This is a genomic window from Mesorhizobium sp. M8A.F.Ca.ET.207.01.1.1 (genome assembly GCF_004794715.1).
GTDB lineage: Bacteria > Pseudomonadota > Alphaproteobacteria > Rhizobiales > Rhizobiaceae > Mesorhizobium.
Window position 1 is genome coordinate 454,538 of the sequence record NZ_SRUS01000004.1, and the last position, 109,371, is coordinate 563,908.

Sequence of the window (109,371 nt, forward strand, 5' to 3'; positions counted from 1 at the left end):
ATGCCTTCGATCCGGAGAGCGGACAGGCGTTGCGTTCGATCGATGTCGCGGCGCATGCCGGCACCGCCTATGACGGCCGGCATTTTTTCCAGCTCGCCAAGGACCGCATCCAGAAGATCGATCCCGATACCGGCGAGGTGCTTTCCACCATTCCGGCACCCGGCAATGGCGGCGATTCCGGGCTGACCTGGGCCGAGGGCACGCTGTGGGTGGGGCAGCACCGGGAGCGCAAGATCCACCAGATCGATCCCGAGACCGGAAAAATCCTGCGCACCATCGAATCCAACCGTTTCGTCACAGGGGTGACCTGGGTCGACGGCGAATTGTGGCACGCCACCTGGGAGGGCGACGAGAGCGATCTGCGCCGCGTCGACCCGCAAACGGGCAAGGTTCTGGAGAAGCTCGACATGCCTGCCGGCATGGGCGTCTCGGGACTGGAATCCGATGGCGGCGACCGCCTCTTCTGCGGCAGCGGAAACGCCGGCGTGGTGAGGGCGGTGCGCCGGCCGAGGTGAAGGGACACGAATTTTCCCCCGGCGAATTTTCCCCCGGCGACTGGCCGTTGCGCGGTGTCGAGCCTAGATAGGCTGGACCATCCCCCCGCAAAAGGACCAGACCATGCCCCAACAGATCACGTTGAACGACGGCGCCGCCATTCCCCAGCTTGGCCTTGGCGTGTGGCAGGTCGATCACGACATCACCGCGCAAGTGGTGGGCTGGGCGATCGAGGCCGGCTACCGGCTGATCGATACCGCCGAGGGCTACCAGAACGAGGAAGGGGTCGGCGAGGCGATCCGCGCCGCCGGCGTGCCGGCAGCAGAGCTGTTCATCACCTCGAAGCTGCGCAACGGCGCCCACCAGCGCGATACGGCGCTGCGCGCCTTCGACGACACGATGAAGAAGCTCGGCGTCGAGCAGCTCGACCTGTTCCTGATCCATTGGCCGGTGGCCAGCCAGGACAAATATGTCGAGGCCTGGAAGACGCTCGTCGAGTTGAAGCAGGCCGGCCGCATCAAGTCGATCGGCGTCTCGAATTTCAATCCTGATCATCTGGAGCGCATCATCGGCGAGACGGGCGTGGTGCCAAGCGTCAACCAGGTGGAACTGCATCCGCGTTTCCAGCAGCGCGCGCTCAGGGAATTCCATGCCAAACACGACATCCATACGGAAAGCTGGAGCCCGCTGGGCAGCGGCAAGCTGCTCGGCGACCCGACCATTGCGGGCATTGCCAAGAAGCATGGGAAATCCGCCGCGCAGACCATGATCCGCTGGCATCTCCAGCAGGGGCTGATCGTCATCCCGAAATCGATCCGCCAGGATCGCATCGCCGCCAATTTCGACGTCTTCGATTTCGAACTGGACGCGCAGGACCTGAAGACAATCGCGGGCATGGATTCGGCCGACGGCCGCGGCGGTCCGAACCCGGCGACGGCGGCGTTCTTGTTTTAAAGCTGGCGTCGAAGCTGCCAATCTCCCCCCTCGTGGGGGAGATGCCCGGCAGGGCAGAGGGGGGCGCTGTCCCGCCAGCCTTTCATTCGATACCACCCAAACCCGCCATGATGACAATATGCTGGCTGACATTGTCGATGTCGCGGATGACATCGTCATTCCAAAACCGGAGCACGGACCAGCCGTCCTGCTCCAGACGCCTCGTCCTGCAGTGTCGTTGACTGCAAGATCTGCATCACCATGCTGCGATCCATCGAGTTCGACGACGAGCTTCTTCTGCGGGCACGCAAAGTCGGCGATATAGCCGGCAATCGGAAATTGTCTTCGAAAGCCAAGCCCCATCGGCCGATGCGCGCGAAGTTCATTCCAGAGCTTCAACTCCGCGTCGGTCATGACTTTGCGCATCGATCGAGCATTCGCTCGGTTCTGCGGCGGCAATGGCGTATGAGGCATGGCAGTTTCGATTGTGATTGAGGTTGGCGCTCTACGGCGCCCCCCTCTGTCCTGCCGGACATCTCCCCCACGAGGGGGGAGATTGGCGGTTTCGGCGATTTCGCCAATCGCAGAGGGGAGGAAGAGCGCTAAATCCCCGAGCCGTCCAGCTGTTGCGCGTCGTCGCCTTCCCAGGGCGCCGGCATCGAGGCGCCCCGGCTGAGATTGGCCGAGGGCATCGGCATCCAGCATTTCAGCTCCGGCTCGGCATATTCGACGACGCGGCCAGGCGAGGAATCGGAAGCGCGCCAGCCTTCCTCACCGAATTGATCAGCGCGTGACCAGTAGGCAAGGTCGACTTCCGCTGGCCCCTGTTCGGATGGGCGGACCGTAACGAGGATCCGGCTGCCGTCTTTCGGCGCGCTGGACATGTGGCGCCAGCGGTCGGGCTCATCCATCGTTCTTCCTCCTGCCTTGCTGCGGGATGAAGTGTCGCCTCGCCATCGGAGACGGTCAACCCAAACTTTGCCCAACCCATCCTGTTTCGATGGCTGCTCGTTCCTCCCGCTCCCGTGGGATGTATGATTTGTCGGATTGCGCCAGCCGCATCCGTCCTTGATCTGACGGTGGTCGCCGGGGACAAGGAGAGGCATTCATGAGTGACAGGGGCGAGGCGATGCCGGCTGGGGTGGAAACAAAACTGTTCTTCAGCCGCAATCCCAATCCGCGCCTGGCGGTCGCGGTGGCGCGTCATCTCGGGGCGAGGCTGACCTTCGAATTCGCATCGCCGTTCGCGCCGGGGCAAGCGGAGCGGTTCCGGCCGCTCAATCCCAATCTTTCCCTTCCAATACTGGCGTGGCCGGGCGGCAGCCTGTGGGAGGCCGACGCCATAGCCTGCCGGTTGTCGCGCGACATGGGTTCGGATTTCTGGCGCGGCGGTGAGGATGAGCCCGACATGATCCGCTGGCTGAGCTGGGGCAAGGAGAATTCGCGCGGGCCTGCGACATGGTGCATTTCGAGCGCGGCACCAAGCAGCGCTACGGGCTGGGCCCAATCGATCATCAGTTGGTCGAGGAGGGGCTGAAGCTTTTTCAAGCGACGGCGGCGATCCTGGAGACAGCGCTTGTCGGTAGGCAATGGCTGGTCGGCAACTCGGTCTCCTATGCCGACTTCCGCATGGCGACGTTCCTGCCGTTCAACGACGTCGCCGGGCTGCCGCTCGGTGATTATCCCGCTCTTGCCCGCTGGTATCGCCGGCTCGAAGCCGTCGAAGCCTGGCGTGATCCCTTCAAGGGACTGGCCGCACCGCATTTGCCGCCGGTGCCACGGCAGGATGCGATGAGGTGACGGACAGAACTGACGACCGGCGCATACACAGAGGAACTTGAAGACGCCGGCCGCCATTTGGGGCGTTGGGTGCATCACGTTGGGGCACGATGCAGGGTCAGGTTAGGCGGATGCCTGGTGCCCGCAATCGGAACGCCGGCCCATGGTGAACAGGGGGTTACTATCCACAGGCCCGAGGCAGTAACCGGCAGGCGGCGCGCCGGTTTGCGGCCGTCCATGGTGGCCACGTCATCATTGTCTCCGCTGTGCGCAACGCGAATCGCTTGGCCTGCGCGGCTCGACGGGCCGCGATCGGGTTGATAAGCCCGTCTGCGAAGGAGCCGATGAGTCTGGCATGACCGTTGCGATCGAGATGGGACACACGACGGCGGGCGCTCCGGCGAAGCTCGATCTCGAGGAGCTGCTGGCGACCCGCCTGCTGGTGCAGGGCAATTCGGGCTCCGGCAAGTCGCATCTGTTGCGGCGCCTGCTCGAACAGAGCGCGCCCTGGGTGCAGCAGACCATCATCGATCCGGAAGGTGACTTCGTCTCGCTGGGCGAGCGTTACGGCCATCTGGTGATCGATGCCGAGGAGCACACCGAGCGCGGCCTGCAGGCAGCCGGCGAGCGGGCGCGCATCCACCGTGTTTCAACCGTGCTCAACCTCGAAGGGCTCGACGCCGAGAACCAGATGCGACGCGCCGCTGCCTTCCTTGGCGGGCTGTTCGAGGTCGCGCGCGACCATTGGTACCCGATGCTGGTGGTGGTCGACGAGGCGCAGCTGTTCGCGCCGGCGGTGGCCGGCGAGGTTTCCGACGAAGCGCGAAAACTCTCGCTCGGCGCCATGACCAATCTGATGTGCCGTGGCCGCAAGCGCGGGCTTGCCGGCATCATCGCCACGCAGCGGCTGGCCAAGCTCGCCAAGAACGTCGCGGCGGAAGCCTCCAACTTCCTCATGGGCCGCACCTTCCTCGATATCGACATGGCGCGCGCCGCCGATCTGCTCGGCATGGAGCGGCGGCAAGCGGAGGCCTTTCGCGACCTGGAGCGCGGACAGTTCATGGCGCTGGGGCCGGCGCTGTCGCGCCGCCCGCTTGGCCTGCGCATCGGTCCGACCGACACCAGCCCGCGCAACGGCACGCCCAGGCTGATGGCGATGCCGGAATCCGCTCTCGAGGACGCCCGCGCGATCATCCTGGCCGCCCCGCCGCCCGAGACGATGCGCGCGCCGCGCCGGGTGGCGTCGCCGGATCTGCTGGAGCAGCTGATGGCGGCGAAATCGGCGCCGCGCGACATTCGGCCCGAACCGGCCGAGCCCGCGCCCAGCGCCGAGGATCTGGCCGAACGGCGCGAGCGGATGGACCGCATCCTGCGCGCCATCCTGGCCGAACCCGATGCGGGATTTCGCGTCATCGGCGTCCTCTACCAGGAATTCGTCGTGCGCTGCCGCATCGAGGGACTGGCTTCGGTCATACCCGATCTCCAGGAATTTCGCCGCATGCTGACACGCGCCCGTGCCGGGGTGGGGTCCGACATGGCCGAGGATGACGCGTGGCGGGATGTTTCGGTGCGCGCCTCACTGCTGCCAGAGGACATGCAGGGCGTGTTCATGATGATCGCGCGCGCGGCGAAGGAGGGCTGGCCGTGCCCGAGCGATGGCGCGATCGCCCGCGCCTATGGGTCGCACTCCATGCGCCGGGCCCGGCGGCTGCTGACCTATATCGAGGAGCAGGGCCTCATCGTCTGCCAGCTCGATGGCACGGGAAAGCGCACGGTGACGCTGGTCGAACTCGCCTGGGCCACCGCGCCGGGCGACCCCAACGCCGAGGCGGCGGAGCAGGGCAGCCTGGCGCTGTGAGGGCCGATGACTAGCCCAGGTCCCGGTGGATCGCGGACGCAGGCCGGCGGCACTGTCGCCCGGATCCGCATCATGGGGACGCCGAAATCGGGCACGAATCTCGCAAAACATCTGGTCGAGGCCTATCTCGGCGTGCCCGTCGTCTTTGACCAGGGTTTTTGGAAGCATGGGATCTTTCCGGCCCTGATGAACGGGCGCGCGCTGCAATATGGCGACTTGCCCATCATTGTCATGAGCAAGGACCCGATCACTCAGCTCCTGTCCTGGTTCCGTTTCACCAGGCACAACAGCATTTTGAGGCCGGCCAAACATTTCGGTTCGTTCCTGAACCAGCCTTTCGAAATCAGGCAGGATTTCACGCGGCCGCAGATGGAATACAGGTTCCGCGCACCCGCCGACTACTGGAACCAGTTCTACTTTGCTATGGAGGCGCTGCGCCGCACCGGCACGCCCGTGCATTTCGTATGCTATGAGCAACTCGTCGCGACCCAGGCCCTTTGCCTGAGTTCCATTTCCCGTTTCCTCGATCTGTCCACGCCGTTCGAAGCCAGCACCGACGTGACAATTCCACGCCACGCGCTTGTCTCGAGCAATGACATCGACCGGTCCGGGGACCCGGCGCCAACGAGAGCCTGTTTGACCCCTCGCGGGCGGATCTGGCAGCCGCGTTGGCCAGGATCGGCTGGCGCAATGCGCACAGAATCCTGCGCGACATCGACGACGACGTGCTTGAGGCAACGGGCCGGGCCGGATTTCGCATGACCTGCAGGCAGGCGATCGGTCCCGCGGCGATATTGAGGTCGTTCATCGGCTTCTGGTGAGGCCTGCGTGCGCAACGACGCCGCCCTTACTGGACGGTGATAACACCGTCGACCGCTCGCCATTCCGATGGGGTGATGAGCCGGTGGTGGGCGATGTGGACGGAGTGAAGCGGTCCCTCCAAGCGCTCGGGGTGGCGCGCGCCGCGACACAGCACGCGTCATGGACGGCCGGATACTCGATCTGCAGGAGGCCCCATGCGTGGTCGCAATGAAGTCCTAGATATCGAGGATAAACTTGGCTATCGGGCCGCCGAGCGCCACCATCGGGCAGTTGGAAGGCAGCTCCACTTCTTTCGATATTGTTCCGGCGTTAGGCCATAGTTCCAGCGATCGGTTGGTTGCCGTCAAGACGGCCGGCGCCTCGGACAGGCTCAGCCGGTGAATGCCTTGAACTTGTCCTTGGAGGTCAGCAACACCTCCCCCTTGAACGAAATCGAGAAATCGCCCAGCTGGTACTGGCCTTGGTCGTTCTTGAGCAGGATGTCGCCAGTCACCTTGTTGGGGCCACCCTCGATGCCTTTGACTATCCTGGCGACGTAGCGCAGATTGCTCTTGGCAAAGAGCATATCGTTCCTGGCCAGTTGCTGCGCGAGAAGCTGGCGTTTCGAGTCGTCGCCGATGCCTTGCAGGCGCTTTTCAATGGCCTCGGGGGTGACACTCGCCAAGGCGCTGTTCAAAGCTGGCAAGGCCTTCTGCAGGCTGAACAGGGCATCGGAAGTCATCCTGCCGGCATCACCGTAGGTCAGGCTCTGGTTGCTGATCGCCTTGTTGGCCTGCGCCTGCGGGCTGCGGTCGGCAGCGGCCTCCATCTCGTCCTGGACGGCCCACATATAGTCATATTCTCCCATCGCCATCACCGTTTCCGGTGTCTCGCCCGTGGGGATGAAGTTGCGCGCAACGGTGGAATCTTCGTGTCGGCGGTCTGCCTCGACCATCGAGCCGATGAAGCGTGTATACTCCGCTTGGAGTTCGTCAAAGTTGGCTTCGCCCGCGCGCAAATAACGGTCTTGTGCCGTCGTGGTGGACGTTGCACTGATGGGTGAAGACGCCTGCGCCCCAGCGACCTGGCCAAAGCTGCCGAACGGATCGTATTCGGCGTCGTCCTCATCACCTGTTGCACCCGGACGAATGACAGGAGGCTCGGTCCGCAGCGCCGTGCCTGCTTTCGCGAACGCGGGCTGGTTGGCGCCTGCAAAGCCGCTCTTGGCCGACATCAGCTTCTGTATCGTAACGGTGAAATCCGGCATGATCCGCATCGAGCAAGCTCTCGTGTTTCACATGCCTTGTGCATGCGATTCACAGAATGAAGCATAGGCAGTTAATCAATGGTTCAAAGTGAACGCTGGCCGAAAACAAATAGCGGTATCCAATGGCATCACGCCAATACACTTCAACAAGGACTAATATAGTTGGCAAAATACGGAAGCGGCGAGTTTCTCAAAATCGATCCCTTCGCCGCTTATCTCTTGTGGGCAGGCACTGGATTGCTTGATGATCCAAAACGGTGGCCTTCGCGGGATCCTTTCACCGCTCCTCGACGATCCGCAAATAGGCCGCCGTGACGAACAGCACGATCAACCCGAACAAGATCCTTCTAGCCCCCTCCGGCATCTGCAGGATGGTCAGGAGCGTCGTCAGCACGGTGAGGATCAGCGCGCCGATGATGGTGCCGGTGTAGCCGCCGCGGCCGCCGAAGATGGAGGTGCCGCCGATGACGGCCGCCGCCACCGAAGGCAGCACCAGCGGTTCGGCGAGCGACAGGGAAGGGGCCTTGATCAGGCCGATATAGAGCAGGCCGGTGATGCCGGCGAGCACGCTTGAGGTGACGTAGAGCGCGGTGATCACCTGCCAGTACTGTACGCCGGAGAGGCGGGTCGCGCGCTCATTGTCGCCGACGGCGTAGAGCAGGCGGCCGAAGCCGGTGCGGGCGAGCGTGAAGACGATGAGCGCGGCCAGCGGCACGAAGAGCAGCAGCGCGTTGGGAAAGCCGTAGGTGACGCCGGTGCCGAGCCAGGCGAGGAAATCGGGGATCTTGGCGCCCGACGCGATCACCGTGCGCTGATAGACCTGCAGACAGCCGGTGCCGATCAGGCTGGTGCCCAGCGTCATGATCAGCGGGTGGACGCGGAAGACGCCGACGCCGATGCCGTTGACGAGGCCGATCAGCACCGCCGGCATCATCGCCAGCAGGAACGCCACGGCCGGGTCCTGGTTGACGATCTGCGTCGCCATGATGAAGGCGCTCATCGTCGCCACCGTGCCGACCGACAGGTCGATGCCGCCGGTCAACATGGTCATGGTCTGGCAGCCGGCAAGAATCGCCAGCGGAATGGCGAATTTGATGGTGTTGGCGATCCAGCGCTCGTTGACGATGCCGGGACGCAGGATCTGCAGGATCACCACCAGGATGACCAGCAGGATGATCAGCGGGATGAGCGGCCGGTCGGCCATGAAGCGCTTCAGGCGGCGGCCGAGGGGGACGGGGGTGATCGCTGATGTGCTCATGGGGTGGGTCCGATGTTCTGGGAGGGTAGCGCTCTACGGCGCCCCCCTCTGTCCTGCCGGACATCTCCCCCACAAGGGGGGAGATTGGCCGCTTTGGCGCCCCACTCTTTTCTGCAACGTTGAAGATTGGCGAAAGCCGCAACAACAGCCAATCTCCCCACAAGTGGGGGAGATGGCCGGCAGGCCAGAGGGGGGCGCCGTAGAGCGCTACGCTCTATATTTCTCTCTCCCATCATTGCCGCCCCCGCATCGTGATAAACGCGCCGAACATCACCACGGCGACCATGATCAGGCCTTCGATGATGGCGGTGACGTTGGGGTCGATGGCGAGCAGCGTCAGGTCCGTGCGCACCAGGCGCAGCACGAAGACGGCGACGATGGGGCCGAGCAGGCCGCCCTTGCCGCCGCCGAGCGCGACGCCGCCCAGCACCACGGCGGCGACGCTGGCGAGCAGATAGGGGCCGGGAATGGGAGCGCCGATGCCGGTGCTCATGGTCAGCGCCAGTCCGCCCATGGCCGCGAACAGCCCGGACAGCGCGTAGGCGATGATGCGCGTGCGGGCGACAGGCACGCCGCTGCGGAACGCCGCCAGCTCGCTCGAGCCGATGGCGTAGATGGAAAGGCCGAGGCGCGAGCGCCTGAGCGGGACCCAGATGACGCAGAGGCAGATGACCAGCACCAGCAGCGCCTTGGGCAGCCAGGCGTCGATGGCGTCGGGCAGGCCCGGTATCGGCACGGTGCCCGAGATCATCGCCTTCAGCCATTCTGCCGCGGCGCCGCCCGGCGCGCCGAGCACCAGCAGGGCCGCCCCTTGCAGCACGAACAGCATGGCGAGCGTAACGACGATGTCGGGCACGCGGGTGACGACGATGAGCAGGCCGTTGAGGGCACCCAGCACAAAACCCATGGCGAGCACGAAAGGCACCACGAACAGCGCGTATTCCTCGGAGGCGCCCGCCATCATCGAGGCGGCGGTGACGCTGGTCAGCGCCATCATGGCGGCGACCGAGAGGTCGATGCCGCCGGCGATGACGACGACGGTCTGCGCCGCGACGGCAAAGGCGTAAGGCAGCACCGCCCGCGCCAGCGAGCCGAAATCGCCGCTGCCATAACCGGGCTGGATCAGTTTTGTGACGATGAACAGAATGATCAGCAAGGCGAACAGGCCTGACACCCAGCCCTGGCGGCGCAGGAAATGGTTCATGGCGTCGTCCCCGAAGACGGGGACTGGGGATCGGCCAGGATGCCGACATCGGCCTTGGCGCCGCGCGGCAGGCCGTAGGCGGCCCGCATCAGCGCCGGTTCGTCCGCTTCCTCGACCGGAAAGATGTCAACGAGACGGCCGCCGAAGATGACGATGACGCGGTCGCAGACGCGCTGCACCTCCTCGAGTTCCGAGGTGTAGAACAGCACCGACTTGCCGTGGCCGGCGAGCTCGCGCAGCAATTTATAGATCTCCTGCTTGGTGCCGACATCGATGCCGCGTGTCGGGTCGAAACACAGGATGGTGCGGGCGTCCGCCGCGATCCAGCGCGCGATGGTGACCTTCTGCTGGTTGCCGCCGGACAGGCGCTGCACCTCGCCCTGGGCGCGGGTGTCGATCTGCAGGCGCTGGATAGCGCTCTGCACGGTGGCGCGCTCCTTGCGCATATGAATGGGGCCCCAGTTGCGCAGGGCGGCGCTGAAGGGAAGCGCAATGTTCTCACGCACCGAGCGCTGCATGGCGAGCGCCTCGGAACGGTCGCCGGGCACATAGGCAATGCCGGCGCGGATGGCGTCGATCGGGTGTGAGAATTTTACTGCCTGGCCGTCGACCTCGATCGTGCCGCCGGACGGCCGGATCGAGCCGGCAAGGGCGGCGAACAGCTCGTCCTGGCCCTGGCCTTCGAGCGCGACGACGCCGGCCACTTCGCCATCGGCGAGATCGAAGGAGACATCGCTGAGCTTGATGCCGACGCGCAGGTTTTTCACGGTGATGCGCGGTCGGGCAGGGGCGGATGCCGCCTTCTCGCTGACGCTTCGGGCGGCGACCTTGGCCTTTTCGATGCGGGTGCCCAGCATCAGCTCGACGATCTTTTCCTCGACGCCCGCCACGATGTCGACGACGCCGACGGTCTCGCCGTCGCGCAGCACGGTGGCGCGGTCGCAAAGGGCTGCGATTTCGACGAAGCGATGGGAGATGAAGATCACCGCGCGGCCGGCGTCGCCCTGGCGGCGCACCACTTCCAGCACCTTTTCGGCAAGGTTGGCGGGCAGCGCCGCGGTCATCTCGTCGAGCAGCAGCACGTCGGGTTCGACGGCGAGCGCCCGGGCCAGATCAAGCACGCGCAGCACGGCCAATGGAATGTCGCGCGCGGTATCGCGCAGGTCGAGGTCGGCGATGCCGAGTTCGCGCACCCAGGCGCGGAACGGTTCGACCGGCGTTCCGGTGAGCCGCAGATTGGACAGCACGTCGAGATCGGGGATCAGCGACGGCTCCTGGTAGACCGGCAACAGCCCGGCGCGGCGCGCGGCCGCCGGCGAGCGTATGTCGCGCGCCTCGCCACGGATCAGGATGCGCCCGGCATTGGCCGAAATCGCGCCGGTCAGGATCTTCACCAGCGTCGACTTGCCGGCGCCGTTGGCCCCCATCAACGCATGCACCTCGCCCGGCAGGACGGACAGCGACGCATTGCGCAGGGCGGCGACCGCGCCGTAGTTCTTGGCGACGCCCGTGGCGTCGAGGAGGGGGCTGGTGGTCAAATTGATTGGTTCTCGATTTATGAGGTCGAATAATTAGAAATGTCGGCGCCGCCCCTCACCTGCCTGCCGGCATCCTCTCCCCGTATAGTGACGGGGAGAGGGGGGCTTGTCGCCGGCATTGCGGCCAGCTTCTCTCTCCCCGTTTACGGGGAGAGATGTCCGGCAGGACAGTGAGGGGCAGCGCCGACGGATGGTCCGTTGGCAAACCTCAGCCTTACTCCCCCGGCCCCTTGCAGGCCACGATCTGCTCCTTGGTGTAGGTCGTCCAGTCCGGGATCGAGATCGAGACCGGCCATTCGGGGCTCAGCGACGGGTCGGCGGCGGCCTTCAGCTTGGCCTTGCCTTCGTCGGTGGCGTTGTCCCAGAGCTGCGGGTCGACCAGCACGGTCTGCTGGGCCGGCTTCTTGCCGTCGAGGATCTGCAGGGCCAGCGTCACGCCGGCACCGCCGATCGAGCCGGGGTTGGTGACGGCGGCACCGACGAGGCCCTTGACCGAGCTCAACTGGCCGACGAAGCCGGCATTGTCGGCGCCGACGACCGGCACCAGCGGCGCCTGCGATTCGACCAGCGCGTCGACGATGACGTTGTCGATGCCGGAGGTCCAGATGCCGTTGATTGGCGTGCCGGTGGCGAGGAACGACAGCATCTGCTGCTTGGCCTGGTCCTGCTGCCAGCCGGTGAAGACTTCCTGCGCGACCTTCACGTCGGGGAATTCGGCCAGCGCCTTCTTGAAGCCTTTGTCGCGATCGCTGTCGGCCGAAGCGCCGGCCGCACCGCGCATGTAGAACACCTCGCCCTTGCCGCCCATCTGGCCGAACAGCCATTTGGCGCCGAGATAGGCGTACTGCTCCTGATTGTTGGAGATGATGTAGGCCGACGGCTCGGTCACCGCCTGGTCGACGGCGACGACGACGATGCCGGCCTTGGTGGCTTCTTCAAGACCCGCCTTGATGCCGGCCGGATCGGCGGGGTTGACGACGATGGCGTCGACCTTGGCGCTGATCAGGTTGCGGATGTCTTCCAACTGGCCGGCGGCATCGGTGTTGCGGTGGGCGATGTTGAGCTTGGTCACTTCGCCCGAGGCGAGCGCCTGCGCCTTCATGGCGCACACCATCTCCTCGCGCCAGCCATTGCCCTGCACGGTGTTGGAGATGCCGATCGTGTATTTGCCGGCGGCGGACGAGATCGCCACCGAGGCCAGCAGGGCGGCGCTGGCAAGCAGCGGAACCATGGTCAGATATGTCTTCATTTCAGTCTTCCTCCACATTGTTTTTCAGTTCAGTTCCAACCCGTTAAGCCGTGCCACTCACAAACGGAGTCAAGTGGCTCGCCTTGCCGTCATTTGACGAAGGGACGCAGCACGTCGCGGGCGAGCAGAAAACCCCGCTTCACCTGCTCGTCGCTGCCTTCAAATCGCCTGTCCTCGTGCTCGATGATGACCGAGCCGTCATAGCCGGTGCGGTAGAGGCCGGAGAAGAAACCGCTCCAGTCGACATCGCCCAGCCCCGGCATGCGCGGCACCTGCCAGCCTATCCCGGCCGAAAGGATTCCGCGCTCGTACAAACCATCATGATCAATCATCAGGTCCTTGGCGTGGACATGCAGCATGTAGGGGCCGAATTCCCTGATGAAGCGGGCCTGGTCGATCATCTGCCAGACCAGGTGCGAGGGGTCGAAATTCATGCCGACATCGCCGCCCCAGCTCTCCAGGATGCGGCGCCAGACTTGCGGCGAATAGGCGATGTTGTGCCCGCCCGGCCATTCGTCATAGCTGAAGATCATCGGGCAGTTCTCGAAGGCAAGCTTCACCCCGTGGCCGCGTGCATGGGCGACGATCCCGGGCCAGACTTTCAGCGCATCCTGCCAGTTGACGTCGACGGTTTTGGAGGCATCGCCGCCGCAGAAGGTGTTGACGACCGGCACGCCCATATTGGCGGCCAGCACGATCACCTTCTTCAGATGGCCGATGACCGCCTCGCGGTGGGCGGGATCGGGATGCAGCGGGTTGGGGTAGTAGCCGAGGCCGGAGATGGACATGTTCTTTTCCGCCAGCGAAGCGGCAATCTCTTTCGCCTGCGAGGCCGAGGTGCCGGCGGCGTCGATATGGCTGGTGCCAGCATAGCGGCGGGTGGCGCCGGAGGTTTTCGGCCAGCAGGCGATTTCCAAGGCCTCGAAGCCGACGGAGCTTGCCCAGCCGGCGACCTCGCCGAGCGGAGTCTCCGCGAATGGTGCGGTGAGCAGTCCAAGTTTCATCATGCCTCCCCTGACCGCGAACCCGCGATCGATGCCTATAATGCCGATAGTTTGGATCGTTTCAACCTCGCGACCCCGTCTTGCTCCAGACTGTGTCGAACGGCCGCCATCGGATCGTCCGAAAGCAGTTCGCCCAGCGCTGAAGTCACCGTCTTGCGAAACGCCTCGTCGGCGGCAAGGCCGGGGTCGAAAATCGTGTCGATGGCCAGGATGGCGGAAGCCAGCGCCGGCGCATCGCGTCCGCTTTCGTCGGCGATCGCTGCGATCCTGCCGGCATAGGGATCCGACACCGGCCAGCGTTTGCCGAAGCGCGCCGAGGCCAGGATGAGATAGGCCATCCAGCCGGCGACCGGCACCGACAGCAGGCCGATGCCGGCGCCTCGGCTCAGCCGGTCGCGGATCGGGTTGAGCAGGCGCTGGACGATCTTTTGCGATCCATCGGTAGCGATCTGGTGGTTGCGATGGCGGATCGCTGTGTTCTTCAGCCGGCCAAGGCTCTGCTCGACATAAGCCAACGGCTCCATGCCGGGCACCGGCGTCAGTGTCGGCAGCGTCTCCTCGACCAGCATGCTCCTGACGAAGACCGACAGCAGCGGGTCGGCGATGGCATCGAATGTGTGTTCGAGCCCCGCCAGCACGCCGAGCGTGGCGAGCGTCGTTTGCGCCCCGTTCAGCACCCGCATCTTGAGATGCTCGAACGGCGTGACATCGTCGACGAAGGTCGCGCCGGCCAGGTCCCAGCGCGGCATGCGGCCGGCGAATTTCTGCTCGATCACCCACTGCCGGAACGGTTCGCCCACGGCAACGGCGCCATCGCGATAGCCGAACCATTGCTCGACGCTGTCGAGGTCATCCGGCGACACAGCCGGCGCGATGCGGTCGACCATGGCGGAGGGGAAGGCGGCATTGGCCGCAATCCAGTCGGCAAGCCCATTGCCGCGCCGTTCGGCAAAGCTCCGCACGACATTTTCCAGGATGACGCCGTTGGTCGGAATGTTGTCGCAGGAGAGCAGTGTCAGCTTCCGGCCATGCGTGGCCCTGCGCTGCTCCAGCGCCAGCGCCAGGATGCCGGGCAGGCTGCGTGGCGCTTCCGGATTGGCGAGATCATGGACGATGTCGGGATGGCCGAGATCGAGCGCGCCGGTCGACGGGATATGGCAATAGCCTTTTTCCGTCACCGTCATCGTCACCAGTTCGATGTCGGGCGAGGCGAGCACCGCGAGCGCCGGTGCGGCGCTGTCCTGGCTGTCGACCACCTTCACGATGCTGCCGATGATGCGCGCCTCGACATGGTCGTTCTCGCGGATCAGCCTTGTGTAGAGGCCGCCTTGCCGGCCAAGGGTGTCGGCGAGCGCGGGCGGGCGGATGTTGATGCCGACAATGCCCCAGCGGTCGAACTTCAGCGAGAGCAGGTCGTCGGTGTATTCGGCCTGGTGGCAGCGGTGGAAGGCACCGACGCCGAGATGGGCCATGCCGGGTGACAGCGATGCGCGGTCGTAGGTCGGCTTTTGCACGGCGGCGGGAAGCCGCTCCAGCAGGCCAGGCCCAAGCGTTTCGATGGCGTTCACCGGTTCGCCCCGATCACCGACTGCTCCTGGTCGATCACCGCCCCGGTCATCGGCCCGGCCGCGTCGGAAAGCAGGAAGACGGCGAGGTTGGCGATATCGTCCGGCCTGAGCAGCCGGCCAAAGGGCTGGGCGGCGTTGGCGGCGTCAAGCCAGCCCGGGCCATGACCGAGCGTCTGCGCCTGCATCACACGCTCGGCCGGCGTGTCGGTCCAGCCGACATTGATGCCGTTGACGCGGATGCGGTCGAAGCGGTGGGCGTTGGCGGCGTTCTTGGTGAGCGTCGCCAGCGCGCCCTTGGTGGCGGAATAGACGGCAAGCTCCGGTGAGCCGCAATGGGCGTTGATCGACAGGATGTTGACGATCGCGCCCCCCTGGCCGCGTTTCCGCATGTCGGCAATCGCCGCCTGCATCAGGAAGAACGGCGCGCGCGCATTGACGGCGAACAGCGCCGCCCAGTCTTCGGGGCTGGCGTCGAGGAAGGACGCGCGGTCGGTGAGGCCGGCGGCGTTGACCAGGCCGTCGATGCGACCGAAGCGCTCGATGCAGGCCTGCGCCAAAAGGGCCGGAGTTTCCGGGTCTCCGAGGTCCGCGGCGACGAAGAGTGTCGGCGTGCCCAGCCGCGAAAGCTCCGCCGCGACCGCATCGCCACGCGTCTTCTCGCGGCCGGTGACCAACAGCCCGGCCGCGCCGGAGCGCGCCAGGGTCTCGGCGATGGCACGGCCGATGCCTTGCGTCGACCCGGTGACCAAGATCACCTTGCCTTCGAGCCTGATCTCCATTCCTCCTCCCGGAACAAAGTTTCTATTTTTCAAAATATGGAACGATAATTCCCGGTAGTCAATTGTGCCAGTGGCGGTTCATCAGATGACATCGCTAAAGTCCGCGCCGCCCCTCACCTGCCTGCCGGCATCCTCTCCCCGTATAGTGACGGGGAGAGGGCGCTGTCGTCACCGATTTCGCCAATCACCAATGTTGCAAAGGGGGTGCCAGCGCTGAGGCCAGCCCCTTCTCCCCGTCACTATACGGGGAGAAGTGCCCGGCAGGGCGATGAGGGGCGGCGCGGGCGTCGATAATTTATGGTCGCCGCCACAAGTCGAAACTCTCCATCAAAACCTCCAATATTCAGTTGCCGCGCTTTGCCGCGACGCCTTGGACCAGCGCCATGCCGACGGCGAGCGACGCGGCCAGCGAGCGGAAACCGGCGAAGTCGGATTCCACCACCTCCAGCCAGCTGTCCGAGAGCCGGATCAGCGGCGAGAAGGTGCTGTCGGTGATGGTGACGATGCGGGCGCCGCGTTCGTGCGCCACCGCGACGAGGTCGGGCGTGATCGAATTGTAGGGGCTGAAGGATACCGCCAGCACCGCATCCTGCCTGCCGATACAGCCGACCTGGTCGAGCGCGGTCGAGCCGACATTGTCGACCAGCACATTGCGCACGCCTTGCTGCGAAAGCGTCAGCGACAGATAGGTGGTGACGGGGAAGGCGCGCTTGGAGCCGATGACGTAGATCAGGTCCGCCCCGGCCAGCGTCGCCACCATCTTCTCGAAGCTTTCGACATCGAAGCCGCTTTCGATGCGGCCGAGCGAGGCCTGCGAGGCGCCGACCATGCCGTGCAGGAAATGCAAGGCGGCATTGGGCTCGGCCTCGGCGCGCTGCTCGCCGCGGCCTTCCGGCCAGGAACCCTTGACGTGGTCCTTGAACAGGCCCTGAAAATCGGAAAAGCCAGAATAGCCGAAGATCTGCGCAAAGCGCACCAGCGTCGAGGGCTGTACGCCGGCCTGCGCCGCCACTTGGGCGATGGTGCCGAGCGCCACCTCGCTCGGATGCTGCCACAGGAAGATCGCCACCTGGCGCAGGCGCTTCGGAAAATGCACCGTGCCGGAGGACAGCACCGCGCGCAGCTCTTCATAGGTCTGCGGCTGTATATAGCCAAGGGCCGCCAGCGAACGCCCGCGCTTGCGCGTCGCCGCCTCGTCGGCACTGGATCGTCCGGATGGTTTTCTCGCCCCGCTCATGAATTCAGGCTAGCGCGATACGATCGTTTTACAATATGGAAATTGGAAATCCTGTTCGAGGGTGGTAGGGGGGCTCGGTAAGTCCTTCCAACGTCGTCATCCCAGGGCGAAGCAGGAGCGAAGCTCCGTCGCGGAGACCCCTGGAGCTGCTCCGCAGCCCAAGGGATCCATGCCGTGACAGTTGCCGAGGAACGCGGCGGAATCAGAAGATTCTGCACCGTCGCAACGCCTTGAAGCCACGGCATGGATCCTGGGGTCTGCGCCGCGTCGCTGCGCTCCTTGCTCCGCCCCAGGATGACGAAGTGATAGGTGGAGGAGGAACCATGGTCTACGCAACATCGGACGGGTCGGCGGGCACGCGCTTGAGGGTGGGCATGGTCGGCGGCGGCCGCAACGCCTTCATCGGCGCGGTGCATCGGCTGGCCATGCGGCTTGACGACCAGATCGCGCTGGTCGCCGGCGCGCTGTCGTCCGATCCGGACAATGCCGCCGCCTCGGCCGCCGAAATCGGCATCGCGCCGGATCGCAGCTATGCCGATTATCGCGCCATGGCCAGAGCGGAGGCCGCGCGGCCGGATGGCATCGAGGCGGTCGTCATCGTCACGCCCAACCATCTGCACGCGCCGATCGCCACCGCATTTCTCGAAGCCGGCATCGACGTGATCTGCGACAAGCCGCTGTCGACGACGCTTGATGACGCGCGAGCGCTGGTGGCGCTGGCGCGCGCCAAAAAGCGCCGCTTCGTCGTCACCCTCAACAACACCGGCTACGCCATGGTGCGCCAGGCGCGCGAGATGGTGATGGCGGGCGAACTCGGCCGGATCGTGTCTGTGCATGGCGCCTATATCCAGGACTGGCTGACCAAGCCGATCGATGCCGACGGCCAGAAGCAGGCGGAATGGCGCACCGATCCGGCGAGGGCAGGGCAGTCGGCGGTGCTGGCCGATATCGGCGTGCACGCCTTCAACCTGGCAAGCTTCATCTCCGGCCGCGAGGCCGAGGCTGTATCCGCCGATTTGTTCACCGCCGTGCCGGGGCGCCGGCTCGACGACAATGCGCATGTGCTGGTGCGCTGGACCGACGGCGCGCGCGGCACGATCCTGGCCAGCCAGACGTCGCCCGGCCACTACAACGACCTCTCCGTGCGCATCTATGGCGACAGAGCCGGGCTCGAATGGTCGGGCACGCGGCCGGAGGAACTGCGCTTTTCCGTCCATGGCGAGGAAACCCGCACGCTGGTGCGCGGCGGCCACGGCTCGACGGCGGAAGCCCGGCGCGTCTCGCGCATGCCGGCGGCGCATCCGGAGGGCTATATCGAGGCCTTCGCCAATTTCTACCGCGATGCCGCCGACATCATCCGCGCCCACCGTTCGGGGGGCGTGGTCGATCCTGCCCGCGCGGCACAGGTGCCCGACGTGGTCGACGGCGCGCGCGGCGTGAAGTTCGTCGCCGCCGCCGTGGAGTCGAACGCGGCCAGCGGGGCGTGGACGGCGGCGCGGTTTGGGGGATGACAGCCAATCTCCCCCTCGTGGGGAGATGCCCGGCAGGGCAGAGGGGGGCGCCAAGGATCACTGCCTATCGGTATGATCCTCTTTCACGCAAGCCTCCGACGGACATACCTGATTGACCGAGACGTTGGCGGGACAGCGCCCCCCTCTGGCCTGCCGGCCATCTTCCCCTCTTGGGGGAGATTGGCAGCTTTGCCGTCGGCGATCATGCCACGCCCAGTTGCCCCGCCAGATCCGACAGCATCGGGCGCTGGCCCTGCAAAATCTTCACCTCGGCCTCGGCCAATGTGAACCAGCCGGCTCTGTCGACCTCCGGGAATTCCTTCATCGATCCGGATCGCGGCGGCCATTCCATTGTGAAGGTGTTGCTGCTGATGACGGCGGCATCGATGTCGGCCTCGACGGACCAGGCCGAGACGATCTTGCCGCCCGGTTGCCGGTAGTCGCCAAGACGCGCGAAGGGGCCTTCGACCTTCGTGCCGAGCTCTTCCCCGGTCTCGCGTCGCGCCGCCGCCAACTCGTCCTCGCCCTGGTCGACGAGGCCCTTCGGGATCGACCAGGCGCCATCGTCCTTCTTCGCCCAGAACGGGCCGCCGGGATGGACCAGCAGCACCTCGATGTCACCACCGCTGCGGCGATAGATCAGCAGGCCGGCGCTGCGTTTTGCCATGTTTGCATGTCCGTTTGCGGCGCTGGTGCGAAGTCGGCCGATCCTGCGTTGATCACTGCCGATCTTGCACCGGGAAATTGCGACGCTATGTCAGGCGCATCCGGATTGCACCTCATGCGCGAGTCCGGCAATCTGATAGCATCGCTTTTGGGGCGGCGTCGAAAGTCAGGTGATTCGTCCGAATGCAGCTGGGTCTGATCGGCTACTATAGCGACTTCGTGGTCTATCCGCTGGTGATCGCCGTATTGGGCGTGGCGGGGCTGATCGAGGCCGGAGAGGAAGGCGCGCCGGACTGGATCGGCACGGCGCTGACCTGCCTTGGCCTGTGGACGCTGATCGAATACGTCCTGCATCGCTTCGTGCTGCACCACGTTCCCTGGATCCGGGACCTGCACGACCGTCACCATGTCGAGGAGCGCAGCCCGGTGGGCACGCCCACCTGGCTCAGCCTCGGCGTTCATGCGCTGGTGGCGTTCCTGCCTGTCTGGATGGTCTCGGATTTCGCGACCGCCAGCGCGGTGAGCTGCGGTCTGATGCTGGGCTACCTCTGGTACATCAGCGTCCACCACATGATCCATCACTGGCATCCGACCCATCCGAGCTATCTCTACATGCTGAAGCGCCGCCACGCGGTGCATCACCATGTCGACGAGAACGCCAATTTCGGCGTGACGTCGATTTTCTGGGATCGGATTTTCGGCACCGCGCGGCTTTGATGTGGGGCTGCCGGGGCAATGAGAAACGCCGGGCCTGAAATCTAAGCCGAGCGATCTGGCCAGAACAACCAGATGAGCGCGGCGGCCATCAGAACCCAAATTCCAACGATGAATGCCAGACCGCCGCGGCTGGTCGGCCTGGATCGGCGAATGGCTGCCGCGCGAAACTCAGCCATCAAAGCGGCGGGGATCAACTTCACCGCAAGCAGGATGCCGAGCGGTACGATGATCAGATCGTCCAAATATCCGAGGACGGGAATGAAATCGGGTATCAGATCGATAGGACTGAGCGCGTAGGCGGCGACCGCGCCGGCGGCAACCTTGGCGTACCAGGGAACGCGGGGATCGCGGGCGGCCAGCCACAAGGCGACCACATCGCGCTTGATGGCCCTTGCCCATTGCTTTGCCTTGTCAAGGATGGTCACACGGCAACCCTCTTTTATTAGATCTCGACAGTCGGCGCCGCCGCTCCCTTCGCTTCGATCATTGCAACCATTTTCGCGATCTGCAAACTGCCCCGCTACCCAATTTCGCCTCTTCTTGACAAGCGGTGCCTGCCGGATGCTAGTTGCCGCCAGACGCCTGGGTGTGGGGGAATTGCCGTGAGGAAGACCTATCAAAAGCCGGTGCTGGTGAAGCGCGAGCTGCTGTCGGCCGTGACCGCGGCGCCGCCTGGTTCGGCACGTTGATCCGCAAGGCGTGAGCGACGGGAGGGCTTCTCCGCTCACAGTTCCTTTTCCGCCAACTTCCTGAATTCGTCCGGCACTGATCGCGCCGCCTCCAGCGCCACCGTGCCGTAGCCGACCGCCTGTTTGCCGAAGCGCTCGCGGATCTTGTCGACGGCGCGGTCGGCGCCGAAACGGGCGAGGCCCTTTCGGCTGCCGGGGCGGCGCTTTTCGTCGGCAAGGCCGAGCGGCAGGTCGAGCTGCAGCTCGGCGCTCTCTTCCAGATGCGAGACCGAGATCGCCAGCAGCGAGATGGTTTTCTCCCGTGGATGGTCAGCGAGCACGCCGCGCACCAGGTCCGTCGCGATCTCGGCCAGCATGATCGTCGCCGAGATCGGCTGGTCCAGCGTGATCGAGCGGGTGACGGCGCTGAGATCGGCGAAGCGCACGCGCACCGTCACCGTGCGGCCGGGGCGGTTCTTGGCGCGCAGCCGGCTGGCGACGCGGTCGGCCAGATGCAGCAGTGTCGGCACGATCACCCGCGCCACGGCCGGCTTTTGCCCAAGCGCCGATTGCGCGCCGGCCGAATGCGCCCGGCGCTTCATCTCCAGCTTGCGCGGGTCGCGGTTCCACGCCAGGGCCGCGAGCTTGTCGCCGGCGGCGGGGCCGAGCAGCCGCGTCAGCGCGCCGCTGTGGGTGCGGGCCAGTTCGCCGATGGTCTCGACGCCGATCTCGGCCAACCGCGCCCTGGTTGCCGGCCCGACGCCCCACATCAGCGAGACCGGCGAATCGTGCAGGAAGGCAAGCTCGGTGCCGGGGTCGACCACCACCAGCCCGTCGGGCTTTGCGACCTGCGAGGCGATCTTGGCCAAGTGCTTGGTGCGCGCCACGCCGATCGAGATCGGCAGGCCGAGTTCTGCCCTCACACGGCGGCGGATAATCGTGGCGATCTCTTCTGGCTGTCCGAACAGATGCGTGCAGCCGGCGACATCGGCGAAGGCCTCGTCGATGGAGATGCGCTCGACCACCGGCGTGAAATCGTCGAGCACCTTGATCGCCGCGTCGCCCAGCCGCTGGTAGTCGCTGAAATTGCCGCCGACGAAGATCAATTGCGGGCAAAGCTCGCGCGCCTTGCGCCCCGGCATGCCGCCGCGCACGCCGAAGGCACGCGCCTCATAGGAGGCGGCGAGCACCACGCCGCCGCCGACCGCGATCGGCTTGCCGCGCAGCGTGGGGTCGAGCAACTGCTCGACCGAGGCATAGAAGGCGTCGAGATCGGCATGCAGGATGGTGGCCGTTGTTTCCATCCTGTTCCGCTCATCCGCGATTGCTGATAGATAGGTACATAAAGAGAACAAAAAGGGATCGTTGTCAATGCGGGGCCGTAGGATGCTCCTCGAACGGAGGAGGAGGAAGAGCCTACACAACATGCTCCGCCCGCAGTACCATCTTCATCCGTTCCAGCGCCGGTTCGCCGCCGGCCGCCAGTTCATCGGCGATGCGGGCCAGCTTGTCATCGGCCTTGCGGTGCTTGCTGCCCCAGGCGCCGAGCGTGGCAAGCACCGGCAAGAGGTCGATACCGGCCTCGGTCAGCCGGTAGATTGCCTTCAATCCGTGGCTCGGGTCGTCGCTGCGGGTAAGGATGCCTTCGTCCTGCAGCGTCTGCAGCCGCTCGGCCAGGGTGCGCGAGGAGATGCCTTCATCGGATTGCAGGAACTCGCGAAAATGCTTTTTGCCGGCGAAGATCAGGTCGCGGATGATGAGCAGCGTCCAGCGATCGCCGAGCAGTTCCAGCGACAGGTTGATCGGGCAAGCGGATCGTTCGCGAGTCGACATCCCTATGGTTCCAATTTTAAATCACTTTACTATTGACATCATTTTGCCCGGCAGGTCAAATGGTTCCGAAAGTAAACCATACCTAGGCAAATCTGACGAGGACACCCGATGAAAAACCTCATCCTGCAGATGCAGATGTCGGTCGACGGTTTCGTCGGCGCCGATGCCGATCACCCGTGGCAGCTCTGGGAGTGGGGCGACGACAATGGTTGGGACGCCGAGCTGAAACAGGATTTCAACGCCGTGTTTGCCGGCATCGACACCATCCTGCTCAGCCGCAAGATGGCCGAGGAGGGCTACCTCACCCATTGGGGCAATGCGGCGAGGAAATATCCGGCCGATCCCTTCTATGCTTTCGCCCGGCGCATCGTCGAAGCGCGCAAGGTGGTGCCGAGCGACAGGCTCGAGGCCTCGCGTTGGGAGCGCACGACGGTGGTGAGCGGCGACCTGCCGCGCGAGGTCAGCGCGCTAAAGGCTGGCGAGGGCGGCGACATGGCCGTCTTCGGCGGCGCCGGCTTTGCGTCGGCGCTGATCGCGGCCGGGCTGGTCGACGAGTTCCAGCTGTTCGTCAATCCTGCCGTGCTGGGCGCCGGCCGCCGTATCTTCGACGAGGGCGGGTTCCGAAACCTGCGGCTGCTCGGCTCGAAGGCCTATGCCTGCGGCATGGTGGTCAGCCGCTATGCGCCGGCGGGCTGATCCGGCGCATACTGGCCTCGCCCCGATAAAAAAGACGTTTGGCCGGAATCCTTTGCCCGCTTCTCTTCGTCTTCAAGATGCGGTCGCCGAAAGGGCGGCCGCATCGATGCTGAATGGAGAGACAGACCATGATCCTGGTGACAGGCGCCACCGGCCTGAACGGCAAGGCAATCGTGCGCGAATTCGCACGGCAGAAGTATCAAGTGAGGGCGCTGGTTCGCGATCTGGACCGGGCATCCGCGGCAGGGCTCGGCGGACTTGCGGGCGTCGACCTGATCGAAGGCGATATGCGCCGGGCGGAGACGCTTGGCGCGGCACTCGACGGCATCGATCGCGTGCTGATGATTTCGACCGCCGCGCAAGACATGGTCGAGACGCAGTGCCGGTTCATCGACGCCTGCAAGCAGGCCGGCGTCGCGCATGTGGTGAAGTTTTCCGGTGCCGAATCCAACATCGGCTATGACGCGACCAAGTTCCGCTTCACGCGCATGCATGAGGTGGTCGAGCGCTATCTGGAGGGAGCGGGCATGGCGTGGACCCACCTGCGCCCCAGCCAGTTCATGCAAGTCTATCTGCGCGACGCGCCGACCATTGCCGCGGAAGGCGCTTTTTATCTCGCGCTCGGCGATACCGAACTGTCGCCGGTCGATGTCGAGGACATCGCCAAGGTCGCCGTCCGGCTGCTGCGCGATGGCGGCCACGAAGGCGAGAGCCTGGACATGACCGGACCCGAGGCGCTGACCATGAGCGACATCGCGGCGCGGATTTCGCAAGGGATCGACAAGCCGGTCCGCTATGTCGATGTCAGCCCGCAGGAGCGCCGGCGCAATCTGCTGGCCGCCGGCGTCCCTGCCGACTTCGCCGATGCGCTCGACGAGCAACTGGCGGAGCGGCGGCGGCGGCCGAAATCGCGGGTGCATCTGGCCACGCATGAGATGTTCGGCGTGCGGCCGACACCGTTCGTCGAATTCGCCCGGCGGCATGCCGCGATGTTTGGCGGCTGAGCGCGTCCGCAAAAAAAGCGCCCACCGCCACGTATCCTTTTTGCCTGCCCGTACGTCTCTGCCTTCGAAGGTCGCGCCTTCCGCGATCCGCAACCCCAGGAGAATATCATGGCGAGCATCGAGAGCGAGGCAAACAGGAACCATTACGCGGCGATCGCGGCCAATGCGGGCAAGCAGACCAGCCCGCAAGCGATCATCGACCACAACGATGTCCATTGGACGGCGCTGACCGGCGAGCCGCGCGGCGTCGACTATATCGAGGTCGATGCCGGCGGCGTGCCGGCGATGTGGGTCGTGCCCAAGGGTGCCGACGAGCAGCGGGTGCTGTTTTATGCGCATGGCGGCGGCTTCATCGGCGGCTCGATCTACACCCACCGCAAGCTGGTCGGCCATCTCGCCAAGGCCGTCGGCTGCCGGGCGCTGGTCTACGATTATCCGCTGGCGCATCAGGCCAAGCATCCGGCCCAGCTCGAGGCGGCGATGGCAGCCTGGAACTGGCTTGTCGACCAGGGCTTCGACCCCCGGGGGATCGTGATCGCCGGCGACTCCTGCGGCGCGGTGCTGACCTATGGCGTCCTGCAGCGGCTGCGCGCGCAGGGGCGGCCGCTGCCCGTCGCCACGCTGATCATCTCCGGCTGGTTCGACATGGCGATGACCGCCGCCAGCTACGAGACCAACCGCGAAAAAGATCCGGCCTTCGCCAAGGCTGGCGTCGACTGGCTGGCGGCCAATTTCATCGGCGATGCCGATCGGCGCGATCCCGAGGTCAGCGCGCTCTATGCCGATCTCTCCGGCTTTCCACCCGTCTTCCTGCAGGCCGGCGCCGACGAGACGCTGGTCGACGAAAGCCGCATGTTCGCCGAGCGGGCGAGACAGGCCGGCGTCGAGACCCGGCTCGACGTCTTTGACGGCATGCTGCACTCCTTCCAGATGATGGCCGGGCGGGCGCCGGAGGCCGATGATGCCATTGCCCGTTTCGCCACCTGGGTACGGCCGAGACTGGGGCTGCCGGCAGCCGGTGAGAAGAGCAGCGAAAGGGCGGCGTGAGCATGCGGCGGCTGATCGTGTCGAGTTTCGTCTCGCTGGATGGCGTCATCGAGGGGCCCATGACATGGGCCTCGCCGTTCTTCGTCGGGGAGAATGTGGACCATGCCTTGCAGGCGCTTTCGAACGTCGAGTTCTTCCTGCTTGGCCGCGTCACCTACGAGATGTTCTTCGCACGCTGGCCAGACATCAGGGATAGCCCCTACATGGACCGCATCAACGGCCTGAAGAAGCTGGTCGCCTCGACGACTCTGAAGACGGTGTCGTGGAATGCCGCGCTGATAGAGGGCGATGTCGCCGAGGCGCTGGCGGCGCTGAAACGGCAGCCGGGCGGCGACATCCTGAAATATGGGGTGTCGCAGCTCGACCGCACCTTGCTTGGCGCGGGGCTGGTGGACGAGTATCATCTGTCGATCGTGCCGACATGGGTCGGGCACGGCAAGCGCGCCTTCGACGATGTCGGACCGGTCGATCTCGATCTTGTCGGCACGCATCGTTTCGCCAACGGCGTGGTGACCCTGACCTACGTGCCGCGATGAACCAGCAGATCCGCAAATCCCCCGACACGATGCAAGCCATGCGGGCCTGGCCTAAGCCCGACCGCGTGTTCGACCTGCGCTATGCCGCGTTCCTGGAGACGGTTTCGCATCTGCGCGCCAGGTTGCATCGCTATTGCGCGCGCATGACCGGCTCGGCGCTGGATGGCGAGGACATCATGCAGGAGGCGCTGTTCGAGGCCTATCGCAAGATCGAGCTGCTCGACGATGCGCAGGCGCTGCGGCCGTGGCTGTTTCGCATCGCGCATAACAGGTGCATCGACTTCATCCGCAATCGCCGCACGCGGCACGCGGCCGAAGCCTTCTATGCCGGCGACGATATCGTGCTGCCGGTCGAGCCGGCCGGTCCGGCCGCCGGCCGCGCCATCGAGCGGCTAGTCGTGCATCTGCCGCCGAAGGAGCGCGCCTGCGTGCTGCTCAAGGATGTCTTCGACCATTCGCTGGACGAGATCGCCGATTTGGTCGGCTCGACATCGGGCGGCGTCAAGTCGGCGCTCAATCGCGGCCGCGCCAAGCTCGCCGCCTTGCCCGCGCAACCGGTCGCGGTGCCACCACATAACCCGGAACTGGAGCGGCTGCTTGACCGCTATGTCGCGCTCTTCAATGCCAGGGACTGGGACGGGGTGCGGGCGCTGACCAGCGCCGATGCGCGGCTGCGGGTCTCGGACTGCTATAACGGCCTGCTCTCCCGCTCGCCCTACTTCGTCGAATATGAGCGCAGTGAACTGCCCTGGCGCATGCGGCCAGGCACGATCGAAGGGGAGATCATGCTGGTCGTCGACAGGCAATATGGCGAGGTCTGGCGGCCGGCCTATCTGGTGCGAATCCATGCGACCGGTGGGGCGATCGACCGCATCGCAGACTATTATGCCTGCCCGTGGATACTGGACATGATCGCCGCCGACGGAGTGACCCGATAGGCCGTTACCTGGAGAGGAAATCCGTGATCAGCTTGACGGTGGCATCGGGGTTTTCCTCCATGATCCAATGGCCCGATGCGGGCACGACGGCTCCGGTCACGTCCGTGGCGACGAGACGCAGGATGTCGGCCTGGCTGGTGCCGGCCGATTTTTCCGCACCCGCGGCGAGCACGGGCATGGACAGCTTGCCGCCGCTGGCCAGCATCGCCTGGTTGTCGATGGCGTCCTGGTCGAATGCCTTGAACTGCTCGAAGGCGTCATGCATGGCATGCGGCCGTGCATAGAGTTTTGCGTAGTGGGCGCGCGTCGCCTCGTCGATCTTCTTCGGGTCGGCCGACAGTTCGTTGTAGAAGCGGTCGAGGTAGATGCGCTCGCGACCCGCGACCAGCCGCTCCATGTCGGGGCCTCGGAAGTTGAAGTGCCACAGCAGCGGGCTCTGCTTGATCTTGTCCCAGTCGCCTATGCCCGGCAGCGGCGCGTCGATGACGACCCATTTGGTGATGCGCTTGGGATATTGCGCGGCCAGCGCATAGCCGACCATGTTGCCGATGTCGTGCGTCACCAGGTCGGCCTTGTCGACCTTCAGCGCATCCATCACGCCGGCTATGTCGACCGCCTGGTTCTTCTTGGTGTAGCCGTCGTCGGGATGCGCCGAAAGGCCCATGCCGCGCAGGTCCGGCACGATCACCGTGTGATCCTTCATCAACGCAATCGCTGCCGGCGCCCACATGTCGCCGGTATCGGCGAAGCCATGCAGCAGCACGACCGCCGGGCCTTTTCCGCCGACACGGACGTGCAGGCTGGTGCCGTTGGTCTTGATCGTCTGCGTCTTGAAGCTGGCAGGAAAGGCGACCACGCGGGCCGAGGCCGGAACACTCATTGCCAACAAGCCGAGCACGATGACCAAAGGACGAAACATGTAAGCACTCCTGGAGATTTTGTTCTATCACCGCGGTATCGCGGTTTTGTGAACTATGACACCATGCCCTTGATTTCGTTAGGCGACGGTCGCCTGATTGTGAATTCGGGAAAGCCGAACAATGCTGAAGCTCGAAGCAGCCGCCGCCTTTGTCGCCGTGGCGGAATCCGGTTCGATCACCGAAGCGGCCCGGCGCATGGCGCTGTCGAAATCCGTCATCAGCGAGCGGCTGTCGGAACTCGAACGCGGCCTCGGCACGAAGCTGCTGGACCGCACGACGCGCAAGCTTTCCATCACCGAGACAGGACGAAGTTTCTATGAACGCGCCAAGCGCATTATGCAGGAGGTGGCCGATGCCAGCGCCGAGATCGCAGAGCGCCGCGGTGAACTCGCCGGGCCGCTCAGAATAGCGGCGCCGACCAGTTTCGGAATCCTGCATCTCGGCCCGGCGCTGTATGGCTTCCTGGCCAAGCATCCGGGGATTGAGCTGACGCTCGATCTCGACGACCGCTTCGTCAGCATAGTGGCCGACGGCTACGACGCCATTTTGCGTCACGGGCCAGTGGTCGACGACGGCCCCGTCATCGTCAGGAAGCTGGCTTCCAGCCGGCGCTTCCTGGTGGCCGCGCCGGACTATCTCGAGACATTCGGGCGGCCCGGGACCGTCGAGGACCTGAAACGCCACAAGGGCATCATCTATTCGATCCGGGGCGCCGCCGACTGGCGGTTCAAGGTTTCACGGCGGCTGACGACTGTCCGCCCTCAGACCACGTTGCGCGTCAACAACGGGATCCTGATGCGCGATGCCGCGCTTGCCGGCCTCGGCCTGGCTCTGCTTCCCGCCTATTTCATCCAGGCGGAAATCGCCGACGGGCGGCTGGTGAGCGTCGATGTCGGCGCCGAGCCGGAAGGAGCCAGCATCTACATGGCCTTTCCCGAGGACCGGCGCGGATCGGCCAAACTGCGCGCGCTCACCGCATGGCTGCGCGATGTGTTTGGCGACCCGCCCTACTGGGAAGCATGAGGCCGGCATTCACCTGGCATCGTGGAAGATAATGCCGACCGTGTGGCGCATGCCTGAGCGCAGCCGGCTGACGCCGTGGCGCAGATTGACGCGGTAATTGCCTTTCGTGCCCTGCACCGGCCGGTTGTGGACGGCGAAGGCCACCGCATCGCCCTGGCGCAGGGGCACCACCTCGACCCGGCTCTGCATGCGCGGCCGCTGTTCGGTCAGCGCGAATTCGCCGCCGGTGAAATCCTCGCCGGGATCCGAAAGCAGGATCGCCACCTGCAGCGGGAAGGCGAGATCGCCATAGAGGTCCTGGTGCAAGCAGTTGAAGTCGCCGGGCACATATTGCAGCAGAAGCGGCGTCGGCCTGACCTGGCCGACGGCATGGCACTGGTCGAGGAACGCGGCGTGCGTGGCGGGGTAGCGCATGGCGATCCCCATGCGCTCGTTCCACCGGTTGGCGACCTCGGCCAGCCTGGGATAGAGCGCGCCGCGCAGGCCGCCGATCAGGTCGGGCAGGGGATAGCGGAAATAGCGGTATTCGCCCTTGCCGAAGCCGTGCCTGGCCATGTGGATGTGGCTGCGGAAATGCTGCTCCTGGGGGTAGAGGCCGGCGAGCTGCCGGCACTCTTCGGGTGAGAGCAGCTTTTCCATCACCGCGCAGCCGAAGCCGTCGAGCTCGGCGGTGAGCGCCGGCCAGTCGTAGGCGGCGATGCGTGTCTCGGCGGCTTCGATCAGCGATGGGGCAACAACCCTGGCGTCGGCGCTCATATCGCGGCCTCCCGCTCCAGCAAGGCGCGCTTGCGTTCGATCCCCCAGCGGTAGCCGGACAGCGAGCCGTCGGCGCGCAGCACGCGGTGGCAGGGAATGCCGAGCGCGATGGCGTTGGCGGCACAGGCCGTCGCCACGGCGCGGGCGCCGTCCGGCACGCCGAGGCGCCGGGCAAGGGCGGTGTAGGTGATGGTGGCCCCGCATGGGATCGTGCGCAGCACCTCCCACACACGCTGCTGGAAGGGCGTGCCGTGGCGCATGTCGAGCGGCAGGTCGAGGCCGGCGCCGGGCATTTCGATGAAGCGCGCGATGGCCGCGAAATCGTCGCGCAAGCCGGCCTCGTCTTCGAGCAGCACCCTGCCGGGGAAGCGGTTGACGAGGTCCTGTTCCAGCGTATTGGCGTCGGAACCGATCAGGATGGCGCAGATGCCGATAGGACTGCGCGCCACGAGGATGCGTCCAAGCGCGGACTGACCGATGGCATAGGCGATGGTGTCCAGGGCCGCGCCGGCGGCCGTCGCCGGCATATGGGTTTGCATGTGGTTCATTGCCTTCACTCCTTCTGTGTGCCTGAACCCTAGCGACGGGCCGGATGTTCCTCACTCCGATGCTTGCTTTCAAATTCAAATCTCGGGCGCCTGAGGACGCGGAGGCAGGTGCTCTACGGCGCCCCCCTCTGTCCTGCCGGACATCTCCCCCACGAGGGGGGAGATTGGATGTCATCATCGCCTTCGCCAATTTCCAACGTTGCAAGAATGAGCGGGGCGCCAAAACTGCCGATCTCCCCCCTTGTGGGGGAGATGTCCGGCAGGACAGAGGGGGGCGCCGTAGAGTGCTGAGGTGTACTAGGCGACACGCGTGACGCAGGCCTCGCCGAGCAAGAACACCTCGCCTGATAACAGCCGCAGCTCGATCTCGCCGGTGGCGGTGCGGTTCCACTCAGCCTTGCCTCCGTGGACCAGTTCGCCGATGGCGGCCATGACCAGCGCCTTCGCGTCCTCTCTGACGGCAGCGCCATTGGCGATCTGGCTGTTGGCACCGGTGGTGGGAGACCTGGCCATCGCGCGCATTGCCGAATCCTCGTCAGGCCCGCGAGGACCGGTAGGTCGTTGCCGTCCCGCCGGCCTCGCGGTCGAGCAGCGCGCGTTTGCGCTCCGCGCCCCAGGCATAGCCCGACAGGGCGCCGTCCTTCCGGATCACGCGGTGACAGGGGATAGCGACCGCGAGGGCGTTGGCCGCGCAGGCGGCGGCGATGGCGCGGGTCGCCTTCGGCGCGCCGACACGCCGCGCGATCTCGGCATAGGAAACGGTGTGGCCGGCCGGGATGTCCCGCAAGGCCTGCCAGACGCGCTGCTGGAACGCGGTGCCGCGCACGTCGAGCGGCAGGTCGAGACCGAGCGCCGGCGCCTCGACGAAGCCGACGACGCGGGCGACCAGCGCCTCGTAGTCACCGTCGCCGCCGACCAGCCGCGCCTTGGGGAAACGGTCCTGCAGGTCGCGCACCAGCGCGTCGGGATCCTGGCCGAGCAGGATGGAGGCGACGCCCTTGCGGCTCGATGCGACCAGGATGGTGCCGAGCGAAGTTTCGCCGACGGCGAAGCGGATCTCTTCGTTGGCGCCGCCGGCGCGATAGCGCGTCGGCGTCATGCCGAGCATGCCGGTCGACTTTTCGTAGAAACGCCCGCTCGAATTGAAGCCCGCATCGTAGATCGCCGATGTCACGCTGACGCCGTCTTCCAGATGCTGGCGCACCCGGGCGGCACGCCGGGCCGCTGCATAATCTTTCGGCGTCAGCCCCGTGACCGCCTTGAAAACGCGGTGGAAATAGCCGGGGCTGCGGCCGGCGGCATCAGCCAGTTCGGCGAGCGAGGGCTCGTCCTCGCTCGCCTCGATCCTGCGGCAGGCATCGGCGACCATCGCGGCGTTGGCGGCCTCGAGCGAAGGGCCGTCCGGATTGCAGCGCCGGCATGGGCGAAAGCCTGTCGCCTTCGCCTGGTGTAACGTGTCGTGCAACTGGACATTGGCGGGGTTGGCGCGCCGGGACGGACAGGACGGCCGGCAATAGACGCCGGTCGTGGCCACCGAATACCAGAATGCGCCATCGGCCGACTTGTCGCGCGCCACGATGCGCGCCCAGCGCGGATCGTCGTCCACCGGCAGTGGCGCGGGTTGCAGATGTTTGGTCAGGGTGATGAACATAAGCGCATAGAAGCCGCCAAAAGGCCGCCTCGCCACCCGTTTCCTGCCAAACGGCGCAGATCGCGGTCGATGAGCCTCGCTGTCCTACGCCGCGCGCTTGGGCTCCACCGCGAAGGGGCTGAGGCCGAGCCAGGTCTGCATTTGCCTGCCGATGGCCTGGTCGCCGGTCAGGACGACCTTCGCGCCGGCCTTCTCGACGGTGAGCAATCCCATCCAGATCGCCGTCATCGTGTGCAGGTCGGTCGAGACATAGAGGTCGACGTCGAAGCCCGGATCGTACCAGCACAGGTCGACCTCGCCGTGCTTTTCGACGATCAGCCACCAGGAGCGTTTGGAAGCGGGGAGTCCCTGATACAGAAATTGTATCACCGTGCGTCCTTCCGGCAGCGGCGAAGGGTTCAAATTGCGCCGCATGTCCCACATCAGCAGCGACGGATCGAGATTCTTCAGCGACAGCCGGGACTCGACCCATTTCTGGCCCCAGAACCCCATCGCCTCGACGACCGGGCGGAGATCGCGGCCGGCCTCGGTCAGCCGGTAGTCGAAAATCCCTTTTTCTCCCTGGACCTCCTTGCGCTCGACGATCCCCGCCAGCTCAAGCTCCTTGAGCCGTTGCGAAAGAAGGGTCGGCGACATTTTGGGCACGCCGCGGCGCAGGTCGTTGAAGCGGGTCGACCCCGCCACGAGCTCGCGCATCAGCACCATCGTCCAGCGGGTGCACAGCACCTCGGCGGCCATCGATAGCGGGCAGAACTGTTTGTATCCGTGCTGGGTCATGACTGTGCCTCTCCCTCGAACCTGCGGTCAACATTAGTCCTTCGTGATTGAAGCGGCGAGTACAGAAACTGTACCGGCCCAGTACAGATCGCGGACTGGCTGGCGCTGGCCCTGCCATGCGAACCCTTCGGCCGGTTCACGGGATGCCCCTGTGCGCCGCAACCAGGAGACCACAATGACTGCTTACGTTATCGCGGACATCAAGATGAAGGACCCGAAGTGGGTCCCGGCCTACGCCGCCTCGGTGCACGACCTCGTCCACAAGCATGGCGGCAAATATCTGTCGCGAAGCGGCAATGTGACGACGCTCGAAGGCATGCCGCTCGACACGACGCTGATCGCCCTGATGGCGTTCCCGTCGGAAGCCGCGGCGCGCGCCTTCACCAGCGATCCGGCCTATGCGCCTTTCGTTTCGGCCCGCCAGGACGGCAGCGACAGCCGTTTCCAGCTGATCGACGACACCGATCTGGCCGGAACGATCCCGTACCTGCCGAAGGGATGACCGGCATTCGCCGCGTTTTCGGGATCTCCACGCAACAAAAGCCACGGCGCTTGCCTGTCGCGCCGCCGTATTGTCGGCGGCCGGCCAGCCGTGCTTTTTCAACAGGAATGGAATGGATATGAAGTCAAACTTTCGCAGCGGGCTTCTCATGGCGGGGGCCATGCTGGCCGTCTGCACGACCTTAGCACAGGCGCATCAGGAGGCGGCGGGCGCGCCGGACACCAATCCGCTGGCCGAAAAGGTGCGGGCAGCCAACAGCCGGTTTCTCGACGTCAACGCCGCGACGGCGGAAGGCTATGCGCCCATTCCCTGCGCCAGCGGCATCACCGGCGGCGCCATGGGCATCCACTATGTCAATGGCGGGTATCTGAAGGACGACAAGATCGACATCGCCCGTCCCGAAGCGGTGATGTACGAGCCGATGGCCGACGGCACGCTGAAGCTGGTGGCGGTCGAATACATCACCTCGAAGGGGCCGGCGTCGCTGGAGGGACAACTGTTCAACTTCAACAGCGCGCCCAACCGCTATGGCCTGGGTGAGTTCTACGAACTGCATGTCTGGGCCTGGAAAGGCAACCCGACCGGCACGTTCGCCGACATGAACCCGAAAGTGTCATGCGAGCACGTGATGGCACCGAGCCAGTAAACGGCATGGCCAGGCGGCGCCAACGCCGCCTGGCCGAACTCTCGAATTGCATGAGGCTCTCAGGCGGCCTTGATCAGGCCGAGCTGGGTGAGGGCGGCGACGCCGTCGTCGAGGCCGATTTCCTCGACGATCCTGCCGTCGATCACCTTCAGCACCGTGGTGCCGGTGAAACGCATGGCGCGGCCGGTGGCGGCGGGCAGCGAACCGGTGAGGAAATCGCTGAAGGCCGGGCCGGTATGCGTGCCGCCGCCCTCCCACTGGCCGACGACATAGTCGCCCTCGGCGATGAGATCGGCGGTCGCCCAGAAGTTGAGATCCGGGAAAGCGGCACGGAAATCGGTCATGAAGGCCTTGATGTCGTCGCGGCCGCGGCGCGGCTCGTGCAGCGAATATTTCAGCAGCATGTCGGGCGCGGCGACGGCGTCGACGACTGAGAGGTCGCAGGTTTCACCCCAGAAGTCGGTGAACCATCTGACGACGACGGCCTTGTTGTCTTCCTGCTTGGTCATAGGGAGGTCCTCTTCTTGTCTGGTTTGGAGATCACCTGTGTCGATGATCCCCAGCCATCCCTAGGACGACCCGACGCGCGCAGAACTCCGGATCTTGCCGGCCAATCGAAAGGCGCAGAGCAGCAACGGCCGGTCATGGCGGCGCACCTCCGCCGCCTTGCGCGACAAGTAACGCTTTCTTCTCTGGTTTTGCCGCAGATTGCCCCGCGGGATGGGGCAGGCGAAACGGACAATGGCTCGTCAGGGCAGGAAAAATCGCAACGGAGCGTTCTGGGCCAAGGCCCTGGAGAGCGCCCATCTTGGCGTCTGGGACTGGAATCTTCGCACCGGCGACAGCTTCTATTCGGCGACCTGGGCGCGAATGCTGGGTTACGGCGAGGATGAACTCGCCAACACCAGCGACCTGTGGCTGCAACTGACCCATCCCGACGACCGCGAGCGGGCGCTGGCCAGCGGCGACCGCCACATTGCCGGGCTGACCGACGCCATCGAAACCGAACTCAGGCTCAAGCACAAACAGGGCCATTGGATATGGGTGCTCGACCGCGGCGGCATCGTCGAGCGCGACGTCGACGGCAAGCCGCTCAGGCTGATGGGCGTGCAGACCGACATCTCGAAGCAGAAGGCGGCCGAGGCCGCGCTCGAACAGGTCAATGTGCGCTTCCGCCTGGCGCTCGCCGCCAGCGGCACCGGTATCTGGCACTATGACATGGCCACCAACAAGAGCTATTGGGACGCCCGCACGCGGGACATATTCGGCCTCGTTGCCGACACCGACGAAGTGTCGGGCGGCCTCTGGCATACCTATCTGCATCCCGACGACAAGGAAGCCACCGAGCAGGCGCATTTGCCGACGCCCGGCTCGGACAAGGTTACCGCCTCGCAATACCGCATCATCAGGCGCGACGGCGCCATCCGCCATGTCGAGTCGCTGGTGCGCTTCGTTGCCGCGGCGGGCGCGGCCGGCCTGGTTCTCGGCACGGTGCGCGACATCACCGAGGACAAGCTGCGCGAACAGGAGCTTGCCTTCGCCGCCCGCCATGACGCGCTGACCGGCTTGTGGAACCGCGCCGCCTTCGACAGGCTGCTCGCCGACCATATCGCCACGGGCGTGCCGCTTGCGGTGTTCTACATCGACCTCGACTACTTCAAGGCGCTCAACGATTTCGCCGGCCATGCCGCCGGCGATCTGGCGCTGAAGAGCGTCGCCGCGGGCATTGGCCGCTGCCTGCCGCCATCGGCGCATGCGGCGCGGCTCGGCGGCGACGAGTTCGCGCTGATGGTGCCCGATTGCGACGCCGTGCAGGCCGAGCGGCTGGCCGGCGCCATCCTGGCGGCCGTGCGCGACGCCGATCTCGGCGTTGCCGCGACCTCACGCCGGCTGGCCGCCAGCATCGGCATCGCCATCGTCCGCGACCGCGTCACCACGGTGGCCGACGCGCTGGCCTGCGCCGACGATGCCTGCTACGCGGCCAAGGCCGCCGGGCGCGATCGCTTCGCGCTGTTTTCGACCGATGCCGTCTCCGGCTCGGGCGGCCTCAACGCGGCACGGCTCGCCGCCGACACGGTGGACGCCATGGAGGACGGCAGGCTGAAGCTGTTCGGCCAGGAGATCCACCGGCTGGGCAGGCCCTGGGAAGAGAACCGCCATGTCGAGGTGCTGGCGCGGCTTGCCGGAAAGGACGGTCGGCTGATCCCGCCCGGCGAGTTCATACCGGCGGCGGAGCGCTTCGGCATTGCCGCGCGGCTCGATCGCTGGATCATCCGCACCGCGCTGTCGCGGCACGGCGCGGCGATGAAATCCGGCGCGATCACGCTCGGCTTCAACCTGTCGGCGCAGACGCTGAGCGATCCGGGACTATGGGACTTCGTCGACAGCATCATCGAGGAAACCGGGGCGCCCCATTCGGGCATCGGCTTCGAAATCACCGAAACCGCCGCCGTCACCAATTTCGATGCCGCAGAAACCTTCGTGCGCAAGGCGCGCGAGCGGCACTGCAGGGTCAGCCTCGACGATTTCGGCGCCGGCATGAGCTCGTTCGAATATCTCAGGCGCTTTCCGGTCGATGCCATCAAGATCGACGGCTCCTTCATCGAGCACGTCACGGAAAGCCGCTTCGACCGCGAGATCGTGCTGGCCATCACCAGCATTGCCCGCAGCCTCGGTTGCGCAGTCGTCGCCGAGAAGATCGAGCGGCAGGACACGGTGGCCATGCTGGATGATATGGGCGTCGAGTTCGGCCAGGGTTTTCTGCTGCACCGGCCCGAACCGCTGGAGTGGATCGTGGCGCGCGCGGCGCGAATGGCCGGCGGCGCATCGAGACGCATGGCGTCCTGATGGACAAAACGCATGTCGCTCCAAAAGCGACCTGGATAGCGACATGCGTGAAGACGAAGACTTGATGCGCAGACTGAATCCGTTCAGCGCGACGCGTTCTGTTCAGCCGAGCCGGCGCGCCGCCACTCGCGAAAATTCCAGTACCCCCGGTTCCGGCTTCCTGTGCTGTGCTTCCGCCACGGTCTCGATCAACAGGTCGAGGGCCTCGCATGTCGAACGGCTCGTCTCGTCATTGCCGCGCAGATAGTGGTAGGCGCGTTCGAGATGGAGCCGGGCGGCTGAAAAATCGCTGGTCAATGGTTCCCTCCATGATCCCGCCCTAATGTATTTTGGCTGGCCTGGCGCAAGGTGGGGTAAATATCCACAGGCGCCTTTTATTCAAATGCTGGCAAATGCCGCGCGGCGATGGCGCCGCCGTGTCAGGAGTGGCGGCGCCGCGGCTTTGCGCGGTGTGGCGGCGCGGCTAGACTGCGCTCTTTTGTCCGAGGTGAAATCGATGATCGTCCAAGCCTGCATCAACGGCGCGCGTCCGCGCGATTTCCATCCCAGCCTGCCGCTGACGGCGCAAGCGATGGCCGGCGATGCGGCGGCCTGCGTTGCCGCGGGTGCGGCCGAACTGCACATCCATCCGCGGGGCGCCGACGGGCGCGAAAGCCTGGCGGCGGTGGATATGACGGTCCTTGCCGTGCGCCAGGCCTGTCCGGGCACATTGATAGGCGTATCGACCGGCGCCTGGATCGAGAACGATGTGGCGCGGACCCGCGCGGCGATCGCGGCCTGGCGCGAGCTGCCCGACTACGCCTCGGTCAATCTCTCGGAAGCCGACGCGCCCGCCGTGATGGAGTTGTTGCGCAGGCAGGGCGTCGGCATCGAGGCGGGGCTTGCCACCACCGAAGACGCGGAGCGCTTCGTGGCGCTTGCCGATCGCCGCCGCGTGCTGCGCATCCTGATCGAGATCGACATGCCGGACCTGCCCACGGCCCTCGACGAGGCGCACGGCATCGCCGCCGTGCTCGAACGCGCGGGCGTGCGGTGGCCAATCCTGCTGCACGGCGTCGACGGCACTGTCTGGCCCTTCGTGGAGCTTGCGCGGCAAAAGCGCTGGTCGACGCGGGTGGGGCTGGAGGACGGCAAGACGCTGACCGACGGAACGGTGGCGAAGGACAATGCGCGGATCGTGGCCGCGGCAGTGGCGATGTTTCGCTCCACGAGTATGAGCTGAACCACGGCCCGCCTCAGACTCGCTGGCCGTCCGGTGGTGTCCAGGCACGCAAAACGTGTTTCTGGATCTTGCCGGAGGCGGTGCGCGGCAGCTCCTCGATAAGCAAGAACTCCTTCGGCACCTTGTAGCGTGCGATGCGGGCAGCGCAATGGCTTGCCAGAGCGGCCGAATCCAGGACCCGACCGGATTTGACCACGACGAAGGCGCACCCGACTTCGCCCCAGCGCTCGTCGGCGATGCCGATCACGGCGGCTTCGGCGATGTCGGGATGGTCGAGCAGCACCATCTCGATTTCCATGGGATAGACGTTCTCGCCGCCGGAGATGAACATGTCCTTGCGGCGGTCGACGAGGGTGACGAAGCCCTCGTCATCGCGCCGCGCGATGTCGCCGGTGCGAAACCAGCCATCGCTGGTGAAGGCGCGCGCCGTCTCTTCCGGCCGGTTCCAGTAGCCCGGCGTGATCGAGGGGCCGGACAGCCATATCTCGCCCGGTTCGCCGGCGGCGGCGTCTCGCCCATCGTCGTCGACGATGCGCAGGCCGATCGTCGGCGCCGGCAGGCCGGCCGAGCCGGCCTTGCGGGCGATCCGCTCGGCCTCGACCGGCATGCCAAGCACGGTGCCGGCTTCCGTCATGCCGAAGCCATCGACCATGCGGACGCCTTGTGCCAGCCACCAATTGATATCGATGGCCGGGTTCGGCGCGCCGCCGGTGAAGATGGCGGTGAGCGAGGTCCAGCGCGCCGGCGCGAAGTCGGGGTGTTCACGCAGCATCCTGGCCATTTGCGGCACGCAGAAATAATGGGTGACGCCGAGCGCCGGATCGGCCAGGCGGCGATTGGTTGCGCCGGCATCGAAACCGGGCGAGATCAGCACCGTGCCGCCCTGCAGCAAAGGCGGGCGCAGATTGGTGATGAGGCCGATGACATGGAACATCGGGGCATCGCAGAGGAAGACGCTGGCATTGCCGACGCGCCCGAGCACACCGAAATTGACCGCCGTGGCCAAGGCGTTGCGCTCCGTGACGACGACGCCTTTCGGCCGGCCCGAGGTGCCCGACGTGTAGAGGATGATCGACGGGACATCACTGTCCGGCAAGGGACGGCGCGCCGCCGGCGCCTGGGCCTCGACCGCCCTTGCGAAGGCCGCGACTTCGACCGACAGGCAGCCTACCGGCAATGTCATTTCGAGTGGCGCGTCATGCAGCAGCAACACCGGGCCGCAATCGGCCAGGATCGCCTGCCGTTCGGCGCCGGCGAGGCGCCAGTTGAGCGGCACGAAGACGGCGCCGAGCCGCATCGCGGCCTGCTGCAGGATAAGCAGGTCGGCGCTGTTGCGGGCAAGCGAGGCGATCCGCTGCCCCTGTTCGAGGCCCCAGGCGGTTTCGAGGACGCCGACGGCGCGCTGGATGGCCCGGTCGAGCGCCGCATAAGTCCAGCGCCGGCCGGATGCCAGGTCGACGCAGGCAAGACGATCCGGCTGCGTCCCGGCGTGCAGGGCCACGGGATCCGATGTCGTCCAGGCCGGCATTCGCATCTCCTCCCAGATTGCGTCGATGGTTTATTGCGTCATCTGGCCTTGTCGTAGGCGCCAAGACCCGGTTTGTAGCTCTTCTCGTCGATGAACTGGCGGATGCCTTCCTTGCGGCCGTCATTGTCATGGAAGTTGGCCGCTTCCTGCGCCCGCACGAGATAGTCCTCGGCATTGTCGTAGGTCATCTCGGCGACACGGCGGATGGCATCCTTGGTCGCCTTCAGGGCAATCGGGTTCTTCTTCAAAAGAACGTTCGCGACCTCGGTGACACGCGCCTTGAGGTCGGCCAGCGGCAGGCTTTCATTGACCAGCTTCCAGGCGGCGGCCGTCCTGCCATCGATGAGTTCGCCGGTCAGCGCGTGATACATGGCGTCGCGCATCGACAGGAGATCGACCACCACCTTGGTGGCGCCGCCGCCGGGCAGGATGCCCCAGTTGATCTCGGACAAAGCGAATTGCGCCTCGTCGGCTGCGAAAGCGAGGTCGCAGGCGAAGAGCGGGCCGTAGCCGCCGCCGAAGCACCAGCCATTGACCATGGCGATGGTCGGCTTGCCATACCAGCGCAGGCGCCGCCACCAGCCATAGGCTTCGGACTGCGCCTTGCGGATGGCGCCGAGGCCCTTGGCTTCGGTCTCGCGGAAATACTCCTTGAGGTCCATTCCCGCCGACCAGGCGCTGCCTTCGCCCGACAGCACCAGCACGCCGACATCGTCGCGGAATTCGAGTTCGTCCAGAACCTCCATCATTCGCCGGTTGAGCGGCGGGTTCATGCAATTGCGCTTGTCCGGCCGGTTGAAGCGCACCCAGGCGATGCCGTTCTCGACATCGAAGGCAACGGGCTCTTCGGTCATGGTCAGTGTCCTCCCATGGATTTCACATTCACGGAAATTGCTATGATGCATAGCTATATATTTGCTATGTCGCATAGTCTTTTCTGCTTGACAAGGACTTTGATCGCGGCGATCGGTTCAACATGGAAGAGATTCACACCGATCCCAGCGCGCGCCCCGATCCTGGTGAGCCGGGGGCGATGGCCGAAGACGCGCTCGATGCGCAGATCGGCTACAATCTCAGGCGTGCCTCGACCTTGGCCTTGAGTGATTTCGCGGTCGAACTGGCCGATGCGGCGCTGCGCCCGGTCACCTACGGCATGCTGGCGCTGATCGACGAACAGCCCGGCATCCGTGCCGCGGAACTTTGCCGCCAGCTCGGCATGAAGAGCGCCAACATGGCGCCGCTGCTCGCTGAACTCGAGGGGCGGGGGCTGGTCGAGCGCGACGACCATGCCGACGACAAGCGCGTACAGGTGCTGACTCTGACAGCGGCCGCACGCAAGGCCATGCCCGGATGGCGGCAACAGGTTCGCCGGCACGAAGACCGGTTCCTGCATCGGCTGACAGCCAAGGAGCGGGCAACGCTGCTTCGCCTGCTGCGCCTCATCTGGACGGAGCAAGGCTAGGACCTTGCCAGCCGCCGGCGAACACAGCGCCGCCAGCCGCGCGGCAACCCATGTCATTTGAGGACAGATGAAATAAGGCCACATTCGAGGGCGATGGAGATGTCAAACAGCTTTGGAGCTCTCGCATGTCGCTATCCGGTACGACAACCCGCTACGGACGCCTCGCCCAGGCATTTCATTGGCTGACGGCACTGCTGGTGCTCATTGCCTTCCTGGTCTCCGCGGGTGGCCCTCCGGAGCGGGTCTATTCAGCGGCCAGGGCATCGACGCTGTTGCTGCACGAGTCGCTCGGCTTCGCCGTTTTCTGCTTGCTGGCCATTCGCCTGATCTGGCGCCGCTTCGATCGCATTCCCGATGCTCCGGTCATGCCGGCCTGGATGGAGGTCGCCTCCAAGGCAACGCATTGGGCGCTCTATGCGCTGCTGTTCGCGGTGCCGGCGACAGCCATGGCCGGCGCCTTGTTCGGCGGCCATCCGGTCACTGTCTATGGGCTGGGAGCGATCGGTCCGTTTTCCGGCACCTGGGGCGCCCCGCTGACCGAGATCCACGGCACGCTCGGCGATATCATGATGTGGCTCGCCGGCCTGCACGCGGCCGCCGCCATCTTCCATCACGTCTTCCTTCGCGACCGGGTGCTGAGCCAGATGCTGCCGGGCCTGCCCGATCCATCGTCCGGGCAGGGCGGCTGAACGCGGTCAGTCGAGAATGATGCGGATCGCCTGATCGACGACCGGATGCAGGCCGCTGGCCTGGAAGGAGAGGCGATTGCCGGAGCCGACATTGCTGGTCATGGCGATGGTGAGGTCCGTCTCGGGATCGTGCAGCATGACGGCGACATAGCCTGGAATGCTGCCCTGGTGGCCATAGAAGGCGCGGTCGGCATAGGTGCTCTGGAACATGCCGGCACCCGTCTCGCGCATGCGCGTGCCTGGAAAACTCGCCGGCACGCGGTGTTCGAACATCTCGGCGAAGAAGGGCTGATACAACAGCTTGCCGCAGAACAGGCCCCGCATGAAGCCCACCATGTCGGATGGCGTCGACACCATGTCGCCGCAGCCATAGGCGGCGCCGAACGGGAAGGAATCCGAAGAGTCCTGCAGTTCGTCGGAATAGGGCAGCACGCCGTCCATGCGCCACATCTCGCCGCCCGAGGCGATGTCGGTGGGCGCGTTCGGCGCCGGCGGCGGCCGGTGGTAATAGCCGCGCACCATCGATGTTTCCGGGAAGGGTTCGGTCGCCGGCGACCAGGTGTTCTTCAGGCCAAGCGGCTCAAGGATCGCGCTTCTGACATAGGCGCCCAGCGGCTGGCCGGTGACGGCCTCGATCACCATGCCGGCCAGGACATAGCCGGTGTTGTTGTAGACGGCGGGTCCGCCCGGCGCCTTCTGCTTGTCGGAGGCGAAGGCGATGTCGACCAGCTGTCGCGGCGTCCATTGCCGGCCCGGGTCCATCGGAATGTAATATTCGAATTCCGGCAGGCCGCTGCGATGGTTGATCAGCTGCCGCACCGAAATGTCTTTGGCGCCGGGCAGGTCCGCGAACCAGGAGGAGATCGGCGCGCCAAGGTCGAGCTTGCCGGTCTCGGTGAGCTTGACCAGGGCGGCGGCGACGAAGGTTTTGGTGCAACTGCCGATCTTGAACAGCTGGTCTGAATTGACAGGGGTGCCATGCGCGCGGTCGGCGAGGCCGGCGGTAAGGGCCGTTGGTGTTGAGCCACCCTTGGCATAGGCGAGCGAAGCACCGACAGCGCCGTCGGCGAGGTAGGTGTCGAGTAGGGCGTTCAGGTTCTTTGTCATGGATGTCTCGCTTTCCTTTTTCCTTCTCCCCTTGTGGGAGAAGGTGGATCGGCGCGCAACGCCGAGACGGATGAGGGGTGCGTGACGGAGTGAGGCGTTGGCGTTCCCTGGAACACCCCTCATCCGACCTCGCTTCGCGAGGCCACCTTCTCCCACAAGGGGAGAAGGGAAGGGCGGCGCTCCGCTCTATTCCGCCATATCGACCGCAGCGAAATTCTGCCGGCCGAAGGGGTCGAGCACATAATTCAGCACGCTCTTGCGGATCGGGATCGCCACCATCGAATGGGCGATCGGCGCCACCGGCACCTCGGCCTTCAGGATCGCCTGCGCCTTGCCGTAGATCGCGGCGCGTTCTTTCGGGTCGGCGGCGACGCGGCCTTCGTCCAGCAGTTTTTCGAAATCCTTGTCGCACCAGCGCGAGCGGTTGGAGCCGCCCTTCACGCCGTCGCAGGACAGGAGATAGCTCAGCATGTTGTCGGGGTCGCCATTGTCGCTGCTGCCGCCGAGCAGGAACGTGTCCTGTTCGCCCGCCGCGGTGCGCTTGAGATATTCGCCCCATTCGAAGCTGACGATCTCCGAGTGCACGCCGACCTTTGCCCAGTCGGCCTGGATCATCTCGGCCATGCGCTTGGCGTTGGGGTTGTAGGGGCGCGACACCGGCATCGCCCACAGGCTGATCTTGAGGCCGTTTTCGTGGCCGGCCTCCTTCAGCAGCTTCTTGGCGCCATCGGGATCATAGTCGATGCCGGCATCGGTGACGGCGCCGAGCTGCGCCGGCGGCACGACGCTGCCGGCTACGGTGCCGGCGCCGGCATAGACCGCTTCGACGATCGCCTTGCGGTCGATGGCCTTGGCCAGTGCCGTGCGCACGCGCACGTCGCCCAGCGGCTGGTGTTCGACGTTGAAGCCGAGGATGCCGATGTTCTGGCCCTTGAGATCGAGCACCGTGATGTCGGGGTCGCCGCGCAGATCGGCGACCGCGCTTGGCGGCGGCGGCGCGGCGACCTGGCATTCATTGGCCTTGATGCGCTCGACGCGGGTGGTCGGCTCGGGCGTGACGGCGAAGACCAGCGTGTCGATCTTCGGCGCGCCGCGCCAGTAATCCTTGTTGGCGGCGTAGCGGACCTGGCTGTCGGGAACATAGGCCTGAAGCACGAACGGGCCGGTGCCGACCGGCATGCTGTCGATCAGTTCGGGCGTGCCGGCCGCGACCATCTTTTGCGTCTGCTCCAGCGACAGGATGGAGAGATAGTCGAGCGCCAGCCCGGCCAGGAAGGTGACGTTGGGAGCCGTCAGCGTGAAGCGCACCGTGTGGTCGTCGACCTTGTCTATCTTGTCGATCAGCGTGCCCATGCCCAGTGCGTTGAAGTACTCGTAAGCGCCGCCGCCGAGCTTGTGGTAGGGATTGTCGGCGTCGCGCTGGCGGTTGAAGGTGTAGAGCACGTCGTCCGCGTCGAAATCGCGCGTCGGGGTGAAATGCTCGTTCGACTGGAATTTCACGCCGTGCCTGAGATGGAAGGTGTAGGTCTTGCCATCGGGCGAAACATCCCAGCTTTCGGCCAACGCCGGACCCACCTCCGTCGTGCCCGGCTTGAACTCGACCAGCCGGTTGAAGATCGTCTTGGCGGCTGCATCCATGGTCGAATCGGCGATGCCGATCGCCGGGTTGAAGGTCTCGGGATGGGCTTCCGAGCAATAGACCAGGGTCTTGGCATAGGCCTGCCCGCCGAGAAGGACGGACGAGGCCAGAAGGGTCGAGGCCAGACGGGTCGAGGCCAGACGGGATGGGGCCAGAAGAGATGAGGCAAGCACTGCGCGCAGGGATTTCATCGCAAACGCTCCTGATGGCACATTCGGGGTTGAGGGAAGGAACTTCATGGCGTCGCCGCCGGGGTAAGGAAGCGGTCGGGCGCCAGCGCTGCGGCGGCGACGCCGAGTGCCGTGACATCCGCGGGCAGGGGCTCGCCGCGTATCAGCGCCGCGCTCATCCTGGCCAGTGTCAGCGACACCTGGAAACCGTAGCCGCCCTGGCCGCCGAGCCAGAAGAAGCCGGGCAGGCGGGGGTCGAACCCGGCGACAGGCGTGCGGTCGGGCGCGAAGGTGCGCAGGCCGGCCCATGGCGTCGACGGACGGCCGATGCGCATCGACGTCGCCTGCTCGATGCGGTCGACGGCGATGGCGACGTCGATGTCTTCGGGGTAGGCGTCGCAAGGTTCGGAATCCGTCTCGTCGGCGAGCGAGCCGATCAGCCTGCCGGCATCGGGCTTGAAGTAGAACTGTTCGTGCAGGTCGACCACCAGCGGCCAGCCGGCAATGTCCATGCCGGCGGGCGGATCGAACAGGAATGCGGTGCGCCGTTTCGGCTGGAAGCCGAGGCCCGGCAGCCCCGCCAGGCCGGCGACGACATCGACCCAGGCGCCGGCGGCGTTGACGACGATGTCGGCCCCATAGGCACCGGCGCTTGTTTCGACCCGAAAAGCGCTGCCGTCAGGCGAGATGGCGCGGACTTCCTCGCCGGTGCGGATGATGCCGCCGGCTGCCTTAAGCGCCGAGGCGCTTGCCGCCAGCATCTTGCCCGTGTCGACATCCACCGCGTCCGGCTCGTAAACGCCGCCGCAGGTGGCTTCCCTGGCTATGACCGGGACCAGCGCGTGAAGCTCGGCCGCCGACAGGCGGCGCACGCTGGGCACCAGCGCCTGCAATTCGCCGGCCAGCCGGTCGATGGCAGCGTCGTCACCCGTCCAGCCGACATGCAATGCGCCGCGCCGATGGGCGGCGAAGCCGCCGTCGGCTATTGCCTGCCGGCTGGCCAGCGTCAGCGCGCGCACCAGGCGGTTGCCATAGGTCTCGCTGAACAGGGCGGCGGAGCGGCCGCTGGCATGGTAGCCGAGATGCGGTTCGCGTTCGATGACGGTGACTTCGGCCCAGTCCGCCATCTCGGCGGCAAGCGAGAGGCCGGCAATGCCGCCACCGATGACGATGATTTTTCCGGGAGAGTTCGACCGCATCCTCCAGTCGTAAAAATAATTTCGTATCCAGTCAATATTTAGCGTATAAGAAAATTGTTGGTGTTGTTGATGGCGGTCAGGAGTTCGACTACCTAGGGCGGACAAACGGCCTGACCGCCGCGCCATGGAGCTGACAATGTCGGAGCAACCGAACCTCGGTGATTGTCTGCGTTCTTTGAGAAAGAGACATGGGTGGACCTTGCAGGAGGTCAGCACTCTCACCGGCGTCGCGGTGTCGACGCTGTCCAAGGTCGAGAACGACCAGATGTCGCTGAGCTACGACAAGCTGTTGCAGATCTGCGAGGGGCTCGGCATCCATGTAACGGAACTCCTCAGCGGCGACCGCAAGCAACCGGCGGCGCGCACCCGCCGGTCGGTAACCTCGCAATCCAACACGCTGCGCCAGCTGACCCGCAACTACGACTACCGGTATCTAGCCACCGACCTTGTGCGCAAGCGCATGGTGCCGATCCACGCCTATGCGCGCGCTCGCACGCCGGAGGAATTCGGCCCGCTGACCAGGCATGCCGGGGAGGAATTCCTGATCGTGCTCAAGGGCGAGATCGAACTGCACACCGACCAGTACGCGCCGGTGCGGCTGAAAGTGGGCGAGAGCGTCTACATCGATTCCACCATGGGCCACGCCTACCTGTCGGTGGGCGAGGGCGACGCAGAGATGCTGTGCGTCTGCTCCGGCGACGAGCCCGACATGGAAGGGACGCTGCTTTCCGTGCTGGAGACGGTGGAGGGGTAGGGGGCGGGCAGTTCGGCTCGGTTTCAATCCCCGGGCGTCTGCGCTGCCCCTCACCTGCCTGCCGGCATCCTCTCCCCGTATGGTGACGGGGAGAGGGGGGCTGTGGCGGATGATTTCGCCAATCCCCAACGTCGCAAGTAAGGGCGCCGGCGTTGCGACCGGCTTCTTTCCCCCCGTCACTATACGGGGAGAAATGCCCGGCAGGGCAATGAGGGCAGCGCCACCCGCCCAAGTTTTTTGCAGATCGATTCAGTCTTTCTGGTTCGAACTGCCTGGCGAAACCGGCTATAGGACCGCTGAAACCGCGACTCCCGCCAACCCAAAAAGGAAAATCCATGAGCTCAGAAAAGACAGCCGTCATCGTTGCCGGCGGCAGCGGCATGGGGGCGGCGGCGGCCAAGCGCTTGGCGGCGGATGGGTTCAAGGTCGCTATCCTGTCCTCGTCGGGCAAGGGCGAGGCTCTGGCCAAGGAGCTTGGCGGCATCGGTGTCACCGGCTCCAACCAGTCGAATGACGACCTGCAGCGGCTCGCCGACCTGACGCTCGAGCGCTATGGCCGCATCGACGTGCTGGTCAACAGTGGCGGCCATGGGCCGCGCGCACCGATCCTTGAGATCACGGACGAGCAGTGGCACACCGGCATGGATGTCTACCTGATGAACGTCATCCGGCCGGTGCGCATCGTGGCGCCGCAGATGATCAAGCAGAAGGGCGGCGCCATCATCAACATCTCGACGGCGTGGGTGGCAGAGCCGAACGCGATGTTCCCGACCTCGGCCGTGTTCCGCGCCGGCCTTGCCGCCTACACCAAGATTTTTTCCAACACCTATGCATCGGACAATGTGCGCATGAACAATGTGCTGCCCGGCTGGATCGACAGCCTTCCAGCGACCGAAGAGCGCCGCGACAACGTGCCGATGCAACGCTACGGCACATCGGAGGAGATCGCCGCGACCATCGCTTTCCTGGCGTCGGAAGGGGCGGGCTATATTACGGGGCAGAGTATCCGCGTGGATGGGGGCGTTATCCGGGCGCTGTGACATATTAAGGGGCGTCGTGTTCCTTCGCGCGCCCCTCTGTCCTGCCGGACATCTCCCCCACAAGGGGGCAGATTGCAGTGTTGGCGCCCCGCGCCCTTTTTTGGAACGTTGAAACAATGGGCGAGAGCCGCAATCAAAGCTGATCTCCCCCCTCGTGGGGGAGATGTCCGGCAGGACAGAGGGGGGCGCTGTCCCGCCGCGTCTCAGGTTATTTCGCTGCCACCTGGTCTGCATCCGTCAGCGTCTGCAGGAACGCGACAATGTCGTCTATCTCGGCATCCGTCAGCGCCGGCTTGCCGCCAGGTCTCCTGCCGCCGAAGGGCGGGTCCTGATTCAAGTTCGGCCAGTAAGCCTTTGGCAGGTCGTCATATTTCCTCACCGTGCCGTCGGCATTCTTGGGATACCAGCGGCCGGGATCGGTATCGCGGCTGGCGTAGAAGGCGACCGCGTCGCGCAAGGTGTGTAACTTGCCATTGTGGAAGAAGCTCCTGCGCAGCGCGACGTTGCGCAGCGTCGGCGTCTTGAACAGGCCGCAATAGTCGGTGCGGCCGCGAAAATCAGTGCGCAGCGGGCCGCACAGGCCGAGATCGGCATAGGCTGGGTCGGTGTTGGCCGTGATTGCCGGGTTGCGCGGTACGGCGATGGCGATCAGGCCGAAATCGGTGAATTGCGGCGGCTCGCCGTCATTGGCGGGTTCGCTGAGGTGGCAACTGGCGCAATTGCCTTTTTTCTCGTCCTCGAACAGAGCGCGACCGTGCAGCTCCTGCGCCGACAACGTCGCCTTGCCGGCGAGGAAGGCGTCGTAGCGGCTGGAATAGGGATAGAAATCGGCCGCGCTCTGCTCGAACGTGCCGAGCGCCTCGGCGGCGGCGTCGAAGGCATCGTTGGGATGGTTGAAGACATCCTGCCCGAACACCGTCTTGAACTCGCCGGCATAGGCCGACTTGCGCAAGGCGGCGGTGACCGCCCCGGCACCCTTGTTGGCCATCTCGAAGGGCGAGAGCAGGGGGATTTTCGCCTGGTCCCTGCCGTGGTCGGCGCGGCCGTCCCAGGTCAAGCCGCCGGTCGGACCGTTGTCGACGCTTTCGTCGCCCTCGTCCTCGGAATCATGGAAATGCTCGGTGAAGGCGGGCGCGGCCTGGAGATAACGCAGCGACGGCACCGCGCGCACGCCGGGCTGGTCGAGGTTTGGCCCGCCCATTTCGACCGGCGTGGCCGAGGCCGGCCCGAAAGCATGGCTAGGATCATGACAGGACGAGCAGGCCTGCTTGCCCGAGGCCGAGAGCGAGGGGTCGAAGAACATTTTTCGCCCCAAGGCGGTCAGCGCCTTGGCGCGCGCGAAGGCTTCGGCGCGCGACAGTGGGCCGGGATGGAAGCCATCCGGCCCCGCCGAATTCGCGGGCGCGGCAAGGCCAAAGGTCGAGATCGCGGCAATGGCGATCGCCCGAATTTTCCATCGTCTTCTGGTCATGGGGCATGGTCCGCTTTGGCCCGGCAATAAGAACGCAGTGCAACGGATTGATGACCGGCTCCAGTGCTCACGAAACCGTGTTCGCCGTGGCGGCGGCTGTCACAAAGGTGACAAGGCAGCCACGTTAGCTGCCCTATGGTTCCCGCACCCCTCTAGCCACAGTCAAGCCACGAGGTCTTCCCATGACGAGGCTCAAGCTCTTCACTTCCTTCGGTCTGGCCGGTTCGGCCCTGCTTCCCCTGGCGGCCGCCCATGCCGCCCCTCCCGGCTTCGACAAGATCGACACCGTCGTCGTCATCTATGCCGAAAACCGCAGCTTCGATAATCTCTATGGCGGCTTCCCCGGCGCCAATGGCCTGGCCAATGTCTCGGCCGACCAGGCGCGCCAGTTCGACCGCGACGGCAAGCCGCTGACCGAATTGCCGCCGGCCTGGGGCGGGCTGACCGGCAAGGGCGTCACGCCCGTGGTGACGGAGGCCGAGACCGCGCATCTCGCCAACGCCGCCTTCGCCATTGACGATCCCAAGGGCTTCCATGAGGGCACCAACGTCATCACCCACGACTTGTGGCACCGCTTCTACCAGGAGCAGATGCAGATCGACGGCGGGAAGAACGACAAATTCGTCGCCTGGGCCGATTCCGGCGGCCTAGTCATGGGCCATTATGACGGCTCGAGCCTGCCGATGTGGCAGGTGGCGAAGAAATACGTGCTGGCCGACAATTTCTTCCAGGGCGCCTTCGGCGGCTCCTTCCTCAACCATTTCCAGCTCGCCTGCGCCTGTACGCCGGTCTACCCGCACGCCGACACCAGTCCGATCAAGGGCCAGATCGCCGTGGTCGATGCCGACGGCACGTCCTTGAAGGTCGCCGACAATTCGCCGGCATCGGCGCTCGGCGGCGTGCCGAAATTCGTCAATGACGGCGCCATCACGCCCGATTTCCATGCCGTCAACACCATGCAGCCGCCCTATCAGCCGAGCGCCAACAAACCGGCCGAGGGCGGCGACAAGGCGCTGGCCGACCCGACCGCGCCGACCACGCTGCCGCCGCAGCACGACATCACCATCGGCGATCTCCTGTCGCTGAAGGGCGTCGACTGGGCCTGGTATAGCGGCGCCTGGCAGGCAACGCTGGACGGCAAGAACGCCACGCCGGTGCCGAACTTCCAGTTCCACCACCAGCCCTTCAACTATTTCGCCGCTTACGCGCCCGGCACCGCCGCGCGCACCGAGCATCTGCGGGATGGCGGCCTGGATGGCGCGGAGTTCATCAAGGCGATCGACGACGGCAAGCTGCCCTCGGTGAGTTTCTACAAGCCGCAAGGCAATCTCAATGAGCATGGCGGCTATGCCGACGTGGCGAGCGGCGACCAGCATCTGGCCGACGTCGTCGCGCATCTGGAGAAGAGCCCGCAATGGGGCCACATGCTGGTGGTCGTCACCTATGACGAGAATGGCGGCTTCTGGGATCACGTCGCGCCGCCCAAGGCCGACCGCTGGGGCCCGGGCAACCGCATCCCGGCCTTCATCGTCTCGCCCTATGCGAGGATGGGCACGGTAGACCACACCCAGTACGACACGACGTCGATCCTGCGCTTCATCACCGCGCGCTACGACCTGCCGGTGCTGACCGGCATCGTCGCCCGCGACAAGGCGCTGGCCGCCAATGGCGAGCCGCCGATGGGGGATCTGAGCGCGGCGCTGGATCTGAGCCGGTAGGGCAGGCGGATCACGAATTTGCCGCCGCGCCGCAACGCGCGGTGGCCTTCTCAGCCGCCATTCACCAGGGCAAGAATGAGCTTTTGCAGATTGCCGCCCTGGCCGAGTTCGACGCGGTCGAAATCGCGGCTTGCCTGGCGCTGTGCCTGCGAGAGCGCGGCCAGGCGTCTGGTCATCTCGGCCCGGATCTTGCTGCATTTGGGGTCATCCGCGACGGTCAGGCCGACTGTCACCGCCTCGATCTTGCGCACCATGTCGACAATGGTCGCGCCATGCACCTTTTCGTGGGCGCTGACCCCGGCGAGGAAAACCTCCCAGTTCTTCTGGATGGCTGAAGGCAGCGGCGAGGAAGGGCTGGGCAAGGTGTAGGTGATGATGAGCCTGGGCTTGGCCGAGACCAGCACGCAGGCTCCGGCACGCGGCTGATAATCCCTGGTCCAGGTCAGCTTGAAATTGGTGTGGGCGATAGCGCGGCCGACGCCGACATTCGGCCCATTCTCGCCGATCGAGCGGTAGAGCTCCGGTCCGGACTGGCCTGAAATGGCATAGGTCTCGACCTTCTCGACCGGCTTCCATTCGGCATGGGCGGCGAGCGGCAAGGCCACCAGGGCGGCGGTCAGAAGACACAGGCGAACACAGGCTCTCGACACCGCTCTCTCCAAGGCGCGCGGCCTTGCCGGACGGCAATGCCATTCAACGGCTTTTCCTATATGCTGCCGGCGGGTGCTGCAAATGCCCGGAGGGGGAAGTCATGAGAAGATATTTCGTTGCCGCTGGCGCCTTGACGGCATTGCTCGGCGTGCAGCCGGTTCTTGCCGCGTCCTGCGGCTGGAGCGCCAAGATGAAGGAAGACGAGGGCGGCAGCGTGCTGACCGCCTCCGTCTGCGGCGGGCCGAAAGGCGACGCGCATCTGATGCTGACCTGTTTCGACAATCCGATGCTGAGCTACGATCTGGGCGACAGCGGCCAGCAACTGGAACCGGGCATCAGCGGCGAGTTCGACTTCAAGGCCGATGGCAAGACGGTGACCAAGACGCTGCAGCTGGAGGCCATGTACAATTATTTCGTGGTCGATCTGGCGAAAGCCGACCCGCTGCTCGACCTGCTGCGCTCGAAGGGAGATGTGTCGGTCAGCGCTGAGAAATATGGCGATATCAGCTTTCCCCTGAAGGGGTCGAGCGCGGCCATCGGCAAGGTGCTGGCGCAATGCGGCAAGGCCAAGCCTGCCGATGGGGATTGAACCTCAAAGGTTGCGCCGCCCCTCATTGTCCTGCCGGACATTTCTCCCCGTATAGGGACGGGGAGAAAGACGCTGTCGCCGGCGATTTCGCCAATTGCCGACGCTTGGGAACAGGCGCCGAGGGATGCCACAGCATTCTTCTCCCCGTCACTATACGGGGAGAAGGTGCCGGCAGGCGGATGAGGGGCAGCGCAAGCTTCCGCCCATTGATCTCCATTCCACTAGCGGCTTGCCCTGGTGAACTGCCGGCCGTATCTCATCCGCCATGACCAACATCCAATTCCGCAAGGCGCAAGCCTCTGACCTGCCGGCCATCGTCGCCATGCTCGCCGATGATCCGCTGGGAGCGAGCCGCGAAGATGCCTCGTTGCCGCTGGCGCAAGGCTATGTCGATGCCTTCAACGCCATCGACGCCGACCCAAACCAGCTGCTTGCGGTGGCCGTCGACGGCGCGGCGGTGATCAGTACCTTGCAGATCACCTTCCTTGCCGGGCTCTCGCGCAAGGGCGCGTGGCGCGGGCAGATCGAGGCGGTTCGCGTTGCCGGCGGCAGGCGCTCCGGCGGCATCGGCAAGAAGATGTTCGAATGGGCGATCGGGCAATGCCGGGCGCGCGGCTGCGGCCTTGTCCAACTCACGACCGACAAGGGCCGGGCGGATGCGCACCGCTTCTATGAAGGGCTCGGCTTCACCGCCAGCCATATTGGTTACAAGAAGAGCCTTTAGACACGGACGCCGACGGCGACTGGCGTATAGCGGAAGCCTTTCAGGCACTATTCAAATCGGCTGACAAAGCGGATATAGGTCAGTCAGGTTGACCTATTGTAAATACGTCCGGGAGGCGTGTCTTGACCCTTTTGAACCTGTTGGCGTCGCGTTCGTCGCGCATGAAGGCGTCGGAAATCCGCGAGCTGCTGAAGCTGCTCGACCAGCCCGACATCATCTCGTTCGCCGGCGGCATTCCCGATCCCTCGCTGTTTCCGGCCGATGCCATCCGCGACGCCTATGCCGATGTGCTGGGCGGGGCGGAAGCCGGGGCGGCGCTGCAATACCAGGTCTCGGAAGGCTATCTGCCGCTGCGGAAGTGGCTCGCCGGACAGATGGGCAAGCTCGGCATCGCCTGCGACGAGGCCAACATCTTCATCACCTCCGGCTCGCAGCAGGCGCTGGATTATCTCGGCAAGCTGTTCCTGTCGCCGGGCGATACGGCGCTGGTGACATGGCCGACCTATCTCGGTGCGCTGCAGGCCTTCAACGCCTATGAGCCACGCTACGACCGGCTGCGCCCCGAAGGCGGCAACATGACGCCGGCGGCCTATCGCGCCGCTGCCGCCGCCAATGGCGGGCGTGTGAAGTTCGCCTATCTGGTGCCCGACTTCGCCAATCCGACCGGCAACACGCTGGACCGAAAGCAGCGCGAGGCCGTGCTCGACCTTGCCGGCGAGCTCGACATCGCCGTCATCGAGGACGCCGCCTACCGGGCGCTGCGTTATGACGGCGAAGGCGTGCCGCCGATCCTGGCACTGGACTGCGCGCGCTCCGGCGGCATCGACAAGGCACGCACGCTCTATTGCGGCTCGTTCTCGAAGATCCTGTCGCCGGGCATGCGCGTCGGCTGGGTCTGCGCGCCGCGCCACGTGATCGAGAAGCTGGTGCTGATGAAGCAGGCCTCCGACCTGCACAGCCCATCGGTCAACCAGATGGTGATGCACCGCGTCGCCGAATCAGTGTTCGACAGCCAGGTGGACAAGCTGATCGGCGCCTATCGCGAGCGCCGCGACGGGTTGCTCGATGCGCTGGAAGCCAACATGCCGAAGGGCGTGACCTGGAGCCGCCCGGAAGGCGGCATGTTCGTCTGGGTGACGTTGCCGGAAGGCACCGACGCCACCGAACTCCTGGCGCGGTCGGTGAAGGAGGCGCGCGTCGCCTTCGTGCCGGGCAATGCCTTCTACGCCGACGGCACCGGGCGCAACACGCTGCGGCTCTCGTTCACGCTTGCCAACCGCCGCGCCGTGACTGAGGGCATTCCACGGCTCGCGGCGCTGCTCAAGAGCTAGGCCCGCGGCCGGCGCCTACGCCGGCACGTTCACCAGATATTTGAGCTTCGCAAGTCTGGCGCGGGCGAGCTTGCGGATCGGCTTCTGGAAACCCTCTTCGCCGGTCTCGACGACGAAGACCAGCGTCTTTAAGTCCAGCATGAACTCATCGATGGCCCGCGTCGTCTGTTCGGACCTGTCCTTGAACCGGCGCAGCAATGCGTTCGCTTCCTCGATGCCGTCGGCGCCGGCGCTGTCGACCAGCGCTTCGAGCCTCTGAAAACAATCCAATCGCAAGTCCTCCCGCCGCGCCACCAAACTTGCCGTCAGCCGAAAAGTTCCATCGGGCCCGAAGATTTTGTCGCTGGTTGTCAGCAGATCCACGTGCCGCGCGTTGACGCCCTGCCGCCCGGGCCTAAATTCGAGGCCTTGCGAGGAGGAGCTTTCATGGAAACCCAGGAATTGCATCGCGGCCGGCTCATCGACCACCTCCAGCTCGTGGTGCGGGATCTCCCCGCCAGCCGGCGTTTCTACGAGGCGCTCTTCCAGGTGCTCGGTGTTCCGATCGGCGGCACCGGCGAGGACTATTTCTGGGCCGACGAATTGTTCATCTCCAGCGCCGACAGCCGGGCCGCACAGGGAAAGCTGACCGGCCGCCATCATCTGGCCTTCCAGGCCAGGGATCACGCCATGGTCGATGCCTTTCACAAAGCCGGTCTGGCGGCCGGCGGCACGGACAATGGAACGCCGGGCGAGCGGCCCTATCATCCCGGCTATTATGCCGCCTTCCTGCTCGACCCCGACGGCAACAACATCGAGGCCGTCCACCACGGCCCGGCCCACCGCAGCGCGGCCTCCGTGAAGATCACATTTTAGGGGCATTCGGCCGCCGAAGCCACCGCGCCAAGCCGATGCCGGTGATTCCGGCAGCATGTGCCGGGTATTTGGAAATTCGAACGCCGGGCCGGCGAATCCGATCGGATTCTTGACCTGTGCGGCACTGAAATTGTCCTGCAGGGCATGGATAGCGGCGCCTCTGGACAACAGGCAAATCGGTCCCATACGGTGCGGCTTCAGGGAAGACGCGTGCGCGGGAAAGGCCGGGTTGCTCGTTGAAAAAGAATGTCTTCTCGTCGGTCGACCTGCCGCCGCATCTCGACGACCGCGCGCGTTTCGCGCTCTGGCAGGACATCCATGTCGCGGAGATATGGTCGGTCGAATACGCCATCTCCGCGAACGTGCCTTTCCAGGCGGATATCGAAGCCACCGCGATCGGGCCGCTGGTGCTCGGACGGATGGCCGGGACGATCAGGCACGCCAGCCGCAAGACCCGCAACATCGCCGATGACGGCCGCGACGGCTACCTGCTGCTGGTCAACGATGGCGACACAAGCCTGAGCGGCGTGCAGACTGGCCGCGACTACAGCATCGGCAGGGGCGAAGGCGCGCTGGTCTCGGCTTCGGAAGCGCTGGAAATGACCGGCGGCGACCACAATGTCTGGACCAATGTCGTGGTGCCCCGCGAAATCCTGGAAAATGCCTTTGCCCATGTCGAGGATCGCCTGGCGCTGACCATCGGCGCCGACAATGAAGCGCTCGACATGCTCAAGCGCTACTGCGGCTTCCTGGAAGCGGGACCGGCGTTGCTCTCGCCCGATCTCGTCGCCCACGCCACCGAGACGATCGTCGACCTGATCGGGCTGGCGACAGGCGCCAAGGGCGAGATCGCCGAGCTTGCGGGCGTGCGCGGCTTGCGCGCGGCAAGGCTGCAGGCCATCCTGCAGAAGATGCGGGACAACTTCGCCGATCCCGGCATCTCGGCCCAGCACATCGCCCAGCAGTTACGGCTTTCCGCGCGCTACGTGCATGATCTCTTGCAGGAGACGGGCTCCAGTTTCGCCGAGCATATTCTCGAACTGCGCCTGCAGAGAGCCCATCGCATGCTGCGCGACCGGCGCAACGACCGCATGCGGGTCAGCGAGATCGCGCTGTTGAGCGGCTTTTCCGACGTCTCCTATTTCAATCGCTGTTTCCGCCGCCGCTTCGGCTCGACGCCAAGTAGCGCCAGGTAGCGTCTCCGACAGCGATCCCCCGTGGGATACCCGACACATCGATCGAGTGAGGCCGAATGGCCACACGGACGGGGAAAGCACAGCCGCGCTTTACCCGACAATTCGGGTGCGGCCCAGCCCAAGACGCGGCCGGTGGACAATGCAAAACCGGGTTCTCGACAACAGCTGGATCTCCGCGGGCATCAACGCGGCGGAGAACGACAATTGGGGCAGCAGACAACACAATGAATACTCTTCTTCTTGCAACCGCCATCCTTCTCGCGCCGGTCGGCGCGGCATGTGCGGCGGACATCGGCGAAACCGCGCCGGCCGGTTACGACTGGTCCGGGCTTTATGCCGGCGCCGACGTCGGTTACGCCGCCGGAAAGTCCGGCGGGACACGGCATCTTTTTGGGGGCGGCAAACAGTGAAGACGATCCTTCTGGCAACGATCCTTGCAACGGTGCCAGCCGGCATGGCGTTCGCCGCCGACGCCACTCAAACCTTGCCCGTGGCTGCCAGCTACAGCTGGTCCGGCGGCTATGTCGGCGCGCAGGCCGGATATGCCTGGGGGAACGCCAGGGTCGGGCAGACTTTCGCGCCAGGGGCCTTCGACGATTATGGCTGGGGCTACGGCCCGTCCGGCGGTTTCGGCGGTCTCTATGCCGGCTATGACAAGCAGTTCGACGGCGGCCTGGTCCTCGGCATCGAGGGCGACTACAGCTTTGCCAGCGTCAAGGACACCACACTCTATCGGGCGGCTGGCGTAGACGATCCCGGCTTCGGCGGCGTGCTCGAACTGGAGGCAGTCGGATCGGTTCGCCTGCGGGCCGGCTATGCGATGGATCGCTGGCTTCCCTTCGTCACCGGCGGCCTGGCGATGGCGAAGTACAAGCACACCACAATCGCCCTTCCAGGCGGAGCCGCCTATGCCGATGTCGAGGACACCGTCAGCGGTTACACGCTGGGCGCGGGTGCCGAATACGCCGTCACCGACAATTGGCTGGTTCGGGGCGAATACCGCTTTGCCGATTTCGGCCGCCACCCCTCGACACGCATCGCGGTTCCCAGCGGGGTCCCCTTGCACGATGAGATCAACCTGAAGACGAACGATATCCGGCTCGGCATCGCCTACAAATTCTGAACAGTGCTTATCTTTCGCCGCTGGCGCAGCGTCGGAAATTCGTATTCGAGGGCTCCAAATGCATCGCTTTTCCATCTGCCTCGCGTCGCTGATCGTTGCGACATCGGCTCGCGCGGCGGATATCCTGCAGTCGCTTGCCACCGAGACGGCGGTGGCGCCGCGTATTTCCGGTTATGGCGAACTCTATCTCGGCGGACTGCGCTTCGTCGGCGACGATTACACGACGCGGGCCGGCGGCGGTGCCCTGCGCGTCAACATCCCGTTTGCACAGCGCTGGAATTTGCAGGGTGATCTGACTTACGACCGCATATGGGGCCACTATTCCCCACTGGACAACACGCGCGGCGCTATCCACGGCTATTACCGCGATCCCGACCGTTTTGCCGCCGGCATCTTCGCCGCCTACACATCGGTCGGCGAAAGCGGCGTCACCGTGAACAACTATGCTGTCGGCCCGGAAGCACAACTCTATCTCGGCAACCTGACCCTCTATGGCCAGGCCAGTGTCGGCCAGCTCACCATCAGCGACTTTCACGGCGACCAGTGGGGCGTGCGCGCCGTGGCGCGTTATTTCGTCCGCAAGAACTTTCGCCTCGATGCGGAACTCGACTTCAACCGAACCGACTACGACGGCACCAACGAGGACGTGGTCGGTGCGGCCGTCCAGGCCATGTACCGGTTCGACGAGACGCCCTGGGCGGTGTTCGGACGCTATGAATTCGAACGGAGGAAGTTCGAAACGTCCACCCAGGACCTCAGGGCAAACAAGGTCGTCATCGGCCTGCGCGCCAGCTTCGGCAGCGACTCCCTCTTCGACGAGGACCGCAACGGCGCGACCATGGACACTTATCGGCCCGCTTCGGTGGTCAACACGAAGTGAGCCGGCGGCACGGCTGCAAGCGCGGCCATGATCGCATCGGAATTTGCTGCATGACTGGAGGCAATCGCGTCCCGCCGCTCACGCTTGGGCGGTGCGTCGCTTCGAAAGCGACTGCCACAACTCGGTTTCGTCGGTGAAACCATCCTCGAAAGCTTCCATAACTTCGCGGGCGAGCTGGTCTCTCTGATCCTTGTCCTTGAGGGCCAGACGGCGCTCTCGGCACAGTTGGTCGAACACCTTCTGGAGAAGGTCCAAATCTTCGGACGTGAACATGCTGGTGAATTTTGAGAAAGCCATGGCGCTCTCCTCGCTCGTCGGGGCGAAAGCACCTGAGTTGACTTTCAAGCGTCCGTTTGCCTCGGTTGGTGCGGACGACAAGGCACACTACACCCGCGGCGGCGGCTTTACGAATCTTTCGTAGTCGTAGAACCAATCCGGCCATCGCTGCCTTGCGTTGCCAGATCGGTGGCTGCGGTGCTAACCGAAAAAGGCGGACGGGAATCGGCGTTGAAGCAATGCGCGCCGCCTTTCTCAACAACATCCCGAACAGAACATCTCTTGCCCACCGTGGAGAAACAATTTTCATGCAAAAATCAACCAAGGCGATCCGGGTCGCCGCGCCGTTGCTTGCGATTTTGGGCATGGTCGCACCATTCATATTACCAATGACTCATATATCTTCGGCGCAGGCTCAGGAGGAATATCTTCCGACCCAGAAGGACTTTGTCGGTAAATGGCAACTCAGCGGCGCCACCACCCGGCCGCCGCGCGACATGAAGGATGCGCCCACGCCGGAACAGGAAGCCGCCGCCAATGAGTTCCAGCAGACGGTGACCGCGTTTTACGGCGCGTTCGATTATCTGGAGATCACGGCCGATGGCCGCTACAATTTCCATCAGCCCGGCGACCCGACATCGGGTTCCTGCGTCTGGTGCGGAACCTGGTCCTTCAGCAAGAGTTCGCTATGGCTCGAGCTGGACACGGCGCCCAGGCTCGATATCTACGCCAAGGGCGGCGACATCCAGATGACCTACACCGCCGAACCCGAGGAAAAATCGAAATACGCCTGGCTGGTCTTCGGCTGGACGAAGGTTGATTAGACGGCGCCCCGCGACTCCCCCGAGCAAATTCGACGGGGTCCGAGCGGCTTTTCATCAATCTCGTATTCTCGTATACGAGATTGATTGGCTACCCGAGGAATCCGCATGAGTCCACTGCCTGAAGCCGTGCCGTTTTTCAGTCAGTGGGAGACGCCCGACATGACGCTGGCGGTGCTCGCCGATGGCGCCGAGGCCGCGTTGCGGCGGGATCCGCTATGGCAGGGATCGGGTGCCGCCACGCGCGACGAATACGCGGTCTGGGCCGCCAATGTCTGCGGCATGGCGTGTCTCAAGATGATCCTGGCGACGCGTGGCCAGATCGTGCCGACGATCGAACTGGCAAGACGGTGCACCGGATATGGCGGCTATGTCGTCAATGAAGGCTCGATCAAGGGGCTGATCTACGCGCCTTTCGTTGCCTTCGTGAAGCAGGAATTCGGCCTCGAGGCCGAGGTGATGACCAATGTCGCGACGGCGGACATTCCAGCGATCCTCGCCCGGTCGCGCTTCTTCATCGCTTCGGTCAGCAGTTCGATCCGCTGGCCCGAGCGCGAGCCGCCATCGAAGGGCGGACACCTGGTTCTGGTCACCGCCGCGTCGGATGAGGGTTTTCGCTTTCACAACCCATCCGGCCATACCAGCGCCACACAGGCAAACGCAGTGTTGGCGCCAGGCGATTTCGATCGTTTCTTCGCCAATCGCGGCATTGCCGTCGCCATTTGATTTTCGACAGTTGAGGGATTTCGATGACCGGAAAGATCAGGGTTGCCATCCTCTATGGCGGGCGCTCGGCCGAGCACGACGTGTCGCGGCTGTCGGCGGCCAACGTGCTGAAGGCGATCGACCGGACGCGCTACGAGGTGGTGCCGATCGCCATTTCCCGGGAGGGCAGGTGGCTGCTGCAATCCTCGTCCGAGGCTGGCGGCGATGGGGCAGGGGCTCCGGTGTCGGAGGACGGCGTGGAGGTCGCCCTGCTGCCCGGCGGCAAGGGCCGGCTGATCCCGGCGTCGCACGAGGGGATACGGGCTGACCTTACGCCTGTCGATGTCGTCTTTCCCGTGCTGCACGGTCCGTTCGGCGAGGACGGCTCGGTGCAGGGCTATGCGGAAGTCGCCGATGTCGCCTATGTCGGCTGCGGCATTCTGGCTTCCGCCGCCGCCATGGACAAGGACGTCGCCAAGCGGCTCATGCGCGAGGCCGGCCTTGCCGTCGCCCGCTCGGTCACCGTGCACAGAAGCGATGTCGGTTCGTTCCAGGAGATCGCCGGGGCGCTTGGGCTGCCTTTCTTCGCCAAGCCGGCACGCCAGGGCTCGTCCTTCGGGGTGAGCAAGGTGAACGACGGGGATGGCTTTGAAGCGGCCGTCGAAACGGCTTTCCGCTACGACGGCAAGGTGCTGATCGAGGAGTTCGTCGAAGGCCGCGAGATCGAGTGCTCGGTGTTGCAACGGGCAGGCGGCTCGCTCACGGTTTCGCTGCCGGGCGAGATCATCCCGGCCGGCAAGCATGGCTTCTACACCTATGAGGCCAAATATCTCGATGCCGACGGCGCGGTGGTCAAAGTGCCCGCCGACGTCCCCGCCGCGATCGCCGACAGAGCGAGGGACATGGCTGGGCAAGCCTTCAAGGCGCTGGGCTGCGAGGCCATGGCGCGCGTCGACTTCTTCCTGCGCGCCGACGGCTCGCTGCTGGTCAACGAGGTCAACACGCTGCCCGGCTTCACCGACATCTCGATGTACGCCAAGGCACTGGCGGCGATCGGCATCGGCTACGCGGAGGTCATCGACGCGCTGATAGAGCACGCGCTGGCGCGGCACGGCGTGCGCTGATCCGATCCGGGCAGGCAGCCAGTCGGAAGGCCGGTGCGCCCTTTCAGCACGGTCGCCACGCCGGATAAACTGCGCCTTGAACGACGTGTGTTTCACCTCTGGCTAATGTTGTACGCCGGCTCTATATGCCCGATCATGGAGCCGGCAGGAGGGACATGGAATGGCGGCCAATCGTCGAAACGGGATGGCATCGCCGCCTCATGGGTTGGAGGAAATTCTTTCGCCCGCCGCCCCACACCCTCGAACGTCATTGCCCAATGTGGCCACCATCGTCACCACGGTGGCGGCGCTCTATTTCGGGCGTGAGGTTTTCCTGCCGATAGCAATCGCGCTGTTGCTGACTTTCGCGCTCGCCCCTCTTGTGTCCGCGCTCAAACGGGCCGGTATTCCCCGGATTGCCGCCGTCATCGTCAGTGTATTGGGGGCGTTCGCCGCCCTTGCCCTGTTCAGCTTCATTGTCGCCACGCAGGTCAGCGAACTGGCGCAGAACATCCCGGTCTACCAGACCAACATCCTGACCAAGATCCGCTCGCTCAAGGAGACCGGAGTCGGCGGAGGGATCATTGCCAGGTTGGGCAAGGTTGTCGAACGTGTCGGCCAGGAGATCGACAGGCAGGAGACGTCGCCGCCGGCCGCCACCCCGGAAAAGCCGCCGCGTGAGCCGGTGCCGGTCGAGATCGTCTCGCGCGAAAGGCCGCTGGAGGTCCTGCAGAACATAGTCGGGCCGCTGATCAGCCCGCTCGGATCGGCCGGGCTGATCATCGTGGTCGTCATCTTCATGCTGCTCGAGCGAGAGGACTTGCGCGACCGCTTCATCCGGCTTGTCGGTTATGGCGACCTTCACCGCACCACCGAGGCGCTTCAGGATGCCGGCAAGCGTGTTGGCTATGGGGATTGCTCGCGCTAGCCCTGCGGTTTGTTCCTTACATCGGGCCTGCCATAGGCATGCTGCTGCCGCTGTTCCTTGCGCTGGCCGTGGCGCCAGGCTGGTCGCTCGTGCTGTGGACAGCCGCCCTGTTCGTGGTGATGGAACTGGTTACCGGCAATGTCGTCGAACCCTGGCTTTATGGTTCGCGAACCGGGCTGTCATCCCTCGCGATCATCGTAGCGGCCATCTTCTGGACGTGGCTCTGGGGGCCGCTTGGGCTGGTCCTGTCAACACCGCTCACCGTGTGCCTGGTGGTGCTGGGCAGGCACGTGCCGCAGTTCGAATTCCTCGACGTGCTCTTCGGCAACGAGCCCGTGCTCGAACCCCATGCGCGCCTCTACCAGCGTCTGCTCGCCGGTGATCCGGACGAGGCCACGGACCACGCCGAAGAGATGCTGGAAGAGAAATATCTGGTCGATTTCTACGACAAGGTGGCTATTCCCGCACTTCTGCTGGGCGAGCAGGACCGTGCGCGCGGTGTCATGGGCGATCAGCAAAGGCGGCAGTTGGCGGCCAGTGCGCAGGCGCTGGTGGCAAACCTCGACGAAAGTGCGCAGGAGGAAGCGGATGAGGAGGATGGCACGCTCGTGGCCGCGGAGGCGAGCGACGACGGTGAGACCGCCGGCGAGGAGGAGGCCGACCTGCCCGACGGCACGGATATGTCGGTGCTTTGCGCTGGCGGGCGTGGCGAGCTTGACGACGCCGCAGCAGCCATGCTGGCCCAGGTCCTGGAAGTCCAGGGCACGACGGTCTCGAAGGCAGGCTTTGCAGACATGGAACCGGGAGGTATTCGCCGCCTCGAACTCGACACCGTCGACACGGTCGTGGTTGGCTTCCTGAACACGGATTCCATCAAGCACGCCCGGTTTCTGGTTCGCCGGCTAAAGCGTACGAAAGCAGCGCTGCGGGTGGGAATCGTGTTCTGGTCGGAGACCGGAAATGAGGACAAGGACGCAGCCGCCAAACTGGCCCAGGACATCAACGCGGATTTCGTGGCGCATGGCATGATGGATGCAGTGGTGGGCGCACTGTCGAACGAGCCGCCGGTCGCCCTGAAGCTCGTTGCCAAACGCCGCATGCGGCGTCAGCGGGCCACCCCAAGAAAGGCCTCGGCCACCGCTGCGAGCTAGGGCAATTCCCGGAAAAGTGTGTAGGGGTTTCGCGGTCGTTTACATATTTGAAGCAACGTCGCGGGAGGAGGGCGGCTTGGGCTTGTGGGCTGGCCGCATCTTCGCGGTCTGGTGGGGAAGGCGGGAAACAGGTTTGACCGGATTTCCACCGACCGGTGCCTGAACCTTGCGGCGCCGGAGCCAGTTGGAAGACAGTTCGGCAAGCAGACTGCGCAGGGTCTTCACAACATTCTCCTCCGTCGGGCGATGCAGTAACCTCCAGAGACCGGACTTGTTCCACTGCGCTTGGAGCCGTGGCGGTCCGCAGGCTTTTCACTATTGCATCGAGGCTGACCGAGGAAGATTGAACGGCATGACCGCACTCTCCTCGCCATTGTCGACGAGCCCGTTCCCACTCGCAGCCAAGCCGTTGCCCAGAGCGTCGAATTCGATTGCCGCGCCAAGCACCTGGGCAGCGTGCAGGACAAGGTATTCGACATCCTCGAGGGCGACATTCTCGGCCAGGTTTCGCACCCTGATCTGTTCCGCCACCGCGCTGATGTTGACGATGCCTGCCATCTCAAAGGCCCTCTGGACCGCCGAATTGACGTCGTCCAGCAACCGCGAAGAGTATTCGTACCGCATTTAAACCTCCCTTGGAGGGCTTGTTTCTATCCATGTCGCAGCATGCGCCAGGTGGACGCGGATGACAAGCGAATTCTCAAAAATATTTGAATAAAATCAATAAGTTAGCATAGTGATGCAAGTGGGGGTCCGACGTCTTATTCTCATCATGGGTTAGATGCGCCGTTCCCCCACTGGCGGCACTTGACGCATTATGAGGCAAACCCTATTTATTAGCTGAACGAGGTAGATACTAACTCGACACATTCTCAGCTCCAGCGAGGAAGCTTAGATGGCTGACCTGGAACGTCCGGAACGGCTGCAGATCATGCTCACCGTTGACGAATTGATGGCCCTGGAAAACTGGCGCTTCGAAAAGCGCATGCCGAGCCGCTCCGCCGCGGTCAGGGAACTGTTGCGCCGGGGTCTGGCCTCCGATGGTTTCCTCGCCGCCGGGCAAGGGACCAAATCGCAGGAATTCGGCGTGCTGGCGCCCGAGGTCGATGGCAGAAGGCCAAACGGCGGGACAGCTGAGTAAGCCGGGAGCTGCGGATTCCTTAATTCCGTCAGGGGGGCGATTGCCTCGATTGGTTTGCGGGCTAGTTAGGTGGCCATGACGGAATTCCTGGCGGCGATGAGTGATGTTGAAGACAAGGGACGATTGGGCGCGAGCGCCGATGCGCGGCTGGCGGCGATTGTCGATTCCTCTTTCGATGCGATCATCAGCAAGGATCTGACCAGCGTCATCACAAGCTGGAACCTCGCTGCTGAACGCATGTTCGGCTACAGCCCCGAGGAAGCGGTGGGGCAGTCCATCCTCATGCTGATACCCGACCACCTCAAGGGCGAAGAGACGGAGATCATCAGCCGGGTTCGCAGCGGCGATCGCGTGGCGAGCTATGAGACGACCAGAAGGCGCAAGGATGGCTCGCTCATTGCCGTTTCGCTGACGGTTTCGCCAGTCAGGAACGGCGTAGGCGAGATCATCGGCGCTTCGCAGATCGCCCGCGACATCTCCGCCGCCAAGGAGAGCGAGCGCCGCATCAGGCTGTTGATGCGCGAGGTCAACCATCGCGTCAAGAACCAGTTCGCGGTCATCCTGTCGATGGTCAGGGAGACGAGCAAGCGCTCGAGCGACCCGCAAGAGTTCGAGGAACTGATACGCGCCCGCATCATGGCGCTGTCGCGCTCGCATGATCTGCTCGTCACCTCGGAGTGGGCGGGAGCGAGCCTCTTCGACCTGATCCAGGAGCATCTGAAGCCCTTCGGCCGCGAGGAGCAGATCCTGCTTTCCGGGCCGGTCCTGACGCTGCAGTCGAACGCGGTGCAGAACCTCGGCATGGCTTTCCACGAGCTCGGCACGAACTCGTCCAAATATGGCGCCCTGTCCAGTGATGCCGGCCGGGTCGAGATCACCTGGACGATAGGCTCTAACGCCTTGGGCGAGCGTGAATTCCAGTTGACCTGGGAGGAGACATCGAAGCCTCGTCCCGGCGACCGGCGCGACGAGACCACGCGCAAGGGGTTCGGCACCGTCGTGCTGCAGCGTGTGGCGCCGCAGTCGCTGGGTGGCTCAGCCGTTCTGGAACGGTCGCCCGGCCATTTGAAATGGCGACTGAGCGCGCCCCTGGCCTCCATCATCGTGGCGCAAGCCGGTACCGAGCCCATCGCCGATGCGGCGGGTTTGGGTATTTAGATTCGAGATTTCAATAGGTTGTCCGTTCGATCCTGAACGAGGAAGCTTGGTTGCCGCCGGGCAGGTGCGCGTAGAAATAGCGGTCATGGTGGGGCGGCGGGGGACCCCGCCGCCCGTTTTACCGGTCACGGATGATGATGGATATGCCTTTCGGCATCGACTTCGCCAACCGTGAAGCTCTGGAAGCCCGGCATGAGCTGCCATATGGCGGCAAGACCGATGACCGTATAGGCGAGGCGGGCCAAGGTGGCTCCTCCAAGGGCCGTGCCGATCACGTCATAGCCCGTTACGCCCATGGCCAGCCAGTTGAGACCACCAAGGATGATAAGGGCGAGGGTGACGAGGTTCATGATGCGCATAAACGCCTCCTGATGTTGCCTGAACAAACGCCGGAAGAAAAACGCCTGTGGTTTCAGGAGGTTCCGTCAATCACGGAATTGTGAACGGTGGTAACGAGCGTGAGCGGCGGCTGGGCGCAATATCTGGCTGGGTGCAGGCCGCGTTGCAAGGCCTGGAGCCTATTCGACCAGGACATGCGCCTCGCGCGCGGCCTCGACAAAGGCCTCCCTCGCGATATCCGGGGAAACGTCGCCACTCGTGGCGCGACGGCAGGCGCGTAGCGCCGACTGATGTTTCAGGCTGCCGGCATCGCGCCAATGTGTCGTGAGGAGTTCGATGGCCTGTTGTGTGTTGGACAGGTTGCGGGTGGCTCCGGTGACGCCGACCGAAACCACGACGGGCTTGGAGAACCACGCGGTTTGCATTGGAACCTCGACCATGTTGCGCATGGAACGCGCGTGGCCGCGCGAGGTTTCATATCAGCCGATCACTGTCGCGTGAGGCTCGGCCCGGCATCTCCCGGCAAAACAAGGCCTAGAGGATGTTGGTCGTCACCTCGACGATGATCGCGGCGCCTTCCAGGCCGCCGTTGGGCACATGCACGACACGCGAGACCCGCAAATCCTGCGGGCTTCCGTCGACCGACAGGGAAACACTCTCTCCAATGCGCGGCACGGCCTGGAAGGTGGCGTTGGTGGCGTTCGGCCGGTTGTCGATGGATATGCGGCAATTGACGGTCATGGAATGTCTCCTGTGGCTGGCGGTGCCCGGTCGTCAACGCGGGGTCCGTGAAATGGTTTCAGGAGGGCCGGGGCAAACCGAGTGACCTGCCCGATGTCCGCCTGGCGGCCAACGGGCGGTCCGACGGCTTCCAGGCTTCTAGTTGGCTCTCGGAACGAAGTAGTTGGTGGTGACCGCATCGCGGCCCATCCCACGCGTGACTTGAACCGTGGCATAGCCTTCCGGGGGAATCGAGCCGGTCGCCGTCCGGTCGACCTGCTTGCATCGGCCGACCATTTCGCCGCCCGGCCACGGTGCCAATCTGACTGCAAGGGCCGCTTGGCATTCCTCGAGCGAGGAATAGGCGACGGGCTGCGACTCCATGGGCCGGCAGAGCGATGCGTTGCATGAAAGCATGATCATCACCGCCGCGGTTGCCGGATCCATGAAACTCTCCTGTTGGCCGACAACGTGCAACGGGACGCAAGGTTTCATGCCGGGGATCGAGCACCGCCCCGTGGGCATTCGGCTGCGCTTCTTCCAAAGGTATTCGACGCCCGTAATCGAAACTGCTTGGCCAGGGAAGCGACCGCGCTTAAAGGCCCGGCCCGGTCCGCGCCTTTGGGTAGACCAAACGCCGGAACATCAAAGGCCAAACGAGGATATCGTCCAAGCGTTCTGGTACCCGAGGCGCGGCTTGGTATTCGCTGCGTCGGTCTGGGTCGACGTTGCTGTTCCGGTTGCAGTGCAGTCCAATTTTGCCGCCACTGCCGCCTTGATCGATAGACCAGCGCATGTGTTCGCAGCAGTGACTTTTGCCTTCTTTTCGTGCGCCGCAGCGACACTTGAACCGGCGAGGACAAGCGCCAGGCAAACGAGAGCCATTTTCATTAGAGCCACCTATTTTAGTGTAATCTAAATTAAAGTTAACGTAACGTTAACTGGCCGTCAATCGCGACGGGGTCCAGGGCGGAAGTCGCCGTCCTCCTGCCATTCTGAATTGTTCATCCAAGGCCCCAGGCGCCCGCCTGGGGCTGGACTACGGAGGCACGATGACTTGGATTTTCCGGTGCGAGCGGTCCTAGCAGGCAGGGCACCGGCCGACATCCTACCTGTATCCCGATTGGCCGATCGGTAGCGGATCTGAAGCGATCCGGCCTGATTCCGTTCAGAGAGTTCGCTTGCGGTTTTCTGCCTGGTTCCCGTTCATGGACCCGAACCACATCCCCGATCGCATGTCGACACGGGGGTTTTAAGGACTACCGGCAGCCGGGCCAAGCTGGAGTTCCTCCCGGCGGCTTACGATGCTCAGCACAAATGCCGTTTGCTGGTTTATCCCGCCCGGCGCGGACACACTCTCAGGTCCAGATACTAGCCTAAGCCGCGAAGCGCTGCAGCGCTCGCTACATTGGAAAGAATTTCACGGGATCGCTCTATAAGCCTACGGTTCCCCTCGATGACTTCCTGAGTTTCCTTGATGCGACGCTCCGTTTCATCCAAGCGGTCAACCAGCTTTTTGGTGTCATCGATGTGTTGCATGACAATGGCCACCTTATCATGATCCGCGTCCTCCCGGCTCAACAACTCGCGCGGGATGGAAGTTGTTCCCTGATTGGCCCATGAGCCGGAGGCTTGCGTGACGGTTGATCCACGGAGGAAAGTTTGCGTCAGCCGAGGAGGCGGCGACATGAAGGCCGCGGCAAAGCGATTTTCTTGAGCATGCGTCAGAACGTTGTTGATGGCCATCGGCTCCGCCCTTGCCAAGTCAACCGATAGGAACATATTCCTCGCGCGGCAATTTCTGCAATCTGAGGCCGCATCATGTCCAAAACCATTGCCGATGCCATTCGCAACCGCGAGACGTTCTACGTCACCTGCGGGCATCCGATGTGCAATCATTCCCTCCAGATCGACTTGCAAGCGCTGGGCACCCGCCTGGGGCTCGACCACGGCGCCATGCATAACGACTTGGTGAAAGTGTTCCGGTGCGATCTGTGCAAGCGTGCAGGCAGGGGTCAGCGGCCGGTGTTCTTCACCTGCATCCCTGATTATGGCGCGATCGATCGGCGGAGGAACAGTAGCAAAGACTGACTGGCGGTCTGGCCGAGTGCTCCGCTGGCGGGCTACAGTTTTACGCTTCGCGGTTCGTATGATCGGGGGGCCGGGAATGCGGCGGCTCGGCGCCGGAGTTTGGAGGGGAGCGCCGAGCCTAGCCGGCCGGTACCTGTGGGGGGCCACGGGGTCCTGCCGGGCTGCGCCGACTATGCCCCGCCTTCCAATAAGAACGAAGTCATCCGAAAGGAGGTGTCCTTGCGCGACATTGGCCGCGTCATTCCCCGTCCGCAACCAACCCTGCCGCCACCCGTTGACCCTATGCTGGGTAGATCCCTAGCACTTCTGTCTCTTCCCGCCGGTTTCGCCCGGCGGGCTTTTTCATGCCTGGAACATTCTTTGGAGGCGGGCGTTAATCATATCGTGGTCGATTCTTTAGGATGTAGCCACGCCCAGGGCCCGTCGCGGGGGGCCACGCGGCGGGCCTTCCATTTAAGGCAAGCAAATTCAATAACGCTGGCCAACGGCTCGTGGCCTGGCTTTTCGAGCTAGAAGAGCTGACGCAAATCGCGTTGGTCGGCCGGCTGGCCGCGGCTTAGTCTCCAGATGGTGACGACGTGGTTTGCCAGGCTTTGTTGCATGAGTATGGAGTTTCGAAAGTTGGAACTATTTTAGCGCACGCTGATTGAATCATCGGCAGCCGGGGTCGACTGCTGACCAACGTCCCTCCAAGGCCTTTGGTCGGCCCGCGTCAGAGTTGGGTGGCGCGGGCCATCGCTTTCGGAGGCCGGGGAAGGTTGCGCGAGTCCCGTGCATGCCGAAGACGAAGGCTGGATTCACGGTGCCTTTCCTACCAGCCCTGCCTGCTATACCAGTCATCGATATCCCGACGGGCGCGATCCTTTTCGATGCCGTAGCGCTCCTGGATCTTGCCTTCGAGCTGATCGCGTTTGCCGGCGATGCGATCGAGATCATCGTCGGTGAGTTTTCCCCACTGTTCTTTGACCTTGCCCTTCACTTGCTTCCAGTTTCCCTCGACGCGATTCCAGTCCATGACAACCTCCTTCGTTGGAAAAAGGCGCAACGTCGTCGTGTCGAGGAAGTTCCCAAAAGGCCATCTGTGGCGGCCTTCGGGGGATCGATGCATATTCGACGATACGTCAAAAATTGCATCTAAGTCATTGGTTTTGTTTGGTTCCCGCTCATGGGCTCGAACCACGATTCACGCCTTCAAAGGGCGCTGTCCTACCATTAGACGAAGCGGGAAAGGCGGGACGTTATGGCGTCCTTGCGGCTTGCCGTCAATTCGGACCACCGGCCGTCAATTCGGGAAATCGACGCCCGGGTCCTGGCAGCGATAGACCGGGCAGGTACCGTCGCGGGACGGGATATAGGCCGACATCGGGACGTCAGGCCAGTCGCACTCGTTGCCGAACTGCCTGACATAGCGGTCATAGGTGTTGCGGCCGGTGGTCAGCACCACGGCGCGATGGCTCTGGATCATGGCGCGAATCTCGCCGCAACTCATGGAGCGGCTGTCGGGACGGGCATCGGCCAGGCCGGTCGTCGCGAGCACGGCGCCGATGGCCATCAACAGGGTCAGAACGCGAGCGGACATTAGGGTTCTCTTCGGTTTGACTGAATTGCACATGCGGCCGGTCCGGATTGGCGCTGGAATGGCCGCTTGCATTGTCGCACACAACCGCTTTCGTGTCTGTTGGGTTCCGCGCAACCAAATCGGGCGTCGCGCATTGCTGGGCATGGACGGCAGGAAACCCTACGAAACACCGCAATGGTGGCCCGGAAACGAGGGCCGTGAGGCGATGTGCTGTTCCTTCTGCGGCGGCCGCGACCATCGTTTCGAGGAGTGTCCGCGAAGATCCGATCCTTTCCGGCCTGGTGAACCCGACGGCGACGATACAGCGGAGCAATCAGTCGGCTGATCCGAGGTGACTGGCAGTGGCTAACCGGGGCGGTGGCTAACCGGCACCGGCCTTGACCTCGCCGAAGAAATCGATCAGCGCGCCAGCCGTTTGCCCGGGCATTTCCTCGGGGAAGAAATGCCCGCCTGACATAGCGCGGCCACGCACGTCATCAGCCCAGTTCCGCCACAACGCCAGCGGTCCGCCTTCGCCGGCATACCATTGGGACAGCGCGCCTTGCCCGCTCCACAGTGCCAGCACCGGGCAGGCGATGCGCCGGCCGGCGGCTTTGTCCGCCCGGTCGTGTTCGCGGTCGAGCGTTGCCGCCGCCCGGTATTCCTCGCAGATCGCATGGATGTGGGCGGGGTCGCGCAAGGCATCGACATAGGCCTGGCGGATGCCGGCTGGAAAGACATCGGACGACGAACCCCAGCCGCCCAGCGCATTGTCGACGATGGCGTCGGGGGCGCCAGCCAGGATCTTTTCCGGCAAGGGCGCGGGCTGCGCGAGCAGGGACCACGGCCAGTAGCCGAGGGCCAGCCGGGCATCGGCCCGGTCCCAGGCATCGGCCGTGGGCACGATGTCGAGCACGGCGAGTTTTTTGATAGGGCCGGGATGGTCGAGCGCCAGGCGGTAGGCGACACGCCCGCCGCGATCATGGCCAGCGACCATGAAGCTGGTAAAGCCGAGTTCCGCCATCATCGCCACCATGTCGGATGCCATGGCCCGCTTGGCATAGGGCGCGTGATCGGCGCTCGATGCCGGGCAGGCGCTGCGGCCATAGCCGCGCAGGTCGGCGCAGATGACGGTGAAACGTTCGGCGAGCGCCGGCGCAACGTCGCGCCACATCAGATGGGTCTGCGGAAAGCCGTGCAGCAAAAGCACCGCCGGTCCGCCTCCGGAGCGGCGCACGAAGATGCTGGCGTCCCCGATGTCGACGTCGATAGGCTGGAAATGCTCGAACATGGCTGGCCTCCGGCACAGGCAACGGCTGGAGAACGGAGTTGGTTGCAGCGCCTTTTGTGCAAGCGCCGGCTCTTTGCGCCGCGAAGGTGGCTCGCCGGCGCGATCGGCGTCGCCCGCGGCCTTGGCCCCTGGCCGGATTCGCAATGCTGATCGTGGCAGGGCAGCTGCACCGCCTCGAACCCAGGGCCGGCCTTGGAGTGAGGGCGACAGACAGCCGCTCCGGCCCCAGAGGCAGGCCCTCTTCGCCAACCCATTGGGCCAACCTTTCGGGCCGACGGGCGTTGTCCCACTGAAGGGAAGGCCGCCGCGGGCGGCTGTTCAACGAAGGAGGCCGAGATGAAAGCTCTCGCCATAGCATCATGCGCCACGATGCTGGCCGTGGCGATGCCGGCCGCGGCACAGACGGCTCAGCAGATACCGAACCAGCAGGGCGACAAATGCCGGGTGCAGACGGATCAAGGCGGCAAGCAGCAGTCCGGCAGCGGCGACCTAAGCGAAAAGCTCAGTGATTGCGGCGGCGTGTTGAAGCCGCCGGCTACCGGCGACCAAGGCATGGCCGCGCCGGCGCCCGATGAAGGCAACACACCGGTAATCAAGCCTGGCGAAGTGCCGCCCCAGCCACCGAAGCAGTAGAGTTGGTTTAGACGACATTGCAGTGCCTGCAGCGGAACCTCGCGAACCAGGAAACGTTTCTATGACAAGACGGACCTGGGAAGGATTGGATCGTGAGAGATATTGCCGGCACCGCCACGTTGCTTGCCTCTATTGCTGTTGTGATCGTCCTGATGCTGATGGCGCCGAAGAGCTTCGGCTTCGAGAGTTCCCACCCGATCGTCAACGGCGATCTGCCCACCCAATGATCGAAAATGGGTCCAAAAAAAGCAGGCGAGTTCGCCTGCTTTTTGTTTGGGCATTGCCTTGGCCTATCGGACCAGAAGGCCGGCGTGATCGCACAGCGCGGTAAAGGCCTCCTGTGCCTGTGCCGCGCCTTCATTGTTGGTTAGCGCCGCCTCGATCTTCTCGCGCGCGGCCTGGTAGAAAGGGCCGCGCTTGGCATGCGGCCAGTCGATGAGGACTTCACTGGCGTCCTGGAGCGTGGCCACCTCACGGATCGTGTCCGATCCATGCGGCTTGACCCGCAGCGGTGTCGACAGCATCAAATCGGCCATTGGTTTTCCCGCTATTGGAGGATGCGCGCTTCACGCGCGGCGTCGATCATCGCCCGCATCGCCTTTTCCGGCGGCGTCCAGCCATCCAGGGCATCGCGGCAGCTGCGCAGTGCCGCCCGGTACCGCCGGCCCCGGCCGGCCGGCCAGTCACCAAGGCATTCCAGACCTTCCCAGGCGCTGCGCACCACGCGCTCCCGTTCGGGCGCGAATTTCAGGCGGATCGGTCGGGGAAACATCTTGTCGTTCAACGGTCGTCTCCATGAATCGCATGGCGGTCAAAACCGGGGGCAAGCCGACATGCACAGAGGAAGCGCCGGATAACGTGGCCGACAGGGCAGGGTTCCAGGTCCGGACGATCAATTTTCAAGCTTGCGCTCAATCGCTCGCGACGGCGTCCGACAAGGCTCTCGGCGCTGGCAGATCCGCGCCCTCTGCCAGCGGCCGGTCATGCTCGAACTGCTCGGCGTCGGGCAAGGCATGCAGCCAGGTTTCGCGCCGGCCGGTCCACAATTCATATTGCGGTTCAAGGTCCGTCGGCGCGACGTCGAGACTGCCGAGCATCACCTCGGCCTCGTTGTCGTCGACCCAGGCGACGCGGCTGCCGCAGGTCGGGCAAAAGCTGCGTGTGCCGTAGCTTGCCACTTCGCCCGATGTCTCGAAGGCATCGCGCGGCCAGATGGCAAAGGCGGAATAGACCGAACCGCTCGCCTTGCGGCAGTCCTTGCAGTGGCAAAGGCCAACCCGTGACGGCTGGCCGGTGACGACGAAATGCACGCCGCCGCACAGGCAGCTACCGGTCCTGCGTGTTGTCTCGGACATGGTTGCGGCCCTCCGTTTTCGCCACCCTGGCTGTCAGCCATACGGCTGTGCAGCCGATGCTTCGTCAGTTTGGCATGCCACGGGCCGGGCGGGACAGATGCTCGTCTGCCATTTCGTTGGCCAGGATGAGAAACCGGGAAAAAGACATCCTGTTCACCGTACCGCCGGGCCCGGTTGACGCGGCCCGCAGCAATCTTCAACGCCATCCAGGTGAAATGGTTGCCGCCTTGCGGGCCGCGTTCTTCTATCCGCGCGCGGCCATGTGGTTGTCGAGCTTCTTGCGCGAGGGGCCATAGCGCTTGATGATGGTCTGCGCCTCGCTCTGCGGAATGCCGTATTTGCGCGCGAAGGCGGCGACCTCATAGGTCTCCTCGCTCGAGACCAGCTTGCGGTCCTGCTTGGTCTTCGATTTGTCGTCGGGCATGGCTGGCCTCACTTTCTGTAAGCCGCATGGTTGCGCGGACGTCTAGATGTCGCGGTCAGACATAACACGGATCGGTCATGCTGGTTCCATGGCGGATGGCGGCGACCGCCGGGCGCTTGCCGCCGGCCCCGGTTCAGGCCGATGGAAAGGCCGAGTCGGCGCCGTGGCCGTCAGTCGCGCCGCATTCGGCGCAGGGCGCGCTGGCGCCGGGGCAGCCGCGGTAATGCGTGCCGGCGGGACAGCAAAGGCCGTTTGAACTCGTCCAGCGCGGGCACTGGAAAACCTGCCCAGTGCCGCCGCAGCCATCGCACTCCAACACCGGTGACCGGACCAGATAGGACTTCGTTCCCAACCTGACGCTTGCGCCCAAAACTCGACCCACCCCAAAATCACTGCACAGGACACGCCGTGCATTAGCCCCAGCTAACAATATCACGTTGCCGGTTACGGACAAGTTTCAGGATCGTTAATTGTTCATGAATGCCCGGCGCATGTTGTGGGGGCTGACGATCGGCGCCCTGCGCGTGCTCCGAAATCGGAGAGAAAAAAATCGCCGACTCATGAAAAATCGCTGGCCCATGTCGGATCCGCGCGTGGCGGCGCGTCCTTGGGGCTGATGAAGCTGGAGAACAACCATGTCGTCGCAAATCGCACAATCGCCGTGGCAGACCGCGGCCCTCCTCGTTGCCCGGCTGATCTTCGCCGCCGTCTTCCTGATGGCGGTGACCTTCAAATTCATGGGCATGGAGGCCACGGCGGGCTATATCGCGACCGCCGGTTTCCCGTTCCCGCTCTTCCTCGCCTGGTGCGCGGCGATCCTGGAGGTTGCGCTGGTGCTGTGCTTGCTGAGCGGCGCCTTCTTCACGCAGGCCGCCCTGGTCGCCGCCGCCTATGTGCTGTTCCTGGCCTTTGCCTTCCACGGACCCAGCCACTGGTCAGGCAACCAGGCCGAATTCGGCTTCTTCGTCGACCATTTTTCATTCCTGGCCGGCCTGCTGTTCGCGGCGGTCCATGGACCGGGGAGGATTCTGGCGCTGAACCTGGGAATGGCCGGGCAGGGCTTAAGTAGCCCGCCCGGGGCAGGGCTTAAGTAGCCCGCCCGGCAAGGCGCGAAGAGGACCTTACATCTGGTCGTTGTAGGGCTCCTTCATCTGGCCGACCATGCGGGCCAGCTTCGAGAAGGACGGCATGTCCGCCTCCGGCTGGCACTGGTTGGCGAGTTCCAGCAGCCGGATCGGGAAGTTGACGGCGTCGCGGCTCGACGCCGACATGCCTCCTGATCGCTCCTCGCCGGTTTCGGAGGCCTCGGCCTTGCGCAGCGCAATGTCGATCTCCTCCGCTGTCAGCACGCCCTTCTTGACCAGGACGTGGTTGATCGAGGCGACGGCCATCAGCAGGCCTTCGAGTTGCAGGTTGGCGACGTTCATGGATTGCTCCCTCCATTGATCGCAGTGGAAACGCGTCAGCGGCGTTTCCGATCCCAGGACGCTGGCCGGCCGGACGCGTCTATTCCTGCGTCAGGCGCTCGCCATATTCGCGCCACACCGCCTTGACCTCGAGGCTGCCGAGGCGCGGGATCGAGGGGTCGCCGCAGTCTATGGCGACGGTGCTGATGTCGTAGTTGGGGTAAGCGTGGGCGACGAAGCGGATCGCTTCGCCAAGCGAGTGCACCCGGATGATCGGATCCGCCTGGCCCTGGCCAGTGCTGCGCACACCGGAAACCGTGGCCGGAGCGTGCCGCATCCTGAAGACGGATGCCATGGCTGGTCTGTCCATCGTCCTCTCCTAAAAGGCCGTGCGACGGGAATCATTCCATGAGCTGCCGCTGATGATTTCACAGGAGCCGGCTGTTGAAAAGCCTGATGAATGTCAGGGCCGCGGTCATGCCCCCTCCAGCTAGATGTGAATTTTTTCCTAGAAGCTCGTTGACCGGGTGAGGGCAGCCATGCTACATATTTGTCCATGGTGCTGATTTGCGCCAACGACCCGCCGCCGAGGCGGGTTTTGTTTTTTGGCGCCATGCCAGGAACGCCGCTGCGATTGCAAATCTGAATGCTGGCGGGACAGCGCCCCCCTCTGTCCTGCCGGACATCTCCCCCACATGGAGGGAGATCGGCAGCTTTGGCGCTCCGCCACTCCATCAGACGTTGGAAATTGGCGAAAGCCGGCGAGTGCTTAATCTCCCCCCTCGTGGGGGAGATGTCCGGCAGGAGAGAGGGGGGCGCCGTAGAGCGCTACCTCCGCGAGATGCGAGAAACCCCATGCCCCGCTATGCCACCATCATCACCGGCGATGACGGCCTTGAGGTCGTCAGCGCCATCGGCGAATTCGACGGCGCGGGGCCGCAGGCGCGGCTCGGCCGTGTCGAGGCGGTGGCGCCCGGCGTGCTGATCGGGATGGTGCGGGACGCCAGCGGTGGGTTTTGCTTTCCGCGGGCCGGCATCGACAGCCGCGCTGTCGGCCTCGCCATGGCGAAGCTCAAGGCGCGGGCCGGGGCGGCAAAACCTGCCGCAAGGCCGAAGCGTGGCAAGCGGGCCGGGAAGAAGACCGTTCGCTCGAAGAAGGCGGTCCGGCGAAGCAGATCGGAGCCGCCCAAGGCGGCGACCGGCGATGCCTTGGGGTAGGCCGATGGCTGACGAAACCGACGCCGCGCCGAAGCGCCGCAAGGCAAGGCCGGCGAGGCGCAAAGCCGCCGCCAGCCCGGCAGCGGCGAAGGCGCCCCGCCCGAAGCGGACGAAGAAGACGCTGGGCGACGATTTTCTCGCCGCCGTGCGGGCCGATTTCCGGGCGCACGGCGCCGGCGTCCTGGCCGAGGTGCGGGCCGACAAGCCCGACCAGTATCTGAAGATCGTGCTTTCGGTGCTGCCCAAGGACATCGATGTCGCCATCAACCAACTGGACACGCTGAGCGATGAGGAAATCCGCAGCCGCATCCGCGCCCTCGAAGCCATCCTCCGGCCGTTCCTCGACGAAACCTCCGATCCCGGCCCCGCTGATGCCGGCGAGCGCGGAATATCTGGCGCTGCTGGCGGAACTTGACCGCCGGCGCCGCGCCAACCAGTTGGCGGCGTACAAACCGTATCAGCGCCAGGCCGAGTTTCACGCGGCCGGCGCGACCAATCGCGAGCGGCTGTTCATGGCTGGCAACCAGCTCGGCAAGACCAGAGCAGGCGGCGCCGAATGGGCGATGCACCTCACCGGCCGCTATCCCCAGTGGTGGCAAGGCAAGGTTTTCGACACGCCGGTGCGGCTATGGGCCGCCGGCGTCACCGGCGAGGGCACGCGCGACAACCCGCAGCGCGTGCTGGTCGGCCCGCCGCAGCAGCAGGCGGCATGGGGCACCGGCATGATCCCGGCGGATGCGATCGCCGACACCATCATGGGGCGCGGCGCGCCCGGTGCGCTCGACAGCGTCGTGGTGCGCCATGGCGGCGGCGGCGATCTGCAGGCCGGCGAGAGCGTGCTGTCGTTCAAGAGCTTTGAAAAGGGCCGCGAGAAATGGCAGGGCGAGACGCTGCACGGCGTCTGGTTCGACGAGGAACCGCCGCTCGACATCTATTCCGAGGGCCTGACCCGCACCAACGCCACCGGCGGCATCACCATCGTCACCTTCACGCCGCTGCTGGGGATGAGCGATGTGGTGCTGCTGTTCCTGTCGGCGGGGGAGGTGGAGAGGATGGGGTGAGCAGCCGGTTCGCGTAAGCGAATTCATCGTGCCGGTGGCACGATGAAAGGCCGGCGAACGCCGGGACGCCGCAGAGCAGCGGGGACCCGGCCGGGTCCGCTCAGGACTTGGGTTCCTCGCCCCCGCAAAGCGCGGGAGAGGTGGCCGCGCAGCGGTCGGAGAGGGGCTTCGTAGGGCGCCCGCTTAACCAGGTCGGCGCCATGCCCCTCTCCGTCTCGGCTCCGCCGAGCCACCTCTCCCCCCGCTTCGCGCGGGGCGAGGAAACCAAGCTTTCCAAGGACAGCCCTCATGTCCCGTCACGTCACCTTCATGACCATCGACGATGCCGCGCATTATTCGCCCGGGGAACGTGCGGCGATCGTCGCCGCCTCTCGGATATTCTGTTCGAGGTGATCGTGCGGAGGTTCAGGCGCGCGGCGGAGGAATAGCCCGAGACTTTGCTCGGCGTCGAAAATCTGCACCTGTCGGTTCTATCGAGCCAAAGCCCGCTTCGGTTCGCGCCGAGGCGGGCTTTTTGCATTTGTGGCTCCCGACCGGCCACTGCTATATCCCGACGCAAGGCTGCCGCGTTCGCGGCGGCGTTGATTCAGTTTGGATTTGCGGATGCACATTGAACGATATGACGGGGACCGCGACGCGTTGCGGCCGCTGTTTGCCCTTGCCGACGATTCATCCATGCAGATCTCCAGCTATATCGGTCAGGGCGAGGTGCTCGTCGCGCGGGATGGCGGGAGGATCGTCGGCCATGCGCAGATCATCGAGACAGGCGACGGCGGTGTCTTCGAACTCAAGAGCCTTGCCGTGCGTCCGGCAAGACAGAGCGAGGGGTTGGGGCGTGCCCTTGTCGCGGCGGCAATCATCCGCTGCCGCGAGTGCGGCGGCCGACGCCTGATCGTTTCGACGGCGAGCGCCGATATCGGCAACCTGCGATTTTACCAGCGGCAGGGCTTTCGGATGTACCGCATCGTTCGGGATGCGTTCGGGCCATCGACCGGTTATCCCGAAGGCCTGCTCGTGAACGGCATTCCGTTGTGCGACCAGGTGGTCTTTGAACGGGATCTCGGCGCCGATTGACGATGGCGGATTGCCCGCATGTGTTGCAATGCCATTGGACTAGCGACAGCCATCGCACACAACCAATAGCCCGCTCCGGTTCGCCGGGGCGGGCTATCGGTGTTTCTGGGCCTAACGCGCATCTTCGGATTTTTCATGCATGGCGTGCTCCAAAGCCGGGTTACTTCGGTAGACCTGCCTTAGGCCAGGATGTTGACGGCGCGGGCCGCGACCAGCGCGATCGTCAGCAGCGAGATCATCGCCTCCGCCATCATCAAAAGCTTGGCGCGCCGGGAAAGCGGCAATGTGTCGGTTGGTGAAAACGCCGTCGCATTGGTGAAGGCGAGGAAGAAATAGTCGACGAAGCCGGGCAGCCAGTCGCGGATCTCGCGATCATTCAGGGTCATTTGCGGAAACAGGAAATCGGCATGGGCGCGTTTGACCAGGCCGCAGGTCGGCGGCCCGCCCCGGTCGGTGCTCCAGAACCACAAGGCAAAGACGATCACGTTGGTGACCCAGATGTTGAGCGCGTCGACCAGCAGCGTCTGGCCGCTGGAGCCGGCATGGCCAGCCAGCAAGGCACGCACCAGGAGCACCAGCGAACCGCAATTCATGACGCTGACGACGCCGGTCATCACCAGGGCCGTCCGGCGGATCATGACGCGAAACCGTCCGACCAGATACCAGTGCTCCTCCTCGACCGCTTTCTGGGTGGCGGCCTGCGTCCAGGCGGTGGCCACGGACAGCGGCGCGAGCAGGGCGGCCTCCAGCGCCGGCGCCAGCCAGCGGGGGCCGAATGAAAGATCGTTGATGACCAGAAGCTGCAGGCAGATGATGACGAGGACCGCCGCGCGCGCCAGCCAGAAGTCGAGCGCGCGGTGGTGAATGACGGCATGCGGGTGACGCATCGAATATCCGGGATTTTCTAGTGGGATTAGGTGTGCGGGCTGTTCTGCCCGGTACTGGCAACGGGACGCCGAAGTTCCCGCTCAATCTTGGTCTTGCAATGACCTGCAAGTATACTTTTTTGTAAGCTTTGACGTTGGGGCTGTTCGGCAAACCGGGCAATGTGGTTTAAGCCGCGCATGGCGGGAATTGACGACTCCATCGATCGTTGGGTGCCGGCAGGGCTGCCTGCCGTGGCGCTGGACTCGTCGTCGTTCTGGTCCGCCCTGCTTCGGCACCCCTGGGGTTTGCTGGCACTTTTGTGTCTGGTGCAGACGCTGTGCTGGACCGTGGTGCCAACACTCATCGATCCCGCACCGCCCGGCGATGTCGTGGAAGGCTTCATGTGGGGCCGCGAATGGGTGCTTTTGACCTACAAGCACCCGCAGCTCCCCGGCTGGCTGCTCGAGGCCAGCCATCTCCTGACCGGATCGTTCCGCTGGCCGCAATATCTGCTGGCCCAACTGACGATCTCGGCCACGTTCGTCCTGGTCTATCTGCTGGCCCGCGACATGCTCGGACAACGCCGCGCGCTGGCCGCCGTGCTTTTGATGCCATCGGTCTATTTCTTCGGCTGGCCGACGCCGCAATTCAATCACGACTATGCGCAGATGCCGTTCTGGGCCGCGATCTGCTGGCTGCTGTGGCGCGCCGGCCGCGGTGGCGGGCCAGGCTGGTGGCTGGCGCTCGGACTGGTGTCGGGCGTCGGGCTTTATGCCAAGTTTTCCACCGGCCTGCTGCTTGCCTTCGGCGCTCTCTGGCTGCTGTCCGACGCGCGCGCGCGCAGTCGGCTGGCGACGCCCTGGCCGTGGCTTGGCCTGGCCGTTTGTCTCGCGGTCGCCGCGCCGTTGGCCATCGCACTCTACCGCATCGATTTCCTGCCGTTGACCTATTTCGCCGGCCGCGATGCCTGGGTAACCGAGCACCGTGCGCGCCTCTACTATATCGGTGTCCAGCTGGCCGGGTTTTCCGGCTTCCTCCTGGTGCTGGCGATATCAGGGCTGCTGCGGCGTACGTCGGCTCCGCAGGACCCCGTCGAGCGCGGTAAGCTGGTCTATCTCACCTGGATGGGACTTGGGCCGGCGACGCTGATCATGGTCGCCTCTTTGTTCACCGGCACCGGCGAGGCCTGGGGCGCGCCGATGTACAATCTCGTCGGCGTCGTCGCGCTCGCCTTTCTCGGTCACCGGCTCGGTGCCCCCGAGATGCGAAGGTTGGCGATCTGCGCCTTCATCTGCATCGTGGCCATGTCGGGGGCCTATGCGGCCATCCGCTGGACGGATTGCAATGTGCGCGGGCGGATGGACGCCGTCTGCTGGCCGGCGCGGCCGATCTCGGACGAGGCCGAGGCGGTGTGGCACGCCGCGGTGCCCGGCCGGCTCGACATTGTCGGCGGCGATACCAATCTTGCCATGCTGGCGGGCCTCAACGCCTATGACAAGCCGTCGATCTTCACCGATCTCGATATGCGGTTCGCACCCTGGATCACGAGGCAGCGGTTGCGCGACCATGGCATGCTGATGGTTTGGTCGGGTCCTCACGTGCCGTCGCAGCTGCGGGCATGGTTGGACAACGTTCCGGTCAAGACCGTTCTTTTCAACTGGTCGCGCGAGGCGCCGCCTGTGGCGATCAGTTTTGCGGCCATTCCGCCTGGTATCCGATATCTGCCGGTCGCCGCCAGCAGCCGGACTCGGCATCCGCGCATCTAAGGTTTCCCCGTTCCTTAGGGGGCGCCTTTCACCGGTATAGCCGAATGGCCCGCTCGTCCGACTGGACGAAGCAGGCGACAATGCCCATTTATGGGACTATCCAAATTTGTTGTCGCGCAATTCCCCGGGGAACGCCGCTACAGTTTTCCCGGAATTGCCTTTTGAGGAGACGTTACATGGCGACTTCGAGCGAACGTGCAGTGCTTGCCGGCGGCTGTTTCTGGGGCATGCAGGATCTGATCCGGCGCATGCCGGGCGTCCTCGCCACGCGTGTCGGCTACAGCGGCGGCGACGTGCCGAATGCCACCTATCGCAATCATGGCACGCATGCCGAAGCCATCGAGATCAGCTTCGATCCGGCGAAAATCAGCTTCCGCCAGCTTCTGGAATTCTTCTTCCAGATCCACGATCCGACGACGCGCAACCGCCAGGGCAACGATGTCGGCATGAGCTATCGCTCGGCAATCTACTACACCAGTGAGGAGCAGAAGCGTGTGGCGGAGGACACCATCGCCGATGTCGATGCCTCTGGCCTGTGGCCCGGCAAGGTTGTCACCGAGCTCGCTCCAGCCGGAGCGTTCTGGGAGGCCGAGCCCGAGCACCAGGATTATCTGGAGAAGTATCCGAACGGCTACACCTGCCATTTCGTCAGGCCGGGTTGGAAACTGCCGGTTCGTGAAAAGGCCGTTTCATAAGGCTCGCGGATCAGTCTTTGCGGCAGTGGGTTTAAGCGCCCGCCGATTGCCGCGAGGCCATATCAATAGCGGCTGTCAGCCCCGCCCGGCGGTTGACAGTCCGCGGCACTGCTGACCAACTGCGCGGGTTGATTGATTTCAGGGGGAGCATGAGGAAACTCTACGAAAAACCTGTGTTGGTGAAGCGGGAAAGGCTCTCAAGTGTCGCCGCGGCAGGACCGCTTTCTCCCAAACCAGGCTGACGGCTCGGCCGGTCTTTTGGTAGTGACTGGACCGGTTCGTTACGGTGCTCGGATTGCCGGGCGATGTCTTGCCCCGCCGGATTTGAAAAGATGATTTCTTTCGAGCCTGTGGCCGGCGCCCGGCAGCTCAATGCAGTTTTCATCCTGGATGTTTCTGCTTACACCGGGCCCCTGCTTTCCGGGTGGGTGGAGGCGGGAAACCGTATTGGCGCGATCATCGTGCCTGGCTTTCAGCGCCCATCCAGAGGCTTCAGCATTGGCAATTTTCGGCGCCGGCTGAGGCGCCAGCTTCTGCTCAGGCGCTATCTCGGCAACACACCGGTGAAGTTGATCGAATTCGGCCGGCCTTACGACTGGGACGAGCTTGGCCGGCAATTGCCTGACGTCGCCGCGGATGTACTGATCTGCTACGCTTTCCCGACCCTGATCCCACAACAACTGCTCAGCCTCTTTCCCAAGGGCGGGCTTAATTTTCATCCAGCGCTGCTGCCCAACTACCGGGGTCCGCATCCTCTCCATCGCCTGGTCGCGGACGGCCAGCATGCCGTCCATGGCGGCGTGACATTGCACAAGATGTCCGCCAATTTCGATGACGGTGACATCCTCGGACAGGTGCCGTTCTGCGAAGCACACTGGGCAACGCGGCGGGATGTGGCCGACAGCGTGGCGACCGCGATGCGCGCGTTGGTGCGCGAGGTGGCGCCAGCCTATTGCGAGGATTTGGTGTCCGGGACGCGGCAGCCAACCGGTGATTTCGTCTGGGCGCGACTTGAGCGGAACCACATGGCGATTTCATCCGACATGTCGATCGAGCACGTTGCCCGATTGTGGCACGTCCTGGGCGGCAATCCCGGTATCTATCTGGACGTTGCCGGCCGCGAGGTCCGGTTGGCCTTTCAGATCGCGCGACTGGGTCCGGCAATTGGAAAGAGGCCGGTCAGGCGATGGGGGAGGGTGGAGTTCGATCTTGCCAATGGCCGGGTTCGATACCTCACCTATGGCCGCCTGCTCAAACGGTTGATGAAAATCCACGCCGCATTCGCACGGCCAAAAGCCGGAAAACCGTGCCCCGAAATAAGAGTGTTTGGCAAAGTAGCCAGCGAATCGGCGCCAGAGGTACCGCCGGCCGGTCGTGGCGGATAGTGAAGCCAATGCGCATGGCGGAACTTGCGTCCGCGCTTTTCCTGCTGCGAAAACTACTTACCGCAGTTCTTGTCGTTCACGGTCGGCGCGGTCGCCCTGCCATTGGCATCCGTCCGCGTGCTGGTCGGGCAATTCTGGTCCGCGTTGGAATTTCATGTCGCCCGGCGTGATGGTCGGGCTGTTGGCTGCGCCCGGATCGAGACAAATTCCGGGCCGTCAACACCCGGTTGCGCCTGCGCTGGCGCAATGCTTTTGGCGCAGCTTGCTGAAAAAACAGCTTCCCCAACCGATCGAATGGTGCTTTAACGCCGCCATCCACAGGGGTGCTCCGTACGGTCGGGGCTGAGACGGGGGCGGCAAGCCCACAGACCCTAGAAGCTGATCTGGGTAATACCAGCGGAGCGAGGCGGGCGATGTTTTCAGGCGCACAGGTTTCCCTATATCCCATGGCCGACGATTTTGTCGGCGTCATCCTGGGTGCGCTCGGCGCGCTCGATCCGTATCGCGACAAGCTCAGGATCGAGACCGACGACATCTCGACCTTGCTGGTCGGGCCCCCCGAGGTGCTATTCCCGGCGCTGCGCGACCTTTTCGTGGCTGCGTCTGGCAGCGGTAAGCATTGCGTGCTGTCGGCGACCATTTCGCGTGGTTGCCCAGGTGAGCCGGACGATCCGATCTGCCGCTCCGACACGTTTGGCGGCCCTGCCGGGCCACTCGGCCCGCGCAAGCAAGCCGCCATTTCCGCCGTGCGCGGCGCGCCCGCCACTGGGCAGCCAGCGGCGGCGCAGTTCTCGCTCTATGTGATGGGCACGGACGACCACATGGACGAGATCTATGGCTGCATCGATTTCCTGAAGCAGTCCGGCGTCTACGATCGCTCCAAGAATTTCTGCACCAAGCTGCGCGGCGATGCCGGCGCGATCTTCTCGGCGCTCGACGAAGCCTTCTGCCGCTTCGGACCAGGCGCCGGCCACGTAACCCTCGACGTCACGGTTTCGGCCAACAGTCCCACTGCCGTTTGAACCGTTCGCGCCGACGCGCGCCGTCAAGGTCATCCTCTCGTGGCTTCATCGTCGTTCAACCCGCGTCAACTCGCGGGCTTCCTCGCCCAGGCGGCGCCGGCCGTGATATCGATCGGCCTGGTGCTCGTGGCGTGGGAACTCTACGCAAACCATTCCGGCATCAAGCCGACGGTTCTGCCGGCACCCTCGCGCGTCTTCGAACAGGCGATGCTCAATCGTGACGCGCTGCTCGACAACGCCATTCCCACCATCCGCGCCACGCTGATCGGTTTTGCCTGCTCGCTCAGCGCCGCCTTCGCGCTGTCGATGCTGGTCGACTTCTTCCAGCCTTTGCGGCGCGCGCTGTTTCCTGTCTTCATAGTCAGCCAGACCTTGCCGCTGGTCGCCATCGCGCCATTGGTGGTGCTGTGGTTCGGCTTCGGGCTGACGCCCAAGATCATGCTGGTGGCACTGGTCACCTTCTTCCCGATGCTGGTGGCCCTGGTGCAGGGCTACGAGGCTACCGAGGTCGAGATCGGGCAGATGCTGCGCGCCATGGGAGCAGGGCGCTGGCGGGTCTTCATCCTGGCACGGTTGCCTTCGGCGCTGCCTTATTTCTTCGCTGGCCTCAGGATCTCCATCACCTATGCCGTCGTCGGCGCCATCTTCGCCGAATATGCGGGCGCGGCCAAAGGGCTGGGCATCTACATGCTCAACGCCAAAAACAATTTCCGTCCCGACCTGGTGCTCGCCGCCGTCGGCGTCAGCGCGGCCCTTACCCTCGTCCTGTTCGGGCTGACGGTGGTGGTGCAGCGACTTGCCATGCCATGGGAAAGAGCCGCTGGCAGGCAAGCCGCCGGAAAAGGCCCGCAAGCATGAGCCGGCTCGAATTGCGGCATATACGCAAGGCCTTTGGCGGGCTCGAAGTGCTCGCCGACATTTCGCTGCGCGTGGATGCCGGCGAATTCGTCTCGATCCTTGGGCCTTCGGGTGCCGGCAAGTCGACGCTGTTCCAGCTTCTGACCGGCGCCGAGCATGGCGAGGGTGAGATGTTTTTCGACGGCGCGCCGCTCGACGATCATGGCAGGCATTTCGCCTTCATGCCGCAGCGCGACGCGCTGATGCCGTGGCGGCGCATCCTCGACAACACGACGCTCGGGCTCGAGGTGCAAGGCGTCCACCGCAAGGCAGCGCGAGCGCGTGTCGCACCGCTGTTTGCCGAGTTCGGGCTCGCCGGCTTCGAGCGGCATTTTCCGGCGCAGCTTTCGGGCGGCATGCGCCAGCGCACGGCGCTGCTGCGCACTGTCGTGCAGGAACGCGACATGTTGCTGCTCGACGAGCCGTTCGGCGCGCTCGATGCCCTGACCCGCGCGGCCATGCAGCGCTGGCTCGAACAGATGTGGCGGCACCATCGCTGGACGGCGTTGCTGATCACCCACGATGTGCGCGAAGCCGTGTTCCTCTCCGACCGCATCTATGTGCTGTCCACGCGGCCGGCCCGTGTCGTGCGCGAGATCAAGGTGCCACTGCCGCGCCCGCGCGATCCGACCAGCGCCGCCACACGGCGGGCCGGAGAACTCGAGGCCGAGATCCTCGACATTCTGCTCAACCTCCAGCCAACCAAAGGACATGACCATGATTGACTTGACGCGCAGGCAGGCTCTGCTGCTCACCCTTGCCGGTAGCGTACCGCTGATCACCGGATCGAGCCGCTCCTTCGCGGCAACGCAAAAAGTCACTGTCGCGCTGGACTGGACGGTCAACACCAACCACATCGGGCTGTTCGTCGCGCGCGAAAAGGGTTTTTATCGCGAGGTCGGTCTGGACGTCGATATCGTGCCTTACAGCGACACCGGCGCCGGCACGCTTGTCGCCAACCGCGTCGCCGATTTCGGCATCAGCGGCACCATCAGCCTGTTCACCCAGAAGACCGCCGGCGCCGACTTGAAGGCCGTCTATGCCGTCGTGCAGTCCGAAACCGGTCGGCTGGTGTTCAATGCGGCGCGCAGCGAGATCAAGAGCCCGAAGGATCTGGATAGCCTGACCTATGGCGGTTTCGGCAGCGCCTGGGAAAACGCACTGATCTCGACCATCATCCGGCATGATGGCGGCAAGGGCGATTTCGAGACGGTGACGCTCGGCACTTCCGCCTATGAGGCGCTGGCCAACGGTTCGGTCGACTTCACGCTCGAAGTGTCGACCTGGGAGGGCGTCGAAGCCGAGCTCAAGGGCGTCAAGCAACGCAGCTTCGTCTATGCCGACTATGGCGTTCCCGACGAGCACACGACGCTCATCTCTTCGAGCGAAGCGTTTCTCCAGGCAAACCCCCAACAGGCGTCGTCCTTCATCCAGGCAACGCGGCGCGGCTATCAGTTCGCGGTGGATCACCCAGAGCAAGCCGCCACGCTGCTGATAGCCGCCAACAAGGATGCCCTCACCAATCCGGCGTTGATCCAGGCTTCGCTGAAGGCACTGATCGACGGGCACTATCTGCGCGGGCAAGACGGCACCATCGGCATCATGGATCCCGCCAAGATGGAAGCGATCGGCTCCTATCTCCTCGCCGCCGGTATCCTGCACGATGCCGATGGCAAGGTTGTCGCGCAACGTCCGGATTTTGCGGGATATTTCAGCAATGGGTACCTCAAGTAGGGCGTCGGTGCAGAGGCCGCGAAAGGTCATATCGCGAGATGCTGAAAGACCGGGTACGGCCTTGCCGTTCGGCGGCTTTGACCCGGTTTGATGCCGATCTGATCTTCTCGGTTAACGGCACGGCAATGGTTACGTGCAAAGGTCGCCCCCGAGGGATCATCGGGATGCTTGCCTTGCTCATGTCAAAAAGTGAAGCGCTTTCGCGTGCAGCAGACAAAGGGCTTTTGTCGGCGGCGCGCAAGCACGAGATCATGCTCGACTTGCGCGAAGGCTTCTTTCGCGCCTGTGCGCTGCTGTGCGCGGCGCTGTTCGTCTATCGCGGCGTCTATCAGCTTCTCGAGGATCCGACCCGGCTCAACACCGCGCTGGTGGCGATTTCCGAGATACTCACTTTCACCTGGCTGCTGCTGTCGCGGCGTCCGGTCACGCGTGACTGGAATCTGCTTACCGTCATCGTTTCGGTGACAGCCAGTTTTGGCGTTGCGTTGATCAGTCTCAAGCCAGGCATTGCGCTGATTCCTCTCTACGTCGCCGCGCCGTTACAGATCATCGCATTGTTGTTCGTTATCTGGGGCAAGATCTCGCTGGGGCGCTCTTTTGCGATCCTGCCGGCCAATCGCGGTGTGATGACAGGCGGTGCCTATCGGCTGGTGCGGCATCCGATCTATGCCGGCTACCTCGCCGGCCATGTGCTCTACCTCCTGTCGGCCTTTTCCTTCCACAATCTCGCTGTCTATGCGGTCATCACCTACATGCAGCTGTATCGAATCCTGCGCGAGGAGGCCTTGCTGGCCGCCGAGCCGGAGTATCGCGCTTACATGGAACATGTACACTACCGGCTGTTCTACCGGTTATTCTGAAGGCCAGGCTGTGAGGGTTGGCCAACAGGCTCATCAGCGTCCAGTGGTCGGAGCTGCTCCCCAGGCGAGGGCGCTGTAGCTCGGCGCTCCGGTCGGCGGCAGCAACGGCGCGAATGCCGGGCCGGCGTCAATATCGGAGATTCGGGCGGCATCAACGCCGGGCTCGGCGCCAATGCTGGTGGAACAGGCGGTATCAACGCGGGGCTTGGCGCCAATGTTGGCGGTACTAGTGGTGTCGGCGTCGGCGTGGGCATCGGCAACGTAACCAATCCCAGCAACCCGTCGAACGTGGGCATATCGCCCAACCCTAGCCAGCTCAACGTTCCGCGTGCCGTGGCCCAGGTGTCGAGCTCCCAGCTGAGGCGCATGAAGAAGCGCTGCGTCGACGTTCTCGGCAGCGAGGGGACTTATGACCGCGACCTGCGCCAGCTCTGCCTGCTGATCGCACGCCGCTGAGGTTGAAGGAGGCTGCGGAACCAGCCCTGAGGCTTTGACCGCACTCTCCTGGCCTCCGACCGGTCGGAAAGCCGCCGTCCAGGCGGGCTTTCTGCTTTGCGGGCTGGATGCTCCGTAGCCGGGATGGCCCGGGGGAACGCCAGCTCCCCTAAAACGTTCATACCTTACAACATCTGAAATAGCGCGATGTTGAAACGGCGCGAAAGCGCGCATTTAGGAGCTGGGAAAGTCATGGGTCTCGGAACAATACTTATCATCATTCTAATCCTCGCGCTGCTTGGCGGCTTCAGCGGTATCGGTGGTGGTCCGTTCTACGGAACCGGCTATTATGGTGGCGGTGGTCTCGGACTTGTGCTGATCATCATCATCATTCTTGTCGTCCTGGGCCGCATTTAGCAGTTCGATCACGGGAGCAATCGCGATCGCGTGACCGCGCTTACGTTGCCGAGCACCGGATTGTGATGCATCAGGCATTTCGCGGGGTTCAGGTATGGTGATCGCGGTCCACACCTCCCGTGAAAACAAGAGGAGAGGGTCCACCCCTTCATCCTCCCCAAGGCCCGCTCCGGCTTCCCGGAGCGGGCCTTTTTTCGTCAAAGCGGTTCCTCGAAGGGCGGCTCCGGGCGAATTGCGATGAAGCGTCCCTGCGCTGGTGGTTGACAGAATTGGCTTGGCACGGTCATCGAGGACCAGTTCGTCGCCGTGTTCACTGGCCGCTCGGGGAAGCACTGTCCTTCTTCCTGCTCGCCGTCGTGCTGGTCATCCTGGCGGTGGCTTCGCCGCTGCTGCGGAGGGTGGCGTGATGGCGACGACGCGCATCCTCGAATGGCTGGGTCGCCTCTATGTCGGGCTGCTGCTCGCCTTCCTTTATTTGCCTATCATCATGGCGCTGATGTCGTTCAACGTCTCGCCCTTCTATCAGCTGCCGTTCGAATGGACGACCGAGTGGTACGCCTCGCTGTGGCAGAACGACCAGCTGATCGCGGCGACCTGGAACAGCATCGAGATCGCGGTCATCACCACGATCATTTCAACCGTGCTCGGCTCGGCGGCGTCGCTGGCGCTCTTTCGTCATGAGTTTCGTGGCAAGAAATTCCTGCAGGCGCTGCTGTTTCCGCCGATCGCCATTCCTTGGCCGATCACCGGCACGGCGATGCTGATCTTCTTCTTCGGCGTCGGGCGCGGCCTGTTCGCCATCCTGCTCGGCCATGTCGCGCTGGCCAGGGGCAGGCTGGGCCGTGCGGCCCGAGCGCATCCGCATTGCCGCCGATGCCGGGCCCGTGGATGCCGCCAATGTCAACATGCTCGAGGGGCAGGTGTCGAAGTCCATCTTCGCCGGCAACAACAGCACCTATTTCGTCGAGCGCGCCGGACAGACGCTGAAGGTCATCGTGCAAAATACCGGTGCCGACAGGCTGGCGGAGGGGCAGGATGTGGTGCTGCGATGGTCGCCGGAGAGCACGGTGTTGATTGGCGGTTAGGATGGAGTCGACGATTGGGATGGTTGGTGTTCCTTGGCGCCCCCCTCTGCCCTACCGGACATCTCCCCCACGAGGGGGGAGATTGACTGTCATCGCCGGTTTCGCAAATCTCTCACGTCGCAAAAAACGAGCGCCAAGGCTGAAGCCGCCGATCTCCCCCCTCGTGGGGGAGATGCCCGGTAGGGCAGAGGGGGGCGCTGTCCCGCCATACGGTCGGGTAGGCCTAGGAGCACATCGATGACGCTTGAATTGGATGCCCGCGACCAATCCATGCTCGACGGCGAGCACGGCCCGTCCGCTGCGGCGGCCATGAAAATCCTGGCCGCTTTTTCCAACGCGATCGGGGCAAACAGCCTGCTCGACATCACCGGCGCCCATATCGACGGTTGCCTCTATCACGGCAAGGCAGGGCTCGATTTCGTCGAACGGCTGGTCGAAGGCGGCGGCCGTGTTCAAGTGCCGACGACGCTCAATGTCGGGTCGTTCGACCTCATCCATCCCGGCATGGTGAAGATGCCGGCGGCGGAGGAAGCACCGGCGCGGCGGTTGATGAAGGCGCATCTCGAGCTTGGCTGTCAGGCGACATTCACCTGCGCACCCTACCAAACGCGGTTCCGACCCAAATTCGGCCAGCAGATCGCCTGGGGGGAATCCAATGCCATTGTCTTCGCCAATTCGGTGATCGGCGCGCGCACCAACCGCTACGGCGATTTCATCGATCTGTGCTGCGCCATGACAGGGCGCGCACCGGCCTGGGGCCTGCATCTCAGCGAAAACCGGCGCGGCCGTGTCCTGTTCGAACTGGACATTGCCGAGCTGGAACCGACTGACAGCCTGTTCGTCGGCGTCGGGCTGATCATCGGGCAAGCCAGCGGCGACCGCGTTCCGGTGATTGCGGGCCTGCCCAGGCCGCGCGACGAGGACCAGTTGAAAGCGCTCGGTGCCGCGGCGGCAACGACAGGCGCGGTGGCGCTGTTCCATGCGGTTGGCATCACGCCGGAGGCCGGAACCGGCGACGAGGCGTTTCAAGGCATGGTGCCCGAGGAGATCGTCCGTATCAGCAGCGCCGACATCGACCATGCATTGGCCAAGCTGTCGATGGTGCCTGACGGTGCGCCGCTCCGCGCCGTGTCGCTGGGCACGCCGCATTTCTCGCATGAGGAATGGATGCGCCTGCTGCCGCTGCTGCGCGAGGCAGCACCAGGCAAGGGGATCCCGATCTACGTCAACACCGGACGCGCGACGCTGACACGATTGCAGGAGGAGGGGGCGCTCGATGGCATGGAGGCATTCGGCCTGATCCCGGTTGCCGATACCTGCACCTATGTCACCTCGATCCTCGAACGTCTCGACGGCGTGGTGATGACCAATTCCGGCAAATGGGCGCATTACGCGCCGGGCAATATCGGCGTGACCGTCGCCTTCGCCGAGATGAGGGACTGCATCCGCTCCGCCGCGGCTGGCCACGTCGTGCGGGGTGTGTCGTGACGCGCCGGATTGAAACGGGCGCGGCAGAACGGCTGGGCACTTTCCAACTGGCCGGGGCCGCCGAAGGGCAGGCCTTGGTGTTCTCGCAGCCGCTCAGCTTCTGGGGCGGCATCGACGCCGAGACCGGCGACATAACTGATCATTCGCATCCAGGCCTTGGCCAGAATGTCGCCGGCAGGATCCTCGTCATGCCGAGCGGCCGGGGATCGTCATCCTCGTCCTCGGTGCTGGCCGAAGCGATCCGCAGGGGCACGGCGCCAGTGGGTATCATTCTGGAGCGGCCGGACCCGATCCTGGCGGTGGGCGCTATCGTCGCCGAGTTTCTCTACGACATTCGAATGCCGCTTGTGGTGTGCGATATTTCCGGCATTGGGTCCAGTGATCGGATTTTCATCGGTGTTGGTGGGGATGGCGCGGCGGTCGTTCGCAAGGTCTAGGAACATGAGCTCCTAATCAAGCTCGGCGCTGACATCGCGGATGGAAGCCGCCGCTGCTTCCCAAGTCTCATTTCTTCCAAGGCCGCCTTCTCTCGAACAAACCTGCCGGCGCGGCGCCGAACATTGGCACGATATTCTAAGCTGCGCGGTTGACCGTGGACGTGCTCTGCGGCGTATAATTCTACTAAATTCATAGACTAACTGCGGGCGCCTAGGCGCTTGCAGCTTGCTCTTGTGAAAGCCAGGCTGAAGAGAGACCATCGATGCCGAAGACAGAATCCAATCCGATCGAGCTTGGCACCAGGGCTGCCGACTTCCTGTTGCCCGACGCGCATGGCGTGCTGCACCGGCTGGCCGATTTCGATGTCAGGCCGGCCTTGCTCGTTGCCTTCATTTCGAACCGTTGCCCCTTTGTCGTGCTGATCCGCGAACAGCTCGCCGCATTCGCAAGAGACTATGCGGCCAAAGGGCTGCAGGTGGTGGCGATCAACGCCAACGACCATCTGGAGCATCCCGAGGAGACACTGGCGCGGATCGGCGAGGAGTCTGAAAAGGTCGGTTATTCCTTCCCCTATCTGAAGGACGCCTCGCAGCAGGTGGCGAAAGCCTATGGCGCGGCTTGCACGCCCGACTTCTTCCTGTTCGGCGCCGATCGCCGGCTCGCCTATCACGGCCAGTTCGACGACGCGCGGCCAGGCAACGGCAAGCCGGTGACCGGTGCTGATCTGCGCGCGGCTGTCGACACGGTGCTGGAAGGCGGCAGGCCCGCCGCAAGCCAAGTGCCGTCGATCGGCTGCAACATCAAATGGAGCGCCGGCAATGAGCCGGTGTGGTTCTCCGGTGCGGCCCGCGCCGCATAGCGCCGGCCACGTCGCACTCCTTCGCCGAGCATCCATGCCCAAGTCGCAAAAATCAGCTTCCGACAACTTGCATCTCCAGGCCGATGTGCTGGTGCTGGGCGGCGGTCCGTCGGCGGCCTGGGCGGCGGTGGCGGCGGCCGACAGCGGCGCCAAGGTGGTGCTGGCCGACAAGGGCTATCTCGGCACCAGCGGCGCCACGGCGCCTTCCAACACCGGCACCTGGTGCGTGCCGCCGGGCGACAACAGGCATGCCGTGGTGGAGCGGCGCTGGCAGCGCACCGGCGAACTCGCCGACCAGCGGTGGATGCTGCGTTGCGTCGACACCGCCTACCGCAATCTGCTCAGGCTTTCGGAGTGGGGTTATCCCTTCCCAAGCGAGGATGACGGGCGGCTCTACATCGCCAATCTGCGCGGGCCGGACTACATGCGCTTCATGCGCCGCCGCGTGCTGCTGGCCGGCGTAACCGTGCTCGACCATCATCCCGCGCTCGAACTCCTGTCCGACGGCGATGCCATCGTCGGCGCAGGCGGTGTCGCCCGGCAGGCGGGCCATGACTGGCGCGTCGACGCCAAGGCCGTGGTGCTGGCGACCGGCGGCTGTGCGTTCCGCGAGCGCATCCTCGGTGGCACCGGGCTGACCGGGGACGGCTATCTGATGGCGGCGGAAGCGGGCGCCAGCCTTTCCGGCATGGAATTCACTGGCAAGTACACGTTGGCGCCGTACGGTTCCTCGCTGAACAAGGGGTTGCCGTTCCGCTGGGCCTCGTTCCATCGCGAGGATGGCTCGCCGATCCTCGGACCCACGGGCGAGCCGTTGCGGAACGGCATCGGCGACCGCGAGGACGAGGTGGCGCGCGCACTGATCGACGGTCCAGTCTATGCGCGGCTCGACCAGGCCGAACCGGCGTTGCAGGGCTGGCTGCGTCAGGGTCAGCCGAACTGCTTCGTTCCCTATGACCGGGCCGGTATCGATCCGTTCAGCGATCTGTTCCGCATCACGCTGCGTGCCGAAGGCACGGTGCGCGGCACTGGCGGCATCGACATTGTCTCCGACGATTGCGCCACAGGCGTGCCCGGCCTCTATGTCGCCGGTGACGCCGCAGGCCGCGAGATCATGACCGGGGCGGTGTCGGGCGGTGGCGCCGTCAATTCCTCCTGGGCGCTGGCCAGTGGCTGGTGGGCAGGCAAGGGCGCATCGACCCATGCCAAGCGCCGCGCCGGCAAGGCGTTTCGGGGCACCGTGCAACCGCTCGGTCAGGCCGGGCTGCGTCCTGCGGCAACGCCGCGCGCCGATATCGCGGCGGGCGAGGTCATCGAGGCGGTGCGTAACGAAGTGACCCCACTCGACAAGAACTTCTTCCGCAGCGGCGCTGGCCTGGAAAAAAGCAGCGAGCGGCTGGAGAGCGTCTGGCGCGATGTGCGCGACCATCTGCGGGGCGAGGGAGCGGACAAGGTCCGCGCACGCGAGGCGGCATCGATCGCCGCTGCCGGGCGCTGGTCCGTGGCCTCGGCATTGCACCGCACCGAGAGCCGCGGCATGCACCGCCGCACCGATCTGCCGGGCAAGAGCCCAGCCTTGGCGCGCCGCCTGATCATCACCGGTGTCGACGCGTTCCGTATCGAAGGGACGCCCGAGCGGCCGGCGGAGCTGGCATCATGATCGAGATCGTCTCGGCCACGCGCTGCGTGGAATGCGACATATGCGTCAAGGTATGCCCGACCAATGTCTTCGACGCGACCGAGCATGGCGCCCCCGTCATCGCACGCCAGGACGACTGCCAGACCTGCTTCCTCTGCGAAATCTATTGCCCGACCGACGCGCTTTACGTGGCCGAGTTCGCCGAAGGGCCGACCGGCATCACTGAGGTGGAGGTCGAGGAACGTCTTCTGTTCGGCAGCTATGCCCGCGCGCTCGGCTGGGCGCGCGGCAAGGCCGGCGGCTCCCAGTTCGACCCGACGCACCGCATCCGCGTGGCGCAATAGGAGGCGAGGGACCATGGACCGCATCGTCGTCAACGACATCAGCAAGACCTTCCAGCTCAAGCCGGGGCAGTTCGTCACTGTCGACGGCGAGGCAAGCGACCGCGTCACCGTCCTCGACGGGGTCGATCTTGCCATCCGCAAGGGTGAGTTCATCACGCTGGTCGGTCCGAGTGGTTCGGGCAAGTCGGTGCTGCTCGACATCATCGGCGGGCTGACGCAGGCGACGGGTGGCGAGGTCCAGCTCGACGGCAGGCGGATTACAAAGCCTGATCCGAAGACCGGCTATGTCTTCCAGCAATATGCGCTGTTTCCCTGGCGCACGGCACTGGCAAACATCGAATATGCGCTGGAAGTGCGCGGCGTCGCCAAGGCCGAGCGGACGGCGACGGCCCGGCATTTGTTGTCGCTGTTCGGCCTTGCCGGCTTCGAGGACCGTTTTCCCAATCAGCTGTCCGGCGGCATGCAGCAGCGCGTGGCGATCGCGCGCGCCTTGGCCAGCAATCCGGAAGTGCTGTTGATGGACGAGCCCTTCGCCGCGCTCGACCAGCAGACGCGTGAGCTGCTGCAGGGCGAGCTGTTGCGCATCTGGGGCAAGATCAAGACCACTGTCATCTTCGTCACCCACTCGATCGACGAGGCGATCTTCCTGGCCGACCGCGTGGTGGTGATGACGGCGCGGCCCGGCGCGGTGAAGGAGATCATCGATATCGACCTGCCAAGGCCACGCGACGGCGATATCCGCGCCAGCACCGAATTCAACCTGTATCGCGCCCGCGTCTGGGACGTGCTGCGCGACGAGGTCAACAAGGCGCAGAAGGACTGGACGCTGTCGCCGGCCTTCAGCCATTGAGGAGCTAGACCCATGGCCTATCTGACCGAAAAGCTCGGCCCCGCCATCGGCTTTCGCAGCGCTGCCGGCGAGGCTGCGGTTTCGACGAACGTCCCTGCGATCAAGACGCGCGGTGTCGCCGCGGGTGCCAAGGTTCGCGGGAAGGGAGCGCATGCCGGCACCTTCCTTTATGGCTTGCCGCTGCTTGGCCTGTTCTTTCTCTCCTGGGAGATCGCGCCGCGGCTCGGCTGGCTGAACCGCATCTTCTTCCCGCCATTGAGCGAGGTGCTGATCGCCTGGTGGGCGTTGCTCGCCTCGGGCGTGCTGGTCGAACATATCGGCATCAGCTTGCAGCGCGCCGCGATCGGCTTTGCGCTCGGTGTGGTGGTGGCCATACCGCTCGGCCTCTTGATGGGCCGCTATGCGCTGTTCGAGAAGGTCAGCGATCTTCTGGTGCAGACGCTGCGCAACACCTCGCAATTCGCGCTGCTGCCGGTGTTCATCCTGTTGCTCGGCATTGGCGAGGAATCGAAGGTGGCGATCACCTTCTACTCCTCGGTGTTCTTTCTCCTGGTCAACACTATCAGCGGGGTCAAGTCGGTCGATCCGCTGCTTATCAAGGCGGCACGCTCGATGGGTACGTCCGACTTCGACCTGTTTCGAAAAGTCATCCTGCCGGCGAGCATTCCCTCGATCGTCGCCGGCGCGCGGCTGGCGGTCAAATCCTCGCTGTTCGCGGTCATCGGCGCCGAGATGCTGGCGGCCAAATCCGGTCTCGGTTTCCTCATCCAGAACTCGCAGCTGATGATGGAAACGGCCGACATGTATGCGGGCATTTTGACGCTCACTGTCATCGGGCTGACCGTCAACTACCTGCTCGTCTGGTTCGAGCGCTGGGCCACGGCCTGGAAGGGGCAGTCCGAGTCTTCGCTCATTTAAGCCATCCATTCATACCAATCAGGAAGGATTTTTCCATGACCAGCATCGCATTCGATGGATTTCGCCGGCTGCTCCTCAAGGGCGCCATTGCCGTCGTCATAGGCCTTGGCGGCATGCCGGCCTTCGCGCAGGACAAGCCCGATGTCATCCGCATCGGCAGCACCGCGCCCGGGCATCTCAAATTCATCCTCGCCCAGAAGGATGGCTGGTGGGAAAAGGAATTCGCCAAGGACGGCATCAAGGTCGAACTGGTGACCTTTAATGGCGGCTCGGAGGCAACGACGGCGCTGGCGACCGGAGCGATCGAGTTCACCTACACCGGCAACAACCCGGCGCTGCGTGTCGCCGCCTCCGGCGCCGACGTCAAGCTGATCGGCCTGTCGAGCTATGTCAGGACAGGCGGCTCCTACATCGTCGTCAAGACCGATTCTCCGCTGAAGACATTGCAGGACCTCAAGGGCAAGAAGGTCGCCTATCTTACCGGCACGGTGCGGCATTCAAATTTCAGCAAGGCGTTGAACAGCGTCGGCCTGACGACGAATGATGTCGAGGGTCTGAACCTGCCTTTCGAGGCATCCGGCCCGGCACTGCTGCGCGGCGACATCGACGCCATCGTCGAGACGGATTCGACGGCGGCCAAGCTGGTCGATACCAGCGAGGCCCGCATCCTCTTCGACACCGGCACCCATCCGGAATGGAACGTGCCCAATGTCATCTCGGTCAACGGCGCCTTCGCGGCGAAATATCCCGATCTGGTCAAGCGCCTGCTGAAGGTCGATATCGAGATTTCGCGCTGGGCCGACGCTCATCCCGATGAGACGATCAAGACCTTCGTGGAGGCGACCAAGTCGTCGGAAAAATCGGTGCGCAAGACTTATGCCGATGGGGCGTTTCACCAGGACCCGAAACTCACCGACGATGCGATCGAGGCCCTGAAGGGCGAGGAAAAATTCATGGCCAGCGCCGGGCTTTTGAAAGGCTCGATCGATTACGGCAAATGGATCGACAAGAGCTTTGTCGACGCCGCCGCGGCGCAAGTCGCCGCTGTCCAGTAAGCCGGAGTGATCGGGGCAGCGCGCGTTCGCGGCGCTGTCCCGTTCGTCCGAGGATATCAAATCTCCGGGATGTTCTCCTTGAAGATCACCTGCAGCCTCGGCTGGTGCAATTCATAGGGCAGCCCCCGGACGGCATGGGTCAGGATGTTGAGCGCCTCGCGGGCCTCGACGCGCGGGTTCTGGTCGATGACCGCGTCGAGCGTGCCGTCGAGCAGCAATTCCTTGGTGCCGTCCGTCGCCTCATGGCCGAGGAAAACCATGGATCGCGCACGGCCGCGCTCCTTGAGCGCGCGCGCGATGCCGGTGTTGCCGGCGCCGACATTGTAGATCGCGGCAAGGTCCGGGTGCCGCTCCAGAAGGGCTGACGCCTCCGAATAGGCCTTTTCGCGGTCGTCGAGCATTTCGCGCATCTCGACGATCTGCAGGTTGGGTGACTCTTCCGTCAATATGTGCCGGAATCCCATCTCGCGTTCCTCATGGCCGCGATAGGACAGCGAGCCGGCGAACAGTGCCACCTTGCCGGGGCGTCCAGACCCCATGAAACGGTTGAGCAGATAGCCGGCCAGCCGCCCGGCAGCGCGGTTGTCGATGCCGATATAGGCGACTCTCGGCACATGCAGGATGTCGGAGGCGATGGTCACCACCTTGACGTCGTTGGCCGACAGCGAGCGGATCGCCTCGCGCACCGTCGGATGGTCGAGCGCGATGACGCCGACGCCTTGCGTCTGGCCGCGCAGATCCTGCAGCAGGCGGGCGAGCCGGTCGGGATTGAAGCCCTCTATGGTGGCGATGTGGACGTCGAGATCGGGGCGCGCCGAGGCCTGCGCCTCGATGTGGCGGTGCAGCATCTTGATGAAGGAATTCGTGCCCGCCGGCAGCGCGAAGTCGAGGCGGATGACCTCGCCGGGCGAGGGCCGCGGCGGCGCTCCGTTCGGGCTTTCGGCGATGTAGCCGAGGCGCTGCGCCATCTCGAGCACGATCTCGCGTGTACGCGCCCGCACGCCGGGGCGGTTGTTGAGCACACGGTCGACGGTGGCGGCGGAGACGCCGGCTTCCCGGGCTATGTCAGTCAGGGTGGAACGCACCGTCTTCATCTCCTCAATGCATCAGGATCACGCAATGCCGGCTGCCGGTCCGACGGCGCCAACGCCTCGCTATCCGCGATTCTGATGGGAAATGATTTATCCGGCCTTGGCCGATGCGCAAGCCGCCAGGCTAAATCAAGTCGCCGGGCACGATCGTGCCGGGAAGGGAAACCACATTTCCCATCAAATCGAGGCATCTGGAGCGGCGTATAAACCCCGGTATGACGCATTTCCTCGCCTCATTGCGACGTTGTGAGGTATTTTGATTATTTATGATGTTGACAGTCTTCCGATACTGCCGTCAATATCCCTCATGGGCTCGTGGAGGAAACGTTGGCCCTGAGGGAGGAATTCCAATGTCTGATCTGATCCGCATCTCGCGGCGCCGGTTGTTGGCGTCCGGAGGAAAGGCCGCGGTGTTCGTCGCCGCGACAGGTATCGCACCCCAATTCATTCGTCCCGGCCGCGCTTATGCAGCCGACGCACTGGCGCCCGGCATGATCGGCGGGCCGACCGGCTTCGACGGTGCGGAGCGTTATCAATACGGCCCCGACACGCCGGAAGGCCGCGCGGTCGAGGCCGCCAAGGCGCTGAAGGGGGCCGGCAAGGCGCCGGCCAAGATCGTGCTTGGCCTGTCGGACGGCTCGATCGGCCAGCTCACCCAGCCTTTCCCGGCCGGCGCGCCGTCGATCAAGGAGCTCTGGGAAAAGGAGACCGGCATCCCGATCGAGATCGTCGGTCTGCCGAACGGTCAGGAATTCACCAAGACCATGCAGGACATCTCCACCAAGGGTGGGGCCTACGACATCTACTCGACGGAGTGGAACCGCCTTGGTGATCTGGCGGAGACCGGCGGCATCGCCAAGCTCGACGACTTCGTCGCCCAGTACAAGCCCGAATGGGACGATCCCAAGACCGGCTATGTCGACGGCGCCAAGGGTGTATCGCTGCTCAACAAATATCGCGGCTCGAACTACGGCGTGTCGCTGGACGGCGACTTCCAGACCTGGGTCTACCGCACCGACCTATTCGGCGACGAAGCTGAGAAGAAGGCCTTCAAGGACAAATACGGCTACGATCTGGCGCCGCCGAAAACCTGGAAGCAGCACGGCGATATCGCGGCCTTCTTCCAGCGTCCGGACAAGGGCCTGTTTGGCTCCACCGACCTGCGCAACCAGGGTTGGGGCTATACCAACTGGTACCAGCGCTACGTGTCGATGGCCTCGCCCAACCAGTTCCTGTTTGGCGATGACGGCAAGCCGCTGATCAATTCCGAACGCGGCATCGCGGCCACGAACGAGTATGTCGAATCGCTCGCCCACCATTCGCCGGATGCGATCTCGTGGGGCTGGCCGGAGCAGTACGGCAATTTCGCCAAGGGCGGCGCGGCGATGACCTGCGCTTTCTCCAACCTGCCGAAATTCCTCGACAATGCCGGCAACAAGGACTCCAAGGTCACCGGCAAGATCGGCACGATGCTGCCACCCGGCCGCGAGATCGACGGCAAGCTGATCAGCCGCTCGGTGCTCTGGTTCTCGCTGACCGGCATGGTCTCGTCGCAGTCGAAGAACCAGGAGGTCGCCTATCTCCTGCTGCAATGGCTGGGCTCGGCGCGCATCTATGCCTGGATGAGCGCCAACCCCGGCGGCTATCTCGATCCGTTCCGGCTTTCGGATTTCTCCGATCCGCTGGTGCGCCAGACCTATCATGCCTACCACATGGACGTGGTGCGCGAGACGGTCGCCCGAACGGTGCCGACCATCAACTATCCCGGCGCCACCGCCTTCCACAACGCGCTGGACGAAAACCTCATGGCCTCGCTGACCAAGGCCAAGACGTCGGAGCAGGCGATGGCCGACACCGAAACCGAGTGGAAGAAGATCGCCCGGCGCATCGGCGAGGACAAATTGCTCGAAGCCATCAGGACCAACAAGGAGGCCTGGCCGACCGTTCTCGATCCGATCAGCTGATCCGTCTCCCTGGATCAGATCCGGAGGGGGAGGGGCGAAAGCTCTTCCCCTCCGCAACCGACGCCACCAGCAAAAGCAGCCAGATGAAGCGTTCCGTCCCCTTCGAGATATTCCGCTACGCCGCGATCCTGGCGGCGATGGCCGTCACGCTGGTGCCGATCCTGTGGATGGTCTCGATGGCCTTCAAGCCGATCGCCGAATGGTCGGCGACGGGTGCGGACCTGACATGGTGGCCGAAGAACCCGACGCTCAGCAATTTCCAGTTCGTGTTCGGCGAATCCACCAACAATCTGATCGTGGCGCTCGACCGCACCGCGCTGAAGCCGATCCTGTCGTCACTGCTGTCGGCGGTGTTCGGCACCGCGATCGCCATGTCAGCGGGCACGGCCGCCGCCTACGGCCTGTCGCGCTTCGGCTCCGGACAGAACCTGCCGCTGGCGCTGATCCAGCTCAGGCTGTTTCCGCCGATGGCCGTCATGATCCCCGTGATGATCATGTGGGCCTTCCTCAATTTCACCGACAGCTGGTGGGGGCTGGCGCTGATCTATGGCATCGTCACGCTGCCGTTCGCCTTCTGGCTGATGAAGACCTTCTTCGACGACATGCCGCGCGAGATCGAGGAGGCCGCCTTGGTCGAGGGCTGCTCGCGGCTGCGCGTCTTCACCCGCATCACGCTGCCGATGATGCGTGCGCCGCTGGCGAGTGCGGCACTCTTCGTCTTCATCCTCAACTGGTCGGACTATCTGATCGCGCTGCTTCTGACGACGCGCGAATGGGTGACGATCCCTGTCTACATGGCCTCGCTGTCATCCTCGATGACCGGCCAGCTCTATGGCGCCAAGGCAGCACTCGGGCTGATCGCCGCCGTACCGCCAGTCATCATGGGCATCGCCATCCAGCGCCACCTGGTGCGCGGGCTGACCTTCGGGGCGCTCAAGCAATGAGCGCCGTGACCGTGGCTATTTCGGAGGACGAGATGGGCGCCGTGCGCGGCAAGCCAGTCCTGCGCGACGAAGGCACGCGGCTGGGCTTTCGCCTGACCTTGCCGGCGCAGATCCTGGTGCTGTTCATCTCTGCCTTTCCGCTCCTGATGCAGCTCTACATCAGCGTCACCGACTGGTCGCCGCTCTCGGGCCTCGGCTGGTGGAACGCCTGGGAGATGTGGAACAGCTTCGCCAACTACACCGACCTCGCCGCCGACGCGCGCTTCTGGAGCGCGCTGAAGCGCACTGCCATCGTCATGATCGTCTGCGTGCCAGCCGAGTTCCTGCTCGGCCTGGCGCTTGCGACGCTGTTCGCCGACGATTTTCCCGGCAAGCGCATCTTCTATTCGATCCTCTTGATGCCGATGATGGTGGTGCCGGCGGTGGCCGGCTACATGTTCTTCATGCTGTTCCAGTCAGGCGGCCCGGTGAACGACATCCTGTCGGCAGTCACCGGCACGCAAGTCACCATCGCCTGGCTGTCGGACCCGACGCTGGCGCTGATCGCGGTGATGATCGCCGATATCTGGCAGTGGACGCCGCTGATGTTCCTGATCCTGCTCGCGGGCCTCGTCGGCGTGCCGGAGGACCAGATCAAGGCAGCGACGCTGCTCGGCGCCAATCCCTGGCAGCGCTTTACCACCATCGTGCTGCCGAAGATGAAGACGATCATCATCATCGCGCTGGCGATCCGGGTGATCGAGAACTTCAAGATCTTCGACACGCTCTACATCATGACCGGCGGCGGCCCCGGCGTCGCCACCGAAACCATCTCCGTCTACATCTACAAGGTCACCACGCAGGACCTGATCTGGGGCTATGTCGCGGCGATCGCGCTCGCCATCCTGGTCGTGCTCTCCATCGTCGCCGTGTTCGCCATGAAGCGCATGGCGCGGGCAAGGCAGGTGCCGGCATGAGCACGATCCAACTCAAGCACCTCACCAAGACATTCGGCGACTTCACGGCGCTGAAGACCATGGACCTCGACATATCGGATGGCGAGTTCATGGCGCTGCTCGGGCCGTCCGGCTGCGGCAAGTCGACGACGATGAACATGATCGCCGGCATGGAAGAGCCGAGCAGCGGCAAGATCCTGTTCGGCGAGCGCGACATGGCCGGGGTGCCGATGGGCCGGCGCGGCGTCGGCTTCGTGTTCCAGAATTATGCCATCTTCACTCACATGACGGTGCGGCAGAACCTTGCCTACGGGCCGAGGATGCGGGGCGCCGCCAAAGCCGAGATCGACCGGCGCGTCGGTGCCATCGCCGAACTGCTGCAACTGACGCCGCTGCTCGACCGCAAGGCCGACAGGCTCTCGGTCAATATCCTGCAGCGCGTGGCGATCGGCCGCTCGGCAATCATGGAGCCGGCGATCTTCCTGCTCGACGAGCCGCTGTCCAATGTCGACGCGGCCTTCCGCGCGGTCATGCGCACCGAGCTGAAACAGCTGCAGCGCCAGTTCAAGCAGACCATGGTCTATGTCACCCACGACCAGTTGGAAGCCATGACCATGGCCGACCGCATCGCGGTCATGGACCATGGCGTGCTGCAGCAGGTCGGCACGCCGCTCGAAGTCTACAACAATCCGGCCAATGTCTTCGTCGCCCGCTTCATCGGCGCGCCCGGCATGAACCTGCTCAAGGGCAGGCCGGCGGAGAGCGACCGGGGTCTGGTCGTCGATCTCGGGCCGCTGGGCATCACGCCGCCATTGCCGGATGAGCTGGCGGCCAGCGTGCGCGGCGCAGGGGGCGAGGTCCTCTACGGCTTCCGGCCGGAACAGGTGGCCTTGGCCCAAGACGGGCGCGGGCTTGCCATGCCTGTCACCTTCGTCGAACGCATCGGTGCACGTACCATCGTTCATCTCGGACAGGGCGAGGGCGCAGTGAAAGCGGTGTTCGACAATGATGTCGGGTTGTCGATCGGGCAGGCCGCCGTCGTCGCACCCGCGGCGCCATCGGTGCGCGTCTTCGACGCCGTCAGCGGCCTTGCGATGGGGGCGGGCTGAGCCATGGCCGATATCGTCTTCCGCAATGTCACGAAACGCTACGGCGACACACTCGCCGTCGACGATGCCTCGTTCACCGTCAACGACAACGAGTTCTTTTGCTTCTTCGGGCCGCCGCTGTCGGGCAAGTCGACCATCCTGCGGCTGGTGCTCGGGCTGGAGACGCCGGATGCCGGCGAAATCCTCATCGGTGGCAGGCCGGTCAACACCGTGTCGCCGGCCGAGCGCAACGTGGCGATGGTGTTCCAGAACCTGGCGTTGTTCCCGCATATGAGCGCGCTCGACAATGTCCGCTTTCCGCTGGTCGAGCGGAAGGTCGCCGACGTCGATATCAAGCGGCGCGTCGCCGATGTCGCGGCCAAGCTGCATATCGGTCATATCCTGCACAAGCCGCCGGCACAGCTTTCGGGCGGCGAGCGGCAGCGCGTGGCGATCGCACGGGCGCTGGTGCGCGATCCCAATGCCTACCTGATGGACGATCCGATCTCGGCGCTCGATGCGCGGCTGCGCGAGGAAACGCGCGTCGAGTTGAAGCGCATCCAGCGCGACCTCGGCAAGACGCTGATCTATGTCACCCATGACCAGGAAGAGGCGATGTCGATCGCCGACCGCATCGCCATCCTGGACAATGGCAGGATCAGGCAGATCGGCGCGCCGGCCGAGATCTATGACCGCCCGGTCAGCACCTATGTGGCGCGGCTGCTCGGTTCGCCTGTCATGAACATCCTCAAATCCGTTCGCGGCGAGAGCGGCGTCGAAGCCGCCGAAGGCGCGCTCAGCATCGCCGACCGCGCGGCTCCGGCCGACGCAGTCGAGATCGGACTGAGGCCGGAGGACATCAAGGTCAGCCCCTGGAGCGACAACGAGAAGGCGGGCCGGGGCCGCCCGGCGCGGGTGTTCGAGGTCGAGCCGCTTGGCGGCTACACCGTGGTGACGCTCGCCGCCGGGCAGGCGCGGCTGAAGGCATTGCTGCGCGGCCAGCCCGATATCAGGCCCGATGCGATGGTGGCGATATCCTGCGAGCCGGCACGCGTGCATTATTTCGGACAGGGCGGAGGCGCGTTGGCAAGATGAATGCGGCCGCGAGGACAGAATTTCGGGAGGAAGGCATGACATGCAAGAGCTTCGAGCCGGATGTGAAGGTCCGCACGAAGGAATACAGGATCGGCTGCGTCGGCGCCGGCATGATCATGGCCGAGTGCCACCTGGCCGCTTACAAGGAGGCGGGGTTCCCGGTGGTGGCGATCGCTTCGCGCACAAAAGCGAATGCGCAAAAGGTCGCCGACCGTTGGAGCATCCCGACCGTCCACGACACGCCTGAACAACTGATCGAGGACGCAAATATCGAGATCATCGACCTTGCCTTTCCGCCCGACCAGCAGCCGGCGCTGATCCGCCATGCGCTGAAGCAGAAGCATATCAAGGGGATCCTGGCGCAGAAGCCCCTGGCGCTGTCGGTCGAGGAAGCCGTCAAGCTGCGCGACGAGGCGGCGAAGGCCGGCAAGATCCTCTCGGTCAATCAGAACATGCGTTACGACCAGTCGATGCGCGTGTTGAAGCAGATCATCGACAGCGGCGCGCTGGGCGATATCGTCTTCGCGCAGATCGACATGCATGCCATCCCGCATTGGCAGACTTTCCTTCAAGGTTACGACCGGCTGACGCTCGCCAATATGAGCGTGCATCACCTCGACGTGCTGCGCTTCCTGTTCGGCGATCCCGACGAGATCACGACGCTGACGCGTAAGGATCCGCGCACGCAGTTCGAACATTCCGACGGCATCACCGTCTCGACGCTGCGTTTCCCCACAGGCGTGCTCGCCGTGTCGCTGGAGGACGTCTGGTCCGGTCCGCGCCAGGAGGGCTATCGCGACGACCAGCACATCAACTGGCGCGTCGACGGCACCAAGGGCGTCGCCAAGGGCACGATCGGCTGGCCGACGGGTGCCGCCTCGACACTGACTTACGCCTCGGCGGAGACGACCGGGGGCGAGTGGGTCAGCCCGAGCTGGGAGACGATGTGGTTCCCGCATGCCTTCATCGGGGTGATGGAGCAGTTGCAGCATGCGGTGAAGACCGGCACGCCGCCGGCGCTCACTGTTGCCGACAACGTCAAGACCATGGCGCTGGTGGAGGCGGGCTACCGCTCCATCGCGTTGGGCCGCACCGTCAAGCTTTCCGAAATCTCGACAAACTCGATCAACTGAAAATCACTGGCAGCTGAAATCACCGGCAGCTGAAATCACTGGCAACTGAATCGCTTACAGGGAGGAATTCACATCATGATGCAGGCAGGTATTTTCACGGGCTATTTCCCGTACGGCCTTGAAGAGACGGCGAAGAAGATCCGCGGGCTCGGTTTCAATACGGTGCAGCTCGACCTGCATTTCAGGGATGTCGACCTGTCGGCCGGCCAGATCACCAAGGACAAGGCCAAGAAGGTGCGCGACGTCTTCCGCGACAACAATCTGCCGGTCTGCTGCGTGTCGGGCTACACCAACATCATTCATCCTGACAAAGCCGAGCGTGACAAGCGCGTCGGCTATCTCAAGGAGATAATCCGTAACGCCCGTCATTTCGGCTCGCCTTACGTGATCTCGGAAACCGGCACCTACAACACCGAGTCCGACTGGGTGCATCATCCCAAGAACAAGACCGAGGAAGGGTTCGAGGAATGCCGCAAGGTGATCGCCGACCTCGCCCAGACGGCCTATGACCACGGCGCGGTGTTCCTGCTCGAAACCTATGTCAACAACGTCGTCGGCTCGGTCGAGGAGACGGTCAGGATGTTCGCGCAGGTCGATCATCCCGGTCTCGGCCTGCTGATGGATCCGACCAATTATTTCGAGACCCACAACATCGACCGGATGGACCAGATCCTGAACCAGGTGTTCGACACGCTGACCGACAAGATCAAGATCGCGCATGCCAAGGACGTCAAGCGCTCGGGCGACGACAAGTCGGAGAAGCATGCCGACATCGGTGACGCCGACGCGATGGAAAGCCACACCTTCCGTGGGGTTGGTGAAATCGAACTGCCGGCGCCCGGCCTCGGTTCGCTGAACTACGACCTCTATCTCCAGCGCCTGGCTGAAAAGCATCCGAACATCCCTGTGATCATCGAGCATCTGTCGGAGGACGACGTGCCGCGCGCCAAGACGTTCCTCGACGGGAAGTTCCGCGCCAACGGCCTGTGACGGCTAGCCGCGCCGCCCGGTGCGTGGCGGCGCGGCGTCAAACAAGGGAGGAAAGAATGTTGAAATTCGCTTGGAAACTGGCTGCCGCCGCGACAGTGCTCGCCGGCGTCGCCCTTGGCACGACGGCGCAGGCGCAGGACGGCCAGAAGACCTTCTATCTCTTGTCGCATGGCGGCCCCTCGGATGCGTTCTGGATCGACTGGAACGCCGGCGCGACCAAGGCCTGCGACCAGCTCAAGGTGACCTGCAAGATCTCCTTCAGCGGCGGCGACATGGCGGCACAGAAGGAGGCCTTCAATTCGGCGCTTGCCGCCAAGCCCGACGGCATCGCCACCACCTCGGCGCAGCCGGGCCTGTGGACCGAGGAGGTGAAAGCGGCAAAGGCGGCCGGCATCCCGATCGTGTTCTTCAACACCGACGATCCGGCGACCGGACGGCAGGCCTATGTCGGCGCGGATCTCAAGGAAGCGGGCGTCACCTGGGCCAAATACCTCGTCGACCACAAGATGGTGAAGCAGGGCGACAAGGTGTTCCTGCCGGTCGAGGTTCCCGGCGCCAGCTATCAGCAGCTCGAGACTGAGGGCATTGCCAGCGTTTTCGATCCGTTGGGGATCAAATATGACGTGGTCGATTGCGGCACCGATCCGGCCGGCATCATCGCCAAGATGACCGACTACATGGTCGCCAACAATCCGCCGGCGATCATCGCGCTCGGCGATTCCGTGGCGGCCAGCGTCAAGCGCGTGTTCGATGGCGCCGGTGTGCCGGCGGGCAAAATCCCCGTCGTCGGCTGGGGCAATTCCAAGGAGACGGCGCAGGCCGTCAAGGATGGCTTCGTCAACGCCGCCGCCTGGCAGTACCCGTCCGCGCAGGGCTTCATGCCGGTGGCGCTGCTCGGGCTCGCTGCCTCGGGCGAACCGATCGGCTACGACATCCATACTTTCGGTCTCTACGACGCCGCCAGCGTCGAGCCGATCCTGAAGCTCTACGACAAGAAATGAGAAGCCGGCGCCCGCCTAAAGCGGCGGGCGTTTTTCCAAGCATGGTCCAAGCAGTCATGACAATTGCCGCAGAAGACGACGCGCCGAGGGCGAAAGGCAGGTCCAGCCTGCTGTGCTCGCCGCAATTCTCCTCCTTCATCATCCTCATCGTCCTGCTGGCGGTGTTTGCTGTCGCCGACGCCAATTTCCTGTCGCCGCTCAACATCTCCAACATGATGGCGTTCCTGCCCGAGCTCGGCATCATCGCGCTTGGCATGACACTGCTTTTGACGGCAGGCGAATTCGACCTTTCCGTTGGCGCGGTGTTCGGGCTGGCGCCTGTGGTGGTGATGCTGCTGGTGCAGAATGGGGGCGTCGATATCGGCGTGGCGCTGCTTACCGGGCTGCTGCTCTGCATCGCGATCGGCGCGATCAACGGACTGATCGTCACCAAGATCGGCATTTCGTCCTTCCTGGTGACACTGTCGATGCTGCTCGTCGTGCGCGGGGCAGCGCTTTACATCACGCAGGGCTTTCCGCTGAAATCCTGGGACCAGCCGGGATTCTTCGTGACACTGCTGGCGGGCAGCTTCAACATCGGTTCGTTCCGCTTCTACACATCGCTGTGGTGGTTCATCGGCCTTTCGGCGTTTGCCATCTACATCCTGCGTTACGCCAAGCTCGGCAACTGGATCAGCGCCATTGGTTCGAACCGCAACGCGGCGGTGGCGCGCGGCGTGCCCGCCGATAGCGTCAAGATCTGGCTGTTCGTCGCGACCTCCATGCTGGCCGGCCTTGCCGGCATGATCAGCGCCTTCCGCATCTCCGCCGCCTCGCCGGTGGCCGGCACCGGCTACGAGCTGGAAGTGATCGCCATGGTGGTGGTCGGCGGCACGGCGCTGACCGGCGGACGCGGCACTATCCTCGGCACGATCGTCGGCGCGCTGATGCTGCGCGCCATCCGCAACGGCATCGTGCTGATCGGCGTGCCCGGGCTCGCCTACAACATCTTTGTCGGCCTGATCATCCTCGCCATGCTCATCCTGCACGCTTTGCTGCAGAAGAACGCCGCAAGGGGCTGACGATGACGCAAGAAGTACTTCGGCTGCAGAACCTGCAAAAGTCCTTCGGCAGCGTGCGGGCGCTGAAGAACGCCTCGCTGACACTGCGGGAAGGCGAGGTGGTGGCGCTGCTCGGCGACAATGGCGCCGGCAAATCGACGCTGATCAAGGCGATCTCGGGTGTGTTTCCGGTCGATCGCGGCGACATCTATGTGCGCGGCGAGAAGGTCTCGATCCGTTCGACCAGGGATGCGATGGACCTCGGCATCGAGACCATCCACCAGGACACGTCGCTGGCGCCGGACCTCAGCATCGCGCGCAATCTTTTCCTCGGCCGGGAGCCGGTCAATTTCGGTTGGCTCGGCGTGTTCGCGCCGCTCGACCTCGCCAAGCTGCGCAAGGCCGCCTCCGAACTGCTCAAGCGCGTCGGCATCTCGAAAAAGCTCGACGCCGACGCGCTGGTCAGCACACTTTCTGGCGGCGAACGTCAGTCGATCGCGATCTCGCGCGCCATGCAGTTTGCCGCCAAGGTCATCATCCTCGACGAGCCGACCAACAATCTCGGCGTCGAGGAGACCCATGGCGTGCTGCGTTTCGTCAAGGAGGTGCGCGACGCCGGCCATTCGGTGCTGCTGATCACCCACAACATCCACCATGTCTTCCAGGTCGCCGACCGCATCGTCGTGATGCGGCGCGGTGAGATCGTCGCCGAACAGACGGTCGCCGACACCGACCTCTTGACCGTGGAAAGCATCATCACCGGCGCCGACATGTCGGCCTTGCTCAAGGAGGCGAGGGCAAAGTGAAGGGCGTCGCATGGTAGAGCTATACGGCAAGACGCTGTCACGCCGGCAAGTGGCCGAGCGATCCGGCATGCTGTCGCAATTCGCCGGCGTGCGGCTGATGACGCTCGGCGACGGTGTGGAGCGCGGCATCCGTATGCTCGAATTCCGCACCGGCTCGGGCCTGCGCTTCACCGCGCTGGTCGACCGGGCGCTCGACATCGCCGATTGCGACTTCAAGGGCCAGGCGATCGGCTGGCATTCACCGAGCGGCTTTCGCCATCCGGGCCTGCACGAGTATGAAGGGGAAGGGGGGCTGGCCTGGGCGCGCTCGTTCTCCGGCCTGCTCGTCACCTGCGGCCTCGACCATGTTCTGGGCCGTGAGACCGTACCCGCCGACAGCTACAACTACCCCGGCAGGAAGACGGTGCTCCATTCGCTGCATGGCCGTGTCGGCACCATCCCGGCGCGGCTGACCGGCTATGGCGAGCGTTGGG

120 protein-coding genes, 1 tRNA gene, 7 pseudogenes and 1 riboswitch (2 of these 129 only partly in view) are annotated in these 109,371 nt (G+C 64.5%); of the genes and pseudogenes, 76 read left to right on the forward strand and 52 right to left on the reverse strand.

Annotated elements, in window-relative coordinates:
- A protein-coding gene (locus tag EN850_RS14480) for a PQQ-binding-like beta-propeller repeat protein (protein WP_127279056.1) crosses the window boundary here: on the forward strand, positions 1-515 show its 3' portion. Its footprint begins 118 nt before the window's first position; the window shows 515 of its 633 coding nt (coding positions 119-633); the start codon falls outside the window, past its left edge; the stop codon is at positions 513-515.
- Between the two features lie 103 nt (positions 516-618).
- The gene (locus EN850_RS14485) at positions 619-1,449 is read left to right on the forward strand and encodes an aldo/keto reductase (protein WP_136091598.1); all 831 of its coding nucleotides are present in this window, start codon (positions 619-621) and stop codon (positions 1,447-1,449) included.
- Between the two features lie 82 nt (positions 1,450-1,531).
- Here EN850_RS14485 and EN850_RS14490 read toward each other — a convergent pair.
- Positions 1,532-1,902 (reverse strand): annotated as a pseudogene (locus EN850_RS14490) (endonuclease domain-containing protein).
- A 128-nt stretch (positions 1,903-2,030) separates the two neighbouring features.
- On the reverse strand, positions 2,031-2,339 hold the full coding sequence (locus tag EN850_RS14495; protein ID WP_027146346.1) for a hypothetical protein: 309 nt from the start codon (positions 2,337-2,339) through the stop codon (positions 2,031-2,033).
- A gap of 197 nt (positions 2,340-2,536) precedes the next feature.
- On the opposite strand from EN850_RS14495, the pseudogene EN850_RS14500 reads away from it, so the two are divergent.
- The 3 genes and pseudogenes from EN850_RS14500 (at position 2,537) to EN850_RS14510 (ending at position 5,827) form a co-directional block, all read left to right on the forward strand.
- A pseudogene (locus EN850_RS14500) lies at positions 2,537-3,228 on the forward strand (glutathione S-transferase family protein).
- Positions 3,229-3,562: 334 nt separating this feature from the next.
- Positions 3,563-5,065 (forward strand): ATP-binding protein, encoded by a 1,503-nt coding sequence (locus tag EN850_RS14505; RefSeq protein ID WP_127279059.1) that lies wholly within the window; start codon positions 3,563-3,565, stop codon positions 5,063-5,065.
- A 132-nt stretch (positions 5,066-5,197) separates the two neighbouring features.
- The gene (locus EN850_RS14510) at positions 5,198-5,827 is read left to right on the forward strand and encodes a hypothetical protein (RefSeq protein WP_145973017.1); all 630 of its coding nucleotides are present in this window, start codon (positions 5,198-5,200) and stop codon (positions 5,825-5,827) included.
- Between the two features lie 85 nt (positions 5,828-5,912).
- On the opposite strand, the pseudogene EN850_RS14515 reads toward EN850_RS14510, so the two are convergent.
- From EN850_RS14515 to EN850_RS14575, 10 genes and pseudogenes are all read right to left on the reverse strand, one after another.
- Positions 5,913-6,020, reverse strand: a pseudogene (locus tag EN850_RS14515) (protein usg); the annotation flags it as partial.
- 237 nt (positions 6,021-6,257) lie between these two features.
- Positions 6,258-7,133, reverse strand: coding sequence for a hypothetical protein (locus EN850_RS14525; RefSeq protein WP_136091600.1), 876 nt, complete (start codon positions 7,131-7,133; stop codon positions 6,258-6,260).
- A 277-nt stretch (positions 7,134-7,410) separates the two neighbouring features.
- Positions 7,411-8,391 carry an ABC transporter permease gene (locus EN850_RS14530; RefSeq protein WP_135916769.1) on the reverse strand — a complete coding sequence of 327 codons (981 nt, stop codon included), beginning with the start codon at positions 8,389-8,391 and terminating at the stop codon, positions 7,411-7,413.
- A 232-nt stretch (positions 8,392-8,623) separates the two neighbouring features.
- A complete protein-coding gene (locus EN850_RS14540; protein WP_136091601.1) occupies positions 8,624-9,595 on the reverse strand; it encodes an ABC transporter permease in 972 nt (323 codons plus the stop codon).
- A complete protein-coding gene (locus tag EN850_RS14545) occupies positions 9,592-11,133 on the reverse strand; it encodes a sugar ABC transporter ATP-binding protein (protein WP_136091602.1) in 1,542 nt (513 codons plus the stop codon). The genes EN850_RS14540 and EN850_RS14545 overlap by 4 nt, the downstream gene beginning before the upstream one ends.
- Positions 11,134-11,347: 214 nt before the next feature.
- The gene (locus EN850_RS14550) at positions 11,348-12,382 is read right to left on the reverse strand and encodes an ABC transporter substrate-binding protein (protein ID WP_127870344.1); all 1,035 of its coding nucleotides are present in this window, start codon (positions 12,380-12,382) and stop codon (positions 11,348-11,350) included.
- 89 nt (positions 12,383-12,471) lie between these two features.
- Positions 12,472-13,386: a sugar phosphate isomerase/epimerase gene (locus EN850_RS14555; RefSeq protein ID WP_136091603.1), complete on the reverse strand. Its 915-nt coding sequence runs from the start codon at positions 13,384-13,386 to the stop codon at positions 12,472-12,474.
- 35 nt (positions 13,387-13,421) lie between these two features.
- Entirely contained in the window at positions 13,422-14,954 is a 1,533-nt protein-coding gene (locus EN850_RS14560; RefSeq protein ID WP_136091604.1) for a mannitol dehydrogenase family protein, read from the reverse strand.
- Entirely contained in the window at positions 14,951-15,733 is a 783-nt protein-coding gene (locus EN850_RS14565) for an SDR family oxidoreductase (protein ID WP_127870347.1), read from the reverse strand. The genes EN850_RS14560 and EN850_RS14565 overlap by 4 nt, the downstream gene beginning before the upstream one ends.
- 343 nt (positions 15,734-16,076) lie before the next feature.
- The gene (locus tag EN850_RS14575; protein WP_136091605.1) at positions 16,077-16,970 is read right to left on the reverse strand and encodes a MurR/RpiR family transcriptional regulator; all 894 of its coding nucleotides are present in this window, start codon (positions 16,968-16,970) and stop codon (positions 16,077-16,079) included.
- Between the two features lie 323 nt (positions 16,971-17,293).
- On the opposite strand from EN850_RS14575, the gene EN850_RS14580 reads away from it, so the two are divergent.
- The gene (locus EN850_RS14580; RefSeq protein WP_136091606.1) at positions 17,294-18,481 is read left to right on the forward strand and encodes a Gfo/Idh/MocA family oxidoreductase; all 1,188 of its coding nucleotides are present in this window, start codon (positions 17,294-17,296) and stop codon (positions 18,479-18,481) included.
- A 202-nt stretch (positions 18,482-18,683) separates the two neighbouring features.
- On the opposite strand, the gene EN850_RS14585 is transcribed toward EN850_RS14580, so the two are convergent.
- Complete coding sequence (locus EN850_RS14585) at positions 18,684-19,148, reverse strand: NUDIX domain-containing protein (protein ID WP_135931820.1); 465 nt, start codon at positions 19,146-19,148, stop codon at positions 18,684-18,686.
- Between the two features lie 182 nt (positions 19,149-19,330).
- On the opposite strand from EN850_RS14585, the gene EN850_RS14590 reads away from it, so the two are divergent.
- Entirely contained in the window at positions 19,331-19,864 is a 534-nt protein-coding gene (locus tag EN850_RS14590) for a sterol desaturase family protein (RefSeq protein ID WP_136091607.1), read from the forward strand.
- 41 nt (positions 19,865-19,905) lie between these two features.
- Here EN850_RS14590 and EN850_RS14595 read toward each other — a convergent pair whose 3' ends face one another.
- From EN850_RS14595 to EN850_RS14605, 3 genes are all read right to left on the reverse strand, one after another.
- On the reverse strand, positions 19,906-20,289 hold the full coding sequence (locus tag EN850_RS14595; protein ID WP_135866115.1) for a YkvA family protein: 384 nt from the start codon (positions 20,287-20,289) through the stop codon (positions 19,906-19,908).
- 299 nt (positions 20,290-20,588) lie between these two features.
- Complete coding sequence (dinB, locus tag EN850_RS14600) at positions 20,589-21,836, reverse strand: DNA polymerase IV (protein WP_136091608.1); 1,248 nt, start codon at positions 21,834-21,836, stop codon at positions 20,589-20,591.
- A 112-nt stretch (positions 21,837-21,948) separates the two neighbouring features.
- Complete coding sequence (locus EN850_RS14605) at positions 21,949-22,365, reverse strand: helix-turn-helix domain-containing protein (protein WP_136091609.1); 417 nt, start codon at positions 22,363-22,365, stop codon at positions 21,949-21,951.
- Between the two features lie 108 nt (positions 22,366-22,473).
- On the opposite strand from EN850_RS14605, the gene EN850_RS14610 reads away from it, so the two are divergent.
- The 5 genes from EN850_RS14610 (at position 22,474) to EN850_RS14630 (ending at position 26,586) form a co-directional block, all read left to right on the forward strand.
- Positions 22,474-23,061 (forward strand): dihydrofolate reductase family protein, encoded by a 588-nt coding sequence (locus EN850_RS14610; protein ID WP_136091610.1) that lies wholly within the window; start codon positions 22,474-22,476, stop codon positions 23,059-23,061.
- A 128-nt stretch (positions 23,062-23,189) separates the two neighbouring features.
- On the forward strand, positions 23,190-24,065 hold the full coding sequence (locus EN850_RS14615) for an SDR family oxidoreductase (RefSeq protein WP_136091611.1): 876 nt from the start codon (positions 23,190-23,192) through the stop codon (positions 24,063-24,065).
- Between the two features lie 108 nt (positions 24,066-24,173).
- A complete protein-coding gene (locus EN850_RS14620; RefSeq protein ID WP_136091612.1) occupies positions 24,174-25,112 on the forward strand; it encodes an alpha/beta hydrolase in 939 nt (312 codons plus the stop codon).
- A gap of 2 nt (positions 25,113-25,114) precedes the next feature.
- Positions 25,115-25,648 carry a dihydrofolate reductase family protein gene (locus tag EN850_RS14625; protein ID WP_136091613.1) on the forward strand — a complete coding sequence of 178 codons (534 nt, stop codon included), beginning with the start codon at positions 25,115-25,117 and terminating at the stop codon, positions 25,646-25,648.
- Positions 25,645-26,586 carry a sigma-70 family RNA polymerase sigma factor gene (locus EN850_RS14630; RefSeq protein ID WP_136091614.1) on the forward strand — a complete coding sequence of 314 codons (942 nt, stop codon included), beginning with the start codon at positions 25,645-25,647 and terminating at the stop codon, positions 26,584-26,586. The genes EN850_RS14625 and EN850_RS14630 overlap by 4 nt, the downstream gene beginning before the upstream one ends.
- A gap of 4 nt (positions 26,587-26,590) precedes the next feature.
- Here EN850_RS14630 and EN850_RS14635 read toward each other — a convergent pair whose 3' ends face one another.
- Complete coding sequence (locus tag EN850_RS14635; RefSeq protein WP_136091615.1) at positions 26,591-27,505, reverse strand: alpha/beta hydrolase; 915 nt, start codon at positions 27,503-27,505, stop codon at positions 26,591-26,593.
- Positions 27,506-27,626: 121 nt separating this feature from the next.
- Between EN850_RS14635 and EN850_RS14640 the strand changes: the two genes are divergently transcribed.
- Positions 27,627-28,529, forward strand: a complete 903-nt coding sequence (locus EN850_RS14640) for a LysR family transcriptional regulator (RefSeq protein ID WP_127279721.1) — start codon at positions 27,627-27,629, stop codon at positions 28,527-28,529.
- Positions 28,530-28,538: 9 nt separating this feature from the next.
- On the opposite strand, the gene EN850_RS14645 is transcribed toward EN850_RS14640, so the two are convergent.
- The 5 genes from EN850_RS14645 to EN850_RS14670 form a co-directional block, all read right to left on the reverse strand.
- Positions 28,539-29,285: a 2OG-Fe(II) oxygenase gene (locus EN850_RS14645; protein ID WP_136091616.1), complete on the reverse strand. Its 747-nt coding sequence runs from the start codon at positions 29,283-29,285 to the stop codon at positions 28,539-28,541.
- Positions 29,282-29,833 (reverse strand): methylated-DNA--[protein]-cysteine S-methyltransferase, encoded by a 552-nt coding sequence (locus EN850_RS14650; protein ID WP_136091617.1) that lies wholly within the window; start codon positions 29,831-29,833, stop codon positions 29,282-29,284. The genes EN850_RS14645 and EN850_RS14650 overlap by 4 nt, the downstream gene beginning before the upstream one ends.
- Before the next feature lie 297 nt (positions 29,834-30,130).
- Entirely contained in the window at positions 30,131-30,355 is a 225-nt protein-coding gene (locus tag EN850_RS14660; protein WP_127279718.1) for a hypothetical protein, read from the reverse strand.
- A gap of 13 nt (positions 30,356-30,368) precedes the next feature.
- On the reverse strand, positions 30,369-31,484 hold the full coding sequence (gene ada / locus EN850_RS14665) for a bifunctional DNA-binding transcriptional regulator/O6-methylguanine-DNA methyltransferase Ada (protein ID WP_136091711.1): 1,116 nt from the start codon (positions 31,482-31,484) through the stop codon (positions 30,369-30,371).
- An 84-nt stretch (positions 31,485-31,568) separates the two neighbouring features.
- Complete coding sequence (locus EN850_RS14670) at positions 31,569-32,261, reverse strand: helix-turn-helix domain-containing protein (protein WP_127870363.1); 693 nt, start codon at positions 32,259-32,261, stop codon at positions 31,569-31,571.
- 175 nt (positions 32,262-32,436) lie between these two features.
- Between EN850_RS14670 and EN850_RS14675 the strand changes: the two genes are divergently transcribed.
- A complete protein-coding gene (locus tag EN850_RS14675; RefSeq protein WP_127279716.1) occupies positions 32,437-32,763 on the forward strand; it encodes a DUF1330 domain-containing protein in 327 nt (108 codons plus the stop codon).
- A gap of 112 nt (positions 32,764-32,875) precedes the next feature.
- A complete protein-coding gene (locus EN850_RS14680) occupies positions 32,876-33,409 on the forward strand; it encodes a hypothetical protein (RefSeq protein ID WP_189522868.1) in 534 nt (177 codons plus the stop codon).
- A 59-nt stretch (positions 33,410-33,468) separates the two neighbouring features.
- Here the strand turns inward: EN850_RS14680 and EN850_RS14685 are convergent, their stop codons facing one another.
- Positions 33,469-33,918 carry an ester cyclase gene (locus EN850_RS14685; RefSeq protein ID WP_135919374.1) on the reverse strand — a complete coding sequence of 150 codons (450 nt, stop codon included), beginning with the start codon at positions 33,916-33,918 and terminating at the stop codon, positions 33,469-33,471.
- A 232-nt stretch (positions 33,919-34,150) separates the two neighbouring features.
- Between EN850_RS14685 and EN850_RS14690 the strand changes: the two genes are divergently transcribed.
- Complete coding sequence (locus EN850_RS14690; RefSeq protein ID WP_136091618.1) at positions 34,151-36,256, forward strand: EAL domain-containing protein; 2,106 nt, start codon at positions 34,151-34,153, stop codon at positions 36,254-36,256.
- Between the two features lie 102 nt (positions 36,257-36,358).
- Here the strand turns inward: EN850_RS14690 and EN850_RS14695 are convergent, their stop codons facing one another.
- A complete protein-coding gene (locus EN850_RS14695; protein ID WP_189343722.1) occupies positions 36,359-36,553 on the reverse strand; it encodes a hypothetical protein in 195 nt (64 codons plus the stop codon).
- Positions 36,554-36,752: 199 nt separating this feature from the next.
- Here EN850_RS14695 and EN850_RS14700 point away from each other — a divergent pair, with 199 nt between their 5' ends.
- Entirely contained in the window at positions 36,753-37,478 is a 726-nt protein-coding gene (locus EN850_RS14700; protein WP_136091620.1) for a 3-keto-5-aminohexanoate cleavage protein, read from the forward strand.
- 13 nt (positions 37,479-37,491) lie between these two features.
- Here EN850_RS14700 and EN850_RS14705 read toward each other — a convergent pair whose 3' ends face one another.
- Entirely contained in the window at positions 37,492-39,006 is a 1,515-nt protein-coding gene (locus tag EN850_RS14705) for an AMP-binding protein (RefSeq protein ID WP_246689213.1), read from the reverse strand.
- 38 nt (positions 39,007-39,044) lie between these two features.
- The gene (locus EN850_RS14710) at positions 39,045-39,860 is read right to left on the reverse strand and encodes a p-hydroxycinnamoyl CoA hydratase/lyase (RefSeq protein ID WP_136091622.1); all 816 of its coding nucleotides are present in this window, start codon (positions 39,858-39,860) and stop codon (positions 39,045-39,047) included.
- A gap of 122 nt (positions 39,861-39,982) precedes the next feature.
- On the opposite strand from EN850_RS14710, the gene EN850_RS14715 reads away from it, so the two are divergent.
- Positions 39,983-40,468 carry a MarR family transcriptional regulator gene (locus EN850_RS14715; RefSeq protein WP_245520838.1) on the forward strand — a complete coding sequence of 162 codons (486 nt, stop codon included), beginning with the start codon at positions 39,983-39,985 and terminating at the stop codon, positions 40,466-40,468.
- A gap of 125 nt (positions 40,469-40,593) precedes the next feature.
- The gene (locus EN850_RS14720; RefSeq protein ID WP_127279307.1) at positions 40,594-41,157 is read left to right on the forward strand and encodes a cytochrome b; all 564 of its coding nucleotides are present in this window, start codon (positions 40,594-40,596) and stop codon (positions 41,155-41,157) included.
- Between the two features lie 6 nt (positions 41,158-41,163).
- Here the strand turns inward: EN850_RS14720 and EN850_RS14725 are convergent, their stop codons facing one another.
- The 3 genes from EN850_RS14725 to EN850_RS14735 all read right to left on the reverse strand — a co-directional run bounded on the left by EN850_RS14725 (position 41,164) and on the right by EN850_RS14735 (position 45,272).
- A complete protein-coding gene (locus EN850_RS14725) occupies positions 41,164-42,264 on the reverse strand; it encodes a serine hydrolase domain-containing protein (RefSeq protein ID WP_136091623.1) in 1,101 nt (366 codons plus the stop codon).
- A 186-nt stretch (positions 42,265-42,450) separates the two neighbouring features.
- Positions 42,451-44,094 carry an ABC transporter substrate-binding protein gene (locus EN850_RS14730; protein WP_136091624.1) on the reverse strand — a complete coding sequence of 548 codons (1,644 nt, stop codon included), beginning with the start codon at positions 44,092-44,094 and terminating at the stop codon, positions 42,451-42,453.
- A 44-nt stretch (positions 44,095-44,138) separates the two neighbouring features.
- Complete coding sequence (locus EN850_RS14735; protein WP_136091625.1) at positions 44,139-45,272, reverse strand: FAD-binding oxidoreductase; 1,134 nt, start codon at positions 45,270-45,272, stop codon at positions 44,139-44,141.
- A 136-nt stretch (positions 45,273-45,408) separates the two neighbouring features.
- Here EN850_RS14735 and EN850_RS14740 point away from each other — a divergent pair, with 136 nt between their 5' ends.
- Both EN850_RS14740 and EN850_RS14745 read left to right on the forward strand, forming a co-directional pair.
- The gene (locus EN850_RS14740; RefSeq protein WP_135930645.1) at positions 45,409-46,026 is read left to right on the forward strand and encodes an XRE family transcriptional regulator; all 618 of its coding nucleotides are present in this window, start codon (positions 45,409-45,411) and stop codon (positions 46,024-46,026) included.
- A gap of 335 nt (positions 46,027-46,361) precedes the next feature.
- Positions 46,362-47,066 carry an SDR family oxidoreductase gene (locus EN850_RS14745; protein ID WP_127280049.1) on the forward strand — a complete coding sequence of 235 codons (705 nt, stop codon included), beginning with the start codon at positions 46,362-46,364 and terminating at the stop codon, positions 47,064-47,066.
- A gap of 208 nt (positions 47,067-47,274) precedes the next feature.
- On the opposite strand, the gene EN850_RS14755 is transcribed toward EN850_RS14745, so the two are convergent.
- The gene (locus EN850_RS14755) at positions 47,275-48,537 is read right to left on the reverse strand and encodes a cytochrome-c peroxidase (protein WP_136091626.1); all 1,263 of its coding nucleotides are present in this window, start codon (positions 48,535-48,537) and stop codon (positions 47,275-47,277) included.
- 182 nt (positions 48,538-48,719) lie between these two features.
- Between EN850_RS14755 and EN850_RS14760 the strand changes: the two genes are divergently transcribed.
- On the forward strand, positions 48,720-50,255 hold the full coding sequence (locus EN850_RS14760; RefSeq protein WP_136091627.1) for an acid phosphatase: 1,536 nt from the start codon (positions 48,720-48,722) through the stop codon (positions 50,253-50,255).
- Positions 50,256-50,305: 50 nt separating this feature from the next.
- Here the strand turns inward: EN850_RS14760 and EN850_RS14765 are convergent, their stop codons facing one another.
- Positions 50,306-50,905 (reverse strand): DUF922 domain-containing protein, encoded by a 600-nt coding sequence (locus EN850_RS14765; protein WP_135866162.1) that lies wholly within the window; start codon positions 50,903-50,905, stop codon positions 50,306-50,308.
- A 101-nt stretch (positions 50,906-51,006) separates the two neighbouring features.
- Here EN850_RS14765 and EN850_RS14770 point away from each other — a divergent pair, with 101 nt between their 5' ends.
- The 3 genes from EN850_RS14770 to EN850_RS14780 all read left to right on the forward strand — a co-directional run bounded on the left by EN850_RS14770 (position 51,007) and on the right by EN850_RS14780 (position 53,550).
- A complete protein-coding gene (locus EN850_RS14770) occupies positions 51,007-51,495 on the forward strand; it encodes a hypothetical protein (RefSeq protein WP_246689215.1) in 489 nt (162 codons plus the stop codon).
- Positions 51,496-51,760: 265 nt separating this feature from the next.
- Positions 51,761-52,219 carry a GNAT family N-acetyltransferase gene (locus EN850_RS14775; RefSeq protein ID WP_136091628.1) on the forward strand — a complete coding sequence of 153 codons (459 nt, stop codon included), beginning with the start codon at positions 51,761-51,763 and terminating at the stop codon, positions 52,217-52,219.
- Positions 52,220-52,380: 161 nt separating this feature from the next.
- Entirely contained in the window at positions 52,381-53,550 is a 1,170-nt protein-coding gene (locus EN850_RS14780; protein ID WP_189521967.1) for a PLP-dependent aminotransferase family protein, read from the forward strand.
- 15 nt (positions 53,551-53,565) lie between these two features.
- Here EN850_RS14780 and EN850_RS14785 read toward each other — a convergent pair whose 3' ends face one another.
- Positions 53,566-53,820 (reverse strand): hypothetical protein, encoded by a 255-nt coding sequence (locus EN850_RS14785; RefSeq protein ID WP_245520836.1) that lies wholly within the window; start codon positions 53,818-53,820, stop codon positions 53,566-53,568.
- 156 nt (positions 53,821-53,976) lie between these two features.
- Here EN850_RS14785 and EN850_RS14790 point away from each other — a divergent pair, with 156 nt between their 5' ends.
- The 5 genes from EN850_RS14790 to EN850_RS14810 all read left to right on the forward strand — a co-directional run bounded on the left by EN850_RS14790 (position 53,977) and on the right by EN850_RS14810 (position 57,604).
- Positions 53,977-54,405 carry a VOC family protein gene (locus tag EN850_RS14790; protein ID WP_136091629.1) on the forward strand — a complete coding sequence of 143 codons (429 nt, stop codon included), beginning with the start codon at positions 53,977-53,979 and terminating at the stop codon, positions 54,403-54,405.
- Positions 54,406-54,641: 236 nt separating this feature from the next.
- The gene (locus EN850_RS14795) at positions 54,642-55,601 is read left to right on the forward strand and encodes an AraC family transcriptional regulator (RefSeq protein WP_136091630.1); all 960 of its coding nucleotides are present in this window, start codon (positions 54,642-54,644) and stop codon (positions 55,599-55,601) included.
- Positions 55,602-55,825: 224 nt separating this feature from the next.
- A complete protein-coding gene (locus tag EN850_RS14800) occupies positions 55,826-56,011 on the forward strand; it encodes a hypothetical protein (RefSeq protein WP_245520835.1) in 186 nt (61 codons plus the stop codon).
- Positions 56,008-56,724 carry an outer membrane protein gene (locus EN850_RS14805; RefSeq protein WP_136091631.1) on the forward strand — a complete coding sequence of 239 codons (717 nt, stop codon included), beginning with the start codon at positions 56,008-56,010 and terminating at the stop codon, positions 56,722-56,724. Before EN850_RS14800 ends, EN850_RS14805 begins: the two co-directional genes overlap by 4 nt.
- 58 nt (positions 56,725-56,782) lie before the next feature.
- Positions 56,783-57,604: an outer membrane beta-barrel protein gene (locus EN850_RS14810; RefSeq protein ID WP_136091632.1), complete on the forward strand. Its 822-nt coding sequence runs from the start codon at positions 56,783-56,785 to the stop codon at positions 57,602-57,604.
- A 78-nt stretch (positions 57,605-57,682) separates the two neighbouring features.
- Here the strand turns inward: EN850_RS14810 and EN850_RS36355 are convergent, their stop codons facing one another.
- Complete coding sequence (locus EN850_RS36355; RefSeq protein ID WP_189591111.1) at positions 57,683-57,901, reverse strand: RNA-binding protein; 219 nt, start codon at positions 57,899-57,901, stop codon at positions 57,683-57,685.
- Between EN850_RS36355 and EN850_RS37715 the strand changes: the two genes are divergently transcribed.
- The 5 genes and pseudogenes from EN850_RS37715 (at position 57,900) to EN850_RS14835 (ending at position 62,588) form a co-directional block, all read left to right on the forward strand.
- Positions 57,900-58,025: a hypothetical protein gene (locus EN850_RS37715; RefSeq protein WP_281407271.1), complete on the forward strand. Its 126-nt coding sequence runs from the start codon at positions 57,900-57,902 to the stop codon at positions 58,023-58,025. The two genes, EN850_RS36355 and EN850_RS37715, sit on opposite strands and share 2 nt — an antisense overlap.
- Before the next feature lie 163 nt (positions 58,026-58,188).
- Positions 58,189-58,704, forward strand: coding sequence for a hypothetical protein (locus tag EN850_RS14820; RefSeq protein ID WP_136091713.1), 516 nt, complete (start codon positions 58,189-58,191; stop codon positions 58,702-58,704).
- 105 nt (positions 58,705-58,809) lie between these two features.
- Positions 58,810-59,427 carry a C39 family peptidase gene (locus tag EN850_RS14825; protein ID WP_127278003.1) on the forward strand — a complete coding sequence of 206 codons (618 nt, stop codon included), beginning with the start codon at positions 58,810-58,812 and terminating at the stop codon, positions 59,425-59,427.
- A 23-nt stretch (positions 59,428-59,450) separates the two neighbouring features.
- A complete protein-coding gene (locus EN850_RS14830) occupies positions 59,451-60,530 on the forward strand; it encodes a D-alanine--D-alanine ligase family protein (protein ID WP_136091633.1) in 1,080 nt (359 codons plus the stop codon).
- Between the two features lie 160 nt (positions 60,531-60,690).
- Positions 60,691-62,588, forward strand: a pseudogene (locus EN850_RS14835) (AI-2E family transporter).
- Between the two features lie 39 nt (positions 62,589-62,627).
- Here the strand turns inward: EN850_RS14835 and EN850_RS14840 are convergent.
- Both EN850_RS14840 and EN850_RS14845 read right to left on the reverse strand, forming a co-directional pair.
- Complete coding sequence (locus EN850_RS14840) at positions 62,628-62,813, reverse strand: hypothetical protein (protein ID WP_127870383.1); 186 nt, start codon at positions 62,811-62,813, stop codon at positions 62,628-62,630.
- A 90-nt stretch (positions 62,814-62,903) separates the two neighbouring features.
- Complete coding sequence (locus tag EN850_RS14845) at positions 62,904-63,212, reverse strand: hypothetical protein (protein ID WP_127870384.1); 309 nt, start codon at positions 63,210-63,212, stop codon at positions 62,904-62,906.
- Positions 63,213-63,483: 271 nt separating this feature from the next.
- Between EN850_RS14845 and EN850_RS14850 the strand changes: the two genes are divergently transcribed.
- Positions 63,484-63,729, forward strand: coding sequence for a hypothetical protein (locus EN850_RS14850; protein ID WP_127277998.1), 246 nt, complete (start codon positions 63,484-63,486; stop codon positions 63,727-63,729).
- Positions 63,730-63,825: 96 nt separating this feature from the next.
- Positions 63,826-64,887 (forward strand): PAS domain S-box protein, encoded by a 1,062-nt coding sequence (locus EN850_RS14855; RefSeq protein WP_246689216.1) that lies wholly within the window; start codon positions 63,826-63,828, stop codon positions 64,885-64,887.
- A gap of 125 nt (positions 64,888-65,012) precedes the next feature.
- Here the strand turns inward: EN850_RS14855 and EN850_RS14860 are convergent, their stop codons facing one another.
- The 5 genes from EN850_RS14860 to EN850_RS14880 form a co-directional block, all read right to left on the reverse strand.
- Entirely contained in the window at positions 65,013-65,246 is a 234-nt protein-coding gene (locus tag EN850_RS14860) for a DUF378 domain-containing protein (RefSeq protein WP_127870385.1), read from the reverse strand.
- Between the two features lie 159 nt (positions 65,247-65,405).
- Positions 65,406-65,675: a DUF982 domain-containing protein gene (locus tag EN850_RS14865; RefSeq protein ID WP_245511705.1), complete on the reverse strand. Its 270-nt coding sequence runs from the start codon at positions 65,673-65,675 to the stop codon at positions 65,406-65,408.
- Between the two features lie 85 nt (positions 65,676-65,760).
- Positions 65,761-65,967, reverse strand: coding sequence for a hypothetical protein (locus tag EN850_RS14870; protein WP_136091635.1), 207 nt, complete (start codon positions 65,965-65,967; stop codon positions 65,761-65,763).
- A gap of 138 nt (positions 65,968-66,105) precedes the next feature.
- Positions 66,106-66,393, reverse strand: a complete 288-nt coding sequence (locus tag EN850_RS14875) for a hypothetical protein (RefSeq protein WP_127870387.1) — start codon at positions 66,391-66,393, stop codon at positions 66,106-66,108.
- Positions 66,394-67,317: 924 nt separating this feature from the next.
- Complete coding sequence (locus EN850_RS14880; RefSeq protein ID WP_135882018.1) at positions 67,318-67,692, reverse strand: hypothetical protein; 375 nt, start codon at positions 67,690-67,692, stop codon at positions 67,318-67,320.
- Between the two features lie 75 nt (positions 67,693-67,767).
- Here EN850_RS14880 and EN850_RS14885 point away from each other — a divergent pair, with 75 nt between their 5' ends.
- Positions 67,768-68,037 carry a hypothetical protein gene (locus tag EN850_RS14885; RefSeq protein ID WP_136091636.1) on the forward strand — a complete coding sequence of 90 codons (270 nt, stop codon included), beginning with the start codon at positions 67,768-67,770 and terminating at the stop codon, positions 68,035-68,037.
- Positions 68,038-68,848: 811 nt separating this feature from the next.
- On the opposite strand, the gene EN850_RS14890 is transcribed toward EN850_RS14885, so the two are convergent.
- The 4 genes from EN850_RS14890 to EN850_RS14905 form a co-directional block, all read right to left on the reverse strand.
- Entirely contained in the window at positions 68,849-69,052 is a 204-nt protein-coding gene (locus EN850_RS14890; RefSeq protein ID WP_127279764.1) for a CsbD family protein, read from the reverse strand.
- 138 nt (positions 69,053-69,190) lie between these two features.
- Positions 69,191-69,264 (reverse strand) — tRNA-Gln (locus tag EN850_RS14895).
- A 55-nt stretch (positions 69,265-69,319) separates the two neighbouring features.
- A complete protein-coding gene (locus EN850_RS14900; protein WP_127870389.1) occupies positions 69,320-69,616 on the reverse strand; it encodes a hypothetical protein in 297 nt (98 codons plus the stop codon).
- Between the two features lie 361 nt (positions 69,617-69,977).
- Positions 69,978-70,886: an alpha/beta hydrolase gene (locus EN850_RS14905; RefSeq protein WP_136091637.1), complete on the reverse strand. Its 909-nt coding sequence runs from the start codon at positions 70,884-70,886 to the stop codon at positions 69,978-69,980.
- A 336-nt stretch (positions 70,887-71,222) separates the two neighbouring features.
- Between EN850_RS14905 and EN850_RS14910 the strand changes: the two genes are divergently transcribed.
- Complete coding sequence (locus tag EN850_RS14910; RefSeq protein ID WP_127279767.1) at positions 71,223-71,519, forward strand: hypothetical protein; 297 nt, start codon at positions 71,223-71,225, stop codon at positions 71,517-71,519.
- 92 nt (positions 71,520-71,611) lie between these two features.
- Positions 71,612-71,746 carry a hypothetical protein gene (locus tag EN850_RS37720; RefSeq protein WP_281041223.1) on the forward strand — a complete coding sequence of 45 codons (135 nt, stop codon included), beginning with the start codon at positions 71,612-71,614 and terminating at the stop codon, positions 71,744-71,746.
- 63 nt (positions 71,747-71,809) lie between these two features.
- Here EN850_RS37720 and EN850_RS14915 read toward each other — a convergent pair whose 3' ends face one another.
- From EN850_RS14915 to EN850_RS14930, 4 genes are all read right to left on the reverse strand, one after another.
- Complete coding sequence (locus EN850_RS14915) at positions 71,810-72,055, reverse strand: DUF982 domain-containing protein (protein ID WP_135866170.1); 246 nt, start codon at positions 72,053-72,055, stop codon at positions 71,810-71,812.
- 11 nt (positions 72,056-72,066) lie between these two features.
- Positions 72,067-72,303, reverse strand: coding sequence for a DUF982 domain-containing protein (locus EN850_RS14920; RefSeq protein WP_127279401.1), 237 nt, complete (start codon positions 72,301-72,303; stop codon positions 72,067-72,069).
- 127 nt (positions 72,304-72,430) lie between these two features.
- Positions 72,431-72,874, reverse strand: coding sequence for a GFA family protein (locus EN850_RS14925; protein WP_127870391.1), 444 nt, complete (start codon positions 72,872-72,874; stop codon positions 72,431-72,433).
- Positions 72,875-73,118: 244 nt separating this feature from the next.
- Positions 73,119-73,298, reverse strand: coding sequence for a DUF3606 domain-containing protein (locus EN850_RS14930; protein ID WP_015317039.1), 180 nt, complete (start codon positions 73,296-73,298; stop codon positions 73,119-73,121).
- Between the two features lie 635 nt (positions 73,299-73,933).
- Here EN850_RS14930 and EN850_RS14935 point away from each other — a divergent pair.
- Positions 73,934-74,392 (forward strand): DoxX family protein, encoded by a 459-nt coding sequence (locus tag EN850_RS14935; protein WP_136091638.1) that lies wholly within the window; start codon positions 73,934-73,936, stop codon positions 74,390-74,392.
- Between the two features lie 27 nt (positions 74,393-74,419).
- Here the strand turns inward: EN850_RS14935 and EN850_RS14940 are convergent, their stop codons facing one another.
- Positions 74,420-74,725 (reverse strand): hypothetical protein, encoded by a 306-nt coding sequence (locus EN850_RS14940; RefSeq protein WP_127279404.1) that lies wholly within the window; start codon positions 74,723-74,725, stop codon positions 74,420-74,422.
- Positions 74,726-74,804: 79 nt separating this feature from the next.
- Entirely contained in the window at positions 74,805-75,074 is a 270-nt protein-coding gene (locus tag EN850_RS14945) for a hypothetical protein (RefSeq protein WP_127279405.1), read from the reverse strand.
- Between the two features lie 485 nt (positions 75,075-75,559).
- Between EN850_RS14945 and EN850_RS14955 the strand changes: the two genes are divergently transcribed.
- From EN850_RS14955 to EN850_RS14975, 4 genes and pseudogenes are all read left to right on the forward strand, one after another.
- Positions 75,560-75,922, forward strand: a complete 363-nt coding sequence (locus EN850_RS14955; RefSeq protein ID WP_136091639.1) for a hypothetical protein — start codon at positions 75,560-75,562, stop codon at positions 75,920-75,922.
- Between the two features lie 4 nt (positions 75,923-75,926).
- Complete coding sequence (locus EN850_RS14960) at positions 75,927-76,337, forward strand: hypothetical protein (RefSeq protein ID WP_246689217.1); 411 nt, start codon at positions 75,927-75,929, stop codon at positions 76,335-76,337.
- Positions 76,294-76,953, forward strand: a pseudogene (locus EN850_RS14965) (terminase family protein); the annotation flags it as partial. The gene EN850_RS14960 and the pseudogene EN850_RS14965, both read left to right, overlap by 44 nt.
- Before the next feature lie 633 nt (positions 76,954-77,586).
- Positions 77,587-78,057 (forward strand): GNAT family N-acetyltransferase, encoded by a 471-nt coding sequence (locus tag EN850_RS14975; protein WP_136091641.1) that lies wholly within the window; start codon positions 77,587-77,589, stop codon positions 78,055-78,057.
- Positions 78,058-78,236: 179 nt separating this feature from the next.
- On the opposite strand, the gene EN850_RS14980 is transcribed toward EN850_RS14975, so the two are convergent.
- On the reverse strand, positions 78,237-78,944 hold the full coding sequence (locus EN850_RS14980) for a hypothetical protein (RefSeq protein WP_127873230.1): 708 nt from the start codon (positions 78,942-78,944) through the stop codon (positions 78,237-78,239).
- A 177-nt stretch (positions 78,945-79,121) separates the two neighbouring features.
- Between EN850_RS14980 and EN850_RS14985 the strand changes: the two genes are divergently transcribed.
- The 20 genes and pseudogenes from EN850_RS14985 (at position 79,122) to EN850_RS15095 (ending at position 96,811) form a co-directional block, all read left to right on the forward strand.
- A complete protein-coding gene (locus EN850_RS14985; protein ID WP_245511827.1) occupies positions 79,122-80,690 on the forward strand; it encodes a glycosyltransferase family 39 protein in 1,569 nt (522 codons plus the stop codon).
- Positions 80,691-80,866: 176 nt separating this feature from the next.
- Positions 80,867-81,385, forward strand: coding sequence for a peptide-methionine (S)-S-oxide reductase MsrA (gene msrA, locus EN850_RS14990; protein WP_135916720.1), 519 nt, complete (start codon positions 80,867-80,869; stop codon positions 81,383-81,385).
- Between the two features lie 350 nt (positions 81,386-81,735).
- Positions 81,736-82,770, forward strand: a complete 1,035-nt coding sequence (locus tag EN850_RS15000; protein WP_189591113.1) for a formyltransferase family protein — start codon at positions 81,736-81,738, stop codon at positions 82,768-82,770.
- 309 nt (positions 82,771-83,079) lie between these two features.
- Positions 83,080-83,193, forward strand: a riboswitch (TPP riboswitch).
- The gene (locus EN850_RS15005; RefSeq protein WP_135919344.1) at positions 83,184-83,792 is read left to right on the forward strand and encodes a YkoF family thiamine/hydroxymethylpyrimidine-binding protein; all 609 of its coding nucleotides are present in this window, start codon (positions 83,184-83,186) and stop codon (positions 83,790-83,792) included. It overlaps the preceding riboswitch by 10 nt.
- 39 nt (positions 83,793-83,831) lie before the next feature.
- Positions 83,832-84,650 carry an ABC transporter permease gene (locus EN850_RS15010; RefSeq protein WP_189591115.1) on the forward strand — a complete coding sequence of 273 codons (819 nt, stop codon included), beginning with the start codon at positions 83,832-83,834 and terminating at the stop codon, positions 84,648-84,650.
- Positions 84,647-85,414 (forward strand): ABC transporter ATP-binding protein, encoded by a 768-nt coding sequence (locus tag EN850_RS15015; protein WP_136091643.1) that lies wholly within the window; start codon positions 84,647-84,649, stop codon positions 85,412-85,414. The genes EN850_RS15010 and EN850_RS15015 overlap by 4 nt, the downstream gene beginning before the upstream one ends.
- The gene (locus tag EN850_RS15020; RefSeq protein WP_136091644.1) at positions 85,407-86,423 is read left to right on the forward strand and encodes an ABC transporter substrate-binding protein; all 1,017 of its coding nucleotides are present in this window, start codon (positions 85,407-85,409) and stop codon (positions 86,421-86,423) included. The genes EN850_RS15015 and EN850_RS15020 overlap by 8 nt, the downstream gene beginning before the upstream one ends.
- A gap of 38 nt (positions 86,424-86,461) precedes the next feature.
- On the forward strand, positions 86,462-87,283 hold the full coding sequence (locus tag EN850_RS15025) for an isoprenylcysteine carboxylmethyltransferase family protein (RefSeq protein WP_245525105.1): 822 nt from the start codon (positions 86,462-86,464) through the stop codon (positions 87,281-87,283).
- Between the two features lie 687 nt (positions 87,284-87,970).
- Positions 87,971-88,135 (forward strand): DUF3309 family protein, encoded by a 165-nt coding sequence (locus EN850_RS15035; RefSeq protein ID WP_127280942.1) that lies wholly within the window; start codon positions 87,971-87,973, stop codon positions 88,133-88,135.
- Positions 88,136-88,405: 270 nt separating this feature from the next.
- Positions 88,406-88,542 (forward strand): annotated as a pseudogene (locus EN850_RS37135) (ABC transporter permease); the annotation flags it as partial.
- Positions 88,542-88,961, forward strand: a pseudogene (locus EN850_RS37840) (ABC transporter permease); the annotation flags it as partial. The pseudogenes EN850_RS37135 and EN850_RS37840, both read left to right, overlap by 1 nt.
- Positions 88,948-89,220, forward strand: coding sequence for a TOBE domain-containing protein (locus EN850_RS15050; protein WP_246689220.1), 273 nt, complete (start codon positions 88,948-88,950; stop codon positions 89,218-89,220). The pseudogene EN850_RS37840 and the gene EN850_RS15050, both read left to right, overlap by 14 nt.
- A 237-nt stretch (positions 89,221-89,457) precedes the next feature.
- Positions 89,458-90,708, forward strand: coding sequence for an aconitase X (locus EN850_RS15060; protein ID WP_136091645.1), 1,251 nt, complete (start codon positions 89,458-89,460; stop codon positions 90,706-90,708).
- Positions 90,705-91,145, forward strand: a complete 441-nt coding sequence (locus tag EN850_RS15065; RefSeq protein ID WP_189591117.1) for a DUF126 domain-containing protein — start codon at positions 90,705-90,707, stop codon at positions 91,143-91,145. Before EN850_RS15060 ends, EN850_RS15065 begins: the two co-directional genes overlap by 4 nt.
- A gap of 263 nt (positions 91,146-91,408) precedes the next feature.
- A complete protein-coding gene (locus tag EN850_RS15070) occupies positions 91,409-92,005 on the forward strand; it encodes a thioredoxin family protein (RefSeq protein WP_135882006.1) in 597 nt (198 codons plus the stop codon).
- 34 nt (positions 92,006-92,039) lie between these two features.
- Positions 92,040-93,665 (forward strand): FAD-binding protein, encoded by a 1,626-nt coding sequence (locus tag EN850_RS15075; protein ID WP_136091647.1) that lies wholly within the window; start codon positions 92,040-92,042, stop codon positions 93,663-93,665.
- Positions 93,662-93,988, forward strand: coding sequence for a ferredoxin family protein (locus EN850_RS15080; RefSeq protein ID WP_135866199.1), 327 nt, complete (start codon positions 93,662-93,664; stop codon positions 93,986-93,988). The genes EN850_RS15075 and EN850_RS15080 overlap by 4 nt, the downstream gene beginning before the upstream one ends.
- A 13-nt stretch (positions 93,989-94,001) precedes the next feature.
- Entirely contained in the window at positions 94,002-94,838 is an 837-nt protein-coding gene (locus tag EN850_RS15085) for an ABC transporter ATP-binding protein (protein ID WP_135916711.1), read from the forward strand.
- Positions 94,839-94,850: 12 nt separating this feature from the next.
- On the forward strand, positions 94,851-95,756 hold the full coding sequence (locus tag EN850_RS15090) for an ABC transporter permease (RefSeq protein WP_127873219.1): 906 nt from the start codon (positions 94,851-94,853) through the stop codon (positions 95,754-95,756).
- A gap of 35 nt (positions 95,757-95,791) precedes the next feature.
- Complete coding sequence (locus EN850_RS15095) at positions 95,792-96,811, forward strand: aliphatic sulfonate ABC transporter substrate-binding protein (RefSeq protein WP_136091648.1); 1,020 nt, start codon at positions 95,792-95,794, stop codon at positions 96,809-96,811.
- Positions 96,812-96,867: 56 nt separating this feature from the next.
- Here the strand turns inward: EN850_RS15095 and EN850_RS15100 are convergent, their stop codons facing one another.
- A complete protein-coding gene (locus EN850_RS15100) occupies positions 96,868-97,896 on the reverse strand; it encodes a LacI family DNA-binding transcriptional regulator (RefSeq protein WP_136091649.1) in 1,029 nt (342 codons plus the stop codon).
- 356 nt (positions 97,897-98,252) lie between these two features.
- Between EN850_RS15100 and EN850_RS15105 the strand changes: the two genes are divergently transcribed.
- The 11 genes from EN850_RS15105 to EN850_RS15155 all read left to right on the forward strand — a co-directional run.
- Positions 98,253-99,866, forward strand: a complete 1,614-nt coding sequence (locus EN850_RS15105) for an extracellular solute-binding protein (RefSeq protein WP_136091650.1) — start codon at positions 98,253-98,255, stop codon at positions 99,864-99,866.
- Positions 99,867-99,949: 83 nt separating this feature from the next.
- Positions 99,950-100,810 carry a carbohydrate ABC transporter permease gene (locus EN850_RS15110; protein WP_015317068.1) on the forward strand — a complete coding sequence of 287 codons (861 nt, stop codon included), beginning with the start codon at positions 99,950-99,952 and terminating at the stop codon, positions 100,808-100,810.
- Positions 100,807-101,766 (forward strand): sugar ABC transporter permease, encoded by a 960-nt coding sequence (locus EN850_RS15115; RefSeq protein ID WP_136091651.1) that lies wholly within the window; start codon positions 100,807-100,809, stop codon positions 101,764-101,766. Before EN850_RS15110 ends, EN850_RS15115 begins: the two co-directional genes overlap by 4 nt.
- Positions 101,763-102,854, forward strand: coding sequence for an ABC transporter ATP-binding protein (locus tag EN850_RS15120; protein WP_136091652.1), 1,092 nt, complete (start codon positions 101,763-101,765; stop codon positions 102,852-102,854). Before EN850_RS15115 ends, EN850_RS15120 begins: the two co-directional genes overlap by 4 nt.
- 3 nt (positions 102,855-102,857) lie before the next feature.
- Positions 102,858-103,928 (forward strand): ABC transporter ATP-binding protein, encoded by a 1,071-nt coding sequence (locus EN850_RS15125; protein ID WP_135866217.1) that lies wholly within the window; start codon positions 102,858-102,860, stop codon positions 103,926-103,928.
- Positions 103,929-103,963: 35 nt separating this feature from the next.
- The gene (locus tag EN850_RS15130; RefSeq protein WP_136091653.1) at positions 103,964-105,061 is read left to right on the forward strand and encodes a Gfo/Idh/MocA family oxidoreductase; all 1,098 of its coding nucleotides are present in this window, start codon (positions 103,964-103,966) and stop codon (positions 105,059-105,061) included.
- Between the two features lie 75 nt (positions 105,062-105,136).
- Positions 105,137-106,051 carry a sugar phosphate isomerase/epimerase gene (locus EN850_RS15135; protein WP_127279317.1) on the forward strand — a complete coding sequence of 305 codons (915 nt, stop codon included), beginning with the start codon at positions 105,137-105,139 and terminating at the stop codon, positions 106,049-106,051.
- Between the two features lie 56 nt (positions 106,052-106,107).
- Positions 106,108-107,052, forward strand: a complete 945-nt coding sequence (locus EN850_RS15140; RefSeq protein ID WP_136091654.1) for a substrate-binding domain-containing protein — start codon at positions 106,108-106,110, stop codon at positions 107,050-107,052.
- Positions 107,053-107,108: 56 nt separating this feature from the next.
- Positions 107,109-108,113 (forward strand): ABC transporter permease, encoded by a 1,005-nt coding sequence (locus tag EN850_RS15145; RefSeq protein ID WP_245511823.1) that lies wholly within the window; start codon positions 107,109-107,111, stop codon positions 108,111-108,113.
- Positions 108,114-108,115: 2 nt separating this feature from the next.
- Positions 108,116-108,898, forward strand: coding sequence for an ATP-binding cassette domain-containing protein (locus EN850_RS15150; RefSeq protein ID WP_127280339.1), 783 nt, complete (start codon positions 108,116-108,118; stop codon positions 108,896-108,898).
- Between the two features lie 10 nt (positions 108,899-108,908).
- A protein-coding gene (locus EN850_RS15155; protein WP_136091655.1) for an aldose 1-epimerase family protein crosses the window boundary here: on the forward strand, positions 108,909-109,371 show its start. The gene runs 719 nt beyond the window's last position; the window shows 463 of its 1,182 coding nt (coding positions 1-463); it begins with the start codon at positions 108,909-108,911; its stop codon lies off the right edge, out of view.

Coding starts and splice junctions, on each gene's coding strand:
- EN850_RS14485 (WP_136091598.1), top strand. CDS start 619: ATGCCCCAACAGATCACGTTGAACGACGGCGCCGCCATTCCCCAGCTT.
- EN850_RS14495 (WP_027146346.1), bottom strand. CDS start 2,339: ATGGATGAGCCCGACCGCTGGCGCCACATGTCCAGCGCGCCGAAAGAC.
- EN850_RS14505 (WP_127279059.1), top strand. CDS start 3,563: ATGACCGTTGCGATCGAGATGGGACACACGACGGCGGGCGCTCCGGCG.
- EN850_RS14525 (WP_136091600.1), bottom strand. CDS start 7,133: ATGCCGGATTTCACCGTTACGATACAGAAGCTGATGTCGGCCAAGAGC.
- EN850_RS14530 (WP_135916769.1), bottom strand. CDS start 8,391: ATGAGCACATCAGCGATCACCCCCGTCCCCCTCGGCCGCCGCCTGAAG.
- EN850_RS14540 (WP_136091601.1), bottom strand. CDS start 9,595: ATGAACCATTTCCTGCGCCGCCAGGGCTGGGTGTCAGGCCTGTTCGCC.
- EN850_RS14550 (WP_127870344.1), bottom strand. CDS start 12,382: ATGAAGACATATCTGACCATGGTTCCGCTGCTTGCCAGCGCCGCCCTG.
- EN850_RS14555 (WP_136091603.1), bottom strand. CDS start 13,386: ATGAAACTTGGACTGCTCACCGCACCATTCGCGGAGACTCCGCTCGGC.
- EN850_RS14565 (WP_127870347.1), bottom strand. CDS start 15,733: ATGGAGATCAGGCTCGAAGGCAAGGTGATCTTGGTCACCGGGTCGACG.
- EN850_RS14575 (WP_136091605.1), bottom strand. CDS start 16,970: ATGAGCGGGGCGAGAAAACCATCCGGACGATCCAGTGCCGACGAGGCG.
- EN850_RS14580 (WP_136091606.1), top strand. CDS start 17,294: ATGGTCTACGCAACATCGGACGGGTCGGCGGGCACGCGCTTGAGGGTG.
- EN850_RS14585 (WP_135931820.1), bottom strand. CDS start 19,148: ATGGCAAAACGCAGCGCCGGCCTGCTGATCTATCGCCGCAGCGGTGGT.
- EN850_RS14590 (WP_136091607.1), top strand. CDS start 19,331: ATGCAGCTGGGTCTGATCGGCTACTATAGCGACTTCGTGGTCTATCCG.
- dinB (WP_136091608.1), bottom strand. CDS start 21,836: ATGGAAACAACGGCCACCATCCTGCATGCCGATCTCGACGCCTTCTAT.
- EN850_RS14605 (WP_136091609.1), bottom strand. CDS start 22,365: ATGTCGACTCGCGAACGATCCGCTTGCCCGATCAACCTGTCGCTGGAA.
- EN850_RS14610 (WP_136091610.1), top strand. CDS start 22,474: ATGAAAAACCTCATCCTGCAGATGCAGATGTCGGTCGACGGTTTCGTC.
- EN850_RS14615 (WP_136091611.1), top strand. CDS start 23,190: ATGATCCTGGTGACAGGCGCCACCGGCCTGAACGGCAAGGCAATCGTG.
- EN850_RS14620 (WP_136091612.1), top strand. CDS start 24,174: ATGGCGAGCATCGAGAGCGAGGCAAACAGGAACCATTACGCGGCGATC.
- EN850_RS14625 (WP_136091613.1), top strand. CDS start 25,115: ATGCGGCGGCTGATCGTGTCGAGTTTCGTCTCGCTGGATGGCGTCATC.
- EN850_RS14630 (WP_136091614.1), top strand. CDS start 25,645: ATGAACCAGCAGATCCGCAAATCCCCCGACACGATGCAAGCCATGCGG.
- EN850_RS14635 (WP_136091615.1), bottom strand. CDS start 27,505: ATGTTTCGTCCTTTGGTCATCGTGCTCGGCTTGTTGGCAATGAGTGTT.
- EN850_RS14640 (WP_127279721.1), top strand. CDS start 27,627: ATGCTGAAGCTCGAAGCAGCCGCCGCCTTTGTCGCCGTGGCGGAATCC.
- EN850_RS14645 (WP_136091616.1), bottom strand. CDS start 29,285: ATGAGCGCCGACGCCAGGGTTGTTGCCCCATCGCTGATCGAAGCCGCC.
- EN850_RS14650 (WP_136091617.1), bottom strand. CDS start 29,833: ATGAACCACATGCAAACCCATATGCCGGCGACGGCCGCCGGCGCGGCC.
- EN850_RS14660 (WP_127279718.1), bottom strand. CDS start 30,355: ATGCGCGCGATGGCCAGGTCTCCCACCACCGGTGCCAACAGCCAGATC.
- ada (WP_136091711.1), bottom strand. CDS start 31,484: ATGTTCATCACCCTGACCAAACATCTGCAACCCGCGCCACTGCCGGTG.
- EN850_RS14670 (WP_127870363.1), bottom strand. CDS start 32,261: ATGACCCAGCACGGATACAAACAGTTCTGCCCGCTATCGATGGCCGCC.
- EN850_RS14675 (WP_127279716.1), top strand. CDS start 32,437: ATGACTGCTTACGTTATCGCGGACATCAAGATGAAGGACCCGAAGTGG.
- EN850_RS14680 (WP_189522868.1), top strand. CDS start 32,876: ATGGATATGAAGTCAAACTTTCGCAGCGGGCTTCTCATGGCGGGGGCC.
- EN850_RS14685 (WP_135919374.1), bottom strand. CDS start 33,918: ATGACCAAGCAGGAAGACAACAAGGCCGTCGTCGTCAGATGGTTCACC.
- EN850_RS14690 (WP_136091618.1), top strand. CDS start 34,151: ATGGCTCGTCAGGGCAGGAAAAATCGCAACGGAGCGTTCTGGGCCAAG.
- EN850_RS14700 (WP_136091620.1), top strand. CDS start 36,753: ATGATCGTCCAAGCCTGCATCAACGGCGCGCGTCCGCGCGATTTCCAT.
- EN850_RS14705 (WP_246689213.1), bottom strand. CDS start 39,006: ATGCCGGCCTGGACGACATCGGATCCCGTGGCCCTGCACGCCGGGACG.
- EN850_RS14710 (WP_136091622.1), bottom strand. CDS start 39,860: ATGACCGAAGAGCCCGTTGCCTTCGATGTCGAGAACGGCATCGCCTGG.
- EN850_RS14715 (WP_245520838.1), top strand. CDS start 39,983: ATGGAAGAGATTCACACCGATCCCAGCGCGCGCCCCGATCCTGGTGAG.
- EN850_RS14720 (WP_127279307.1), top strand. CDS start 40,594: ATGTCGCTATCCGGTACGACAACCCGCTACGGACGCCTCGCCCAGGCA.
- EN850_RS14725 (WP_136091623.1), bottom strand. CDS start 42,264: ATGACAAAGAACCTGAACGCCCTACTCGACACCTACCTCGCCGACGGC.
- EN850_RS14730 (WP_136091624.1), bottom strand. CDS start 44,094: ATGAAATCCCTGCGCGCAGTGCTTGCCTCATCTCTTCTGGCCCCATCC.
- EN850_RS14735 (WP_136091625.1), bottom strand. CDS start 45,272: ATGCGGTCGAACTCTCCCGGAAAAATCATCGTCATCGGTGGCGGCATT.
- EN850_RS14740 (WP_135930645.1), top strand. CDS start 45,409: ATGTCGGAGCAACCGAACCTCGGTGATTGTCTGCGTTCTTTGAGAAAG.
- EN850_RS14745 (WP_127280049.1), top strand. CDS start 46,362: ATGAGCTCAGAAAAGACAGCCGTCATCGTTGCCGGCGGCAGCGGCATG.
- EN850_RS14755 (WP_136091626.1), bottom strand. CDS start 48,537: ATGACCAGAAGACGATGGAAAATTCGGGCGATCGCCATTGCCGCGATC.
- EN850_RS14760 (WP_136091627.1), top strand. CDS start 48,720: ATGACGAGGCTCAAGCTCTTCACTTCCTTCGGTCTGGCCGGTTCGGCC.
- EN850_RS14770 (WP_246689215.1), top strand. CDS start 51,007: ATGAGAAGATATTTCGTTGCCGCTGGCGCCTTGACGGCATTGCTCGGC.
- EN850_RS14775 (WP_136091628.1), top strand. CDS start 51,761: ATGACCAACATCCAATTCCGCAAGGCGCAAGCCTCTGACCTGCCGGCC.
- EN850_RS14780 (WP_189521967.1), top strand. CDS start 52,381: ATGAAGGCGTCGGAAATCCGCGAGCTGCTGAAGCTGCTCGACCAGCCC.
- EN850_RS14790 (WP_136091629.1), top strand. CDS start 53,977: ATGGAAACCCAGGAATTGCATCGCGGCCGGCTCATCGACCACCTCCAG.
- EN850_RS14800 (WP_245520835.1), top strand. CDS start 55,826: ATGAATACTCTTCTTCTTGCAACCGCCATCCTTCTCGCGCCGGTCGGC.
- EN850_RS14810 (WP_136091632.1), top strand. CDS start 56,783: ATGCATCGCTTTTCCATCTGCCTCGCGTCGCTGATCGTTGCGACATCG.
- EN850_RS37715 (WP_281407271.1), top strand. CDS start 57,900: ATGGCGCTCTCCTCGCTCGTCGGGGCGAAAGCACCTGAGTTGACTTTC.
- EN850_RS36355 (WP_189591111.1), bottom strand. CDS start 57,901: ATGGCTTTCTCAAAATTCACCAGCATGTTCACGTCCGAAGATTTGGAC.
- EN850_RS14820 (WP_136091713.1), top strand. CDS start 58,189: ATGCAAAAATCAACCAAGGCGATCCGGGTCGCCGCGCCGTTGCTTGCG.
- EN850_RS14825 (WP_127278003.1), top strand. CDS start 58,810: ATGAGTCCACTGCCTGAAGCCGTGCCGTTTTTCAGTCAGTGGGAGACG.
- EN850_RS14830 (WP_136091633.1), top strand. CDS start 59,451: ATGACCGGAAAGATCAGGGTTGCCATCCTCTATGGCGGGCGCTCGGCC.
- EN850_RS14845 (WP_127870384.1), bottom strand. CDS start 63,212: ATGCGGTACGAATACTCTTCGCGGTTGCTGGACGACGTCAATTCGGCG.
- EN850_RS14850 (WP_127277998.1), top strand. CDS start 63,484: ATGGCTGACCTGGAACGTCCGGAACGGCTGCAGATCATGCTCACCGTT.
- EN850_RS14855 (WP_246689216.1), top strand. CDS start 63,826: ATGAGTGATGTTGAAGACAAGGGACGATTGGGCGCGAGCGCCGATGCG.
- EN850_RS14860 (WP_127870385.1), bottom strand. CDS start 65,246: ATGCGCATCATGAACCTCGTCACCCTCGCCCTTATCATCCTTGGTGGT.
- EN850_RS14865 (WP_245511705.1), bottom strand. CDS start 65,675: ATGCGCAACATGGTCGAGGTTCCAATGCAAACCGCGTGGTTCTCCAAG.
- EN850_RS14870 (WP_136091635.1), bottom strand. CDS start 65,967: ATGACCGTCAATTGCCGCATATCCATCGACAACCGGCCGAACGCCACC.
- EN850_RS14875 (WP_127870387.1), bottom strand. CDS start 66,393: ATGGATCCGGCAACCGCGGCGGTGATGATCATGCTTTCATGCAACGCA.
- EN850_RS14880 (WP_135882018.1), bottom strand. CDS start 67,692: ATGGCCATCAACAACGTTCTGACGCATGCTCAAGAAAATCGCTTTGCC.
- EN850_RS14885 (WP_136091636.1), top strand. CDS start 67,768: ATGTCCAAAACCATTGCCGATGCCATTCGCAACCGCGAGACGTTCTAC.
- EN850_RS14890 (WP_127279764.1), bottom strand. CDS start 69,052: ATGGACTGGAATCGCGTCGAGGGAAACTGGAAGCAAGTGAAGGGCAAG.
- EN850_RS14900 (WP_127870389.1), bottom strand. CDS start 69,616: ATGTCCGCTCGCGTTCTGACCCTGTTGATGGCCATCGGCGCCGTGCTC.
- EN850_RS14905 (WP_136091637.1), bottom strand. CDS start 70,886: ATGTTCGAGCATTTCCAGCCTATCGACGTCGACATCGGGGACGCCAGC.
- EN850_RS14910 (WP_127279767.1), top strand. CDS start 71,223: ATGAAAGCTCTCGCCATAGCATCATGCGCCACGATGCTGGCCGTGGCG.
- EN850_RS14915 (WP_135866170.1), bottom strand. CDS start 72,055: ATGGCCGATTTGATGCTGTCGACACCGCTGCGGGTCAAGCCGCATGGA.
- EN850_RS14925 (WP_127870391.1), bottom strand. CDS start 72,874: ATGTCCGAGACAACACGCAGGACCGGTAGCTGCCTGTGCGGCGGCGTG.
- EN850_RS14930 (WP_015317039.1), bottom strand. CDS start 73,298: ATGCCCGACGACAAATCGAAGACCAAGCAGGACCGCAAGCTGGTCTCG.
- EN850_RS14935 (WP_136091638.1), top strand. CDS start 73,934: ATGTCGTCGCAAATCGCACAATCGCCGTGGCAGACCGCGGCCCTCCTC.
- EN850_RS14940 (WP_127279404.1), bottom strand. CDS start 74,725: ATGAACGTCGCCAACCTGCAACTCGAAGGCCTGCTGATGGCCGTCGCC.
- EN850_RS14945 (WP_127279405.1), bottom strand. CDS start 75,074: ATGGACAGACCAGCCATGGCATCCGTCTTCAGGATGCGGCACGCTCCG.
- EN850_RS14955 (WP_136091639.1), top strand. CDS start 75,560: ATGCCCCGCTATGCCACCATCATCACCGGCGATGACGGCCTTGAGGTC.
- EN850_RS14960 (WP_246689217.1), top strand. CDS start 75,927: ATGGCTGACGAAACCGACGCCGCGCCGAAGCGCCGCAAGGCAAGGCCG.
- EN850_RS14975 (WP_136091641.1), top strand. CDS start 77,587: ATGCACATTGAACGATATGACGGGGACCGCGACGCGTTGCGGCCGCTG.
- EN850_RS14980 (WP_127873230.1), bottom strand. CDS start 78,944: ATGCGTCACCCGCATGCCGTCATTCACCACCGCGCGCTCGACTTCTGG.
- EN850_RS14985 (WP_245511827.1), top strand. CDS start 79,122: ATGGCGGGAATTGACGACTCCATCGATCGTTGGGTGCCGGCAGGGCTG.
- msrA (WP_135916720.1), top strand. CDS start 80,867: ATGGCGACTTCGAGCGAACGTGCAGTGCTTGCCGGCGGCTGTTTCTGG.
- EN850_RS15005 (WP_135919344.1), top strand. CDS start 83,184: ATGTTTTCAGGCGCACAGGTTTCCCTATATCCCATGGCCGACGATTTT.
- EN850_RS15015 (WP_136091643.1), top strand. CDS start 84,647: ATGAGCCGGCTCGAATTGCGGCATATACGCAAGGCCTTTGGCGGGCTC.
- EN850_RS15020 (WP_136091644.1), top strand. CDS start 85,407: ATGATTGACTTGACGCGCAGGCAGGCTCTGCTGCTCACCCTTGCCGGT.
- EN850_RS15025 (WP_245525105.1), top strand. CDS start 86,462: ATGCTGAAAGACCGGGTACGGCCTTGCCGTTCGGCGGCTTTGACCCGG.
- EN850_RS15035 (WP_127280942.1), top strand. CDS start 87,971: ATGGGTCTCGGAACAATACTTATCATCATTCTAATCCTCGCGCTGCTT.
- EN850_RS15050 (WP_246689220.1), top strand. CDS start 88,948: ATGTCGCGCTGGCCAGGGGCAGGCTGGGCCGTGCGGCCCGAGCGCATC.
- EN850_RS15060 (WP_136091645.1), top strand. CDS start 89,458: ATGACGCTTGAATTGGATGCCCGCGACCAATCCATGCTCGACGGCGAG.
- EN850_RS15070 (WP_135882006.1), top strand. CDS start 91,409: ATGCCGAAGACAGAATCCAATCCGATCGAGCTTGGCACCAGGGCTGCC.
- EN850_RS15075 (WP_136091647.1), top strand. CDS start 92,040: ATGCCCAAGTCGCAAAAATCAGCTTCCGACAACTTGCATCTCCAGGCC.
- EN850_RS15080 (WP_135866199.1), top strand. CDS start 93,662: ATGATCGAGATCGTCTCGGCCACGCGCTGCGTGGAATGCGACATATGC.
- EN850_RS15085 (WP_135916711.1), top strand. CDS start 94,002: ATGGACCGCATCGTCGTCAACGACATCAGCAAGACCTTCCAGCTCAAG.
- EN850_RS15090 (WP_127873219.1), top strand. CDS start 94,851: ATGGCCTATCTGACCGAAAAGCTCGGCCCCGCCATCGGCTTTCGCAGC.
- EN850_RS15095 (WP_136091648.1), top strand. CDS start 95,792: ATGACCAGCATCGCATTCGATGGATTTCGCCGGCTGCTCCTCAAGGGC.
- EN850_RS15105 (WP_136091650.1), top strand. CDS start 98,253: ATGTCTGATCTGATCCGCATCTCGCGGCGCCGGTTGTTGGCGTCCGGA.
- EN850_RS15110 (WP_015317068.1), top strand. CDS start 99,950: ATGAAGCGTTCCGTCCCCTTCGAGATATTCCGCTACGCCGCGATCCTG.
- EN850_RS15115 (WP_136091651.1), top strand. CDS start 100,807: ATGAGCGCCGTGACCGTGGCTATTTCGGAGGACGAGATGGGCGCCGTG.
- EN850_RS15120 (WP_136091652.1), top strand. CDS start 101,763: ATGAGCACGATCCAACTCAAGCACCTCACCAAGACATTCGGCGACTTC.
- EN850_RS15125 (WP_135866217.1), top strand. CDS start 102,858: ATGGCCGATATCGTCTTCCGCAATGTCACGAAACGCTACGGCGACACA.
- EN850_RS15130 (WP_136091653.1), top strand. CDS start 103,964: ATGACATGCAAGAGCTTCGAGCCGGATGTGAAGGTCCGCACGAAGGAA.
- EN850_RS15135 (WP_127279317.1), top strand. CDS start 105,137: ATGATGCAGGCAGGTATTTTCACGGGCTATTTCCCGTACGGCCTTGAA.
- EN850_RS15140 (WP_136091654.1), top strand. CDS start 106,108: ATGTTGAAATTCGCTTGGAAACTGGCTGCCGCCGCGACAGTGCTCGCC.
- EN850_RS15145 (WP_245511823.1), top strand. CDS start 107,109: ATGACAATTGCCGCAGAAGACGACGCGCCGAGGGCGAAAGGCAGGTCC.
- EN850_RS15150 (WP_127280339.1), top strand. CDS start 108,116: ATGACGCAAGAAGTACTTCGGCTGCAGAACCTGCAAAAGTCCTTCGGC.